The sequence below is a fragment of the Butyricicoccus sp. AM27-36 genome (genome assembly GCF_003480945.1).
GTDB lineage: Bacteria > Bacillota > Clostridia > Oscillospirales > Butyricicoccaceae > Agathobaculum > Agathobaculum butyriciproducens.
In genome coordinates this window covers 115,343-229,184 of record NZ_QUJR01000002.1, presented here as the reverse complement: position 1 = coordinate 229,184, position 113,842 = coordinate 115,343, and the positions used below count along the sequence as shown (strand labels likewise).

Sequence of the window (113,842 nt, the reverse complement as noted above, 5' to 3'; positions counted from 1 at the left end):
GCCGCGCCGTCCCCTTCGCCGGCCCGCAGACCGGTCAGACCGCCCGCCGCTGCACCGCACAAGAACATCGCACACAGGAACAGGAACACCGGTGTTCGCACCAAATCGTCAAAAAAACCGAGAATATGCTGTTTGTTCATACGTCTTCCCCCTTGGAAAAATCATAGAACAGCATATTCCCGGTTTTATCTTTTTAGAACAACAGACGGATTTAGCCTTCCTCGTTGATCGTCTCGCACATCGCGTTCACAAGATCCTCGCAGGGCTTGCGCAGGAACGGACGCACCTTTTTGCTGAACTCGTAGGTTGCATACAGCTTGCCTTCCTCGTCACGGTGCAGCACGGCCGCGATCAACTCGGTTGCAGCGGCGATGCGGTCAGCCAGGTACGCAAGATCCACCTTTTCGCTGTCGCACACGGAAACCACCACGCGCTTCTGCGAACTGCTGGAAATCTTGGCAAGCTCGGTCGGCATTTCACGCTTCGAAGCGGTGAGCAGCACGATCTCACTCTTGATCACGGCAGCAAGTTCGTCCTCGCAGATACGAACCTCGTCGTAGCCCTCTGCAGCCTTGCAGGCCGCCGCATTCTTCGCGGACAGGAACAGATTGCGCTGCGGTATGACCTCCTTCTCCAGGATGGCGCGGATCAGCTTCTGAAGATATTCACCTTCACCAAGCACAGAAACCAGTACATTCTGCGGCATAATATCATCTCCTTCACAGGGCAGTACAAATACAAGAGCAATTATACGCACAAACAGCCCGTTTCGCAACGGATTTTACGGATTCTTTTTACAATTCATCACTTCGACTGATTTGCACAAATTTTATCCATTGCCTTTAGGTAAATTGCACATTCCAGACGCTTACGCTCCATCTCGCAGCCGAGGTCGTAGGAGTCGTTCATGTCGTGGTTCATGTTGTAGTTTGCTGCCGAGCAGCCACCCGAGCAGTAGAACTTTGCCCAGCACTTCTGGCACTTCGGACGAGAATAGATGTTCATGCCGGCAAACTTCTGCGCGATGTCCATATTGAAGGACTGGTCGAGCACACTGCCCTGCTTGAACTCATCCTTGCCGACAAACTGGTGGCAGGGATAGATGTCGCCGTCCGGCGTTACGGCCACATACTCATAGCCCGCACCGCAGCCGCGCAGACGCTTGACAACGCACGGACCCTGATCCAGATCGACCATGAAATGGAAGAAGGTAAACGGCTTGCCTTCCTTCTTACGCTCGAGCATGATATCGGTCAGACGGTCGTACTCGGCCTCAATCTTCGGCAGATCGTCCTCGGTCAAGTCGTAGCCGCAGCCCGGGTCAGCCGTTACCGGCTCGACGGAAAGGCGGTCAAAACCTGCATCTGCAATGCTCAGCACATCCTCAGCAAAATCGAGATTGTGCGAAGTGAACGTGCCGCGCGCGTAGTAATCGAGGTTCGGGTCACGCTCGTCCACCAGTGCCTTGAACTTGGGCACGATGGTGTCGTAGCTGCCCGTACCGGCTACCGTCTTGCGGAACTCGTCGTTGACCTCGCGGCGGCCGTCGAGCGACAGCACGCAGTTGTCCATGTTCTCGTTGATGTACTTGCGCTTGTCCTCATCGAGCAGCAGGCCGTTGGTGGTGATGGTGAAGCGGAACTTCTTGTTATGCTTCTCCTCCAGGCTGCGGGCATAATCGACCGTCTGGGTAACGGTATCCCACGCCATGAGCGGCTCACCGCCGAAGAAATCGACCTCGATGTTGTGACGCACGCCGGAACGCGCGATAACAAAGTCGATGGCCTTCTTGGCGATCTCAGGCGGCATGATCTTGCGGCCCTGACCAAAGTCGCCAGTGGATGCGAAGCAGTACTTGCAGCGCAGGTTGCAGTCGTGCGCTACGTGCAGGCACAGAGCCTTGACCGGTGCATTCACCGGAATGTAGCGGCTTACGTCGATGTAGTCATCCTGCGCGAACAGCTGACCGGCCTTTTTCAGCTCGTACAGCTCGTCATATGCCTCGCGGATCTCGTCCGCGGTGTAGTCCGGCAGGGCGTCAATGATGCTCTGCGGACAGGTATCACCCATGTTTTCATCCAGCAGTCCGGACACTGCATAGCTGATATCATCGAGCAGATGTACCGCGCCCGAATTGACATCGAGCACGAAATTCAGCCCTTTTTTCTGATAACGATGAATCATTTATTTTCCTCCGATATACAGGAACAAGGCGCACCCGCAGGCGCGCCTTGCATATTCCTTTTAAGCGTGATTACTTTGCGTGCTCGCACTTCTGGTTTGCCACGGTGCAAGAGGTCTTGCATGCGGACTGGCAGGAAGTCTGGCACTCGCCGCAGCCGCCGTGTGCTGCAGTCTGCTTCAGGGTTGCAGAAGTCAGGGTAGAAATATGCTTCATTTGATTTCCCTCCTATTTTTTGATGTGGCTGTAACGCTTCTTTTTCCGCATATTGGCACCGGCGTAACCGCCCAGTGCCGAGGCGATCAACGAGCAGAGCAGGCTGATCACCGTGCGTACAAAATGAATGGATTGACCGAGCGGCAGCACCGCAACGATCAGCAGGATCAGAAAAACCGCAAAACCTGCGCCTAGCGACCAGTAAAACTGTTTTTCGCCTGCGCGCTTTGCAGCGACCAATGCAGCAAGCGCACTGCCGAGTGCAAGGAACACCAGCGCACAAGGCGCTATTGCACCCTCTGCCAATGTGCCGCGGTGAACGAGCACCGCACCGAGCAGCATCAGCAGCAGAGTACCGAGCAATCCGGCAAGCACCGATGGTAAAAGGATACCGACCGGCGACTGACCCTCATTGGTTTTTCTCATCATTTCATAGCCTCCCGCCGAATTTTATTTATATGTCATGCTATTCGGCAAGAAATGGGGTTATTACTTTGCGTCCTTCTTTGCTTCCTTGGGCGCCTCGACCGTCTCGGTCACCGGAGCCTCCTTACCGCGGATCGCCCAGCGGTAAATCTTGAGCTTCGTGCGGTCGCTCGAAGACTCGATGACCAGAACGTCGTCCTTGATGCTGACTACGCGGCCGATAAAACCACCGATGGTGGAAATCTCATCACCGATCTCGATGGAGTTACGCATATCGCGCTCCTGTTTGTCGCGCTTGCGCTGCGGACGGATTAGAAAAAAGTAGAATACGACGATCAGAACTACAAACGGCAAAAACTGCGCGATGATCGCGCCATAATCCGACAGAGCCGGCATTTTGTCCAATGCCATAACCATGGTTACACCTCCCTATGCAATTTGCTGTAAATACTCACTATATTATACTGGATATTCTGTCAAATTACAAGTCCTTTTTGGAGGCAATACCACATAATTCAGCTGCGGCGCTTTACGGAAATTTTGTATCCTGATGTCGGCCCCGGTTCCTTGCGCGAGTTCCATCCGCGCTGCCGCAATTTCTTGCAGTACACAAAGTATTGCAAGAAACCGCGCCTAATCAGTACGCAAAATTTACTCGTAAATCGCTCTTGCTGTATTATGCGGTACTGCCTCTTTATTTGTGCTACTTAAGCTATTCACAGCATAAAATAGCAGTATCTTATCGAAACGAGGTGCTGACCATGCTTTTCCCTGCTTTATTTGCGCTCGGCGGCGCATTTTTCTTCTTTGTGCTGCGTGTACAGGGCGCGGACGGGTCGTTTCCCAAGCCGCTCACGCCCGATGAGGAGGCGGTTCTGCTGCGCCGCATGCAGCAGGACGGGGACGCCGAGGCACGGGAAAAGCTGATCGAGCACAATCTCAGACTGGTAGCACATATTGTGAAAAAATATTACGCCGTAAGTACAGAGCAGGACGATCTGCTGTCCATCGGCACGATCGGGCTGATTAAAGCGGTGAACACCTTTAAGGCGGATAAGAATATCCGCCTGGCGACATACGCCTCCAAATGTATCCAGAACGAGCTGCTGATGTATTTCCGGCAGAAGCGCAAGAGTGCGGGCGAGCTTTCGCTCTCGGACACGCTCGAGTCGGACGGTGATGGCAATGCGCTTGCCCTGCAGGATATCATCTGCTGTGAGGACAGCGGTCTGTCCGCCGTTGAGGAGCAGGACCGATACCATGCCATGCACCGCGCGCTGGCAGGCTGTCTCTCTCCGCGGGAACGCGAGATCATCCGCCTGCGGTACGGCATCGGTCTGGCATCTCCCCTGCCGCAGCGTGAGATTGCCGCGCGGCTGGGTATTTCGCGCAGCTATGTTTCGCGCATTGAAAAGCGTGCGCTCGAAAAGCTGCGGGAGGCTCTCGAACGCGAGGGACGGCCGCCGTAAAAGCGGCGGTTGTCCCCTTCCGAAAAAAATTTTAATTTTTTTGAAAAAAGGGGTTGACGAATCTCGAATTTTGATATATACTAAACAAGTCGTCAGCGATGAGTCATCAAAAACGACAGCAAAACTTAACAAATAGCCGAATTGTGTAAAGGTAGCACGACAGACTCTGACTCTGTTTGTGAGGGTTCGAATCCTTCTTCGGCTGCCACCGAAAACCGTCTTTTTTTGAAAAGACGGTTTTTCTTTTTCCTTTTCGTGGTTTTCCTGTGACGGCTATTTGACAGACGGTCTCTCTCCCGATATACTAAAGTATATGTAAAGGAGCGATTACCATGTTTTGCATGAACTGCGGCACGCAGCTGCCGGACGGCGCAAAATTCTGCATGAACTGCGGCACAAAGGTCGGTGAGGTCGGCGCAGGTGCTGTCCCCTCCGGCAAAAAATATCCCTCGTACGCGATGCTGTATCCGAACAGTATGGCTTATCTCGAGTCCCCTGCCTATCAGCGCGAGCGCGGTCTGATGAAGCAGTCCGAGCTTGGCGCGACGCCGTATGCGGGCTTTGATTTTACCAACTATGTTTCTCTGGACGACGGCACGTTGGTCGGCTTTGTGTTCGGGCACACCGCGCGTTACCGCGCTGCCGAGGACTTTGGCTACAATCTCTACCGCCTGAATCCGGACGGCACAGCTGTTTTCCTGAATGCCGGCTGCAGACGCGGCGGCTCCGAGCTGTATGTGCAGGACGGAAAAGCGCACTGGACGGTGAATGGAGAAGCGTTTTCCGCATCTATTTGAGCATTAAGGCAATACCGCATAATTGAACAAGAGTGATTTGCGAGTAAATTTTGCGTACTGACGAGGCACAGTTTTGCGGGAAAACTTGATGTATTACCGTGAAACTGCAACAAAGTCAGGACACAAAATTTCCGCAAAGCACCGCCGCTTTAATTGTGCGGTGTTGCCTTAAGGCACCTGATATCAGGTGCTTTTATTTTTGCATAATTTTTCGTAAAACCGCTTGACTTGGAGCACACTCCAAGTGATAGAGTGAGTTTAGAAAAAATATTCAGGAGGAAAACTATGTATATCGAGAACATCAACGGTCCCGCTGACGTGAAGAAGCTGAACATTAAGCAGATGACCGTGCTTGCGTCCGAAATACGTGATACACTGCTGACCAAGCTGAGCCGTCACGGCGGCCATTTCGGTCCGAATTTCGGCATGGTAGAGGCAACCATCGCACTGCACTATGTATTCGAGTCCCCGAAGGATAAGTTTGTATTCGATGTTTCCCACCAGTCCTACCCGCACAAGATGCTGACCGGCCGCAAGGACGCTTTTCTCTACGAGGAGCACTACGACGACGTTTCCGGCTACAGCAGCCCGCACGAGAGCGAGCACGACCATTTCACCATCGGTCACACCTCCACCTCGGTCAGTCTGGCCTGCGGTCTGGCCAAGGGCCGCGACCTCAAGGGCGAGGACGGCAACGTGGTTGCTATCATCGGTGACGGCTCACTCAGCGGCGGCGAAGCACTGGAAGCGCTCGACTATGCGGCAGAACTGGACGGCAACCTGATCATCCTCGTCAACGACAACGATATGTCAATCGCGGAGAATCACGGCGGTCTGTATCAGAACCTGCGCCTGCTGCGCGAGACGGGCGGCAAGGCCGAGTGCAACCTGTTCCGTGCGATGGGTCTGGATTACCGCTTTGTAGCCGACGGCAACGATATTGCTTCGCTTATCGAGGCATTTAAGGCCGTAAAGGACAGCACGCAGCCGGTTGTTGTGCACATCGTCACCCAGAAGGGCAAGGGCTACGCGCCTGCCGAGCAGCACAAGGAGGCATGGCACTACTGTGCGCCGTTCCATCCGGAGACCGGCGAGCCGCTGATGGACATGAGCGGCGAGTGCTATGAGAGCATTACGCTCGACTTTATGATGAAGAAGATGCAGGATGACCCGTCTGTGTGCATGATCACCTCGGGTACGCCGACCGTGCTCGGCTTCACCGAGGAGATGCGCAAGAAGGCCGGCAGGCAGTTTATCGACGTAGGCATCGCCGAGGAGAACGCAGTTGCGCTGGCATCCGGCATTGCGGCAAACGGCGGCAAGCCGGTCTACGGTGTGTACAGCACGTTCATTCAGCGCGCTTATGACCAGATTTCGCAGGACCTGTGCATCAACAGCAACGCGGCTACCATTATTGTTGCGTGGGGTTCGGTTTACGGCATGAACGATGTAACGCATCTCGGTCTGTACGACATTCCGATGCTGGCGAACATCCCCAACCTGGTTTATCTGGCACCGACCACCAAGGAAGAATATCTGGCGATGCTCGACTGGAGCATTGAGCAGAACGAGCATCCGGTTGCTATCCGTATGCCGGGCGGCGCACTGGTTTCCGACGGAAAGGCTGTTACCAAAGACTTCGGCAGGCTGAACACCTACGAGGTTAAGGAGAAGGGCGCCCGGGTTGCCGTGATCGGTCTGGGTTCGTTCTACCCGCTCGGCGAGCAGGCGGCGGCGCTCATCAAGAAAAAGACCGGCATACAGCCGACCCTTATCAACCCGTACTATATCACCGGCGTGGATACTGGCCTGCTCGAGAGCCTCAAGGCGGATCACGACGTGGTCATCACCCTCGAGGACGGCGTACTCGACGGCGGCTTCGGAGAGAAGATCGCGCGGTTCTACGGCGATTCTGACATGAAGGTATTGAACTTCGGTCTCAAGAAAGAATTTCTCGACCGCTATGACGTAGACGTGGTATTGAAGGACAATCACCTCACCGCAGAACAGATTGCGGAGGATGTGGAGAAGGTTCTCTAAAAATCGCGCGTAAGCGCGCATAAAATAGCATTTGCTCTGCAAATGCAAGAAAACCGAGGACATGCGCCACGCAGCGCGGCCAAAAAAAGCCGCGCAAGGATAGCGTTCGGTTTTTTACATCTGGAGGGAGAAAGTTTCTGAATAGGAACTTTCGGACGACTTTGGAACGGCCCACGGTCCGTTCCTGCTTGTCGGCGGAACCGTGGTTCCGCGACAGCCCAAACACGAAAGGCTTCGGAGCAATGCTCCGAAGCCTTTCGCGCTGTATGTCAAGTTTGGGGAGGTTTATGCCAGTCCAAGTTCCTTTACACGAGCCTGTGCCGCTGCCAGACGTGCGATCGGCACGCGGAACGGCGAGCAGGAAACGTAATTCAGGCCAACATTGTGGCAGAACTCAACGGAGGACAGGTCGCCGCCGTGCTCGCCGCAGATGCCGAGCTTGATGTCCGGGCGGGTGCGCTTGCCTTCTGCAACAGCGAAGCGGATCAGGCGGCCTACGCCGTTCTGGTCCAGACGAGCGAACGGATCGGACTCGAGGATCTTCTTGTCGAAGTAGGTCTCCAGAATGCGGCCCACGTCATCACGGGAGAAGCCGTAGGTCATCTGGGTGAGGTCGTTGGTGCCGAAGGAGAAGAACTCTGCTTCCTTGGCCACATCGCCTGCGGTGACTGCGGCACGCGGCGTCTCGATCATCGTGCCGACCATATACTTCATCTTCAGGCCGGACTGCTCGATCAGCTCGTCAGCCTTAGCCTTGATAACCTTCTTTACAAAGCGCAGCTCATTGACCTCGGATACCAGCGGAACCATGATCTCCGGCGTGATATGCAGGCCGTCTTCCTTCCAGACATTGATAGCTGCGGATACGATAGCCTCGGTCTGCATCTCGGCAATCTCCGGATAGAGAACGTCCAGACGGCAGCCGCGGGTACCCAGCATCGGGTTGAACTCGTGCAGGCTTTCTACCTTGCCCTTGAGCTTGTCGAAGGATACGCCCATCTCATCGGCCAGCTCCTTGATCTCGTCATCCTCGTGCGGGAGGAACTCATGGAGCGGCGGGTCAAGCAGGCGGATGGTAACCGGCAGACCGCCCATTGCGCGGTAAATTGCCTCAAAGTCGCCGCGCTGCATCGGCAGAATCTTGGCCAGAGCTGCCTTGCGCTGCTCGAGCGTATCGGAAATGATCATCTCACGAACCGCCTTGATGCGGGCCGGCTCGAAGAACATATGCTCGGTACGGCAGAGGCCGATGCCTTCTGCGCCGAACTTGCGGGCCTGCGTTGCATCACGCGGAGTATCGCCGTTGGTGCGAACGTGCAGGGTGCGAATCTCGTCAGCCCAGCCCATGAAGCGACCGAAGTCGCCGGTCAGCTCAGCCTCCTGCGTTGCGATCTCGCCGAGGTATACATTGCCGGTGGAGCCGTCGAGCGAAATAACATCGCCCTCGTGTACTACCGTGCCGTCGGCGAAGGTCAGGGTCTTATCCTCTTCGGAAACCTTGATGCCGTTTACGCCTGCTACACAGCAGGTGCCCATGCCGCGTGCTACTACGGCTGCGTGCGAGGTCATGCCGCCGCGGGCGGTCATGATGCCCTCGGATACGGCCATGCCGTCGATATCCTCCGGAGAGGTCTCCTGACGGACGAGAACAGCCTTGATTCCGGTCTTGTGGGCCTTGGCTGCAGCATCAGCGGTGAAGTAAACCGCGCCGCAGGCTGCACCGGGAGATGCCGGCAGGCCGGTGGTGATCGGCGTAGCTGCCTTGAGCGCTGCCGGATCGAACGTCGGGTGCAGAAGTGCGTCAAGCTGCTTTGCCTCGACCTTCATAACCGCCTGCTCCTTGGTGCAGACGCCTTCGTCTACCAAATCAACCGCTACCTTGAGCGCAGCCTGTGCGGTGCGCTTGCCGTTACGGGTCTGCAGCATGTAGAGCTTGCCGTTTTCGATGGTGAACTCCATATCCTGCATATCGCCGTAATGCTTCTCAAGACGGCTGGAAATGTCAACAAACTGCTGATAAACCTCCGGCATGGTATCTGCCAGCGCGGAGATCGGCTGCGGCGTGCGGATGCCGGCTACAACGTCCTCGCCCTGTGCATTCATCAGGAACTCGCCGTACAGCTTCTTTTCGCCGGTGGCCGGGTTGCGGGTGAAGGCTACGCCGGTGCCCGAGGTCTCGCCCATATTGCCGAATACCATGGACTGTACGTTTACGGCAGTGCCCCAGCTGTGCGGGATGTCGTTCATGCGGCGGTAGGTGTTCGCACGCGGATTATCCCACGAGCGGAATACCGCGCGGACAGCCTCCATCAGCTGCTTCTTCGGGTCCTGCGGGAAATCTTCGCCGAGGGACTTCTTGTAGTGATCCTTGAACAGGACGATCAGCTCGGACATATCGTCCGCGTCCAGTTCATTATCCATCTTAACGCCCTTTTTGTCCTTTACCTGGTCGATAAACTGCTCGAAGGTGGACTTAGGCAGCTCCATAACAACGTCAGAGAACATCTGAATGAAACGGCGGTAGGAATCGCGTGCGAAACGCGGGTTATTGGTCAGCTTGGCAACTGCTTCGCAGATCTCGTCGTTCATGCCGAGGTTAAGGATGGTATCCATCATGCCGGGCATGGATGCGCGCGCACCCGAGCGAACGGATACGAGCAGCGGGCGCTCGGGATCGCCGAGGGTCTTGCCGGTGGTCTTTTCGAGCTTATCGAGGTACTCCAGAATCTGATCCTGAATATCCGGATAAATAGTCTTGCCGTCCTCATAATAACGGGTGCAGGCCTCGGTGGTGATGGTGAAACCCTGCGGCACAGGCATGCCCAGTCCGGTCATTTCAGCCAGATTGGCACCCTTGCCGCCAAGCAGCTCACGCATTTTTCCGTTGCCCTCCGGGAACATGTAAACATACTTTTTCATTTGGGTATTTCCTCCGTTTCGATTGATGCTCTCTCTAATACTCATTCTCTTTATCACGCAAGCACATTATAGCACGTTAGCGGTGAAATATTCCATTGTAGTATTATACCGATTTCCCACGAATATATTGTGCACTTTGACCAATTATGTATTTTTAACCAAAACTCAAACGTTTGCGTAAAATCTATCTTTTTAATTTATCAGAAACTTTGTCCGATTTTTATTTTATCTTTTCCTATTTTTATCGATTTTTACGGTGTTTTGGGCGTAAATACGTTTCATGCCCGTCAGCTTTCATTTCATTAGGCGTAATGCACAAATTCCTGCAAAGAAAATCGGCGGTCTGAGGCAGACCGCCGATAGAAGCGAAGGAATTGCTGGAAACCACGACACTGATCGCAGGGATGCCGTCGTAGCTGGTCTCGTAGAGCTTGACCGAATACGGATACGTCGAGGACGAGGTGAACGAACCGCCGGTGAACTGGTAGAAGGTGTTTTCACCCAGTGCGGCGTAGTAGCGGAGCAGAATCTTGTCGCCGGCTTCTACCTCTTCCCTGTCGTAGTAGTAGGTGGTCGTGGTGCCCTCCCGGATAGTGCCAAGCAGTGTGACACCGGTCACCATACCGAAATCCGGCACCGGATAGTGCTTGCTGTAGCAGCGCGACGCATCCGGCTTGTGGTTGCGGTTATACTCGCCGGGAGAGTACGCCGTACCGTCTCCGATCAGGTTGTTCAGGTAGCGGATCGGCACCGAGTAAGACGGTACGCCGCCGGAATGGCTGCTGACCGTAATGCCGACAACCTTGCCCTCATCGTTGATGAGCGCACCGCCGGAATTGCCGCTGATGACCTGCGCCGTGCTTTCGATCATCGGTGCAAGGTAATCGTCGTTTTCCGGGTCGGTCACCTTGCCGGTCGTGACCGTTGCGGCGCCGCCGCCCGGGTAACCGAGCGCGTAGACCGTGTCGCCTTTCTCGACCTCAGTGGTAACACCGAGGTACGGCAGCGTGCTGCCGACTACACGGATATGCGCGATGTCCGCGTCCGCGTCAAAGTTGTAGATCGTGACCTCACGCTTGGTGCCGTCGTACATCTCGGCCACAAGGCGGTAAACACCGTTGACAAGGTGTCCGCAGGTCACCGCGTCGCCGCGTGCGCTGAGCACAACGCCGCTGCCGATGCCGAGGATGTTGTTCTTGTAATCGTAGGCGTACAGCTTGAAAATCGCCGGTACACAGGCACTGAACACCTCGTCCGCCGTCATGCCGACATGTGCTGCCACAGTGAAGCTCTGCCGCAGATCCGGCTTTGCCATACGGGTGACGATAGCCGCAACCTCGCTGCGGCGAATGTTGGTGTTCGGCTTGAAATCATGCGCGTTGTTGCTGCCCGTAAGTACGCCCGCCCGGTACAGACGGTACACATCAGCGGCATAGCCTGCCGACATGTCAACATCCGCAATCGCACCGTCCGCAATGTCGTTGATCGCGGTCAGGGCGTCCTCCGGCAGCGCGTTTGCAAAGATGGACGCAAACTGTGCTCGGGTCGCCGGCTGATCGTAATTCACATAAGTCGTGTTAATAATACCATTTTCCAATGCATACGTCACATACGGCTGATACCACGGACGGACTTTGTCAAAATCCGCACTGCCGTTAACATATATACTATGTAGGCAAGCCGCCAGTTTGATTGCCTGAGCAATCGTCAGGTTGCTGTTCGGCTTGAACTGGGTGGCGTTTACGCCGTCCACCAGCTTGTATTCATACGCCGCCTGAACATTCTGCGCGTACCACTCGGTTGAGGGCACGTCGGTGAACTGTCCGGCAGGATACGTTGTTTTCGAAGTAAAGTTTTCATAGCCCGCAAAAGCCGCAGGCAGCATGCCGACCATCAGCGCAGCCGCTGTGATCAGACTGAGCAATCGTTTTTTCACGAATTGCATTCCTCCCTTTTGAGGCGTGGGTTTGTGGATTGGGATACAGGGCCGCAGAGCGACCCTGTACTTCTTTCTTGATGATACACCAAAACCGTGAGGAATTGGTGAATTTTCTGTGAAATCAGTTCTCGTAAGCGGCTACGATCTCGCCGATATACATGGTGTGGTAGTCGTGATCGCCGTACCACTTGTCCTGCACTTCCTGAGCCATATCGTCCGGTGCGATGTCGGTCACACCGCGCTTGCGGCAGATGAGTACCAGCTCAGCCTCCTCGAAGGTCGGCTGACCCTCTACGAATACCGGCGTCAGGCCGCTCTCGTGCATCTTATCCATGTCACGGCCGGACTTGGAGCCGAGGGTATTCAGTGCCTGACGGTTGCCGTCCTTGAGCACGGTCAGGGTGAAATACTCGCCCGCGTCTACAAACTCCTTGGTGAAGCGGCTCTTGCGGATATAGCAGGTCGCACTCGGCTTGCCCCACATAACGCCTACAGCACCCCAGCTTGCGGTCATGGTATTCCACTTGTCCTCGGTGCCTGCGGAAATCAGCATCCACTTCTGACCGATCAGTTCGAACGGATTGAAAGACTTTTCGGCAATGTTGATCTTCTTCATAATATGTTACCTCCTAAGAGATTTGTTTAGCAAATTGAGAATTGAAAATGGAGAATGGAGAATTATAGAACGACACAAAGATAGCGTTTATTTTCCATTACTGCTGCTTGTCGAGCGGCATTGTGCGGCGCAGTTTCATCTCCTGCCAGTCCTCACGCGAGATGAGGATCTGGCGCGGCTTGGAGCCTTCGGACGGGCCGATGATACCGCGGTCCTCGATTTGGTCGATGATACGCGCGGCACGCGAATAACCCAGCTTCAGACGGCGCTGCAGCATGGATGTGGACGCCTGACGGCAGTCCATGATGACCTCAATGGCTTCCTCGATGAGTTCATCCTCATCGTCGCCCAAATCGTTCGTGCCGCTGCTGCCGCCGCCCTTGTTATTGCCTACCTGCTCGGCCTGCTGCTCGATGTGCTCAAGGATTTCCTCGCTGTACTCGGCGGTGCTGGTCTCCTTGATGCGGGCAATAACAGCTTCGATCTCCTCGTTGGAGATGAAGCAGCCCTGTACACGGGTCGGCTTGCCCTCACCGAGCGGTGCATACAGCATATCACCCTTGCCGATCAGCTTTTCTGCGCCGGTCGTGTCCAGAATGATACGCGACTCGATCTGGCTGGCTACCGCAAACGCGATACGCGACGGGATATTTGCCTTCATGATACCGGTGATAACGTCAGCCGACGGACGCTGCGTTGCTACAACAAGGTGCATGCCTGCGGCTCGTGCCTTCTGTGCGATACGGCAGATGGAGTTCTCGACTTCCTTGGCGGCGACCATCATCAGGTCAGCCAGCTCGTCGATAACGATGACGATCTGCGGCAGCACCTGATACTGCTCGGGATGACCGTCCTCGGTCTGCTCGGCTTTGGCCTTTTCGGAACGCATGAGGTCGTTATAGCCGACCAGATTGCGCACCTGATGGTCTGCGAACAGCTTGTAGCGGCGTTCCATCTCACCAACCGCCCAGTTGAGCGCACCGGCGGCCTTTTTCGGATCGGTAACAACCGGAATCAGCAGGTGCGGAATGCCGTTATAGTTGCCCAGCTCAACCATCTTCGGGTCCACCATGATGAGGCGGACTTCCTCCGGCGTGGACTTGTACAGCAGCGAGATCAGCATGGAGTTGATGCACACCGACTTACCGGAGCCGGTGGTACCGGCAATCAGCATGTGCGGCATCTTGGCAATGTCACCGATGACCGGCTTGCCGGTGATGTCCTTGCCGACGGCAAAGGACAGGCGGCTTTTCGCGTTGGCAAACGCAGGCGAGCCGATACACTCGCGGATAAAGACCGTATTGACGGTTTTGTTCGGCACCTCGATGCCGACCGCGACCTTATCCGGGATAGGCGCGATACGCACGTTTGCCGCGCCGAGCGACAGTGCAATGTCGTCCGCCAGTGCGGTGATGCGCGAGATTTTGATGCCGCGCGGGATGGTCAGTTCAAAGCGGGTGACGGACGGGCCGCGCACGATGCCGATGATCTGTGCCTCGATGTTGAACGAGTCGAGCGTATCGAGCAGGCACGCCGAGCTTTCGCGCAGCTCGGTCTCCGCACCGGCTACCGAAGCGTGCTTGCCCTGCGTCAGCAGGTCGATCGGCGGGTAGTCGTACACCGGCGCGGGAGCCTTCTGGCTCTCATCGATCTGCTCGTTCATGGCCGCCTGCTCGATTTCCGAGATGTTCTCGGTCTTTTTCGGCTTGGATGCCGGTGCAGGAGCCGCCTCATGCTCGGGCTCCGACTCGGAAACGTGCGCCGGTTCTTCCTCCGGCTGCTTGTTTTCGACCAGATCCATAATGCTTCCGGCCTTTTTCTTCACGTTATCACGCAGTGAGCGCAGATATTCGTCCGGCGCGATTGCCTTGCCGTGGCGCTTGTTCGGGTCGATCAGTTCCTCGCCCGGCTTATCCTCTCCGGGCGGATCGGCGTCGATCGGGATGTCAAAGTCGGATTTACGGTGCGCACGGCGCTCTTCTCGGCGCTGTGCATGCGCAGCTGCCGCTTCGTGGATGTTCGGCAGCTGAACAGGCGCTTCGTAGCGCTCACGCTCCTCCTCGTCCTCGTATTCGTACTCGGGCGGACGAACCATGTCGTACAGCGCCTGCGGCGTAATCCGGCAGGCCACCAACAGCGACACGATGAACAGCACCAGCAGGATGAGCAGTGCGCCGATGGACGAGAGCGCCCACTCGAGCAGGATGTACAGACCGCCGCCCAGCAGACCGCCGGACGAGCCTTCCATACCGGTAGAGAGCAGACCGCTGAGCGTGCTCATGGACAGGTCGTACTCATTTGCACACGAAAAGGCGTGAATGATACTGCCGATCAGCAGCGGCATGAGCGCGATACACGTTCCGCGCAGGCGCACAGGACCCTTGGGACGCGCAAACAGCAGCACGGCGATGCCGATCAGCGCAAACGGCATGACATACGCACCCTTGCCGATGAGCGCACCGATGCCGCGGTGCAGCCACTTGAGCAGCACGCCGTCGATCGGCAGGATCGACAGCAGGCACAGCAGACCGACAATGCCCCAGATTGCGCCCCATACCGGACGGGACAGGATCGGACCGAGTTCCTCCGGCTGCGGCTGTGCCGCACGCTTGCCCTTGGGTGCGCTTTTCGTCGATTTTTTAGTTGTGGTTTTCCTTGCAGCCAAAACTTTTATCCTTCAACTTTCTTTGTGATTCAATCTGACGGCGTTCTGCGCCGTTTTTCCGCTTTCTGCGGATACTCTGCAAGTATATTATAGCATAGAAATCCGATTTTTACCACTGTTTTTCCGGAAAACAGCGGCCGGTCTGCTCGTTTAGCCGTTCTCTGCGATGATGCGGTCGATGGCGGCTGCTACGCCGTCCTGGGCGTTGGTGAGCGTCTCGCGCAGGCACAGATTTTTAACGGCTGCGCTTGCGTTTCCCATCGCAATCGGGAGGGCTACGGCGTTCAGCATTTCAAGGTCGTTTTCGCTGTCACCGATGGCGGCGGCGTGATCGAGGTCGGTGCCCAGCTCACGGCACAGCATACCCAGGGCAACGCCCTTGTCCGCGGCCGGCGTGATGACCTCGAGGTTGTCAGCCGCGCTGCTCATCACGCGGATACCCGGGATCTGTTCCAGCTGTGCACGAGCGCGCACGAGCATGACCGGGTCATGGCTGCGGATGAACATTTTATCGACCGAAACATGGTTTGTGGCAATATATTCCGCGACAGACGGCACAACTTTTTTCGAGCTTAAATAGCCTTCATTCGACTTATATTTGCCGAATTCGATATCATCATATGGGGTAATGAGCAGCGTCTCTCCTGCATACACCATTGTGATCATGCCGATGCGCTCCACCACGGCAGACGCACGCACAGCAGCTTCCCACGGCATGGACATGCGCATGGTGCAGCGCTCCTGTGACACGCTCGACAGCGTCGCGCCGCCCGAGGTGACCATCTGGTCATCCGTGCCGAGCATGAGTGCAAAGTCGCGTGCCTCACCGCAGATTCGTCCGGTGGAGACCACAACATGAATACCGCTCTCGCGGGCACGGCGCACGGCATCGGCGGTCGCCGGAGAGACCTGATTCTGCGGATTGAGTGCAGTTCCGTCTAAATCGAGCGCGATAAGGTCGATTTTTTTCATCTTCTTTCCTCCTGATACTGGCGCTGCTGCGCCGCATATTTTCCATCTTATTCAGCATACCGCAGCTGGGCAAAAATTGCAAGCAAATAAAAAATCGAACATTTGTTCTTGACAAATTCGGATTTTGCTCCTATTCTATGGCTCATCGAAAGGAGGTGAGGCCATGTGCAGCGAAAACGAAAAGCCGGATCGGCTGATCCGCATGCTGTACGACATCGCGGACGATGCGGAAGCACCGGCGAACAGCCGGCTCAGCGCGATCAAGGAAATTCTCGACCGGACGGTCGGCAAAGGCGTAATGCTGGGCGGCGAGCAGACCGAAGTCCAGCCGGTGGAGATCGTGTTTCGGATCGTAGACGATACGAATTCCCCGTAACACGGCGGCAGGCGGCGTTCATGCAGTCGGACACGCTCGAAACACTGTTCGGCGGCGCGGCAGGCGGCGGCAAAAGCCACGGTCAGCTGCTCGATGCCCTGCGGTTTGCGGTGTGCTATCCGGGTTCGCGGCAGCTCATGCTGCGACGGACCATGCCGGAGCTGGAGCGCTCGCTTGTACCGGCGGCTTTGCGGCTGTATCCGCAGTGCATTGCAAAGTACAAGGTGAGTGAGCACCGGTGGGATTTTGCAAACGGTTCGGCGCTGGAATTCGGGTACTGCGACGCGGAAAGCGACGTGACCAGGTACCAAAGCGCGGAATACGATGTCATCCGGTTCGATGAGCTGACACATTTCACCGAAAGCCAGTTCACCTATCTGCTGTCGCGTATCCGCGGCACGAACGGATTCCCCAAGCAGGTCAAGGCGACGACCAATCCCGGCGGTGTCGGTCACCAGTGGGTGAAGAGCCGTTTTATCGACTCCATGCCGCCGGACACCGTGCGCGAGTTCGACGGCGGCACGCGGCTGTTTCTGCCCGCAAGACTGGGTGACAACCCGTTTCTCCGCAAGGCGGATGCAGGCTACGAGAAACGGTTGAAGCTGCTCTCTCCCACCGATCGGAAAGCACTGCTCGACGGCGTGTGGGAACTGAACGAGGGACAGTATTTCAGCGAATTTTCGCGCGACCTGCATGTTGTAAAGCCGTATGCCATCCCGCATGACTGGCGGCGCTGCCTGACCATTGACTACGGTCTGGACATGCTGGCAGCGCTATGGATTGCGCAAAGTCCGGACGGACACAGCGTGGTCTACCGCGAACTCTACCGTCCGGGGCTCATCATTTCGGATGCAGCGGCGCAGATACTTGCCTGTGAGACGGCCGGAGAACGCATTGACTGCCGTCTCGCGCCGCCCGATCTGTGGAACCGACGGCAGGAAACCGGCAGAAGCGCGGTAGAGCTGTTCGCGGACAGCGGACTGGATTTTGTCAAAAGCAGCAATGAACGCGTCGCCGGATGGCTGGCGCTGCACGAACTGCTTATGCCGCGCAAGGATACGGACGGCGCCGTTCGACCTCGGCTGACGATTTTCGACACTTGCCGCAATCTGATCCGCACGCTGCCTGCGCTGCAGCACGACAAGCGCAATCCGTCCGACACAGCGAACACGCCGCACGAGCTGACCCATGCGCCGGATGCGCTCCGCGGGTACGCCGCGACCGTTTATGAGCCGGTTAAGGCTATGCCGCAGTCGGCGTATGACTGCGAGGTAGGCGAATTTCTCAGGTTTTAGCACAGCAAAGGAGGATTTGATGGAAATTTTATGTTACACGCTGTCTGCGGCGATACTGGTCCTGACCGGTGCAATCATCTCCGGCGGTGTGGTTCTGCCGCGGCGTTTGCCGAAGGAGCACACGGCAGAATCTACGCCGGAGGATACGCTCAGCCGCGATCTGGCGGCGCTGATGAACTACGGACGAGAGGAGGACAACGATGAAATTTGATCCGTCACCGACGGCAATCTGGAAGAAATATGAGCGCGACCGCGACTACAAGCGCTCGATCGGTTTATACGACCGTGTTCGGCGCAACGAGGCGTTTTACCTCGGCAGGCAGTGGGAGGGTCTGCGCGTGCAGTCGCTCGACCCGCTGATCTTCAACGTGCTGCGCCGCTGCGTCAACCTGTTTGTGGCCATGCTGGTCTCCGACGATGTGGCGGTACGCGCCCAGCCGTTTGACATGGATGAGGACGGGCGGCAGACCGCGCATGTGCTCGAACGCGCGTTTGCATCCGCGATCGAGCGTTCGGGTGTCAAGGCACTCGGCCGCCCGCTGCTGAAAAACGCCTGTGTGGACGGTGATGCTTGCTTCTACATGCACTTTGATCCGGCGCTTGAGACCGGTCAGGCGGTCAAGGGCGATATTGCGGTGGAGCTGATTGATTCCACGAACATCTGCTTCGGCAACGCCGCCTGCGATGAGGTACAGCGCCAGCCGTACATTATCATTGCCATGCGGCGCGACGCGGACGAGGTGCGCCGCGAAGCGCGTGTCAACGGCATCTCCGCGAGTGACGCGGAAGCCATTCGGCCGGATGACAGCGGCGAATACCACCGTTACCGCACCTCGGCAGACGGCGAGCGCGTGACCGTACTGCTGCACATGCGCAGGACCGAGAACGGCATTGCCTTCTGCAAGACCACGCGGAATGCCGTTGTCATGCCCGAAAAGGTGCTTCCCTATCGGCTGTATCCGGTGACGCATCTGTGTTGGAACCGCGTGCGCGGCTCGTGCCACGGCGAAAGTCCGCTGACCGAGGCCATTCCGAACCAGATTGCCATCAACAAGCTGTACTCGATGTACGTCCAGTGCATCAAGCAGGTGGCGTTCCCTAAGATCGTGTACGACATGACGCGGTTTCCGAACGGCTGGTCGAACGACGTCGGCAAAGCAATCGGCATGCGCGGCAACCCGAACGATGCCATCGCGGCCGCATTCCGCGCACCGGATATCTCGGCACAGGTGCTGCAGCTGCTCAAGCAAATGATGACCGATACCGCGGAGCTCATGGGCGCAAGCGAAGCCGCACTCGGCACGGTCAATCCAGACAACACCTCGGCAATTATCGCGGTGCAGAACGCAACGGCGGCTCCGCTCGAGCTGACCAAAATGGAGTTTTACCGCTTCACCGAGGACTGGGCGCGCGTGTTTCTCGATCTGATGGGCGCGCACTACGGCGTGCGCACGCTCGTTCTGCCGAATGAGGACGGCGGCGAACCCGAAAAATGCACGTTCGACTTCTCTGCACTCGCCGGACAGGACATGCGCCTGCAGGTGGATGTCGGCGCGGCAAGCTACTGGTCCGAAACCATGCAGACGATGACAAACGATCATCTGCTGGAGAGCGGCGTTATCTCTGACCCGCTCGTATATCTGGAAAACGTACCGGATTATCAGGTACGCGGCAAACATGACCTGCTGCACGCGCTCCGCGTACAGCAACAGCAGCAAAAGGAGGCAAACAGTAATGCAGAAAACAGCAATGAATCCTAATCCCGAGCAGGAAATGGCGGTCAATCCGTTCGCACAGGAACAGGCGGCAGAAACCCACCCGCAGGAAAATGCACAGACCTATCCGGTCGAGGTGGACGGCGATATCGTCGAGCTGACGCTCGAAGAGCTGATTGACGCAGCCGCACAGGGACTTTCCAAGCGTAACGCCTACATCCGCCGCAACCGCGCGGCAAACGCGATGCCGAACGGCCAGATCTACGCCGCTTTCGTCGAGGAATATCCCGATGTCCGTCCCGAGGACATTCCGCAGCAGGTATGGGAGTGGGCGCAGCAGGAAGGCTCGCTCGTGTCCGCGTACCGCAAGTGGGAGATTGCCGAATTGAGAGACGAACTGGCAGCGCTCGAGATGAACCAGAAGAACCGCCGTGCGGCTGTCGGTCCGGCGCAGTCGGACGGGGAACCCGTGGGGGTAGACCCGGTTACCCTCGCTTTGCTCGGCAAGTAACATTCTCATTACTTCACGATTTAACATTTATATAGGAGGTAAATTTTTATGGCTATCAATCTCGCAAGCAAGTATTCCGACCAAATTGCGGAGGTATTCACCCGTGCGTCCTTCATCAAGGGCAAGACCGCCGAGACGTATGACCTGACCGGCGTGAAAACGCTCAAGGTTTACACCCCGATCACCGTCGAAGAGGTCGATTACGACCGTGACGGCGGTCTCAAGCGCTACGGCGATGTGACTGAAATGCAGGACGTGGTGCAGGAACTGACCATGACGCAGGACAAGGCGTTTACCCTGACCATCGACAAGGGCAACAACCTCGATCAGAATCTGGTCAAGAACGCCGCCGACATGCTGCGCCTGCAGCTGAATGAGAAGTCCACGCCGGCGGCAGACAAGTACGCATTCAAGCGCTTCGTCACCATGGCGGGCAGCATTGTGGAAAGTGCAAAGCCGACCAAGGCGAATATCATCAGCAAGATCGCGGATGCATCGCAGGCGCTCGACGATGCGCTTGTGCCGGACGACAACCGCTATCTGTACCTGACCAGCGAAATGTACAAGCTAGTGTGCACCTCGGACGAGTTTGCCGGTGTGGACGTGCTGGCGCGTCAGTCCATCGCCAAGGGTGTGTGCGGCGAGGTATTCGGCATGAATGTCGTCCGCGTTCCCAAGAGCTATCTGCCGGAGGACGTGTACTTCCTCGTTGCACACAAGGATGCCGTGCTCATGCCGTACAAGATCGCGGATGCCAAGGTGCACGAGGACCCGGTCGGCGTGTCCGGTGCGCTGATCGAGGGCCGTCACTACTACGACGCGTATGTGCTCGGCGCAAAGTGCGGCGGCGTGTATGCACTGGTCGATGAGGACTGCCGCTCGAGCGCACCGACTATCAGCCAGGGCAAGATCACCGCGTTCGGCAAGGTGCGCTACACCCTGGACGGCTCGGATCCGCGCTACTCGGATTCCGCGAAGGATTATGTTGCCGGCACCGTGCTGACGCCTGAAACCGGCTGCAAGATCCGCGCATACTGTGTGCAGTCCGGCGCGTATCCGTCCGAGGTAGCGGAAGGCTAAATTCAAATAGCAGATAAGAGTTAGGAGTGAGGAGGCAGGAGGTTTTCTTCGTTTACTCCCCACTCCTGCCTTCTAACTCCTCACTGTATCCAATGAACCCATCACAAAGGAGGTAACCCTATGACCGGAACCGAATGCTTTCGTGCAGCGCTGAATATTTTATCCGAAACACCGGACAGCGGTGTGTATTACGAGCAGTTTGCGCTCGGTGCGCTCAACCAGCTGTTAGCGAACAGCCTGCGCGAGATGAACGCAGAACGTGCGTCTGACGGCAAAGACGTGCTGCTTGTGCCGCCGCGCATGACGACGCTGACCGAGGAGCTGCCCGCCGGCGACTGGCTGGCGCGCGAATGTTTTCCGTACGGACTGGCGGCGCTGCTTGTCGCGGATGACGACAAGGCCAAGTTTAACTGGGCGGCAACCGAGTACAGCGAACGCCTGCTGAGTCACTGTCCCGCGCAGTTTACCGCCGTGCAGGAGATGATTTAATGCAAAGCTACGAATTTCCCTATCCGGAGGCCGAGCAGCAGACTGTGGTCAGCCGGTTCGGTGGCATCGACTGCCGCACGCATCCGACTAAGGTGTCTCTCTCCCGCTCGCCGGATATGCAGAACATGATCTGCGACCAGAACGATTTTCTTGTAAAGCGCACCGGATGGCGCACACAGGCGCAGTTTAACGCACCCATCTATGGGTTATTCGCTATGCCGGATGGCATTGGCTGTGCCGTTCACGCAGGTGCAAAGCTGTATTTTCGGACACCGGACGGCACGCAGACCGAGCTGTGCGCGGACATGAACGAGGCGTTTTCTCAGTCGTTCACGGTGAAGGGTGTACTCTACCTGATGGACGGCAAAACCTATCGTGCGGTGCGCAAAAGCAGCAAAAACACGGTCTGGGAAGCCGTTCCGGTATCCGGCACCGCCTATGTGCCGACCACGACCATCTCTGCGGCGCCGACCGGCGGCGGCACCAGCTACGAGGCGGTAAATCTCTTGACGCCTAAGCGCATCAACACCTTTATCGGTGACGGCACAGCGACCCAGTTCAAGGTAGACGCGACCGACCTCGACGAAACAGCTGTTACAGCTGAGGTCAACGGCTCGGCGGTTACCGTTTCGGCGGTCAATCGCTCGACCGGTCTGGTAACGCTGGCCGCTGCTCCGGCAAACGGAAACGGTCTGGCAAATGTGTCCATCGCGTTTGCCAAAACCGTCAGCGGACACGCGGACAAGATCAATAAATGCCGCTTTGCCGGGCTGTACGGCGGCAAAAACGACACGCGCGTGTTCCTTTCCGGCAACCCGGATGAGCCGGACTGCGACTGGCAGAGCGGCCTATACGACCCGACCTACTTTCCGGACACCGGCTACACCCGCATAGGTACGGATGCATCTGCGATCGTCGGCTATCTCAAGCAGTACGAAAGTCAGGTCGTGGTCAAGTCCGGCGGCGCACAGGAGGCGACCAGCTATCTGCGCACCTACATGATGGCGGATGACGGTTCTGCGCTGTATCCGCTCAAGCAAGGTGCGCAAGGTGAAGGCGCGATTTCAAGCCGCTGCTTCGCCGTGCTGAACGACCTGCCGCTGTATCTCTCGGCAAGAGGTGTGCAGGGCGTGTACGGCACCGCCGTTGCCGAACAGCGAACGATCCGCTCGGTATCCGATGCCATTGTGCCGAAATTATCGCAGGAGGCCGACCTCAAAAACGCCTGTGCGGTGGTATTCGAGGGCAAATATTATCTGGCAGTAAACGGACACATTTATGTCGCGGACGGCTCTCTGACCGAGGAAAACGGCGATCCGGCGTGGTTTTTCTGGGTCAATGTGCCTGCACAGTGTCTGGCGGTGCTGAACGGTCTGCTGTGGTTCGGCACGGCAGACGGTCGGCTGTGCCGCTTTGCCAAAAGCGAGGAGGAGCACGCCTATCTTGATGACACGGCGGCGATTGCCGCGTACTGGCGCACGCCTACCCTGCCGCTCTCCGACTGGAGCCGCTTCAAGACCGTGCGGGACGTGATTCCGACGCTCATGCCGCATTCCCGCTCGGGCGCGACCGTGCAGTACGAGAACGAAAACGGTGTCCAGCTTGCGCTTTCCCGCAATATGGACCTGTTTTCCTTCCGCACACTGGACTTTTCACGGTTCTCCTTCCGGTGCATTCCAGGCGCCGTGACGTACCGTACCCGATGGAAACAGCACCGCAGTCCTCTGTTTGCCGTGCGCATCGGCAACGACCGGCCGGATGAGCCGTTTGGTCTGCTCGCGCTCACCATCCGCTGGACACAGGGTCAGACCGTAATTTAGAAAGGAGGATTCCCCTTTGGCAATCATCAAATCAACTTCCACACGCCGAACATCAACGATAAAGTCAACCACATCCAAGTCCACTTCGACTAAGACGGCGGCAAGCAAATCGACGTCGAGCAAGTCCTCCGGCACGCTCAATTCCAATGGCTACCGCGACAATTTTGACTACTCGGCGGCGATTGCCGGCACGACTGATTCAGCGAAACGCCAGCAGCTGCTGAGCGAACGCCAGAACAAGATTGACTCGCTCGGTCTCGGCGGCAAGGTTGCGTCCAACGACGCGGTTTCGACATGGAACGGCAGCTACCGTCCGTACTCGGTTTCAAGCACAACAACCGGTGCAAACCGCGTCAGCAGCCTGTATGATGCGGCGGAAAATGCCCGTTTCAAGCGATTTGAGACCGCCCGCAGCCGTATTGCAAAACAGCTCGAGAGCAATCTCGCATCCATCGAGAACGACTACGCCGCCGGTATGCGTCAGACCGACATCAATGCCCGACAGTCCGCGGTGAACAACGAGGAAAAGCTGGCGGCACTCGGACTTAACATGGGCGCACGCGGGCAGGCAGCCACCAGCGGCATGGCGGAGACCAGCCGCATTGCGGTGGACAACCGGTACCGCAGCGACCTGAATTCGCTTGGGCAGGCGCGTCTGTCCGCGCGTGCGGCAGCGCAGAATGCCGCCGATGAACAGACCGCAGCCGCCGAGAGCAGCTACTATACCGCATCGGAAAATGCGGCGCTCCAGCAGGCGCAGGCGGCACTGAGCCAGTTTAACGCCGACCGCGATTACGGCTTGTCCGTAGCCGGTCTGACCGGCTTCCTGAACGGCACGCCGACGCTGAACTGGCGCAATTATCAGCTGAATGTCAGCAGTGCGGCCGCGAATGCACAGACCCGTGCCTACGAGCAGGCGCTTGAGCGCTGGAAAACCAGCGGATACGTTCGTCAGGGTGACGCGGCTATCCTCGGTGTGCCCGCCGGAACGCCGACCGCCGATGTCAGCTACAAGAACGCAGCACTTGCGCTGCAGCGATGGAAGAACGGCTACGGCGGCTGATTTTCTCAAGTCGCGTCTATCCGAAAAAATAAATCACCTCTGCGCACAAGGCGCAGAGGTGATTTATGATAAAGAAATGAAAATGTGAGCAATTTTATCCAAAAAAGCCAGATTCTCTGTTTCAGCACAGAGAATTCGCTATGTTACTGCAGTTATGATAGCACAAGTTTGTCCGTCCGTCAACCCAAGCGCAAGAATTTACTATATATTCGCAAGAAATTTCTATATAAAAAGGCTCAATCATTACATCAGAAATCCTTCATCCCACAGCTTTTATGATTGAGCCATAAAAAAACCGCACGCAAAAGCGTGCGGTTTTCTCATATTGCAGTAACGGTAAGGACGGAGACTTACTTGTTCTTCAGGTTGAAGAAAGCCTTCTTGCCCAGGAACTGTGCAACATCCTCGCCCAGCTCTTCCTCGATGCGGAGCAGCTGATTGTACTTTGCAACGCGGTCGGTACGAGACGGAGCACCGGTCTTAATCTGGCCAGCGTTCAGTGCAACAGCGATGTCAGCAATGGTAGCATCCTCGGTCTCGCCGGAACGGTGGGATACAACTGCAGTGTAGCCGGCGCGGTTGGCCATCTGGATAGCATCCAGGGTCTCGGTCAGGGAGCCGATCTGGTTAACCTTGATCAGGATGGAGTTAGCAACGCCCAGCTCGATGCCCTTGGACAGACGAGAGGTGTTGGTAACGAACAGGTCATCGCCAACCAGCTGGATCTTGTCGCCCAGAGCCTTGGTCAGCATAGCCCAGCCTTCCCAGTCTTCCTCAGCCATGCCGTCCTCGAGGGAGATGATCGGGTACTTCTCAGCGAAGTTCTTCCACATCTTAACCAGCTGCTGCTGAGTCAGCTTCTTGCCGGACTTCGGCTGGATATAGCACTTCTCCTCGTCGTTCCACCACTCGGAGGAAGCAGCGTCGATCGCGATCATGAAGTCCTCGCCCGGCTTGTAGCCAGCTTCTTCGATTGCCTGAACGATAACCTTCAGAGCATCCTCGTCCTTCTTCAGGTTCGGAGCGTAGCCGCCCTCATCGCCTACACCTGCTGCCGGAGTGCCGTTCTCCTTCAGGGTGGTCTTCAGCTGATGGAATACCTCTGCACAGCGGCGCAGAGCCTCGCGGAAGGACGGAGCGGAAACCGGCATGATCATGAATTCCTGAATCTCAACGTTGTTGGTAGCGTGTGCGCCGCCGTTGAGGATGTTCATCATCGGCATCGGCAGGGTCTTAGCGTTGCAGCCGCCGATGTAGTTGTACAGCGGCAGGCTCAGAGCCTCTGCAGCAGCCTTGGCAACAGCCAGGGATACACCGAGGATAGCGTTTGCGCCGAACTTGGTCTTGTTCGGGGTGCCGTCAGCCTCGATCATAGCCTTGTCGATTGCCTGCTGGTCGAGAGCGTTCATGCCGATAACAACCTCAGCGATCTCGCCGTTTACAGCGTCAACAGCCTTGAGTACGCCCTTGCCGTTGTAGCGGGACTTGTCGCCGTCACGCAGCTCGCAAGCCTCGAAGATACCGGTGGAAGCACCGGACGGAACAGCAGCGCGGCCCATGTATGCGCCGGTGTCGCCCTCAACGTAAACCTCAACCTCAACGGTCGGGTTGCCGCGGGAGTCCATAACTTCGCGGCCGATTACATCAACAATTTCAATGTAGCCCTTCATAATTCTTTCTCCTTCTTATTATAAAATAAAATGGTTGGCTAACGAAACAGCAAAAATCACATTTTTGCTGCGCCGCGCGCACGCGGCGATAAAATTCCCCATAAAAGTCCAGCTCTGCCGGACTTTTATACCACTGCTTCGGGACACGTGTCCCGAACCGTCTTTGCCGTGCAAAGATGAGGGGGATATCCGAAAAAGTTTCCTTGGGAACTTTTTCGGTATCTAAGGGGGACAGCGTCCCCCTTGGAGACTTACTTAACAAGCAGACTGTGACCCGTCATCTCTGCAGGCTGCGGAATGCCCATCATATCCAGCATGGTGGGAGCCAGATCAGCCAGTACGCCGCCGTCTGCCAGCTTGCCCTCGTGACCGACCATTACAAGCGGCACTGGGTTAGTGGAGTGTGCGGTGAACGGAGTCACACCATCAGCGTCGAGCATCTGATCGACGTTGCCGTGGTCGGCGGTGATCAGGCACTGGCCGCCCATCTTGAGGATGGCGTCAACGACCTTGCCTACGCCGTCATCGGTGGCCTCGATAGCCTTGACTGCAGCCTCGAATACGCCGGTGTGACCTACCATATCGCAGTTTGCGAAGTTGAGGATAACAACGTCGTACTTGCCGGACAGGATGCGCTTTACGCACTCCTCGGTAACGGCAGGCTCGCTCATCTCCGGCTGGAGATCATAGGTTGCAACCTTCGGGGACGGGATCAGAGCACGATCCTCGCCCGGATACTCCTTCTCAACGCCGCCGTTGAAGAAGAACGTAACGTGTGCGTACTTCTCGGTCTCGGCAATGCGGAGCTGGGTCATACCCAGATCGGAGATATATTCGCCGAACGTGTTCTTCAGGCTCTGCGGCTTGAAGGCGATTTCCACGCCCGGAATAGTAGCATCGTACTGCGTCATGCAGACGTAGTGAATCTTAGGCTGTACGCGCTCAAAGCCGGTGAACTCCGGATCAACGAATGCACGGGTGATCTCACGCGCACGGTCGGGACGGAAGTTTGCGAAGATGATCGCGTCGTCATCCTTGACGGTCGCGCCCTCGGTAACGATAACCGGAACAACGAACTCGTCGGTTACGCCGTTTACGTAGGACTGCTCCATAGCCTCGTGTGCGGTAGCTGCGTGCTCGCCTTCGCCGAGTGCGATAGCGTTGTACGCCTTCTGTACGCGATCCCAGCGGTTATCACGATCCATTGCGTAGTAACGGCCGGATACGGTTGCGATGCAGCCGACCTCGACAGCGTCGATCTTGGCCTGCAGGCGGTCGATATACTCAATACCGGACTGCGGCGGCGTGTCACGGCCGTCCATAAAGCAGTGGAAGCAAACCTTGCGCAGACCATTGCGGCGTGCCAGCTCGAGCAGCGCGAACATGTGGTCAATGTGGGAATGCACACCGCCGTCAGACAGCAGACCGAAAATGTGCAGGGTGGAATCGAACCACTTGCACTGGTTGATAGCGCTCATCAGAGCCGGATTCTCGAAGAAATCGCCGTCCTGGATGGCCTTGGTGATGCGGGTCAGCTCCTGATATACAATGCGGCCTGCACCGATGTTGGTGTGGCCAACCTCGGAGTTGCCCATCTGGCCGTCCGGCAGACCAACGTCCAGACCGGATGCGCCGATATAGGTGAGCGGGTTCTCTGCGAAAATCTTATCGAGATTCGGCTTTTTAGCAGCCTCGATGGCGTTGCCCTTGGTCTCCTCGCGGTGGCCGAAGCCGTCCATGATGATCAGAGCGGTCGGCTTCTTCGGGCCCTCTGCCTTCTTGGCAGCAGCGGTGGCTGCCTTGGGCTTGCGGCCGCGCTTTGCTGCCGGCTTTTTCTCCTCGGCAGTCTTAGCAGCGGTCTTGCGAGTACGCTTTGCCGCCGGCTTTTTTGCAGGAGCCGGATCTGCCAGAACATTAACCGGTGCGGAAGTCTTGATCTCGACTACCTCTACCTCCGGCATGCCCGGCATAGTGGTTTTTTTCATACTGATAAAACTCCTTTACAGAAGCGAACGATAAGAGAATAAAAGGGGACACGATATGCACCATGTCCCCCTCCGCAAAACGGTGAGGGAGCGTTTCCCTTTCCCGTATCCTTATCTTACTGGTTAGCTGCTTCTACGATGGTAGCGAAGTCAGCGCTCTTCAGGGAGGCACCGCCGATCAGGCCGCCGTCAACGTCCGGCTGAGCCAGCAGCTCGGAAGCGTTCTTCGCGTTCATAGAACCGCCGTACTGGATGGTGATGCCGCGTGCAGCGCGTGCGCCATACTTCTCGCGCAGGCAGTCACGGATAGCGGAGCAAACCTCGTTAGCCTGCTCTGCGGTAGCGGTCTTGCCGGTACCGATTGCCCAGATCGGCTCGTAAGCGATAACGACCTTCTTGATGTCCTCAACAGCTACGTTCTGCAGAGCGATCTTGATCTGCTTGCGGATAACTTCCATGGTAACGTCCTGCTCGCGCTCGGTCAGAGACTCGCCTACGCACAGGATCGGGCGCAGACCGTTCTCGAGAGCGACCTGAACCTTCTTGCCGCAAGCCTCGTCGGTCTCGTTGAAGTACTGACGGCGCTCAGAGTGGCCGATGATAACGTACTTAACGCCCAGCTCCTTGAGCATGTCAGCGGAGATCTCGCCGGTGAAAGCGCCGGACTTCTCGAAGTGCATGTTCTCAGCGCCGATTGCAATCTTGGAGCCCTTAGCAGCCTTTACAGCAGCCTGAATATCGGTAAACGGTACGCAAAGAACCATCTCGCACCACTTGGTCTTGGACAGGAGCGGCTTCATCTCTTCGATCAGAGCCTTTGCCTCTGCCGGAGTCTTGTTCATCTTCCAGTTGCCGGCGATAATGGTCTTACGATATCTGCGATTCATGTTGGTTTTACCCCTTTCAAACATTCGGACGGACATTTCCGTCTTAAATCTTTATGTATTTATACGGAGCGCTCAACAGAACGCGCTCCGATATAAAGCGTTCCTAATAGACTTACTTGTCCTGCAGGCATGCGATGCCCGGCAGCTCCAGACCCTCGAGGAACTCCAGAGAAGCGCCGCCGCCGGTGGAGATGTGGGTCATCTTGTCAGCAAAGCCCAGCTTCTCAACAGCAGCTGCGGAGTCGCCGCCGCCGATGATGGAAACAGCCTTGCTCTCAGCGATTGCCTTGGCAACAGCCTTGGTGCCGACTGCAAAGGTGTCAAACTCGAATACGCCCATCGGACCGTTCCAAACAACAGTGCCTGCGTCCTTGACAGCCTCGGAGAACAGCTCTACGGTCTTCGGGCCGATGTCCATGCCCATCATGTCAGCCGGGATCTTGCCAGCCTCGTATACGACCGGAGCAGCGTCCGCGCCGAAGTGATCTGCACAAACGGTGTCAACCGGCAGGAGCAGCTTAACGCCCTTGTCAGCAGCCTTCTTGAGCAGGCCGAGTGCCAGCTCGATCTTGTCTTCCTCGCAGAGAGAGGTGCCGATCTCACCGCCCTTTGCCTTGGAGAAGGTGTAGGCCATGCCGCCGCCGATGATGATGGTGTCGCACTTGTCGATCAGGTTTTCGATAACGCCGATCTTGTCGGAAACCTTAGCGCCGCCCAGGATTGCAACGAACGGACGAGCCGGATCGCTCAGGGCCTTGCCCATGATAGAGATTTCCTTCTTGATCAGGAAACCGCATACAGCCGGCAGGTAATCTGCGATGCCTGCGGTGGAAGCGTGTGCACGGTGTGCGGTGCCGAATGCGTCGTTGACGTAAATGTCAGCCATGTCAGCCATAGCCTTTGCCAGCGCAGCGTCGTTCTTGGTCTCGCCCTTTTCAAAGCGAACATTCTCAAGCAGAACGACCTCGCCCGGCTTAACCTCAGCGGCCAGCTTCTTAGCATCCTCGCCTACAACGTCCTTTGCCAGCTTGACTTCCTTGCCAAGCAGCTCGCTCAGGCGCTTAGCGACCGGAGCCAGCGAATACTTCATGTTTACTTCGCCCTTCGGACGGCCGAGGTGCGAGCACAGGATTACAGCAGCGTTGTGATCCAGCAGGTAGTTGATGGTCTCCAGCGAAGCACGGATGCGCTTGTCGTCGGTGATGTTGCCGTTCTCGTCCTGCGGTACGTTAAAATCGCAGCGGGCAATTACCTTCTTGCCGGATACGTCGATATCCTCAACGCTCTTCTTGTTATACTGCATAAATATCCCTCTCCTTTAAGATGTATTATAAAGTTACGATAAGGAACAAAAGCACGGTTGTTATTACTACAATAATTCCGTTTCCAATACAGAATTATACTCGTAATTCGTGTCATTCGCAAGCAAAATTGTGAAAATCATCACATTCCAACTCGCTTTTAGAGGATTTTTGCGTTTTTCGCCAAAAAGTTGCGAAATATTAAACAACATTCACAATTTTTGCATCAATCCCGCGGCGTTCCATAATACGCTACAGCCATCGCCAGCGGACCAGTATTTGTCAGAACCGAGGGACCGATCACTACGCGTTCCACATCGTGGAATCCAATTTCGGTACGCAGACGCTTTTCCATTTCATCCAGACGCTCGGCGGGTACGTCGCCGTAGAGCAGGATAGCCGTCTGCTTATCCGGCTGCACCACACGGGCGGAGACTTTTTTGCTCATTCCGGCAACGAGTGCCTTCTCACCGCGCACCTTGTCACACACCTTTACCGCACCGTCATACACATGGCTGATGGGCTTGAGACCGAGCGCCTCACCCACGAAAGCCGCGCCGCCCGAAATACGGCCGGACTTCTTGAGGAACTTGAGGCTGTACACGCCGAGGTAGGCTTCCACGCGGTTAAGACGGCTCTTTACCACGCTGACGATCGCGTCAAAGCTCTCGCCCTGCTCGCGCATTTCGGCAGCCTTGACAACAATGTGTCCGTAAATATAGGTGTAGGTCTTGGAGTCGATGACCTCGATGGTCATTTTTCCCTCGCCCTGCTCCTCCTCGAACATGGATTTTGCAAGGCACGCCGCCTGATAGGTACCCGAGCCGCCGCCGTTGATGAGCACTGCCAGCAGATGCGTGCAGCCGCGCTCAAATGCACGGTTGTAGGACTCGAGGAATACGGTCGGCGTAGTCATGGCCGTGCCGGGAATCTCGCTGCTGGTCTCGAGCAGCCTGCAGTAGTCCTCGGATGTGATGTCGTAATATTCGCGGAAGCTGCGTCCCTCATGCGTCAGCATGATCGGAACGATCTCAATGCCGTGCGCCTCTACCAGATCGTGCGGAATATCCGATGAGGAATCGGTCAAAATATGAATCTTTTCCATTCTTTACTCCTTTATGCCTGTGGGAACGGTCCCGCAAGTCTCAGATTTTCAAAGCCGGTCTGCCGCAGTGCCTCAAACACGATAACAGCGACCGAGTTAGACAGATTAAGGCTGCGCGCGCCCTCTCTCATGGGAATGCGAACGCAGCGTTCCGGGTGCTCGATGAGCAGCGCTTCCGGCAGACCGCGGGTCTCTTTGCCGAACATCAGGTAGTCGCCGTCGCGGTATTCCACCTCATGATAGGCGTGCGGCGCCTTTGTTGTCGCATAGAAGTAGCGGCCGTCCGGATTTTTCTCAAAAAATTCATCCAGATTTTTATACATACGCACATCGAGCAGGTGCCAGTAATCCAAACCGGCCCGCTTCATGCGCTTGTCATCGATAGCAAAGCCGAGCGGCTCGACCAGATGCAGCACACAGCCTGTCGCCGCACAGGTGCGGGCAATGTTGCCGGTGTTCTGCGGAATCTCCGGCTCGACCAAAACAATGTTGAGCATACTTTCGCCTCATTTACGAACTAAACTTCTTCTATTTTATGCGATAACACCGTATTTTTCAAGGTATATTCCCATTTTTCCGCAAAAAAGTTTCCTCTGAACACAAGATTCAGAGGAAATTTTCATGCACTATACTAATTTTTGATGATTTTGGACGAACGGCACATATCTTCAATTACTCAATATCCGCATAGACGCCATAGATATAGCCTTCCGCTGCGGCCTGCTCATCGGTCAGCACTTCGCCGGTAAGGCTCGGACCGGACGTATCGTCCTTGTATTCCACGCCCAACTTGCCGGTGTGCAGCGTCATCGAGCGGGTCTGCTCCGAGCCGTCAGTAAAGGTGATGGTAACGGTCAGCTTTGCGCCCTCAAAGCCGTCCACGGCCGCGTGCCACGAATCCTGCAGATCATCGTCCGTGGTTTCCGGCATGCTCGACAGCCACAGACCGTAGCTGGCGTCCGGGTCGTACGCATCGGTGAAGCCGTTGTCCAGCTTCCAGCACAGGTCGGCGTACATCTGCTCTGCGCCCTCCTCCGGACCGTTTCCCCAGACCATCACGGTGTCGGCACCGTCGAGTTCGGGGTTCGTGCCCTGATGCATCGAGCGCACCCACTCGTCACGGTCGGCTGATGTATCCTTGACGGTTTTCGTGCGGTAGACCGCGCCCTTGTCAATGGTCGCGGATATGGTTTTGATATTCTCACCGGTGACTTTGAACAGACAGCCGGAGTAGAAACCCTTTTCCGGATCGTCTGCGCCGCTGCCGGTATCGAACACGATCTTGCTGTCCTTCGGCTGACGCAGCTCGCCGGTATCGGCAGCATAGGCTGCAAAGCCGAATGTGTGACTGATGGCATCCGCTACGACTGCACTGCCGGTCTGCGCGGTGCCATTATGCGTGCGATAAACCGCCGTACCGCCCAGCACAATACCGAACGCGCAGGCTGCCGCCAGAAGGCGCTTTGCCATTCCCCACGGATGGCGCGGCACCGCATGCAGCGGTTCGTTCGTCAGCTTACGCGCTTCACGAGCTGCTGCCAGCGTGCGCTCCTTGAGCTCCTGCGGAGCCTTGATGTCCTTCAGTTCGTTCCAGTTGTTCTTCATCGTAAGATCCCTCCAAATCCAGCTTTAATTGCTTTCTTGCGCGATGCAGCCGCGTGCGTACCGTTGCCGGACGGCAGCCGACCATTTCCGCGATCTCCTCTGTGCGGTAGCCCTCCACATAGTGCAGCCACACCGCGATTCGCTGATCGTCCGGCAGTGCGTGTACCGCCTGCCACAGCTCGCTGCTGCTTTCCGGTTCCGGAGCGGCAGCATCCGCGGCAGCTTCCATCGGTGCGGTGCGCTTAAACCACGCCGACCGGCGAAGATCGGCGCATCGGCTGAGCGTTACGCGCAGCAGCCATGCTTTCAGATGCTCGGTGTCGCGGAAATCGGTGTCGTCCCGCAGCAGCCGGAGAAAGACTTCCTGATAGACGTCCTCTGCGTCCGCGCGGCTGTTCAGTCTGCACAAAGCTAGGCGATAGACCGCGTCGCCGCAGGTGACCATCGCCTGCTGCAGAAATGCGTCCGACCTGAGTTTTGTCTGCATTGCTCTCTCCTCCTTTCACCACCAACACGTTTTGCAGCGGCAAATCGTTCCCGCTGCCGCCGGATTTTTTGAGATTTCGGCTTATTTTCCCTTTGCTTTGTGTTTACCTACAATTTACAGAGGTTATTCTTGTGATATATGCACAAAAACTTTCGCATTTTCTCTGGAACATTAAACAAAAAATCTATTGCATTTTTATCTAAAACGACTATAATAATAATTGTTCTAAGGAACACAACAAATCGACAATAACCAACAACCACATTGGTTTTTATATTTCATTTGCTCTCTTTTTTTCTTTTTTCTTTCTTTACTCTTTACCTGCTCTTTGAGGGAAAATCGCCGTCTGATTCATCAGGCGGCTTTTTTCTGCCTTGCGGCAAAAAAGCTGCGGTTTAACCGCAGCTTTTTTAGTTTGTTCCGACAGTATGCGTTACCGTGCTGCCTGTGGTATCATACGGATACAGGGTATTCAGAGCCGCCGCAAGCGCCGGACTCTCCAGCGTATACCATCTGTCCTTGCCATGTAGTTCTGTTTTCAGCAGCAGCAACTCTTCCGAATCATTCCTGCACAGAAAGAGCATATAATCTGCTTCCGCGCTGTCTATTTGCACTGCAACGACGCACGGAATCCTGATATTCGTGCCGTACGGTGTCCATCTGCCCGGAAAGCGCCGCTTGCCCTTACTGTCTGCAAGCAGCTGCACGATCGTCTCCCGATTTTCCGCAGAAAGTGTAATTTCTTCGGACGGGAACGCATAGTTATAAATCGTTTTGCTCGTCACCGGCGTATAGCTGTACGCCTTCCACGAAAACGAATCATCGACTGCACAGCCGATCTTCCGTGGTGCAAAGAATATGCCATAGATCCCAACCGCACAAAGCAGAAGGAGCAGCGCCGCTGTCACTGCACATTTGACCGATTTCTTCATATTGTCTCCCTCCCGATTCTCTATCCTTATTCTTGTACCTTGATGATACCGAACGATCCCTTGATTGTCAACCAAATTGTTCCCTGAGATACAGAAAGGCGGTATCGCTATGCAGCGATACCGCCTTTTCTTATTTCTCTTTGAAAAATTCTCTGGTCTGCTGCACATTTTCCTCGATGGCGGTCTTGAGCGCCTCCACCGATTCAAACTGCATTTCCGGACGCAGGAACTTATGCAGCTCCACATGGATCATCTTGCCGTACAGATCGCCCGCAAAGTCGAGCAGATGCGGCTCGATGGTCGGTGCACCGCCGTCTAAAAATGTCGGCTTTACACCGATATTGGTCGCTGCGATATAGCTCTGTCCGTCCACCAGAACGCGGGTTGCGTACACACCGTACGGCGGCAGCGCCATTTCGGTCGGCAGACGCAGATTGACCGTCGGCACCTGCAGAACGCTGGTTCCCACACGCCGTCCGTGCTCCACAATGCCGGAAACCGTATACGGATGACCGAGAAACTTAGCCGCACCTTCCATATCGCCCTGCGAAATCAGCTGACGAATATAGGTGGAGGACACCACAATGCCGCCAATCTTGACATCCTCAATGCAGTCATAGCCGATGCCGGCCTTTTCACACTCGATAGCCATGCCTTCTGCGTTGCCCTGCCCCTTATAGCCGAAACGGTTATTGCGCCCCGAGATGATCCAGCCCGCGTTAAAGCGGCCGATGAGCAGCTTGTGGATAAAGTCGCGCCAGTCCATGTGCTGCATTTCATGGTCAAAGTGGCCGAAAATAACCTCGTCCACACCGCCGAGCTTTTTGATCTCCTCGGTGCGATATGCATTTGCGGTCAGCAGCGGCACCTGACGGCCCATAACGACCGAATCCGGATGCACATCAAACGTAAAAACCGCACTCGTGCCGCCGATTTGCTTGGCCCGCTCGACCGCACGCTGCATGAGCGCCCGATGGCCCAGATGCACGCCGTCAAAGTAGCCGAGCGCGATGGCACGCGGCTTTGTAACTTCTATCATAAGGGAATCCCCCTGAAAAAAATTGATAATTGAAAATTGAGAATTGAGAATGAATGCGGCGCTTTGCGCTTATTAAATCATCGCGCAAGGCGCGATACCCTCATTATCCATTTTCCATTTTCAATTCTCCATTTCTGTTTGTATACAAAAACTTATCGGAAGTTTTTGTATACAAACAGACCTAAACCGCCCTTATCCAGCTCTCTCACCTGACCGAGCATAAGGAACCTGTCCTGATGGTACACACGGCAGATGGTATCTGCGGTCTCCGGCAGACTGTCGGTCTGGCGCGGAAACACAACTGCACCTCTCGCAATGCGCTCCGCGCCCTCGTCGGTGAGCGAAACGGCGGGTCTATCGGTAAACAGGCTGTCGGTCGGCAGCAGAAGCTGCTGCATGGTACCCTCTGCCATCGCCTGCTCACACTCGGCAAAGGTATGGCACTGCGCCAGTTCATACGCGCCCGAACGGGTGCGCTCCAGACTGTGCAGCACGGCCAGCGTACCCAGCTTTTCGCCAAGGTCATTGACCAGTGTGCGGACGTAGGTGCCCTTGCTGACCTTACACCGCAGCGTGCCCTTCTGGGCATTCTCATCGAAGTCGAGCAGCTCCATTTCGTGCACAATGATATCGCGCGCCGGACGCTCCACTTCCCTGCCCTTGCGGGCGAGGTCGTACAGCTTCTGGCCGTTCACCTTGACCGCCGAGTACATGGGCGGCACCTGCTGCTGCGGACCGATAAAGCGCCGCACCACCTGCTTTACTGCGTATTCCGCAGCGTAGCGTTCGCTGGTCTGGAGCATTTCGCCGGTGACATCCTGCGTATCTGTGCAGTAGCCGAGCGTAAACCCGGCAACGTATTCCTTATCCTGCGCCGCGGCAAAATCTGCCGCCTTGGTCGCACCGCCGACAAATACCGGCAGAACACCGGTCGCCATCGGGTCCAGTGTGCCGCCGTGACCGATCCTGCGCGTGTGCAGAATACCGCGCAGCTTGGCTACCACGTCATGTGAGGTAAAGCCCTGCGGCTTGTTCATCAGCAGAATGCCGTTCAGGTCACTTTGCTGCATGAAACTGCTCCTCTGCCGCCTTCAGCATAGCAGCCTTGGCCTCCGCCATGCCGCAGGTGAAGCTTGCACCTGCCGCACGGACATGACCGCCGCCGCCGACCTTCTTGCAGATAGCAGCCGCGTCCATCTCCTTGGTGGTGCGGACGGAAACGCGAACCGTACCGTCCGGCTTCTCGGTCAGCGTGATGCCGATCTGTACGCCCTCAATCTGGCGCGTGAGCGATGCAATCGAGTCCAGATCGTCCATATCCGCGCCTGCATGGTCGATATCCCTGCGCCAGAGCACGGCAACCGCAATCGCACCGTTCTCGTGGAACTCCATCGTATCAAATACAATGCGCTCCATCTCAAACCGCGGACGCGATTTGGTCTCAAACAGCACGCGGTTGATCTCACCGCCGTCGATACCGGCAGTCAGGCAGGCCGCCGCTACCGCATGCGAATGCGCGGTCGTATTCGAGAACTTAAAGCAGCCCGTATCGGTCGAAACACCGATATAAATGCACTCTGCAATGTCGGCCGTGAACTTAACACCGAGCGCCGTCAGCACATCGTACAGCACCTCGGCACAGCCGCCTGCATCCGGCCGGATGAGGTTTTTTTTGCCGAAGCCGTCGTTCGAGCCGTGATGGTCAATGACCAAATCGACCTTGCCCTTGTACGGCTCGGCCGTGTCCGGAAACAGCTTCTCCTCAGCGATATCAGTCGAAACCACATACGCCGGAACGAAATCCTCCGGCGAATAATACGGCACGATCAGCGGCGCATAACGCCTGGTGATCTCCGGATTTTCCAGAATATATGCGCGCTTGCCAATCTGCTGCAGACCGCGGCAGAGCGCACCGGCACAGCCTGCCGTGTCGCCGTCCGGTCTGCGGTGAGTCAGGATGAGAATGTCGTCCGCTGCCTGCAGCGCAGCAGCAGCGCCAGCAACGTCAACGATCATTCTGCGTCCTCCTCGCCCAGCTTGCCTTCATTTTTCAGCTCGTGCAGCACCTCGGAGATGTGTGCACCGTGGGTGATGGACTGATCCAGTTCAAATACCAGCTCCGGCGCATAGCGCAGCTGTACCTTGTGGCCAACCTCGCGGCGCAGCCAGCCTGCAGCGGACTTCAGGCCCTTCATCACGTCCCTGGTCTGCTGCTCACTGCCGAGTACGGAAATATAGCACTTCGCATAGCGCAGATCGTTGGTAACATCGCAGTGTACCACGGAAACCATAGCCTCCTGTACACGCGGGTCCTTGACAGAGCGCATCGCCTCTGCCAGAGCCTTCATCACTTCTTCGGAAATACGATCAATTCGAGTAGACATAACTTTCCTCCTTTGAGGATTGATTAAAATCTGCTTGTACAGAAAATGCGATACGCATTTTCACACGCACCGCAGTGCGTGATTCAATCCCCCATAAAAGTCCGGCTCCGCCGGACTTTTATACCACTGCTTCTGGACGCGTGTCCAGAACCGCCTTTGACGTGCAAAGGCGAGGGGGATATCCGCCAAAGTTTCCTCGGGAACTTTGGCGGTATCTAAGGGGGACAGCGTCCCCCTTAGAAGAAGCGGTTTTACCGCTTCACTTCTTCCATAACAAAGCACTCAATGATATCGCCTTCCTTGATATCATTGTAGTTCTCGATGCTCATGCCGCACTCATAAGAGGTTGCAACTTCCTTCACATCGTCCTTGAAGCGCTTGAGGGTATTCAGGTGGCCCTCGTGGAATACGATGCCGTCACGGACTACGCGAACCTCAGCGTTACGCTGAATCTTGCCGTCCTGTACATAGCAGCCTGCAACCGCGCCTGCGCCGGTGATCTTGAACACCTGACGAACCTCTGCGTGGCCGAGAACAACTTCCTTGAACTTCGGCTCGAGCATGCCCTTCATGGCCTGCTCCATCTCCTCGATGGCATCATAAATAACGCGGTACATACGCATATCAACGCCCTGCTGTGCAGCAGAGTCGGTAGCGGTGCGGTCCGGACGAACGTTAAAGCCAACAATGATCGCGCCGGAAGCAGCAGCCAGCATAACGTCGGACTCGTTGATGGCGCCAACGGCACCGTGGATAACGCGCACGCGAACCTCTTCGTTGGTCAGCTTCTCGAGAGAGGAACGAACCGCCTCGACAGAGCCCTGAACGTCTGCCTTGACGATGATATTCAGCTCCTTCATCTCGCCCTGCTGGATGGAATCGAACAGGTTATCGAGCGTTACCTTGTGGAACAGCTTGTTGCGCTCTTCCTTCTCCTTGTCCTTGCGCTGCTCAACCAGCTCACGAGCCATCTTCTCGTCGTCTACAGCGTCAAAGATGTCGCCTGCACCCGGAACCTCAGCCAGACCGATGATCTCGACCGGAACAGACGGGCCTGCGGACTCAATCTTCTTGCCGTCGTCGTTGGTCATTGCGCGAACGCGGCCGACAGAGGTACCCGCGATAACGGTATCGCCTGCATGCAGGGTGCCGTTCTGTACCAGAAGGGTTGCAACCGGACCACGGCCCTTATCCAGCTTTGCCTCGATGACGGTACCGTGCGCCTTGCGGTTCGGGTTTGCCTTGAGGTCAGCCATTTCAGCGGTCAGCAGTACCATTTCGAGCAGGTTGTCAATGCCCTGACCGAACTTTGCGGAGATGTTGCAGACGATGGTCTGACCGCCCCACTCCTCCGGTACCAGCTCGTACTCGGTGAGCTGCTGGAGCACACGATCCGGGTTTGCACCCTGCTTGTCGATCTTATTTACAGCAACGATGATCGGCACGTTTGCCGCCTTGGCGTGGTTGATCGCCTCGATGGTCTGCGGCATAACGCCGTCATCGGCTGCTACGACCAGAATGGCGATATCGGTTACCTGCGCACCGCGTGCACGCATGGAGGTAAACGCAGCGTGACCCGGGGTATCGAGGAAGGTGATCGGCTTGCCGCCAACCTCAACGCGGTATGCGCCGATGTGCTGGGTAATGCCGCCGGCCTCGCCCTCGATGACCTTGGTCTTGCGGATCGCGTCGAGCAGAGAGGTCTTGCCGTGGTCAACGTGACCCATAACAACAACGACCGGATCGCGCGGCTGCAGTTCCTCTTCCTTGTCCTCGTGCTCATCGAACAGCTGCTCCTCGATGGTAACGTGTACTTCCTTCTCAACCTTGCAGCCCATTTCCTCTGCAACGATGGCTGCGGTATCGTAATCGATGACCTCAGAGATAGAAGCCATAACGCCCAGCTTGATAAGGCCCTTGATAACATCCGCTGCGGTGCGCTTCATGCGGGAAGCGAGCTCGCCAACAGAGATCTCATCCGGGATCATAACCTTTACCGGGATCTTCTTGAGCGCTGCCATCTGCTGCTGGCGCTGGAGGCGCTTCATCTTCTCCTGCTCCTCCTGACGGCGCTTGTTGCCGAACGGCTTGGAGCGCTGGTCGGACTTCTTGGTCAGCTTCTGCTTCTTGGCGCCCTTGGACTCCATGCGCTCGGCCTTTGCGTCTACCAGCTTATCTACATGATCGTCATACTTGGCGAGATTTACGTCGCCGGTACCGCGGGTATCGATACGGTGTACCTGCTTTACCTTGCTCTGAGTCGGCTGCTGCTGCACGATAGGCTCCTCTCTCTTGGACTCGGTCTGCTGTTTGGTTTCCGCCTTGGACTGCTCCGGCTTCTTGCGGGATGCGCCCTGTGCGTTCAGCGTACCTTCCATGTCACTTACTTGATTATGCTGGGTGAGATACTCGAAAATGACCGACAGGTCGGTATCGTCAAGCACCTGCATGTGGTTCTTCGGTGCAGAGCGATACTTCGTCAGGATTTCGGTGATCTCCTTGGTGGATACGCCGAAGTCCTTTGCGACCTCGTGTACCCGATATTTATTGTCTAATGCCATGGGCAATAACCTCCTTACACACTTCGTTCAAAACCACGGTTTTGAACGAGAGAGGACGTACCGAACAATGTTCGGATACGTCCAAAGCTGCGAAAAGTTCCTCCTGTGTCGAAACTTTTCTCCGCTCTGGTATCAAATGCACGGGCAAAGCTCGCACATTTGATGCAAAGCTGCGCTTTGCTATTTATATACGCGCTTCGCGCGGGAATCAGGTTTTATTGCGGAAGCTGCGCTTGCCGCTGTTGAAGCTCGGCTTGCCTGTGCTGCTTTTGCGGAACGGACGGTCGCCATCCTTGCGGAACGGGCGCTTCTCTCCGTCGTTCTTACGATACGGACGGTCGCCTTCCTTGCGGAACGGGCGCTTCTCGCCGTCGTTCTTGCGATACGGATGATATTCGCCGTCCTTGCGGAACGGGCGCTTCTCGCCATCGTTCTTACGATACGGACGATATTCGCCATCCTTACGGAACGGGCGCTTCTCGCCGTCGTTCTTGCGATACGGACGATATTCGTCTTCCTTGCGGAACGGGCGCTTCTCGCCGTCGTTCTTGCGATACGGACGATATTCGTCTTCCTTGCGGAACGGACGCTTCTCGCCGTCGTTCTTGCGATACGGACGGTCACCTTCCTTGCGGAACGGACGCTTCTCGCCGGACGGCTTGCGGTAGGTGCGCTTCGGCTTCTCCTCTGCCGATTTTTCGGTCTTGACCGGCGCTTCCTCGGTCTTTTCCGCCTTATCCTTATGCTTTTTGACGCCCCTGCGGGACTGGATCTTTGCGTTTTTTTCGCTAAGCTGCTGCGCCACTTCGGTGTATGCAGGATCCTGCTCCGCCAGCTTGTTTACAGCTGCCGCCGCCATACCGATGTCTGCTACCGCGCACATCGCGCAGCCTGCCTTGCCGATCGCGCTGCCGAGTTCAAGCTTGCCGTGCGGCAGCGTCACGCACGGAACATTGGCCTTATCGGCGTAAAATGCGGCCTTTTTCGCTGCATTTGCGCCTGCATCGCCCGCGATGAACACACAGCGGGTCTTGTGGTCAAAGCACGCTTCACGCACCAGCTCGTCGCCGTAGGCCAGCTTGCCGGCACGGCGTGCCAGACCGAGCATTCTCAGAACCGGATCAGTTGCCATTTGCACCCTCCTGTTCCATCTGCTGCTCAAGCTGATCGTAAACCGACTCGGGCACCTCTACACTGAGCGCACGCTCGATCGCACGGCTTTTGCGGGCCTTTTTCAGACATTCCGGCTTGCCGCACAGATATGCGCCGCGGCCGGGTGCCTTGCCCTTGAAATCCAGCGAAAGCTCGCCTTCCGGCGAACGCACCACGCGGATCAGCTCCCGTTTCGGGAACATTTCACGGCAGCCGAGGCACTGCCGCATGGGAATCTTCTTCTGTACCATATTCTGCCGCACCTCCGCTTGCTTATTCGCCCTGAGACTCAGGAGCGATATCGATCTTGCAGCCGGTCAGCTTGGCAGCCAGACGCGCGTTCTGGCCTTCCTTGCCGATAGCAAGCGACAGCTGATCGTCCGGAACGATGACGCGGCAGGACTTGTTATCCGCCTGCATGGTGGCATTGATAACATCAGCCGGAGCGAGTGCCGCAGAAACGAACTGCGCCATATCCTCGTTCCACTTGATGATATCGATCTTCTCGCCGTTCAGCTCGCCGGTGATGTTGGCAACACGCGCACCGCGGGTACCAACGCATGCACCGATCGGATCGACGTTCTCATCGTGAGAAACAACAGCGATCTTGGTGCGGTTGCCTGCCTCACGCGCGATGGACTTGACCTCGACGATACCGGAGTGGATCTCCGGCACCTCCAGCTCAAACAGGCGCTTAACCAGACCCGGGTGGGTGCGGGAAACAACGACCTGCGGGCCGCGGGTGCCGCGGCGAACCTCGATGAGGTAAACCTTCAGGCGCTGACCCTCAGTCAGAACCTCACCGCGCACCTGCTCGGAAGCGGCCAGAACAGCCTCGCTCTTCTCACCGCCGGAAACAACATCCAGATAAGCAGTGCCGGAGCGCGGATCGATGCGGGCAACCACGCCGTTCAGGATCTCGTGCTCCTTGCTCTCGAACTCGGAGATAACCATGCCGCGCTCTGCCTCGCGGATGCCCTGAATGATAACCTGCTTTGCAGTCTGGGCAGCAATGCGGCCGAAGGACTTGGTCGGGATGTCGATATCAATGATATCGCCTACCATCGGGTTATTCTTGTACTCGGCAGCCTCCTCGAGAGTGATCTCCTCGTACGGCTCGTACAGATCCTCCGCCTTGACAACCGTCTTGCGGACAAACATGTGAATGGTCTTCTTGTCGCGGTCCGGCTCAACGTAAACATTGTCGGTCATGCCGTCGTTATCACGCTTGTAGGCGGTGATCAGCGCCTGACCTACACGGTCAAGCATATAGTCTACCGGAATGCCTTTTTCCTTTTCCAGCTGTTCCAGCGCGTCAAAAAATTCTGCGTTAACCATTTTTTCCTATTCAGCTCCTTCTTATATCTCTACCGCCAGTCGAACTGCGGCAATGTCTTTGGGTTCGTATACGGTCTGCTCGCCGTTCACTTCCAGCGTTACGGCGCCGTTGTCATAGCCGGCGAGTGTGCCCTCGATCTGCTTCATACCGTTCATCGGCTTGTAGAAGCCGACTTCGACGGTCTGACCCATGAACGCCTGGAAATGCTCCGGGCGCTTGAGGCGGCGCGACATACCGGCCGAGGAAACACACAGCGTGTAGGACGGCATATCGTCAAATTCCTTTTCATCCAGCATGGGATCGAGTGCGCGCGAAACCTGCTCGCACTGGTCGATATTAACGCCTTCCGGACGATCCACGGTGACGGTCAGCATGTACTGTCCGCCCTCTTTTTCAAACTCCACATCCCACAGGGAAACACCAGCCTGTTCACACAAAGGCTTTACCAGTTCCTCTACGCGGGCTACGATCTGCTTTGCCTGCAAAGCCGTCCCTCCTTACTGAAAAATTTTCTCCGAGCAAAGCGTAAGGAGTGGCACTTGGCCACTCCTTACGGTTACTTATCATCTTACACTGATAGTATATCACGCATTGCCGTACATTGCAAGCGTTTTTGCAATAAAAATATCCGTTTTTACCGTGAAAATGCACAAATTTAGGCGTGTGAGCCGCAAATTTTGCAGATTAGCGGCTGCTGCCGTGTCTCAGCTCATGCAGGATGCACAGTCCCATGGCCAAGATGGGAAACAGGATGCGCAGACTGAGGAAACCCATCGGGTCTCCGAAGTCGATGTTTGCATCTAACACCATTCCAATAAACCAGCCTGCAATGGTGACTAAAGTTGCTTTCAGGTACATAATCTCTATCTCCTTTTATATATTCCAACTGTCAATTACTTAAATTCACGCCAGTTGAACGAATCATAAAAAGATTCCAACTCAACACTATAACTAATACCATTTACATTTGCTTCGCTTTCACTACGAGAAAAAGCACTCCACAAATTCATATTAGAATAACTCTTTTGATTATACATTGCTGTATAATTCTTTACAGCATTTCTATATGCCGGAATAAACTCATTATAAAGCGGCAATAGTTCTTCTTCCAAAAGCGAATAGTTGATATTTTCCTTTTGCAATGTCTGTAACATTTTCTCGTTCCGGCTAATAAGAGCTTCACTATCCGGATTTCTTGTTGCTGGATTTATTGTAAATAAATTCGCGTTGATTGATTCATTATAAAGATCAAGTTCTCCTCTGCATATGGTAATTGTACGCTCCAACTTATACGCTGCTGTAACAATTTCTGTGAAATCATCATAAATCGAAATCGTCTGCGTATTGCGGTCGTAGCCGATATCCGCGCCGAACGCATTGGACACCGCACGAATCGGCACATAAGTCGTGCCGTTGTAGATAAACGCCTCGACCGCTTTACCGTTGGCGTCTGTCATGTCGATTGCTTCGTTGTTGAATTCCACATTGACGCCGGACGTGACGGCAATCGTCTTACGATAGGTGTTCGCCGCATAGGATGTGGTCAAGAACAGGGCAAACATCAGGATGATTGCGGGGATTCTCTTTTTCATAGCGGGACCTCCCTTTATTTGTTTGTTACAGTATACCAAACAAATCCTGTTTTTTCAACATGATATTATTCATCTATCACAAAAGCCGTCCGGCATTTCTGCCGAACGGCTTTACTATCCCGTTTATATCTCAACCGACCGCACACCCGGGATATCCACCTCCAGCCGCAGGAAATCCGCTTTATCGAAATGCCGCGGCATGGCAATGTACAGCACGATTTTACCGAATTGCCTTCCTGCCGCTTGAGATCGATCTCGCGTACGGTGATTTTCCTCTGTGCCAGCCAGTCATACAGGCGCACAAGATCGCCTTTGCCGTCTGTCAGACCGACCGCAAGCTCGGTCACCTGCATTTTTTCGCGCCGCTCCACACCGATCAGCAGACCGCAGACAGCCGCACCAAACAGATTATTTGAATATTTTCCGGCATACGCAAGCCCCTCTCGAATAAAAACTATCGCTCAAACGACAGATACCGCGTCCCTTGGAAGGTCAGTCTGCCGGTATCACCCTCTGCAAGCATACCATATTCCGAGCCGGAAACATGGAACTCCATCCGGTCCCCACTTTCCACCTGAAACGTGACATAATAGGTCGTGCTCGACGTTGTGTGGAAGCCGTGCGCTCCGCTCATGTCGCCTGCATTGGCATGCCGGTGATGTGATACATCTGTCCGCTTTGCAACGATCACCGCCGGTACGGTCAATCTGGGCGAATTATTGTTCTTATGCCATGTGCTTATCCCCTGTATGATTGAAAAAATGATGATGCCAAATACGACAATAAACATGATGGGGACGATGAAGCTCAATATATCAAACATTACAAACATCTTCCGGCCCTCCTTCGGCGTTCCAATTTTCGATCGGACAATTTACGTTCTACCTACATAGTATCATAGGTATTCCAAAAAGGCAAAAAGAAAAAGGTTATCCAATAAGCACGCTACTGGATAACCTTTTTAGGATCATTTTTCTGTTTTGGAACAGATCGAGTCGTCAGAAGTTAAAATTTAACTTACTTAACCAGCTCGATGATCGCCATTTCAGCTGCGTCGCCACGACGCGGGCCGGTCTTGATGATGCGGGTGTAGCCACCGTTGCGGTTAGCGTACTCCGGAGCGATCTCAGAGAACAGCTTAGCAACAACAGCTTCCTTGGTTACGAAAGCCATAGCCTGACGGCGGGATGCCAGGGTGTTCTTCTTGCCCAGGGTGATCATCTTCTCAGTCAGCGGGCCTACTTCCTTGGCACGAGCGAGCGTGGTCTCAACCTTGCCGTTCTCCAGCAGGTAGGTTACCAGCGCACGCAGCATAGCCATACGGTGATCCGTAGCACGGCCGAGCTTGCGATTGTTAGCCATGTGAGTTTACCTCCAAATTAAAGTAAAGCGGCGGCGCGGTAATCGTACCGCCGCAACAGTTCAAGTAATTCCTCTTTGAAATAATCAAGTATTTTCGTTCACAGCAAGGAAGAAGCGCGTGCCGCGTACAAAGGTACGCAATCGTGCTTCTGACGAAGCTGCGGGCGGAAAGACGCAGATTATTCTTCGGACTTGGCGAGGTGGAGACCCATTGCCTCCAGCTTGCCGATAACCTCTTCCAGGGACTTGCGGCCCAGGTTACGAACCTTCATCATGTCCTCCTCAGAGGTGTTGATGAGGTCCTCAACCGTGTTGATGCCTGCGCGCTTGAGGCAGTTGAACGAACGCACGGAGAAGTCAAGCTCCTCAATGGTCATTTCAAGCACCTTATCGTGCTGCGCTTCAGCCTTTTCAACAACGGTGGACTTGGAGCCGATTTCCTCGGACAGGTCTACGAACAGATCGAGGTGGTCGCGCAGAACCTTTGCACCGAGCGAAACCGCGTCGCGTGCGTTGATGGTTGCATCGGTCCATACCTCGAGCGTCAGCTTGTCATAGTCGGTCAGGTCGCGTACACGGGTGTTTTCAACCGTGTAGTTTACCTTGTAAACCGGCGTGTAGATCGAATCCACCGGAATGACGCCGATGGAGGTCTGATGCTGCTTGTTCTTCTCAGCCGGAACATAGCCGCGGCCGGAAGTCATCGTGATCTCCATAGACAGACGCGCGTCGCTCATCAGGGTAGCGATGTGCAGATCCGGGTTGAGGATCTCAACCTCGCCGTCTGCGTGGATATCGCCAGCCTTGACCTCGCCCTCGCCGGCGGCCTCGATGTAGACCGTCTTGGGACCATCACAATGCAGCTTGGCAATAATGCCCTTAACATTCAGCACGATTTCGGTAACGTCTTCCTTAACGCCCGGAATCGTAGAAAACTCATGCTGCACACCAGCGATCTTGATGCTGGACGCTGCCGTGCCAGGCAGAGACGACAGCAGGATGCGGCGCAGAGAGTTGCCCAGCGTGGTGCCGTAGCCGCGCTCAAGAGGCTCTACGACGAACTTGCCGTAGGAACCGTCCTCCGCGAGCTGTTCACAGTCAATACGCGGTTTTTCGATTTCGATCATGTGGTACCCTCCTTCACGTTGGTTGGAAACTTAAGATAGAACAGGCGAAGCAGACGCCGCGCCTGTTCCAAAAGCGAGGGTCTATTATTTCGAGTACAGCTCGACGATGAGGTGCTCGGCAACATCATAGTCGATGTCGTCACGTGCAGGCATCGCAACGATCTTGCCCTCGAAGGAATCGTTAGCCTTCTCGATCCACTTCGGGCAAGCCTTCTTGCCGTTCTCTTCCAGCAGAGACTTGAACTTGGTGGTAGAACGGGACTTCTCGGAAACTGCAACTACGTCGCCCGGCTTAACCTGGTAAGACGGAATGTTAACGCGCTTGCCGTTTACGGTGAAGTGTGCATGGTTAACCAGCTGACGAGCCTCACGGCGGGTGTTAGCAAAGCCCATGCGGAAAACTACGTTGTCCAGACGGCGCTCGAGCTCCTGCAGCAGGATCTCACCGGTGATGCCCTGCTTGCGCTCAGCCTTCTCGTAGTAAGCATGGAACTGCTTCTCGAGTACGCCGTAGATGAATTTTACCTTCTGCTTTTCGTTCAGCTGCATGCCGTACTCGGACTGCTTGCGGCGGCTCTGCTTGGGCTGACGCTTCGTGGACTTGGAGTAACCAAGTACCGCAGGGGAAAGACCAAGCGTCTTGCAGCGCTTGAGAACGGGCTGGGTATTCTTAGCCATTTATTGGTTCCTCCTCTATTAAACTCGACGACGCTTGGGCGGACGGCAGCCGTTGTGCGGGATCGGGGTTACGTCCTTGATCATGGTAACCTCGAGGCCAGCGGCCTGCAGTGCACGGATTGCAGCCTCACGGCCGGAACCCGGGCCCTTAACGTATACTTCAACAGTCTTCAGACCGTGCTCCATTGCAGCAGCAGCAGCGGTTTCAGCCGCAGTCTGAGCAGCGAACGGAGTGGACTTACGCGAACCGCGGAAGCCCATTTCGCCGGAGGAAGCCCAGGAAATAGCGTTACCGTTCAGGTCGGTAATGGTAACGATCGTGTTGTTGAAAGAGGAACGGATATGTGCCGCGCCCTTTTCAATGTTCTTGCGCTCACGACGACGAGTACGGGTCGCAGCGCCCTTCTTCTGTACCTTAGCCATTTATACGTTCCCCTCCTTACTTCTTCTTGTTCGCAATGGTCTTCTTCGGGCCCTTGCGGGTACGAGCATTGGTCTTGGTGCGCTGACCGCGAACCGGCAGGCCGCGGCGATGGCGCAGGCCGCGGTAGCAGCCAATCTCAACCAGACGCTTGATATTCAGGCCGATCTCACGGCGCAGGTCACCCTCGACGTTGTAGTCGCGCTCGATGACTTCACGCAGCTTAGCAGCCTCTTCTTCGGTCAGGTCCTTAACGCGGGTATCCGGATTGATACCGGTCTTAGCAAGGATCTCGTTGGACGTTTTGCGGCCAATGCCGAAAACGTAGGTCAGGCCGATCTCCACGCGCTTCTCGCGGGGAAGGTCAACACCGGCAATACGTGCCATACTATTATAACCTCCATAGTTACACACTGAGGCGTGTTTGCAAACACAGTATAGAAGCCGCCTCCGCTCCTGCAGCGCCGCACTCGCCGTGCGTGCTTGTCGTGCTCGCGTAAACCATGATCCGCACCCCTGGGTGCGCATTTATTCGATGACTGCTTGCAGTCATCATAAAAACCCGCGACATGTGCGTGGGTTTTTATACCTTGACTCAGCGATCTTGGATCGCGTCGTTCGGGTATCAAAAACAAGTTTCGTCAGGAACTTGTTTTTGTATATAGGGGACTTTTGAAGTCCCCTATAAGCACCGAAGGTGCTTCTTAGCCCTGCTTCTGCTTGTGCTTCGGGTTCTGGCAGATAACCATAACCTTGCCCTTACGGCGAATGATCTTGCACTTCTCGCAGATCGGCTTTACAGACGGTCTTACCTTCATGTTATTTTACCTCCATCAAATTTTTGGTGGGATGGGACACCGGAAACCTGTCCGGCGACCACTGGCGCGCAGGTCACATGCGTACCTCCGCCCGCTTTTTATCTTACTTGGAACGCCAAGTGATACGACCGCGGGTCAGGTCGTAAGGCGACATCTGAACGGTGACCTTGTCGCCGGGAAGAATGCGGATAAAGTTCATGCGGAGCTTGCCCGAGATATGCGCCAGAATCTTATGGCCGTTGGGAAGCTCTACCTGAAACATTGCATTGGGCAGCGCCTCTACGACGGTACCCTCGAGCTCAATCACATCATCTTTTGCCATTGTGGTTTATCCTCCTCGGTCAATTTGCGTTCTCGTCCCCTGTCCAGAGGGCGAGCGCCTTGCGGATCTCGCTGTTTGTCAGCCGGCTTTCGCTTTGCAGCTTGAGCCGTGTGCGCTCGTCGCATGGGCCCTGCAGGCTCACATGCTTGCGGCGCTTGCGCTTCGGGTTTTCGGCCCGGCGCGCACGTCCGTTCGCCAGCAGAAGAAAATCCCCCTCCTCTGCGACGACCAGCATCAGCTGTCCTCTGTCCCTTCCGGTCAGCGACAGCACAATGTCGGCGGTACGAATCTCTGCCATTACAGCACTTCGCCGTCGATATTCGTAAGAATCTCCGGCTCTCCATCCGTAATAGCGATGGTGTTTTCGTAGTGAGCGGACAGCTTGCCGTCCTTGGTCTTAACCGTCCAGCCATCCGGCAGGACCTTGACCGTGTAAACACCCACATTGACCATCGGCTCTACCGCGATGACCATACCGCGCTGCAGGCGAATGCCGTGGCCCGGTTTGCCGTAGTTCGGAACCTCCGGGCTCTCATGCAGCGCAGCGCCTACGCCGTGACCGACGTAGTCGCGCACGACAGAAAAGCCGTTGGCCTCGACGTAAGCCTGAACGGCTGCGCCGATATCCGATACGCGGTAGCCCTCACGGGCAAATTTAATGCCTTCAAAGAAGCTCTGACGTGTTACAGCGATCAGCTTTTTCGCCTCTTCGCTTACTTCACCGCACGGAACTGTGCAGGCGCAGTCGCCGTGGAAACCGCCGATGTATGCACCAACATCAACCTTAACGATATCGCCTTCCTTGACAACTGCGTGCTTGGAAGGAATACCGTGGATGACCTGGTCATTCAGCGATACGCAGGCGCTGCCCGGGAAGCCGCCGTAGCCGAGGAAGGACGGCTTGGCGCCGGCATCCTCAATCGTCTTGCGGACGATGCGGTCGATCTCCCAGGTGGTAACACCCGGCTTTACGGCGTCTGCCGCCGCCTTACGCGCAATAGCGGTAAGGCGGCCAGCAACACGCATTTTTTCAAGCTCTTTTTCCGTCTTGATATGAATCATATTACAGACCCAGCGCCTCTACTGCAAACTTTTCGGTAGCGGTGATGCCCTGAGCACCATCGATGCTCTTGAGCTTGCCCTGGGCTTCATAGTAGCCCTTGAGCGGCTCGGTCTGCTCATGGTAGGTTTCAAGACGATGACGAACGACCTCAGCCTGATCATCGCTGCGGATGACCAGCTTATCGCCGCAGATGTCGCAAACGTCCTTCACGCGCGGCGGATTTGCCTCAACGTGATAGGTTGCACCGCAGCGCAGGCAGACACGGCGGCCGGTCATGCGCTTTTCGATGACGTCGTCTGCAACCTCAAGGGACAGAGCGCAGTCGATGTGAGCAATCTCGTCGAGTGCTTCCGCCTGCGGAATCGTACGCGGAAAACCATCGAGGATGAAACCGCTCTTGCAGTCGCGCTTAGCGATACGCTCCTTCAACATGCCGATAACCACTTCATCGGGTACCAGCTTGCCGGCATCCATATACTCCTTAGCGGACTGGCCGAGCGGAGTATTGTTCTTAATCGCTTCACGCAGGATGTTACCGGTGGAAATGCTCGGTACACCCATCTGCTCGATCAGGTAAGAAGCAAGCGTGCCCTTACCGGCGCCCGGAGCGCCCAGCAGAATTAAATTCATTTGAACACAGCCTCCAGAATTATTCCAGGAATCCCTTATGATGACGCATCAGCATCTGTGCTTCCATCTGCTTCACCGTATCAAGCGCAACGCCTACTACGATGATAACCGAGGTGCCGCCCAGTGCTACGTTGCTCAGGCTGGAGTTTACTGCGCCTACGATCAGCGGGAGCAGTGCTACAACAGCGAGGAACAGCGCACCAACGAAGGTGACCTTGCCGAGTGCCTTGGTGATGAAGTCGCTGGTCGGCTTGCCGGGACGGAAGCCCGGGATGAAGCCGCCGTTCTTCTTCAGGTTGTTGGCGATCTCGATCGGGTTGAACTGGATGGATGCATAGAAGTATGCAAATGCGAGGATCAGCAGTGCGTACAGTACAATGTAGAACACGCTGGTCTGAGAGAACAGGTTAAGAATGTGCGCACCAACCGAGCCGCTCTCCGGGTGCCAGAACATCGAAATGGTCTGCGGCAGGGACAGGATGGACGATGCGAAGATGATCGGCATAACGCCGGACGCATTGACCTTGATCGGCAGGTGGGTGGACTGACCGCCGTACATCTTGCGGCCAACTACGCGCTTTGCGTACTGAACCGGGATGCGGCGCTCTGCATTCGACATATAAACGATGAATACAACGATCGCAAGACCGACGATAATCATTGCAATGCCGGAAACGATGCCGCTCGTGCCGGTCTGGAACAGATTAACCAGCGTACGCATGAGCGACGGACCGCGGGAGACGATACCTGCGAACAGGATGATCGAAATGCCGTTGCCGATACCCTTCTGGGTGATATGCTCGCCCATCCACATGATCAGCGCGGTGCCTGCGGTGAAAGTTACGATAATGGTTACGGCTGCAAGCGCGCCGGTGTTAGACAGCATAGTCTTGCCGCCGAAACCGTTGCGAAGCAGTGCGTAGTAGGACAGACCCTGGAGCAGACCAAGCAGAACGCCGAGGTAACGGGTCCAGCTTGCGATCTTCTCGCGGCCTTCCTCGCCGCCGTCCTTTACCATGCGCTCAAGAGCGGGGATGGCAACAGTCAGCAGCTGAAGGATGATGGATGCGTTGATATACGGGGTGATGGACATTGCGAAGATGGTCGCACGAGACAGACCACCGCCGGTGAACATATCCAGATAACCAAGCATCGAACCGTTTACCGATGCCTGCTCAAAGTACTGAGACAGGAGCGCGGTATCAATAAACGGAACCGGAATGCACGAACCAAAGCGGAAGATCAGGATGATGAACAGAGTGTACAGCATCTTCTTGCGCAGTTCGGGCATAGACCAGGCGTTTTTAAGGGTTTGAAACACCTTAAACCACCTCGGCCTTTCCGCCTGCGGCTTCGATCTTCTCCTTTGCGGAAGCCGAGAAAGCAGCTGCCTTAACGGTCAACTTCTTGGTCAGCGTGCCGGTGCCGAGGATCTTGATGCCGTCGAGAGCATTCTTAACGATGCCGGCATTGCAGAGGATCTCTGCAGTTACCTCAGCGCCGTCTTCAAACTTCTCCAGTGCGGAAACATTGACCGGTGCGTAAGTGGTGCCGAAAATGTTGTGGAAACCACGCTTCGGCAGACGACGTGCCAGAGGCATCTGGCCGCCTTCAAAGCCCGGACGGACACCGCCGCCGGAACGGGCCCACTGGCCCTTGTGACCGCGACCTGCGGTCTTGCCATTGCCGGAACCAGCGCCGCGGCCCTTACGGTATGCCGGCTTGGTAGCGCCTGCGGCAGGCGTCAATTCATGCAGCTTCATGGGTTACGCCTCCTCTACGATTTCGAGCAGGTAACCGATCTGCTTTACCTTGCCACGCGTCTGCGCGTTGTCCGGCTGAACGGTTACGTCATTGATCTTCTTAAGCCCCAAAGAATGAGCCGTTGCGATGTGCTTCTCCAAGCGACCAGCCAGGCTCTTTTTCAGGGTAATCTTCATGTTAGCCATTGTCAGTTACCCCTTTCTTACAGTTCTTCTACGGCTTTGCCGCGTACAGCAGCTACCTGAGCTGCGTCGCGCAGGCTCTTCAGGCCTTCCATCGTTGCGGTAACAACGTTCTGCGGGTTGTTGGAACGCAGGCACTTGGTACGGATGTCCTTGATGCCGGCAGCCTCAACTACTGCACGAACAGCGCCGCCGGCGATAACGCCGGTACCGGGAGCAGCAGGCTTGAGCAGAACGCGGCCTGCACCGAACTCGCCGATAACCTCGTGCGGGATGGTGGTGCCCTTCAGAGAAATCTTAACGAGGTTCTTCTTGGCGTCCTCGATGCCCTTGCGGATAGCGTCCGGAACCTCGGAAGCCTTGCCGAGGCCGAAACCAACGGTACCCTTGCCGTCGCCTACTACGACCAGAGCTGCGAACTTGAAGATTCGGCCGCCCTTAACGGTCTTGGCAACGCGGTTCAGCGCTACGACGTTCTCGGAGAACTCGTCCTCACGCTTATCGTTTCTGTTAAACTGAGCCATGTTTTACCTCCTCCCGATTAAAACTGCAGGCCGCCCTCACGGGCGCCATCTGCGAGCTCCTTCACGCGGCCGTGGAACACATAGCCGCCGCGGTCAAACACGACAGCCTCAATGCCCTTAGCCTTGCAGCGCTCGGCAACGATCTGACCAATCTTCTTGGCTGCTTCCTTGTTGCCGCCGTACTCGGTAAAGCTCTTCTCTGCAGTCGAGGCGGATACGAGGGTTACACCGGCTACATCGTCAATAACCTGTGCATAGATGTTCTTTGCAGAACGGAATACGTCCAGACGGGGACGCTCAGCGGTGCCGCTGATCTTAGCGCGTACGCGCTTGTGGCGCTGAAGGCGCGCCTTGTTGGAATCCTTCTTCGAAACCATTTATTTTCGCCTCTCCTTTCCTTACTTCTTCTTAGCGCCGGTCTTGCCTTCCTTGCGGCGGACATACTCATCAGCGTAGCGAATGCCCTTGCCCTTATAGGGTTCCGGCGGACGCTTCTCGCGGACTTCCGCTGCAAACTGGCCAACCTTCTGCTTGTCAGGACCGGAGATGATGATCGTGTTCGGGTTCGGAACGTCGATCGTGATGCCCTCTACCTCGCTCATGGTAACCTGATGCGAGTAGCCGAGGTTCATAACCAGATCCTTGCCCTGCTTAGCGACACGGTAACCAACGCCCTGAACGCTCAGCTCCTTCTTGAAGCCATCGGTAACACCAACAACCATGTTGTGAACCAGGCTGCGGGTGAGGCCGTGCAGTGCGCGGTTGTGCTTGTCGTCGTTCGGACGGGTTACGAGGATTTCGTTGCCCTCTACCGCGATGGTCATATTCGGATGAAATTCGCGGGTAAGGGTTGCCTTAGCGCCCTTCACGGTAACAACGCTGCCGTCAATCTTGACTTCAACGCCGGCCGGGATGGCAATCGGCATTCTACCAATACGAGACATTGTTTATACCTCCCTTACCATACAAATGCGAGAACTTCACCGCCGACATTCAGCTCGCGAGCCTTCTTGTCGGTCATGACGCCTCTGGAAGTGGAAACGATGGCAATACCAAGACCGCGGAGTACCTTCGGCAGCTCCTGTGCGCCAGCGTATACACGCAGGCCCGGCTTGGACACACGCTTGATGCCGGTGATAGCCTTCTGGCGGTTATCAACGTACTTCAGTGCGATGCGGATAATGCCCTGGGTGTTGCCCTCTACAACCTCGAAAGACTTGATGTAGCCTTCATCGAGCAGGATCTGGGCAATAGCCTTCTTCATCTTGGATGCGGGTACATCCACACTGGCATGACGAGCATTGCCAGCGTTGCGGATACGAGTCAGCATATCCGCGATAGGATCAGTGATCTGCATAAAATGCTCTCCTTTAATATAAGAAGTTTGGGGGTAGTGCAGCAATCGAGCGCCGGTGGGTTAATCCGGTTCTGATTTGTCTGTTTGCCCTCCACTTTTCTTTACACTGTTCGTGGCCCTTCCACGGACAGCGGCGGGGATAAAAAATCGCCGGTCCAGTACTCAACCAGACCAGCGTTAATTATAGCACGAGAAACCAATGGCTGCAATCGGAAAAAGTGCTGATTTTTACGCAGTTTTAGCCTGTTTTGCAGTCAAATTGCTTGATTACCCGGTATAACGGCAGGTCGGCCGTTTTTGGACCGCACCAGGGACCACGCCGGGAAAATCCGGTTGATGGCCGATGGGCGTGCGCAGGAGAAACTCCTTTGCGCGGCAATTCGGTTACGCATTTGCGCAACTGTAATTAGTATACACTACACCGGGTGTATCGCGCAAGTGTTTTTTTCAAAATTTCTTATTTTTTTGAGATTTCTTTTTCGATGGGATTTCGCCTGCGAGGCGAACGGAACTTGCCTGCCCGGCAGGGGCACAAGAAGGAGAGAACCAAGGTTCCCTCCTTCTTGTGAATCATCCTTCTTCCTATTTAGCACGGCGAAATTTGCAGAGCTGAGACTATAAAGGAACGGCAGAGGATCTTTTCTTCCGCATGGTCGCACTTCGTGCGCCATGTATCCGCATATCCGCAGTATCAGATACCATTCTGCTACACAGACCAGAAAATCTACGCTGGGTGCGGCACAATAGTGCCGCACAATTCGTGAGCGCGTTGTTACAGACAGGGCCTGCGAAAATAACTTGTACCAAACGCCTAATCCGTAGGTGCCGTGCGCAAACTCCAGATTAACGAATTGCGCAACACGGTCATGTTGCGCCTGCGTAGATTGAACCGTATGTGTAGCAGTACGTTATCTGACACTGCGAATCGGTTGAGAAAGACACGGAAGAAAAAATCCTCTGCCGTACTCCTATTTTCGCAGCGGTCGCCGCTCTCTGATTTTCGCCGAGTTAAGAAATAAAGGAAACTGGAGTCCCAAGAGGATAGAAACCTTGGTGTCTATCCTTTTGGAACCCCAGCTAAGGGTTAGCACCCATTCATCATTCTTTAGGAAACCGCAAAGTAATGCAAGTCCCCTCGCCGAGCGCACTCTTCAGCTCAATCTCCGCACGATGCAGTGCCGCACCATGCTTGACAATCGAAAGCCCCAGTCCGGTGCCGCCGGTCATCTTGCTGTGGCTCTTATCCACGCGGTAGAACCGCTCAAACACGCGCTGCTGGTCCGCCGGCGCGATACCGATGCCGGTATCCGCCACCTGCACGAACGGCCGGCCGTTCTCTGTGCCGGTCACAAGCGTCACACTGCCCTGCGGCTTATTATAATTGATGGCGTTATCCGTTAGATTGAAGATCATCTGCTCGAGCGTGCGGCGCTGACCGGAAACCGCAGCCGGTTCTCCCTCGATGTGCAGCGCAATGCCCTTGCCTGCTGCCTTGCTCTGCAGGCGGTCGCGCACAGTATCACAGAGTGCGGACAGCTCCACCGGCTCAAAGGCCACCGTTTCTCCGCCTTCATCCAGCCGGGACAGATGAATGATATCCTCGATGAGCGCCAGCAGCCGCTGCGCTTCCGTGCGGATCTTGCCCGCAAACGGCGCCACGTCCTCTGGCTTGGCAATGCCGCCCGCGATGATCTCCGCGTAGCCCATGATGCTGGTCAGCGGCGTTTTCAGCTCGTGCGACACGTTGGCGGTAAATTCCTGCCGCTGCTGCTCGGCACGCTCGCGCTCGGTAATATCCACGATCAGCAGCACGGCCGCGTGCCATGCGCTGTTCTCCTCCACCGAGCTTGCCGTAAGTTCATAAATGCGGCCGTTCCGCTCGAGTTTTCCGTGCGCGCCTTTGCCGTCGAGCGCCTGCTCGACCACCTGAATGTAATTCGCATCGCGGCACAGCGTCAGATAGCTGCCTTCCGCACTGTCATGCGGAAACAGCGCCCGCGCAGCGTGATTGGCGAACAGAATCATGCCCTTGCCGGAAAACAGCACCAGACCTTCGTCCATGCGGGCCGTAATGTCGTCAAACTCAGCCTGACGACGCTGCAGCTCGTCCATCTGCGCCTGAATTTTGCGGTTCTGCTTGTCCATACGGTGCAGCAGCGGCGACAGCTCGTCATAGGCTTCGCCCTTCATCGGATCATGCAGGTCGAGTGCTTCGATCGGCTTGAGGAACAGACCGGTCAGCCAGCCTGCCAGCAGCGCCGCGACCAGCAGCGCCAGCAGGATGATCAGCACAATCCACGGTGACGCATTCGGCAGTGCGCCGAACACGCTGTCCGCAGTTGCGGAAATACGCAGAACATCGCCGTTTTTCAGGCGCACCGCGTAATAAAACGTCTGCTCAGCGAAGGTTTCGGACAAACGGTTGTCCTCGCCCGTGCCGTTCTTCTCTGCCGCCGCAATCTCCGGACGGACGGCGTGGTTCTCCATCTCGGAGGCATTCGTGCGGTTGTCGTACAGCACAGTGCCATCCTGCGCGACCAGCGTCAAACGGTCGGCGTACACCGAGCCGCACTCCTCCAGTTCCTCCCGAATGTCATCCACCGCAGACAGGTAGCTGCTCTCCGTTACCAGCCGCTGCCGCATGTCATTGGTCAGACCGGCGTGAACTGCCAGCAGCAGCAGCCCGGTCGTCAGCAGCAGCGTGACAAGCGATGTGAGGAAAATGCTGCCGAATACGCGCTTTCTCATGTGTGCTCTCCCATGCGGTAGCCAACACCGCGGACAGTCTCGATCAGCGCACCGTCCGCGCCCAGCTTTTGCCGCAGCGTGCGGATATGCACATCGACCGTGCGGGTTTCGCTTTCATTATTATAGCCCCAGATATTCTCGAGCAGCACATCGCGCGTGAGCACAGCACCGCGGTTTTTCATCAGCAGGCACAGCAGCTGGTACTCCTTGAGTGTCAGCTGTACCTCCTGCTCGTTCACGAATACGGTGTGGGCCCGCTCATCCACACAGATGCCGCCGGCTACCAGCGGACGCGGCTCATCCTTGCCCTGCATATCCTCGGTGCGGCGCAGGACCGCACGAATGCGCGCAATCAGCTCCATCATGCCGAACGGCTTGGGAATGTAATCATCCGCACCGGTGTCCAGGCCGACTACCTTGTCGTACTCCGTGTTTTTCGCAGTCAGCAGAATGACTGGAACCCTCGCCGTATCCGGCGCTGCGCGCAGACGACGCAGAATAGTGATGCCGTCCTCGCCGGGCAGCATGATATCCAGCAGAATCAGCTGCGGCTTGCATTTTTTCAGAGCAGCCGTCAGCGCCGCACCGTCCTCGAAGCCGTCAGCCTCAAAACCGGTGTTGCGCAGTGTATACACCACCAGTTCGCGGATACCCGCATCATCTTCCACACAGTATATCATATATTACACTCCGATTTCTGTCAGCGTGCCGCCGCTTCCGCGCCGTGCATTGCACTTTTATGCGAGCCGGTGATGGAAAACTCCACCCATTCGGCAATATTGGTCGCGTGGTCGCCGATACGCTCCAGATACTTGGCGATCATCAGCACATCGAGTACGCGCTCGCCGTCCTCCGGGTCCTGCGCGATCTCCGCGATAAGGTCGCTCTTGCACTCATCGAACAGGCGGTCTACCACATCATCATATTCAATAACGCTCCATGCAAGGGTCAGGTCACGGCGGACAAACGCATCCAGGCTGTTGGTCACCATTTTAATGGTTGCCTGCGCCATCTGGTCGATATGCGTGTTGTGACCGCACGCACCGGACAGATACGTTACAATCTCCGCAATATCGCTTGCCTGATCGCCGATACGCTCGATATCCGTGATCATTTTCAGCACGGAAGAGATCAGACGCAGATCGCTTGCCACCGGCTGCTGCTGCAGCAGCAGCTTGAGACACATGGACTCGATTTCGCGTTCTTTGCGGTCGATCTCCTGATCGATGCGGATGGCGGCCGCCGCCAGCTTGATATCGCCCTCAAGCAGAGCCTTTACCGCACTGGCGATTGCGTTTTCGCACAGTGCTCCCATCGAGATCAGCTCATTGTTCATCTCCGCAAGCTGATTGTCAAAACGGTTTCTCATTAGCCGAACCTCCCCGTAATGTAGTCTTCCGTGCGCTTGTCCGACGGCATGGAGAACAGCTTTTCGGTGTCATCCACTTCGATCATGTCGCCAAGCAGGAAGAATGCGGTCGTATCCGAAACACGGGTGGCCTGCTGCATATTATGCGTTACCATAACGATAGTATAATCCTTTTTGAGCTCGAGCACAAGGTCCTCGATCTTCGCGGTGGAGATCGGATCAAGCGCAGAGGTCGGCTCGTCCATCAGCAGCACCTCCGGGTCTGCGGCAAGCGCACGCGCGATGCAGATACGCTGCTGCTGACCGCCGGACATGGACAGCGCGGATTTTTTGAGGTTATCCTTGGTCTCCTCCCAGATAGCGGCACGCTTGAGCGAAGTCTCGACGATCTCGTCAAGCTGCACACGGCTCTTGATGCCGTGCGTGCGCGGACCATAGGCGATGTTATCATAAATCGACATCGGGAACGGATTCGGCTTCTGGAATACCATGCCGACACGGCGGCGCAGCAGATTGATGTCACAGTTCTTGTAGATATCCTGACCATCGAGCATGATGTCGCCCGTGATACGGCAGTTTTCCACCAGATCGTTCATGCGGTTGAGCGAACGCAGCAGCGTAGACTTGCCGCAGCCGGACGGTCCGATGAATGCGGTGATCTCATTCTCCTTGATATCCAGATTGATATCGTGCAGGGCGTGAAAATCGCCGTAATGCAGATTCATATTGTGAATTTCGATCTTATTTTCCATGTTCATTCTCCATTTACTTCTTGGTCAGCTTTTTCGCCGCCAGAGCGGAAAGCATATTCATCAGCAGGACCACCAGCAGCAGAACGACTGCGGTAGCATTTGCCTCGTTCATGTGCAGCGCCTCACCCGAGAGCACATACATGTGGATGGCCAGCGTACGGCCGGACTGGAACAGGCCGGGAATCTGTGCCATGGTGCCTGCGGTAAAGATGAGCGCCGCGGTCTCACCGACGATGCGGCCGATACCAAGGATAACACCGGACAGAATGCCGGGACCCGCAGCAGGCAGCACGATGCGGAATACCGTGCGCAGACGTCCGGCACCCAGACCGAACGAGCCTTCGCGGTAGGAATCCGGAACCGCTATCAGTGCTTCCTCAGCGGTACGCATGATGAGCGGCAGGATCATGATTGCCAGCGTCATCGCACCGGCCAGCAGCGAGTATCCCCAGTGCAGCCTGGTGACGAAGAACAGCATGCCGAACAGGCCGTATACGATGGACGGAATGCCGGAAAGCGTCTCGGTCGTGATGCGGATGACGTTTACCAACTTGTTGCCGCGCTTGGCGTACTCATTCAGGTACACGGCGGTGAACAGGCCGAGCGGCACGGCCAGCAGCAGTGCCAGCGCGGTCGTTTCAACCGTAGTAAGGATGGCAGGCATCATCGAGACGTTCTCAGAGGTATAATTCCACTGGAACAGCGACGGCTTGAGATGCGGGATACCCGTCACCAGAATATAGCCGAGCAGGAACAGCAGCACCGCAAAGGTCAGCACAGCCGCGCCGTACACCAGACCCTTGAGCACAGCCGCAGACGCGGCGCCGTGCACCTTTCCGGTCTTTGCCTGTACGCGCACTGCCGGTTTTGCAGCAGAGACAGCTTCTCTTGTCATGCTTCCTTCCTCCTTTTGAGAACCGAGAATACCAGATTGATGAGCAGAATGAATACGAACAGCACAACGCCGGTCGCAATAAGCGCCTCACGGTGCAGGCCGGTGGCGTAGCCCATCTCAAGCACGATGTTTGCCGTCATGGTGCGGATGCCCTTGATCATACTGCCGGTCAGTCGCGGCTGGTTGCCCGCTACCATGATAACCGCCATGGTCTCGCCGATGGCGCGGCCGATGCCGAGCACGATGCCAGCCAGCACGCCGGACTTGGCAGCCGGTACCATAACCGTGAATATGGCACGCTCATGCCGTGCGCCCATGGCGACGGCGCCCTCGTAGTAGCTCATCGGAACCGCACGCAGCGCCGCTTCGGACACACCGATGATGGTCGGCAGAATCATAATGCCGAGCAGGATGGACGCCGCCAGAATGGATGAGCCGGAGATATCCGCGCCGAACACGCCTGCCACCGCACGGACTGCCGGTACGATAATGACCATGCCGAAGAAGCCGTATACGATGGACGGAATACCGGCCAGCAGCTCGGTGCACGGCTTGAGCAGACCGTACAGCTTTTTCGGACAGTAGAATGCCATGAATACCGCGGTCAGCAGACCGATCGGCACGCCGATAACGATCGCACCGGCGGTGATGTACAGGCTGCCGAGGATCATCGGCAGGATGCCGTAAATGTCGTTGCCCGGCTTCCACTTCGCGCCTGTGAGGAAGTCCAGCAGGCCAATCTCCTTCATGGCAGGCACACCGTTCGCAAACAGGAAAATACAGATGAGCACCACCGCAAAGATGGAGGTCAGTGCACAGAGGAAAAATACCATGTGCATCAGGTTTTCCCGAAGGTTTTTCATAAATCTATCTCCTATACAGGCACAGGGCGAATCGCTTCGCCCTGTTTTATCAGTCTGTGAATTCGCTTACGCGAGGTCGCCCCAGTCGGTGATGTCGCCGACATAGATACCCTTGATCTGATCCATAGACAGGTCGTCAATGGTGTTCGCCGGGTTTACGACTACTGCGATGCCGTCAAGTGCGATGGCGGTGCCGGTAAGCTGTGCAGCCTCGTCGTCCTTCAGCTCGCGGGATGCCATGCCGATGGCAAAGGTGCCGTCCATCGTGCCGGTCATGCCGGAGGTGGAGTCAGAGGTCTGCAGGTCGATGCTTGCGTTCGGGTTTACAGCCTTGTACGCCTCGATCAGCTTCTCCATAACCGGGGATACCGAGGAGGAACCGCCGACTGCGATCTGTCCGGAGGAACCGTCGGAAGTAAAGACTGCTGCATTGTCGTCAACAGCGATGTACTTGTTATCGGTTACAACAGCCTGACCTTCCTTGGAGAGGATGAAGTTGATAAAATCCTTGGCTACGCCGGTCGGCTCGCCCTTGGTTGCAATATTGAACGGACGGGACAGCTTGTAGGTGCCTGCCTTGACGTTATCTACGGTAGCTTCTGCGCCGTCTACCTTGACAGCCTTAACGGTGTCGTTCAGCGCACCGAGGGAAATGTAGCCAATAGCCTTCTCGTTGCCTGCTACGCTGGTCAGTACAACATCGGTCTTGTTGGCGATCTCGGCATCCGCGGTGGTATTGTCGATCTTCTCGCCTGCGTCGTTCTTCTCCTCAACGCCGGTCAGCTCGATGAACGCGCCGCGCGTACCGGAACCATCCTCACGGGAGATAACGGTGATTGCGCCGGATACGCCGCTGTCATTACCGCTTGCCTGGGAATCCGAAGAATCGGAAGAGGAACTGCCGCCGCAGCCGCTCAGTGCACCGGTCAGCATCAGTGCTGCCAGAAGCATGGAAATGCTCTTTTTCATAATTTGTTCTCCTTTTACATTCGTCTTCGTTTTTTGTTACAAGATTATCTTACGGAAGTTTTGTAAAATGCAAAAGCGAGAGTTCGTTAAGTTTAAGTAAAGTGTGTGTTTTCGAGTAAAATTTATGTTAAATCGAGGTTTTCGCCTGCGATTCAGAGGGAGTTATGCTCTGCGTAGCGCAGGAACGTGCGGCGCCCGCCGCGGGGGCAAAAAGGAAGGACAACCTGCGGTTTTCCCCCTCTTGCACCCTTAAACGCCTATATTACTGGGCTTTAAGTCGTTTTTTCGAGAGGCGTACACCAATGTTACACCTTTTCGCTACATAGCTTCAAGAACGTCTAACGCTGTCAGCCGTTCCTGTTCCATAGCGTGAATGTAGATATTATATGTGGTGGAAATACTGGCATGCCCCATCCATTTGCTTACTACGCTGATGCTTACGCCAGCATTTAACGCACGGCTTGCAAAAGTGTGACGTAGCTGATGGATCGTGAGCGGCTTGTCTATCCCCGTGTGCTTCAACATACGCTCAAGTAAATTGTGCATACGGTTATTAGTGAGGAAGCCGCCTTTTTGCGAACAGGCAACATATTTGCTTTTGATGCCGCATTGCCTGTAAATCATCTGCAATTCCCTAAGTGCGTTGATTGCTTTACTATTTAGTGGGATAATCCGGTTGCTGCTGGATGTCTTAGTGCCTTTTACCTGTAAGGTGCTTTTGGACGTATCTTTTCCGGTATCCCTGTTCTTGATCTTTGCCAGATTTTTATTTATGGATACCGTCTTGCTTTCAAAGTCAATATCAGACCATTCCAGCGCAAGCAGTTCACCACACCGCAGGCCGGTATGCAGCATAAATACGATCAGGTTTCCGTGAACAAAAAGCGGACGGCCTGTACCATACTTCTCTCTGGCTGCTTCCTCCAACCGTTTAACCTCTGCATCCTCTAATATCAGCATTTTCCGCTCTGGCTTAAACTTGCTCCGTTTTGCCATGATAACATTTGCCATTGGGTTTTTAAGAATGTCACCCTCAGTATAGGCATGTTGGAAAACCTCAGAAAGTATCTGCCGGATCATCTTGACGATAGTATAAGAATATTCAGTGCTTTTCTGGTTTAACAGTGTTTGAATATCAACCGCTTTGATATTCCCAAGTTGGAAGCCGCCAAGCGTCGGCTTGATATGCGTGTAATAGACAGACTCCAACCGATCAAAGCTGGTATTCTCCACGGCTGCGGCCTTGAAAGTATATAACCATCGCTCAATATAAGTGCTAAGCAATACTTTTCTACAATCCGTAATGCCATGCACTATTGTTTTCTTAAATTCACGCAATTTCCGTCTTGCTTCCGCTTCTGTCTTACCATAGACATAACGCGGTTTCAACATCTTTTCGTCCTTATATTTGCCGACCCAGCGGCCATCTTTCCGCTGATATACACTACCCTCCCCATATCCGCGGATTCTCTTAACTTTATTGATATTTTCTACTGTATTCATGCGTATCGCTCCTATCAAATAAACAGGGGCGGCAGCATAAACAGCTAACGCATATATTATAACGCCGTCCCTCTGTAAAGGCAATTCAATCAGTAAAATATCTCTTTCCCTTTATTTGCTTCAAACCACCGGTCAAGTTCACGTTCATTCGTCAAATAATCCCGTCCCACTTTCACCACAGGCAATACGCCTGCTTCCAGCAGGCATTTTAGCTTGGTTTTGCCAAAAGGGAACAACTCAAGCAAATCGTCCTGCGTCAAAATTTTATAATCCATAAACCACAGCCCTCCTGCGTATTGGTTATCATCTATGCAGCAACAATTTACTGCATCTCGTTTGCAATTCAAAATCCCCACATGGTTTTTGTGCGCCATGCCCGCTACCGGAACGGACAGCAACATGATATAATGAAACCATGATAAACTTTTCTGTTCTTTATTGTGGGGTATGACTTTATGAAAAAAGAAATCACATCTATCTTGTGTGCGGCAGCTATTACCTGTTCGGCAGGCGCCGCCAATGTTTCAAACTTTTCGGACGTCCGTCCGTCGGACTGGTATCACGATGCGGTCAACTATGTTTGCGAAAACGGGCTGATGAATGGTACATCGGATACGGCGTTCAGCCCGAACGCAACTACCAGCCGCGGCATGATCGTGACCATCCTGTACCGACTGGCAGGTTCACCTGATATGCCCGAAAGCAACTGGGGATACCCCTATGCAGACGTAGATACAAACGCCTATTACAGCGCGCCTGTCTACTGGGCGCGCATGAATGACCTCGTTACCGGGTACAGCGATACGCAGTTCGGCCCGAATGATGCGATCACCCGCGAGCAGCTTACGGCCATCCTGTACCGCTACGCGGACCACCTTGGCCTTGATACAGATACCGGCTTTATACCAGATAAATACTATGATTTCTCGGACTATCAATCAGTTTCCCGTTACGCAACAAACGCCATGAGCTGGTGCGTCAACAAGGGCATTGTCAGCGGCTCGGACGGAAAGTTAAATCCGCACGGGACAGCTACTCGTGCCGAAGTCGCAACAATGCTGATGAACGCGGAAAACATCTTGGACGCAAATGAACCGACGGAGCCGGAAACACCGGTTTCACCAGACGGACAGCCTGTGCCGGATGATACCGACAACGAAACCGCAGACGATAACCAGACCGTAACAGATGAAATCAGTCTACGCCCTATCGGCAAATCTGCGGTAGACGAGTACGGCGGCTATTGGGATTATGACCTGTCCAATGCCACCTTTGACGCCATCAACGACCTGCGCGAAGAAAACGGTTTGCCACGTCTGACTTACTCGTTGAAAGTACAGGAATGGGCGGACACTCGTTCCCGCGAAATCTGGATTGTTGACGAACGAGACGGGGATATTTCTCATACAAGACCGGATGGCTCGGTGTTCGCATCTGTTGGTTATGGATGCAATGCTGAAAATGCACTCATAGGTTTAATTACAACCAATGCGCAGGAAAACTTAAACAAATGGTATGGCTCACAAGGTCATCGAGAAAATATGCTCAACACCCGTTCAAAAACTACTGCTGTCTCTGCCTATGTCCAAGGTGAGAAAGTGTACGCTTTGCAGCTTTTTGATAAACTAACAATAACAGAATTAAATAATCGGTAAGCAAATCCCTCGTTTCACAACGAAACGAGGGATTGCCTTTTCCTATAAAATTGTTAAATCCAATACTCATTCCCGTCTGTGTCAAGCACATAATCGTGTTCGTGCGAGACTTCAGTAATCAGGTCCTCAGAAGAACCACTATCCGTGAAATATTGGATATGGCCGCTGTAAGCCGAGGTATCCGGGTCGGTATCCCGTCCGGTAAGCTGGCAAATCAGCTTGGCAAAATTCAGGCGGGACACATCACCGCTGAGCCCTGCATTCGTGCCAGTGATATACTTCACAAGCGTATTAAGCTGTTCCGAGGTAGCCCAGATTCGCAGATAGCCTTTTTCCGAAACCTCATAATTGATTTCGTAATCAACATCTTCGGTCATTTTCGTTGTGTCGAATACGCTTGCGGGCAGCACACCGATAGAGACAAAATATTTTGCTTCTTCGGGGATGCTGAACTCGTAGTCCGGCACCGTCACCGTGCCACGGTCCAGCCACGTGTTCCCGCCGTTGGAAATCAGACGATATGCTACGATGCACGCTTCTTGCAGTGAAATACGGTCTGCGGGTCGCCACATATTTTCGTCATAACCATTATAAAGCTGATAATGAATATCAGTTATCAAATCAGCAACTGAGCTGATAATTTCAACTTCCGGCGACTTTCCGATAGCATTGCCGTTATCGCCCTCTCCGGTCGCATAGTTGACGTAGGTCTTGCCGCCTGCATCGTTCTTAAAGCGGACGGTAAGCAAAATTTTATGCGATTGGCCGGGTGCAATGTCACCCAATTCCAGAGTGAATGCCTTGCCTGAAAAACTCCATTTATTACTTAGGACTCCGTTCACATAAACATTGTTTTGCAAAACAGGCGTTACCACAGAGGTATCCAGCGTATCTTTCAGCACGACGTTTTCCCACATTATATCACTGTGATTTCCAACAATAACCGTAAATGTTGCCGTTCTGGATACTTCGTCGGCATCCTTACTTACATCAACCACCGTCTTATCCACATCTTTTGTGACATAGAAGCCGGTGGCATCATTAGGGTTTTGCGGCTCAACCTCCGGTACGGTTACGCCGTCATCTGTTGCCGTGCCGATGCCGTTATCGCCGGTCACATCCACGCTGTTTTGAAGGGTCGTACCGGCCGCTGTGTCAAGTACCTGCACATCAAAGGAGATTACTACGCTTTCGCCTGCAGCAAAATCACCCACCAGCACGGACAGCGCGTTACCGTTCAGCTTATGCAGCGCCACCTTACCATCCAGATACACGTTGCCGATCAACTTCACGCCAGCCGGAAGCGTGTCGTATGCCACGACGTTTTTCCACGGCGCAGTAGCCTTATCGCCATTTTTGACCGTGATCTCATAGGTGAACATATCGCCAATATCAGCTTTGGTCACGCTCGCGGACTTAGTTACAATCGGGTCGGCTTCGCCCTTGTTGATCTGCACGCCTGCATCCGGAAGCGGCGTTTGCTCGTTGCCATCCGTCAGAATAGCCGTATTGACGATAAATTCGCCCTGCATACCCTCGTCTACCGTCACATCAAAGGTGTACACCACCTGCGTATCCGGTGCGATTGCGTAAGGCGTGAGCGTCAGCGTGCGTGAAGATGAATCGTAGGAATATTCCGTCGTTGCCTGACCGTCTTTCTGGACGTTGCCTGTGAAAGTCACACCATCCGGCAGAGCATCGGTCACGGTAACGCCGGTCCAGTCCGCCGTTGCCATTGCGCTATTTTCCAGCGTGATCGTGTAGGTGATTGTATCACCCACGCGCGCGGTCATTTTATTGGCTGACTTTGCACCCGCACGGCCGTCCGGCGTGCCGTTCTCGATGGTGACGCCGTCATCCGTGTCCTCCGTATCCGGCGCATTGCTGCCGGAAGCGACCGCCGTGTTCTCAATCATCATGCCGTAGGCATCACTGTTCACCAGCACATCAAACGAAATAGTTTTCGTCTGGCCGGGGGCGATCGCATCCAGCGGAACAGAAAGGGTTCGGTTTTCATTGTCATACTGATATACCGTTGAGTAGCCGTCCACTGTGACGTTGCCGCGGAAGGTCAGGCCATCCGGGATAGCATCCCGCATCACCGTGTCGCGGATATTTACCTCTGCACCCGCACCATTGGAGACTTGTACCGTGTAGGTCAGAGTATCACCGACACGAGCAGAAGATTTATCAACACTCTTGTTGATGGACAGGTCGGTCATACCGTCTGCAACGACAACGCCGTCGTCCTTGTCCTGTACCGGCTCGGTGTTGTCCGAAGTCAGGGTGGCAAGGTTCTGAATCGTCGTATTGTAGGCATCTTCGTTGACGGTCGCCACAAAGGAAACCGTGCGGCTGGTATCCGGCTCAATGCTGCCGACGTTTACCGTCAGCAGGCGGGTATTTTCATCATAGGTGAAATCACTCGTGCCGCTGCCGTCCAGCATGACCGAGCCGTACTCGAACGTCAGGCCAGCAGGGATAACATCAGTAACGGCCGCATTTTCTACGGGTACAGTCGCGGTCTCGCTGTTAGAGAGCGTCAGAATATAGGTGATCTTGTCGCCGACCTTGGCAGAGGACTTGTCCGCCGACTTCTCAATGCTGGGGCGGGCTTTACCGTCACCGATGGCAACACCGTCGTCTGTGCCCTCGGTGTCCGAAATATTGTCACCGGACATGACCGCAGTGTTGTAAACTGTTTTGCCGTAGGCCGATTCATTGACGGTCGCTGCAAAAGTAACCGTCGTTTTTGTATTCGGTGCAATTCTGTCCAGCGGCACGGTCAGGGTACGGGTCTCGTTATCGAATGAATAACCTGTACTTACACCGTCTACCTGCACGCTGCCGTCCACAAAATCCAGTTCCGCCGGGATAATGTCGGTCATGGAAGCGTTTTCGATTTCATAAACGGCACCCTCTGCGTTGCCGAGCGTGACGGTATAGGTGATCTTATCGCCGACCTCGGCGGAAGGCTTGTCCGCACGTTTTTCCACATAGGGCGCGGTGTCGCCCTTGTTGATATAAACACCGTCGTCTGTGTCCTCATACTTGCCGGTTTCGCTACCGCTTTCATCCTTAACGATACCGTTTGCGCCCTCGGCGACTGCGGTGTTGTAGATCGTCTGGTTGTACATATCGCTGTTCACGGTTGCTTTGAAAGTGACTGAAACCGTCTGACCTGCGGCAATGTCGCCCAGAGGGACAGAAAGCAATCCGTTTTCAAACGAGTGCTTTGCCGCCTTGCTTTCTACGTACACGCTGCCATCCGCGAAAGTCAAGCCGTCCGGAATTTCGTCGGTGAGGACGACTTCTTTCCACGCGGAAGAAGCTGCTTCATCATTCGTCAGCTTCACCGTATAGGTCAGGGTATCGCCTACATTGGCGGTTTTGGCGTTCGCCGTCTTTTCAATGGACGGGATCGCATCACCGTTCGTGTACTGATAAACGATCGTGCGGATATAGCCGCGGTACTCGTATGCCGGGATGACCTTGGGTGAACTTTCTTCCTTGCCCGCTGTGGTGACAGTTTCAGCAAGTTCCTTGCCGTTCTGGTCTATGAATTTTTCAACGATGATGTTGTAAATACCGTCATTGTAGCTGAGGCCGTGCCATTCTTCCGCGCTGTGCGGAATGCTGGCTTCTATCAGATCGCAGTAACCCCAGTGATTCTCAACCAGATCATTGTACGGACATTCGATGCCCAGCTCTTTCAGCTTGTCCAGCGTGACGTTACGGTTAATCATACCGTTTACCAGCCGCACGACCTCGGCACGGCTGATCGGCTCATCCGGCCGGAAACTGCCGTCCGGGTAGCCCTCTACCCAGCCAGCGTTTGCGGCTGCATTGATATAGCTGTACGCCCAATGGCCGTTGGGAACGTCGTCAAAGAGATTGCCGCCCTCGTAGTCCAAATTGGCGAACCGCGCCGCCATGACGGCAAACTCCGCGCGGGTGACGGGCGCATCCGGCGAGAATTTGTGTTCATCCGTGCCGTCTACAATTCCAATGTTATACAGCGTTTCGACTTCTTTGTAGAACCAGTAATCCGTCTTGACGTCCTCGAACGTGCCGTTTGACATGCGGCGCTCAAACTCTGGATACTCGCCGTCATAGAGACGGTAAAAGACCGTAGTTGCTTCTGCACGGGTCATGGAAGCATCCGGCCGCACGCTTTCGTCCGGGTAGCCGACAATATAAGTCAGATCCTTATGGGAGTAGACGTACTCGACGTTTTCCGTGTAATCGACGTAGGTGTAGTTCTCGATTTCCTGCGGCTGCCGTTCCTCATGTGTTACGCTATATATCTCTTGCTCGGCAATCTCCTTGCCGTTTTCCGCGTCGATATACTTTGCCGTTACTTCGGCAAGCGTGCTGGTGCTGTCCGACGCGGCAAAGGCCGTGGCCGGAAACGCCGACGCAGACAAGAGCAATGCCAGCCCCATCGACGTAAGCCGCTTGAGCCGTTTCTTCAAAAAATCCATTTCCTCATCCCTCCATCTCAAACTTATTTCCAAACCGATACTGCATGGATTAACCATGCACCGAGTAGCACACTGGAACCACCCCCTTGAAATTTGGCGTGTATATAATAAAACCGCGCGGGAATCCGCACGGTACATACCTGGGCTCTATCCGTCAAAGCCCTCAATCTTCATTTGTCCCTCGATATTCCGGTCCTGCATCCACCAGCGGAATATATCCTCGCCAGTTGTCCCAGCACGCCATGTGCTGTCGAGCTTGCCGCGTGCAACACGTTCTTCGAGCATTCGCTCAAAGGCACGGATGTAGGCGCGCTGATACGTGGGATACCGGCCGAACTCAAACAGACGCATTCGACGTCCTGCCATCGGGCAACCCACACAACCGACCCTATGGAAGCCGCACGAATACAGCGGATTTATCGGTATTCTCTCAGCATGGATATACGACCACACATCATAGTCCGACCAATCCACAATGGGATTGCAGACCCGCTTCGCCTGCAATTTGCAGCTCTCGAACAAAAGGCGGGTATCTGCATTATCGTTGTTGATAATGACCTTTTTGCTGAGATCGTGCGGCATACTCTCGTAAATGCCGCGTTTGGTACGGCGGCTGGCGCTTTCCGCCCAGCGGACACCCGTCGTAATCATGCGGCCAGCGCCGCCGCTTTCTTTCAGCACCGAACAGCAGTATCTTACTGTTCTTGTGGGCGGCATCAGCTTTTGCGGTATAAGCATCCACATATTGACCGGTACGCCCTTGTAAGTCGGGTAATTGACAGTACATTTCACACCGGCGAGCTCCAAACGCCGGAACTGCTCGCGCACGTGGTATACAGTCTCCGGTGCATCCACGCTGGTATGGTTGTGCATGACCTCATAGCGGATACCGGAAGCGGCGGCAAGGTACAGGCATATATCGCTGTCTTTCCCGCCACTCACTGTAATAATCAATGGCTTACCGTAATAGGCTTCGCTCATTTCCGCTGCCAACCGCAGACGGGCGATTGCTCTATGTTCTAAATCCATCCGTCAGCCCCAAACTGCACATCACACTTTCATCAATCTTATTCAATGTCTCTTTATCCATTACACCGACAAAATTCCCCAGTCGTGCTTTATCTACTGTCCGTATCTGTTCTAACAACACAACCGAATATTGCGGCAAGCCCTGCATACAGACGGGCACATGAGTAACAAGATGCTTGTCCCGATGCAAATTGCTTGTAAGCGGCGCTACAATCACCGTAGGCGAGTATTTGTTTCCAATATCATTTTGCAAAATTACAACAGGACGCACGCCGTCCTGTTCTGAACCAATAACAGGACTGAGATCAGCCCAAAACACATCACCACGTTTATACATTTATTTCACTCCCACTCCAAACACTGAACTTTTGGAATTAAAAAACTTTCCCGTATCGTAGATACCGTCCTGCCAAAGAACGAAGCACATACCTGATATTCTGCTACAATGAACCGGTCGTCCGGATGGACAAAGATAACAGTAGCAGGTACGGTCTTACGGCAACTGGTTTTTGCCCAGATACAATCTATGATTGCGGGCCGCACTAATACACGTTCGCCAACCTCGTATTTATGTTTCTTTGGTTGGATTTCCCAATCTGGCATTTCATTCACATCCTGTCTGCTTGTTGTGATGTACGCGCGACAGACAGTAATCTCCCGTCTGCCGCAAAACCTTAAAACACTTTAGACACATCCTTTCCTGCTGCCAAGCCTATTTGTTCTCAACGCCCCGGCTTGTGGGGAAGCAGACAGATGATCGCTGGCGAACGATTCCATAGGCCGTTTTACCTCTGCGTGGTTCTCACATCAGCCGCCCCCATTGCTTGTGTCTGTGGCTGGGCGGAAGTCTCATTATCTGTCTGCGTGTCGTCGCTTTACGGGTGCCGCCCCGTATTTCGTACCGTCATGGTTTACCGCTCTGCCGGACTTGTCCGGCGTCCCCGCGCATGGGTACCGCAGCTCGGCGCAAACAGTTTTGTATCTGCTGCCTGTATATTCAATTTTCAAGGTGCATATGTAATCCGCTTTCCTTTTTCAAAAAGTACATTTTATTGGTCTTTCCTTTTGGTATAATCACCCTGAACAGCGATGCCAAGTATTTCGCATATCGCATCCACGATTTTCGGCGTCGCAAGCTGTCCGGTTTCGATTTTGCGAAGATAGGAGCGGTCAAAATATAACCCTGTGTGCCGCTTGACTTCTTCGATCAGCCAGCCTTTGCTTTGCTCAAGAGCAATAAGCCGATGGTTAATTTTTTTACCAAACGAGCAAAGTTCCCTTTTTTTCATGGTCAACTACTTCCTTTCTATTGACATTTACATAAAAGTGTAATATTATATATTTGTTCTATAAATTACGTTTTAGCGAAATCTATGAGTGAATTATATTATTCTGTCGCGTAAGTGTCAACGTGTAAAATTTCGTTTTTACGTAATTTTGGCATATACTACAAATGGACGGGTGATTTTATGTCAGAGTTGTACAACAAAATAGCTGCATTGTGCGCGGAAAAAGGAATTACAGTTACAGAGCTATGCAGGCAATGTAAAATAAGCCGTGCATCGCTGTCCGATCTCAAAGTGGGACGAAAGAAAAACCTTTCTACTAAAAACCTTTCAAAAATTGCCGATTACCTAAATGTGCCGATTGAATTTTTACTTAACATGGAGCAAAAAGAAACGCCCGTCCTGACAAGGCGGGACGAGCGTGACATAGCAAAAAGACTGGATATGATTTTAGGTGATCTTGGCGACGCCGAAGCAAGCCTGATGTTTGATGGTGAGCCAATCGACGATGAAACGCGGGAACTCCTGCGCATTAGCCTGCAAAACCAGCTTGAAATTTCCAAACGGATTGCCAAGCAAAAGTTTACTCCAAAAAAGTACCGGAAATGAAATAGAGGTGCTGCATATTGTCAATAAAGCATAAGGTCGATATGTTATGCCGAAAATGTGATACCAGAGACCCGTTCACAATCGCTGCAAAACTCGGTATTCGAGTTCTCCACGAACCCCTTGGAAGTATCAGAGGATATTACAGCCGCACACACAGAATCAAGTTCATACATATCAATCAAGACCTTTCAAAAGAGCGACAGCGGCAAGTATGCGCGCACGAATTAGGACATGCAATCTTACACCCGAAAAGCAATACACCATTTCTGAGAGCAAACACGCTCTATTCTGTAAACAAGCTGGAAACAGAAGCGAACCGTTTTATGGCGCTGCTGTTGCATCCAGCAACTGAGATTCAGGACTATGCTCAATGCGGCTATACTCTTTATCAAATAGCCGATATATGCGGACTAACGCCGGAATTAGTAGAATACATTATAACCACTTATAACAGAAATGATGCCGCCTCATCTTGAAGCGGCATTATCTTTATGATATTTTTGCTATCAGTTTAATATGCATCCATCCTGTAAATGGATAACTTGATTACAGACTGACATTATATCTTCTTGATGATGGGAAGTTAAAATGATTAATTTTCCCTGTTCTTTGTATTGAAGTAATATACTTCGCAAAATATCTACCGACTCTGCATCAAGCGCATTGAATGGTTCGTCAAGAAGAAGTAAGGAAGGATCCTCCATAATTGCTTGAATAATTCCTAATTTTTGTTTCATTCCCAAAGAATATTTTTTTACAATCTGCTTGGAGTTGAAATTTAATCCGAATTTATCCATATAATGCTTAATATCATCATAAGATATTATGTTTCTTATCTCTGCAAGTAATTTTAAATTCTCTAACCCGCTAAGATATGGTAATAGTTCAGGCTTTTCAATAATGATTCCTATATCAGGCGGGAAAGATATATCTTTATTCAAAACTTTGCCATCTACAGTAATAGTACCACGATTTAAACAGATTAGCCCTGCTATAGCTCGTAGAAGCATTGTCTTTCCACTACCATTTTGTCCAACAATCCCATAAATATTTCCACTTTTAAACTCAAAATTTATATTATTAATTACAAATCTGTGATCAAGTATTTTTGTAGCATCTTGTAATTTAATAAGCATAATATCCTCTTTCCAACACTATTATCATTTAAAGGACATCCATATTTTTGGACGATTTTCTTCCAAGATAATATGTAACACTTATCCAGCCGGCGATAACTAAATAACTTATTATAGTATCTCTAAATAACCAGCTAAAAATCAAATATATATTAATTGGGAAAAACTTATTTAATAGTGGAACAATCGAAAAAATTTCTGCAGTAAAAAAAATATAGACTACAATATATGATGCTGCCATATATTTTTTCTTGCATTTTACTTTTATAATTAAAGATATATTTATAAATATAATAAATCCACAAATACATCTTGCAAATTCTCTAATTAACCCCCAAAAGGATATTGCATAAATTTTTCCGAAAATAATCTGAGTAATGAAAATGATAGAAAGCATCCAAATAATGGTATAAATTATTGCAAACCAATACTGCTGATCACGCAACAAAGTAAATGAATGTAACTTATTTTTTGTACGTACCATAATAACTGGACTGATAGAAGAATCTATTATGACAGCACCAAGCACAAATGCAGGCATAATAAGCATAACAAATGTTTTGTCTGAGAAAATGTTTTTGAACCACAAATCTTGCGTATCAGCAAAAAAAGAAATACATAATAACGGGAATATAAAGTAAAGGAATCCCACCCAAATAAAATATTTACTTTTGTGACTAAATAGAATCATATTATATCCCTATTTCTTCTATAAGCAATCGTAAATAATAATATTTCGAGAATAAAATATCCACTTAAAACCAATAGTATGTCCTTAAGCTGCGCAGCTCCTTCGTAACACGAATTCAACGGCTGCAAAAAATTTCGTAAGACAAAACGTTTAGGTAGTAAAAAGTCACTTCCATAAGTTATTAATAGGCATAAAATAGAGGGAACGAAAAAAGCCACATATATGTTTGGAAATCTAAATATCATATGTATAATAACAGTTAAAGCCGCCAATACAGACAGTGCCAGGGAATTTAAAAATGCGAAAAAAACTGCTGATAAAACAGGTGAAATTTCGTAAAAAAAATTTGCTGCAGAATGTTCAATAGGAATAAACATCCGATAGACATCTGTCATGATCGAATTTTGTGGAAATATGGAAAATGTTATTAAAATATTTATAGAAAAAGAGACAATTGAGTTTACCATTGTAACAAGAAACACAGATATAACCTTGGAAGTCAAATATATTGCTCTACCTTGTTTAACAATGTTATATATTTTGAAAGAGGTTTTCTGATCATAAAATAGAATAAAACCAGTCGATAATACAGGAAGAAGTAAAAACAGTGCATGATAAACTTTAAATCCAATGCCACCGGGAAAGTTGAAAAGCCAATACTGGTAAGCGTTGATTCCATAGTATGAAGCAAACATAGAATCAAGCGTTAAAAAACGAGAATATAAGGGATCTACAATTGCTAAAAAAAACAGCACACCCAAAACTATCCTTACAGTAATTGAATTATATAACCTTTTGATATCTATTCTTAAGCAACTCATATTAACCTCATAAATAACCTTGGGAAGTCGCCATATAAGCACTCCCCAAGGTATCTTCATATAATATGTTATACAATACGTTTAACTTAAATTCATAATAGCAATACGCTTAGTATGGAGACCACCTACCCTCAATTGGATAAGTGGTAGAGGTAACGCTATTATTATCAATATTCAGTGTGACTTCAGTTTGAATAGACGGTTTGTTAGTATAATTCACATTATTAATTATTCCATTTGCGGTAATGGGGTGATTGGGAGATGAAGCATTTACCCCCCAACCGGTTTCAGTCCAAACATTTACAGAACCTAATCCGGATCGCGATGATTTGCAAGACACAGCAAAATAGTTGTTTGTATATGCCTTTTTAACTGTTGAAACTTCCACATCACCAGTATCCGCCGGAAGCTCACCGGTATAATCATGCCAATTATCACGAGGCTCTATCTGCGTTTCAAACGCAGCGGCTGAAACTCCCAATGCAAGGACACAGATCAGTAATAAACCAACCATTCTTTTACATTTACTATACATACTTCACCCTTCTTTCTCGATTAGATAGTAAATCTTCCTAAAGTATATTCTTCTATCACCCCTTTGTAAAAAACTGTTTTATATGATGTAATTTGATAATCCAATTATATATAAATGCAAATTATTAAGCAATACTAAATATTGACGAAACTGAAATGATGTGATAGTATAATTTCAACAAACATGTTTGGTGGCGCCATGAAAAAGGAAAGCAAATCTACCAAGGATACTGGCCACTCCTTTGCAGATTACTTCAAACGCGCATTGAATCCCTTGCTCGTGCTTTTGTTGCTATCTGAGCAACCAATGTATGTCTATGAGATGATGCGAGAGATATCTAAACGCAGTGATGGCAGATATACTATTTCTCTGCTCTATCCTGTAATCCAACGCCTGTTATCTCAAGGGTATGTGTGCGAAGGCCAAAAAGCGATTTCAGACGATAACCGTGTCCGCCAGTATTACGAAATCACTTCCGATGGGATATCGTATTTGCGACAGATAGAGGCCGTTTATGCTGAAATGTCTAAAGCGATACAGCAAATTCATCAAAACACCGGAGGTGGCAACGCATGATGGAGGATAAGATTGTGCGTCAATATGTACGTGCAGTTTCCCGCAAACTAATCTGTTCTAAAGCAACACGCTCCAAGTTATTGAACGGATTGAAACAGGAATTATCGGCTTATTCGGAATTGTCATACAACGAACTATGTGCAAAAGTTGGTAATCCTGAGCAGATTGCAGAACAACTGCTGGAAAGCGTTGACGAGACTGAAATTGCTGTTAGCAAGCGCAAGCATCGATTTGTCATTACTCTCGTAATAGGCATTTTAATCGTATTGTTACTATTGCTGGCTGCATATTACATACATGCACAGCAAGTTATACGCGGAGATTTCTATTTTACTCGTTCTAACACAGAAAGCGACGGGCAACTTATTTCTGATGAAATGTTAGAAAATTAGGAGGCTTCATTTTGAAAAAGCGTATTTGTTCCATAGTTTTAGCAGTTCTTATGCTTGTATGTTTTACAATTCCAGCCTTTGCTGCTGATGTTTCCAACACCACAATTATTGATTGTGGAGACGGCTATTACCTGAAAGTAACGCTAACTGAGTATGTTCCCGAAGCAGCAACCAGAGCCATTTATCAGAAAACCGCAACATCTAAAGCTGATGCTTATCATGGAAACACCTATATCGGCACGTTCTATTTGAATGGAACATTTCAGTATGATACTGTAACTTCTAAGGCAACGGCCGATAGCTGGTCCGCTTCCTCCTCGTATGGTTATTCCGGCGATTCGTCGCGGTCGGGGAACAAAGTATCCGGCTACTGCACTTTCAATTATGCAGGCGGGAAAAAACTCACTATGTCTATAACCTGTGATAAGAACGGTAAAATCAGCTATGACTGATAAAAAGGAAACCATCCGCCCATTGGACGGATGGTTTTTCTAATATTAACAACTGATTTTCCAATTCCCCTCAACCTGCCGCAGATGCAACGTAAACTGCGACACCTGCGTCATACCCGTCCGCTGGTCAAGATACTGCACCGCCACATTCGCCGTCACAGCATCGCCGTTCTTGGTAAAGACCGGATTCACCAGCCCCGCAAACACATAGCTGTCGTTCCCAATCACCGGCAGCGCACCACCGCTGACATAATAAGAAAGCTCCTGTTCCGTCGCCGTTGGGTACAGCGTGAAAAACGTGGTCAAAAACTCTGTGATCTCCGTAGTTTCTTCCGCGGATACCGTACCGTCCGGCTCGGCAGTTTCAGGAACGTAGCCGGACTTTTGGGGCTTGCCCGTGATTGTAGGGCTCTGGATGATGACCATATCGCCCGCATCGTCCACATACACGGAAACCTCATAAACAGACGTTATAACACTGCTTTCCTCCCCGTTTATGACATTTTGCGACACAGAATAGACAATTTTATACACTTTATCCCCAATTTCTTCCACAGACCAAATCTGCACATCTTCCACTTTAGAAGATACCGGCACATCACTGCGCACCGTGTCCACGTTCAGGGTCAGCAGCTCGTCCGTGAGATAATATTTCAGATTTTCCGTGCGCTGCTCTATTGAAGCCGCAGACTGTTCCCATGAGTAATACACCTTGGCGAAATTGGTCACAAAGCTCTCTATTGCATTCGTGTCCGTGACTTCCTCCTGCACTACCGTCGTTTCATGGACGGTATGCGTATCCACCGCTGTAAAATCCTTATACACCGCGAAAGCAAACGCGCAGATAAGCAGCGCCCACAGCGCGATCACCACCGGCCGCCGCGTCCCAATGCTGAGGACACGCGGTTTTTTCTGTTTCTCCTGACTTTTGTTTCTATTCTGGAACATATCATTTTCCTGCCTTTCGTCATTCATTGTCCTACCCGTCCGGCACAGACCAGATGCGCCTGCCAATAGGCGCTGGTCAAATCTGCAAACCCGATCGGGTTTCCTGCGTGGTACATCCGGTTATCGCCCACATAAATCCCAACGTGCGTGATATAATCGCCGCAGTTATACGTCCCCTGAAAGAACACCAGATCGCCGGGCTGGGCGTCCCCGAACGGGATGTGCCGGGTCACGTCATACTGCGCCTGTGCGGTGCGCGGCAGCGTGATACCCGCCACGCCATAACACCATTGCGTCAGGCCGGAGCAGTCAAAGGATGTTGTCGGGGACGCACCGCCGTAGACATATTCCCAGCCCTGGTATTTCAGTGCTTCATTCATGATCGCATTTACGGTCTCGTTATCAAACTGTGCGGCATACAAATACTCCGATACCAGCCGGACATAGAACATATTGCCGTAGTTGTAGCGCCAGCCGCCGTTTTCCGCGATGGATATTTCATTCTTGTAGGTAACACGCACCCCGCCGGACTTTTCCTCTGCAAACGCCTGCGCCAGTTCGAAGCTGTACTTGCCGCCGTGCGACGCTACATAATCCAGAAACCCGCCGCCGTAGTTGTACGCCTGTATCACGCTGTCCAGATCGCAGCCGAGCCGGTCCGCCTTGGCAAGCAGCTCCGAGAAATACTCACAGCCCTGCCGGATTGAGCTTTCTGTATCCAGAGAATTTGGCGGCAGGCCCATAGATTCTGACGACTGCATCACGTCCTCCAGCGTACCGCCGGATTCCACCTGCATGATCGCAAGCAGGACATCGACGTACTCGGAAATGCCGTACTGCGCCGCGTACCGCTCCACCATCGGCCTGTGCGCCAGCACCTCGGCAGACAGGTTTGCGCCGCCATAGTAAATGCCGCCCCTGCCGCCGTCCTCGTCTGATGCAAACAGGAGGGCAACCAACAGGAGCAGGCAGAAAAAGGCGGCAAACAGCCCTGCAAGGGGCAGCGCAAGATATTTCAGTTTCATCTGCCGCCGCCCCCGTCCTTCGTGCTGTCTGTACGGCTGGTATTGCTATCCCCCCTGTTTTTCGGAGAGGAAGCATTTTTCCGCTGTGCCTTTCCCGCCTTCCCTTTTGCGGAAGCCCGCTTTGATACAACCGAACCCTTCACCGCAGGCCGCGAAACCGCCGGTTTGTCCTGTTCCCGCGCGGCATGGTTTTCCTGCATAGGCATAACAGGCTTGCCCTCTGCGTCCTGCCGCACAGCCGGACGGTTTACTGCATCCGTCCTCCGGATCCCGACATGGACGGGCTGCTTTGCCGCTTCTGTCTGCGGCGCGGCCTGTTGGACTGTACTTACCGGCTGTGCTGCCAGCGGACGCTTGTGCGGCGCTGGATTGCTTGACGCATTACCTGTAGATGATACGAGTTTCGGCGCTGCCACCGCTGCCGGACGCTCATGCGGCTGTGTCTCTGTACTGTGTACCGGGCTGACAGGGCGCTCCTGCTGTGGCGGGGCAGGCTGTTTTGCCGCTGTCCGCTGCCCTTCCTCCTGCACCGGCTTTGCCGCTGGAGCTGCTACGGCCGGCCTTGCGTGTATGGACGACTGCTCCGCCTGTTTCATATTTTTCCTATCCGAAATATCATAGTTGTGAGAAACCGGGACTGCCATCGGGCGCGCATTGCTTTCTGTCGCCCTGTGCGCACTGTCCGGCGCTGCACTATCCGAATCTGCTGCCTGCCGCGGCATATCCGTTTCGGACTGTCCGGATACTTGCCGCGCTGCGCCAAGCAGATAAACCGCAGGGGCATCCGGTCTGCGGTTCTCTGCATCAGCCGAAACGGCTTTATCCGCATAGCCCTCTGTATGGGATACCCCACCAGACGTAATCTCCTTTGCAGATGTTTCCGGTAAACTGTGTACAGCACCCGGCTGTGATGCCCCGCTGCTTCCACCGTTCGGCCGGTTACTGCGGTACCGGTATGCTCCCCCTGATGCGCTGCTGGAACGGCTGTTCTGCGCACTGCCGCCATCATTCGGTCTGCTGGCCGTCGCCGCGCGCATGGTACGGTTGAGCCTGTGAAGCTGATGGTGCAGGAACATCCGCGGGCGGTGCATGATATACCTGCCCATGCCGCGGGCACCGTCGTCATGGAGGGAGAATATGCTGAGCAGGTCGCCCAGCTTGAAATAGATCCCCGCGAACACGACCACCTGCAAAAACGCAATGATAAAAAACGGATAGCCGCTTGCAATGCGGTACAGCATCGTGGAAATGCTGAAAGCCACCGTGATGACAAGCGTAATACCCGCCCGCGCCAGGATCGTATTGAACAGCTTGATTACCGCGCGCCTGCTGCTGCCCTCGAACGTCGGCGCCATGCTGAGCACAAACGACACCGGCAGGAACATCGCATAGATGATGAAAAGCACCTGCGAGAAGATCATCATGCCGGTAAGCAGGAACACGAACACCGAAATGCCGATATTAAACAGGAACAGGAAAAACACTGTGCCGAGCCGGTTCACCGTTTTCGTAACCGTGAGGTTTGTATTCCCGTTGTCCTCGATCTCGGCCTTGACTGCGTTTTCCCGATCCTCGCCATTGTTTTCACTGGGGCTCGCGGATAGGATGTTATCAATGCGTTCTTCGCCTACCGCGTCCGTGTCCGTATCGCCGAATTGCAGAAGCAGCCACGGCTGCTTTACCTGGATGGAAAACAGGCTGTCCCGTATCAAATCCACACTGTCCGCGCCGCTGTTCTCCGCGTCCGGCAGGACGATCTTTGTCCCAACCGAAAGGCTCGCTGTGCTGACGTCCTCGGAAAACTCGTTCAGGCGCTTCACACAGTCCGGCGCATAGGCGATCAGCGCACCGGACAGCACGAAGATCATCACCATGTTCATCACCGCGCGTACGGCCTTTGTGGTTTCCCTTTTTATCAGACCAACATAAGCCACATACGCGCCAACAATCAGGATAATCAGCAGGAGGAATCCCGCATAAAACCCATCCGAAGAAAGTCCGCTGGGCGAAATGCCTGCGATAGACTGAATGTTCCGGCCGATCTCGTCCGCCGCATCTGAAATAAAATCCAGCCCGTATGCTTCCTGCACCAGATAGCCGGATGCGTTGGAAAGATACAGGTTGATCGTCCAGATAAAGTTGGTGATGCAGTACAGGCCGTACATGACCTGCTTGCCGATGCCGTCTATCCAGTTCCACGGCAGCCAATCCCACCCGTTGTCAACGTAGAAGTCAAGCTGGTAATTTTCCAGCGGGTAGCGGCTGTACTCGTGCGCCGCATCCACACTATCATCCACCAGCCCCACCGCGCCCGCAGACGGGCAAAAAGCAGTAAACAGCAAAACAGCGATTGCCGTTATCATCAGCAAGGCAACCGCTGTACGCTTTATCTGTCTGAAATTATATCTCCCGTACGTCATACTGCCACCCCGGCTTTCATCGGCGGCTTTGTGTCAAACCCATGCAGGAAATCCGCAAACACCGGATGGAACTGCACGACGCCCACATGCCCGTATAAGTCCTGCATCAGACATTGTCCGTTTTCGAGGTTCCGCAGCCGCTTCTGGTTACCCTCGTCCTCAGGGTCAAGGCCGAAAAATTCCAGCGTCTTTTTGATCTCCACAATGTCCGTACTGCGGAACGCGAATTTCAGACCGATATTGTTTTTCAGACTTTCGTCCGCGAGGTCTGCCGCGTTCTGCGTGACGAAATACACCGCTGCATTCATGGCGCGGCCTGCACGTACCAGCTTGTTTGCCAGCGTCTTGCCCTGCGCCACGTTCAGGAACGACCATGCTTCATCCAAATCCACGATCTTGAACACGCTCCTGTCCGTATGGATGAAATCCAGCGCAAAGGTGCTGATAACAATGAGCATGGCGACAGACAAAAGCTCCATCGTCGTAAATTCCTCAAACGAAGTACCCTTGTCCGGCAGCACCAGATCGGCCACCTGTATGATATTGAGCTGCTTTTCAAGGCTGATGGACTTTTTGATGTTCCCATCCGAAAACAGCAGGTGCGCAAAGTCGTAGTCCGTGAAGCTCTCAATATGGTCTGCGATACTCACCGCAAGCGGTGAACCCTCTTTGCGTAATTCCTCAATGACACAGAACAGGCCGCGCCGTTTGCTGTTCGTGACCGTGCGCACCGCCCGCCGCAGGATGGGGAAGTGGTTGCCATCCCGCGAGGAAATGCCGGTTAAAAACGTGAGAATATCTATCGCAAGACTTTCCGCGTCCTTGGGGCGGCGCATGATGACATAGGGGTCCAGCATCCCACGGTTGCGCTCGTCCGAGGTCAGGTTGACAATATTGATCTCGTCCGCGATCTCAGGGAAATCACGCTTCCAGTTCCCGCGCTCCGCTTTCGGGTCTACGATCAGCGCCCGCGCGCCGTACAGCACCGCGTAATACACCAGCAGGTTATTGGCAAAGCTCTTGCCGCCGCCGAGCGAGCCGAGGAACGCCGCAGACAGCGCGTTTGTGACCGAGCCTTTCACGCCCTGGCTGGCCAACGCGGGCTGCAAATACACATTCCGGCCGGTGTCCACGCCATAGGCAAGATAGATACCGTCCTTTTCCCCGAGCATCTGCGCCGCGCCGAAACCGAGACCCGCAAGGAAATCACTCGTAACATACTGGATATAGTCGTTCATATACCGCTTACTTGCCGGGATAAACTCATGGTGCAGGCCGATCATATCACCCACCGGGCGCACCAGCTTGACGTTCATATCGTCGTAGAAATCCCGTACCGCATTGCACCGCCGCTTGAGTTCTTCCTCGTCCGGCGCGGTGACGCGCACCACATAGGACAGCTTGTACATGGCTTCCTTGCTTTGCCCCAGTTCGGTTTCCAGCTCATTCACACTGTCCAGTGCTTCCGCAATTGATGTGCTGGTCTCGTCCCCGCTTTCCCACGCATGGTTGTCCAAATCCTTTAATTCCTTTTTCTTATTGCGGACAGTGGACAGGGCTTTCTTGTTGGTGATGATCTCAACATTCATGCTGGTATCGACGGGGAACGTGAATTGCTGCTGCTGATAATAGAAAATCTCGGACGACGGGAAATCCAGCTCCCCGACCACATCCGAGATCGTGAAATAAGCAGTATACGCCTCACAGTCATCATGCGATATGCGCAGGTACCGCCCGTATTCTTCCATCAGGCAGCGCGTGGGCTTGATCAGGTCGTACCGCTTGACAAGCGTTTCACCCTTTAATTTCTTTTTGGGCAAATGAAATTCATAGTCCTCATACGCGGTGCCGCTTTTCCCGTACAGGTGTTCCAGCAGATAGCCGAAATCATCCTTATCCAACCGCCGCACCTTAAACCGGCGCGAAATCTTGCTTTCCAGCAGCTTTTCCATCTTCTGATAGCGCAGTATTTCATCATTCGGCATGGATGCGAAATCACCCATCAGGGTATGGTTCACATCCCGCAGGAAACCGGAAAAGATATTTGCCGCCTGACGGCCGATATTCCCGCTGTCCTGCTCGTTCAGCAGCAGCTTGAAGCCGATATAGAACCGGTAGTCCACCTGATTTTCCCCGATCATGGAGACAAGGGCTTCCGTCTGTCCGTCTATGCGGCGCAGCGCCGCTTCCCGCAGGTTGCCGGAAGCATACGCCTTGGAACGCTCCTGCGCCGCACGGATGCTGGATTCCGTGCTGATCTGCAGGGCGTGTATCTTGCCGTCCCTGTTCTGGGCGATAAGCTGACGGAACGCATCGTGTACCGCTTCTTTCTGTTCCACACTTAAAAACGAGTAGTTGTATGGGATAAGCTCATAGTATGCGAAGCATTCCCCGTCATGGTTCCAGACAAGGTTGTTTTCGATATATTTAATCGGATACTGCATCTATTATCACGCTCCTAACCGCCGTAATGGGCTGTCCTGTTTTCTCCTTGCGGAATTTTACTGCCTTGCCTGCAAAGGTCTGTTTAGGGCGCAGCAGGTAGGCCGTATACGACTTGACAAAGCTGAACGGCTTCTTGCCGTCCCACGTTTTTTGGCTCATAAACCATGTGACGCCGACGGGGATACCGAAATACTTGAGCAGCGCACCGTCTATCATGGAGAGCGGCGGCAGTCCGCCCAGCGCCAGCACCGCAAACTCGCAGGCGACAAACCAAGCCATTTGCGAAAAGGTGATGGGGAACGGCAGGCGCATATCATTGATCGCGTATATGACTTTCTCAACAGACCAGATACTGCTGTAACTTCGTATTTTCTTCACATCATTGCACCTCTTTCTATTTCCGTCTGCGGTACTCATGCCAGCCGCAGGTATAGAATATTTCTTTGCGGTTTACCCAGCGGGCAAACCGCTTTTGTTCTGCTGTCGGCTCACACCCGCCGTCATAGTCCCGGTACGGCTGTGCGAATGGCTGGATGCCTAATGCTTTCAAGACAAGCGCGCGGTGATACGCTTCCTCTACATCCTGCACCAGCATATACGACCACAGGCGGTGTGTACCGATACCGGCTTCCCGCAGATAGGCGACGGCCTGCGCGATCACAGGCAGCATATCAGACGTATCACAGGACAGCCGCACATACTTCACCCAATGCAGCTTAGCGAGCATTGCGGCGATCTCCGGTGTAATAAGCCGGGTGTCTAACCCTTGGTTGAAATCCACTTTCACATCCGCATGGCCCATTTCCTCTATCTGTTGCAAACCGTGCTCGTGCGCCAGCACATTATTGTCCAAAAAAATGATCGTCCGGCTGTCCGGACGCTTGATCTCCTGCCATGTCGCGGCAGGGCGGATGCCGCCCTCTTTGCGCGGGACGATACACCACGGGCAGGAACGGATACAGCCGCGCGTAAGGAAACCGACAGCATACGGGTAACGCGGGTAAATCGAGTAGTCCGGCGGCATGGCTTCTATTTCCTCCGGCAGGCTGCCGTAATCCCTGTACCCGGTACCGCCCCTGATGATCTCATCCGACTGCATGACCGTATCGTTATCCGGTGAAAAGGTAAACACCTTGCTCATATAGATGCGGTCATAGGGCAGCATCCCGTCCCACCACTCGACCATATCACCCAGTGCCTTGTGCCATGCAGAAATCCGCATCAACGCAAGGTTCGGGAAACCGTTGTGCCCGTCCACATCGACAAGGCCGATACGGCGGGCATCTTTAGTATGATTCATTTGTTCTAACTCCTGTTTTCCAAAAATATATGGGTAAGGGGGCGAGGAACGAGGCCCACGCCGCCTGCGTCTTTCCTCGCCCCCTGCGCCCGGTTATGGATAACTGCCATGCAGTTACCCACAGCCGGACACACCCCCACACCATTCTCACAGCGGCGGGCGAAAGAGAAAACGGTTAAACTGCGATCTCAAACACACCATTCCGCGTTTCAACAAACGTACCCTCCATAGATAAGTCGCGCCCATACGCTTCATAGTCAAAGTAGTATATCAGGTGGTCTGGTACGGAGATATAACCTTCCTCCACCATTTGACGCGCTACATCCGCCATATCTTCGCAGCCGGGGTAATAGATAATGTCGTCCTGATGGTCGCACAAATCCTCAATACTGCTGAAATAGCCTTGCAGTTCACGTAAATTATCCTGGATATACTCCGGCAAATCCTCCACCATTTCACACAGGCGGTTGACTTCCTCAATAGGCGTGTACTCGTCTATCTCAAAGGGCAGCTCGTAGTCGTGGATGGCGTATTCCTCGTAAAATTCGTTCAGGCCGATGCGCTCCGCCATTTCGTCATAGTCTATGGGCGGTTCAAACCAGTCGCCGACAAGCTCGCCCTCGTTGTATTTGCCGAGGTTCGCTACATATACCCGCATTTCTTCCATAATCCATTCTCACCTCCACCATGCAGGCATAAAAACGGCCGGTCTCACATTGAAACCAGCCGTTACATCAAACTCAAAAGCCCATGAGATAAGGGACAGACACACCGAAATACACTGCGAGCCTGTCCCATACTTCCTGATCTCTCGGTATACTGCTTCCATTTTCATAGTTTGTAAGCATACTCTGTGATACGCCTACCAGTACCGCAAGTCGTTTTACTGTGATACCACGCGCCCTGCGCAGCATCTTGATACGGTTTTGACGATAGCGCACATCCACACCCCATTCCTTATGCGCCGATGATCTGATTGAACAGCGTGAGCAGAACGTCTTTCACGCCTGCCGCATTGAATACAAGGCCGACCGCGATCAGCGACACGACCAGAAAACCAATGAGCTTGGAAAACTCGCGCTTAAAGCCGAGATAAATACCAATCACCACGATCGCCATAAGCACAAGAGACTGGGCGTTCGTAAGAAACCAGTTGTAAAGGTTGACGCCGAAATTCATAGGCTAATATTCCTCCATTCCGCTTGTAATTAAACTTTTGCTTGCATTTTATTCTGTAATTACAACATCCCCGATTTCCTGAAGCTGCTGTTCAATGATCTTGCGGTGCTTATCTGCCAGCTCGGTTGCCGCAAGCATTTCTTCCATGATATTTGTCCCGCATTTGCGGTCTAACTCCAGCAGCATCTTCCACGACGGCGCGACCTGATGGGACAGCCAGTTCAGCGTTTTTTCAAGGCTGTACGGCTCAGGGTCAGTCGTCAGTTTGAGCCGGTCACGATGTTCCCCAATAAACACCGACCACATATGATTCAGCGGCCAATCTTCGGGCGGCTTACGGCTATCCCTATCCACGAACCGGACATACCGGTTGATGATGCCGAATGCAGTATCTTCGGGGCTTTCGTTAGACACCAGATCATAAACCGCATAGAAAGCACGGTCGTTTTTGAGCCGGATTTCAAACCGGTTTTTGACTTCCGCATCTTCAACGGGGATTCCTTTTTTCACAAGCTGTTCATATGCCTTTTCGTAAATGCAGAAATACAAGTCAGACTGCATCGAGCCGATATACAGCGTCGCACCCATGCTTTCCTTGTTTTCCTCCCGCAGATGTGCAAGCCCGCCCGTGCGGTACGCCTTGAAACTGCGGAATACCGAGATACATTCCCCGCGGTCGCATTTATCACACAGATAGGGGATATCCAAAATCCCCGCCCGATCATTGATTGCAAGGTCTATCCGCTTGAAAACCGCTTTTTCATCGAGAAACATCCGGAACAATTCAATCCAGCTTCTTTTCTGTCCATCCAGATAGGCTTCAAATTGGCGGCAGCCCTTGCCTTTAAGCTCAAGCAGCACACCTTTTTCCTCCATCGGTGAAGTCATGACCGCAATATCGCCCAGCACATACATACTGGAATAGGAATAAAGCCCGTGATCTTCCTGCGCCATATAGTTCATTTTGAGCCGCAGCACATCTTCAATAATATGCCTTGCGTCCATCGTAGGGAAGCGCACCCGCACATAGTCGATCATCAGGTTAAGCGGGTCTGGGTACAGGGTCTTGAGCGCCGCGGCGAGCCTTTTCCTTGTCTTGTCTGTCACCGGCAGCTTTCCGGTTTCCAGACGGCACAGGTATTCACGCGAAATACCTGCAACAGCGGCAACCGCCTTGCGCGAAATACCGTTGCGTTCCCGTTCTTCACGGAAATGCCAAATCCATTCGTTGTTTTCCATGAGATGGTCTCCTTTCTGCGTCATGTGACATTGACGCCCGTTTTTGACATAACCCTTAAAAGCCCAAAATCCAGACGGCATCAGGGTTTCTACTTTGTAAAGCGGCTGGCCATTGGCGATTTGTACCCCCCTGTTAGATACAGGGGGTTCAGGCACGCGGGCGCGGCTTCGCCGCGCCCGCCATCCGCCCTTGCCGCGCTGGCGGCTTTCGCGCTGCACACCGCGCGCGGCAGGGCGGGGCGTGCAGACAGAAATGCTATACATGGTATGTCACTTGCAGGAGTATGCCGGAAAAGGAAAGTTCGACATGCTCATCCGCTGGACGGTAACTGTCCTGCATACAGAACTCCCACACTGCCGCATCCTCAAACCCCAGCCAGACCATTTCGGAAACTTTTTTCTGCTCCGGATTATCCCGCATCTTCGCTTCAAGGAAACGCACAGCAGCGTCAATACTGCTTTCGACCTTCTGCATCCGTCCGTCTGCTTCCCGCATGACCTGATTAAATTCCGGTACGGTGAGATCAGATGCCGAACCTCCTACGAACTGCAATTCATCCAGCTCGTTTACATGAAACCATGTTGCTATCTTGTCCTCATTGTATGGAAACAGCACCATTCCCGTAATATTTTCGTCCCTATCCTTTGTTGTAACGAAGCGTTCTACTTTGTCATTCACTGCAAATCCTCCATTATATCCCTATCTGAACACACTTGCTTTAGTCCAGCCGCCAGTGTGCCGATCTCCCTTAGGAAGTCATACCCTTTGGGTACGACCGGCGTATAAAACTCGGTAATGACACCCTTACCGGTATCTGCATAGCCGCACCCCTTGACGTTCTTGAAGAAAAACTCTTTCTTCACTTCACCGAACATCATGCTGTATCCCAGCTCGGACATACGCCCCAGCGCGACACGGAAGTTAAACTGGTCACGGATACCGTCACCGAGATACTTTGCATCCGGGCGCTGGCAGGCGAGGATCAGGAAGAATCCCACCTGCCGTCCCAGCATGACAATCTGCTTGAGCTTGTTTAATACGTCCTCACGTTCGCGCGTGTTCAGCATTTCCATGAACGCGACGTATTCGTCGAATATCAAAAAGTGCGGTTCCAAGCTGAGATAGGCGTAGTTCTCGCCGGTCTTATAGCCCTGCATGGATTTCATGCTTTCGCTTCGCTGCATCATCCTGTCGCAAAACCGGCTGACACCGGCAGCAATATCCTCCTTGCGGTAATACACCTCCGGCATCACAGTAGACAGGTCTGCCAGATCAGCATTTTTCGGGTCTAAAATATGCAGCACAGCATCGGTCTGTAAAAGCGCCTGGATGATCGTCAGGATGAAATACGTCTTGCCGCCGCCCGTACCGCCTGCGATCAGCATGTGCGGGAGCGTGTCATACTCCCACCAGACGTTCTTCATCAGCCGTAGACGCCCGCCCTCGGCTTTCGCTTCGGCAATCGGGATACGGTTTGCCACCATGTCATAAAGCAGGGTATATTCCACATACCCGTCCCGCAGCTCGCGGCTGACCAGCTCGCAGTACAGGCCGCTTTCCAGCTTGGTTTCCAGATGAAGCAGCGGTTCCTGATATTTCCCCATCGTGATTTCCACTTGAAAATGCAAAAGCCCGTTTTCCATGCGGTAATACATCCGTGGAAAACGGGCTATCTTCGTTTTTGTATCCGGACTGGGTAAATCCTTGAAAAAGCCGTCCTGCTTTGTCCGTTCGGCCTGCTCGTACCACTGATTTTCGAGCACCATGCGCGCCAGCTTTTGACGGTGCATGAGCTGCCGCACGACATCCGGGAATAGACGGTACAGCAGGACAAGCACTGTCCCAGCAACCGCCGCCGACACAATACTACTGAGCAGCAGATACGGCATATGCCAACCAAAGCCGCCGACGCCCAGCATGAACAGCCTGCGCCAGTCTGTTTGCAGGATGGTTTTCAAGTTGAGTAAAGCGAAAGCCGCAAGGAACACCGGAAGCACCACACAACAGGCAGACCGGAACACCAAATCCCTATCTGCCGGACGGATACGCTTGCCGCGATACCGGAAAAGCTTCATATCACTTACGCTTTCTTCTCCGGCGGGTTGTCCTTGCGCGGCTGGGCGGGCTGCCCGCTGTTCGGCGCAGAAGCCGGTTCGGGCTTGACCAATACGATATCCTCCGCCTTGATATACCAGTCTACATCTGCGTTGTCGCCGAACGTCGCGTGCGCCACAGCGCCGAATTTCGCGCCCACGAGGTCTACCACCGCATTATACGGATAGTCCCGGACCGGGACGCTGGCCGGGATACTCACCTGGATCATGCGGCCCTGCGTTTTGCTTTTCAGATCGTAGGTACGTTCTTTTACCACATCCGACCGCGTACCGTCCTCATTCTGCACATAGACCTCACGGCGCATGGAAGAAAAGCGCAGCTCACCCAGCGTAGGGACATGTCTCCCTGTAAATCCATTTCCGAATCTTGCCATAAACAATACCCGTCCTTTCTTCCTTACGCCTTGATGATATCATCCGCGTGGATAATAAAATCTATATAACCATTCCCGTTGATCGCGTAACCTTCCGCCGTCACCCACGGGTTGACAAGCTGCACCGGCTCCATATAGTCAAAATGTTTTTCGCCCGCCTGCGCCGGGATCACGACTTCGATATCGTCCGCACGCTGTACATCCGAAAACAGCTTGTACCGCCGCTGGACAACAACTTCCTGCCGCCCGACACGCTTTTTATCTTCACGGCTGGCCTGTTCCGGCCCGCCAAATTCCAGATTGCCAAGGTCTTTTTCCTTGTCCGGGACTACAAACAGTAAATTCATAATGTTACCTCCAAACTGCTGTTATGGTTTATTCTGTCATTACTTCTGCGATACCCGCCATGATATACTCCGCGCAGGGCAGGGCGATCGCGTTGCCGAGCGCAAAGCAGCGGGCATGGTTGCTGATGGGTTCATCCTTGCAGCCGTATGCCGTCCAGCCCTCGGGCAGGCCCATGAGCCGTTCACATTCCAAGGGCGTAAGGTCACGGATAAAACCGTCCTGCTCTTTTCCCTCATACCAGAATGCGAAGGGCTGACCTACACTGGCAAGCAAAGTTGGGAAGGGTTCGCCGTTTCTGCCGAAACACGTGCGGAAACCTTTTTGATCGCCCTGCTTTGCCATTGACCGCATCCGCCGGAGCTGGAAGGGACGCACGACGGGTACCTGCCGCCCTGCTTGAGCAGCAGGTATTCGATCTCCGCGGGCGGCGGGCAGCCTGCTTTCGCCGCAAGGCGCAGGATACGGGAGCATACTGCGGGGCTTAAATAATACTTCTGCGGCACGTTCTCCTGCAAAATCCGCCACGACGAACACCCGCCGCCTACGCTGCGAAAGAGCGGGTTCTCCCCAATACTGGGCGTCCATGAGCCGCCAAGCGGTATCAGCCCGTCCCCCTCGCACCATTCCGGCGTGCGCCCAGATACCACTATCAGGCATTGGAATCTCGGTACCTGTGAATGCGTGGAGCACGGCTGCAAAATCCAGCCGGTCATTTGACACAAAAGCTCCCGCGACGTTCTCCCAGACAGCGAAAGCTGGATACCGGTTATCTGTTGCATTCCTCATTTCCTCAATAATACGCATGGCCTGATAGAACAGGCCGGATTTACTGCCTGCCAGACCGGTACGGTTGCCGATCTGCGACAGATTTTGGCACGGCGAGCCGAACGTGACCACATCCACGGGCGGTATTTTGCCGCCGTCTATCTGCGTAATATCGCCCAGATGCAGCATTTCAGGGAAATGCCGCTTGGTGATGGATACCGGCGCTCTGGCGATCTCGCTGGCCCACACGGGGACAATGCCACAGCGGGACGCGGCGAGAGGGAACACGCCGATGCCGTCAAAGAGACTGCCGAGTTTAAGTGCGGACACGGCCGGACCTCTTGCGCCCCCGCGCCCGCACGCCGTCCATGCTGTTCCACTTTGGGGATTTCCCACGGATGCGGGAGAAGCAGTCACAGCGTTCGTCCGGGTCCAAATTCGCCCCGCAGTAGGGGCAGGTGTGATAGTACATAAGCTGTCCTCCTTTTGATGGTTGGTTGATGGCCTGCACAGATCCCGGCGGCGGGCGGGCATGGTGAGTGACGATCTCAGGGCATAAAAATAACCGCCCGGACAGGGCGGTTCGGTGGATTGTTCGGTTGTTCATAAACTTATTCTTTCTACATAATATTTTTGTCACACATGATTCACCTTGACAAAAAAGGCAATCTAAGATATCCTTTTATTAGAAAAAGCAGAATACAGAATTTTAACATAATTTCTAACATCAAAAGATATTTCAAAGGAGATTTGCTACATGGGTATGATTATTGAGTTTAATTGGTTTATGGTTGTCGCTAATGAAAATAAAATACTTGAAGAGCAAGAAAACCTATTCTATACAATAAAGAGTGAAAAACGCATTTATCCAATAGGTTTCCAAATTCCATTAATCGTTAAAGAACAGGGTTGCATCGGCATGATAAAAGTTTTAAAAACTGTTATTAATGAAAAAGAAACAAGGATTTATTTCAATAAAACTGAGTCTTTTGATATGAAGAGTGCAGTAGCCACTCATTACTATGAAAGATATTTAGATTTCAAAAAACGTGAGAAAGAAATAAATCCTTGATTCATATCACCATAATTATTATATCTGTGGCACCCTAATCTAAGTTTTTATGGTATATCATTGAGCTATGATATAAATTCCATAAAATTGAAGATCGGGGTGTCGTATTTTTAGATATGATGATGGAGGTCATTATGCTAGGAATGCGAGGATTTTATATCACTAAGGCCGAATATGATTCAATACGAAAAAATCTGGTATCTAACAACAATCAACTGATAAAAATTGCATTACAGAATCTTATTACTAAGTTAGAATATGGTCAACGTATGAATAATGTCTGTTCAAAAGATTTATGTGCAGTACTATATGATGTTGTTCAGAACGATGATTATAAAATCAGGAAATGGGCATATCACCTCATTGTTTACAAACAAAATCGTGCATTGGTAAATCGTTGCATTCATAACTTGAAATCTGGATTCGAAAAAGATGCAGAAAATATTAGTTGGATATTGGCGATTGTGTCAAGATCTTATAACTCGGATATGCTTCACGAGTTATATAAAAAATGTCCAGATACAAAAATATCACAGCAAACATATACTTTATGCTCTACCTTGTTTTCTTCAAATTCAAATATGCTTAACGCTCAAGAAATCAATCATATTGTTGATGGGGAAGATTTTCTGTCTAAAATGTGGTTAACCAAAGTTTTTGGCTGTAATTATAATCGACAAAAAAAGAGAGATTATTCGAATTTGATCAACGCTAACGTGATGAATTCTTTGTTGCAAGATACCAGCATTCAAAGATATGCTTTATGGGCCTTTTCTACTTTAGAAAAAGTCAATGTAAAAGTAATTGAAATCAATCCATATGATGCAAAAAAATTACCATCTAAAAGTCTAGCATGGTACTATACAGGATTATTTAAAGATGAAAATTATATTCAAGAAAATGTGGATCATATTATAAATATTCTTGAAGACTTTCTGATTTACCCTCAAGTTGTGCAAATGGGTATATTAAGAGGCATTTGTAGTGCACATTATCCATTAGGGGAAATGTTATATCCAATAGCAAGTGCATTTTTAGAATTAGATGAGAACGATGATAAACAGTTACCCTTGGTGATACTATTTATTCAAATTCTAATTGATCATGAAAAAGAAAGCGGGGAAATCACCAAAATATTGAAAGATTATAGCGATTCAACAACTTGTGATGAATTGAGAAGATTATTATGGTATCGTGAAGGGATAATCACGGAGGAATCTAATATGGGAATAGTTATCAACGGGAATGTTGGAAATATTCAAAATAATGAAGGAATATCAATGGCAAACCAAAATAATATTTTATTTTATACAGAATCCGATTCGACATTAAATCCGCAGTCTATTCAGCAAGATGTAAATCAAATAAAAGAAAAAGTCGTTGCCGGTGAATTTGATGGATATTTTGAAGGCGAAAACGATGAGTTAGAGGCGCTTTTTGAAAAAGTGCAATATGGATTTAATTCGGCAAAACGTAGCAACGTAGTTAAGGAAAAAGAGGTTCTGGAACTACTATCTAAAGTAGAAGTCGATTTAAGAGAATTGGCACATGAAAGTAAAACGGACAAGAAAAAATCACGATTCTCTGATATGCTATCAAAGGTTTCACAAATTTGCTCGATATCCGTCAACGCACCAAAGCTGTGGCCCTTGTTAAAAGATGCAGTGGATTTTATCAAACAGTTTTTGCATATTTTGGAAATTTAATCAATTTTTACACAGGGAGACTAGAGCCTTAAATCTTTATTTTAATGCAAACTCGCCCATCCCCATCTTAGATATACGGACGAGATCATCTAAAAAATGACATCAATTTCGTTAAAATAGTGTCATTTCATGTTAGCTGCTGCTGCCACCTGGATTTTGACACCACAAATGACACCAGAGATTTCGGCTACTATAATTTTGAAACGGCCTGAAACGGTGCTTTTCGTAGATCCTTTACACTGCATTATTGAAACTTCTGATTTCAAAATTACAGACTGTAAGCATTTTAAAGGGGAAATGCTATACTTTTGTTCTACCTTTGAACTTTTCGTATAATTGAAGGGAAACTGCTTTTGAAAAACTGCGGTTTTCCTTCCTCTTTGGACTCCTACCTTTCCCTTGCTTCCTAATCTGACGCAGATTACCGACATGTGACCGCTCCGAAACAGGGGTACGGCAGAGGATTTTTTCTCTGCTACAGACGAACTACCTTCGGAGTTCGTCCTCTTGAGCAACCTGTTCGCAGTGTCAGATACCGTTCTGCTACACATGTGGTTTCATCTACGCAGGCGCAACATACCCGTGTCGCGCAACGCCTTAACACGTTATACCGCACGGCACCTACGAATTAAGCATTTGGTACAATTTATCCTCGCAGGTCCTGTCTATTATAACGCGCTCACGAATTGCGCGGCACGGTTATGCCGCGCCTGCGCAGAGTAGCCTGTATGTGTAGCAGAACGGTATCCGGCACTGCGTATAGGTTTCGGCATGGGAGCACACTGTGCTCCCCTACGGTAGAAAGAATCCTCTGCCGTTCCCCTATTTTCGAAGCGGTCACATGTCGGCAATCTGCGCCAGACTAAGAAATAAAGGGAAACGGGAGTTAAGAGGGTAGAAACCGCAGGTGTCTACCCTCTTGCCCCGCCGCGGGGCGCGGCACGTTCCCGCCGCCGCAGACGGCGTACTCCCCCCCGCTGAGGTTAAGCGAAAAACTCCCCGCCCGTCAGGGGCGAACACGCTAACGCAGTTCGTATGCCCCGCCGAGTCGGTGCCGAGAAAAAAAGAGAACCCTCTCACGAAGGTTCTCTAAAAAATCAGGTTTTTCGTTTTCGGAAGTACCCGAGGTACATAACCGCTGCCGCCATGCTCCAGAAATACGCCATCATATACGGCACCTCGAAGATATTCTCGAAGTAGCAGTGCACCAGCACGCCGCACATACCTGCGAACATGGAAACTGCCAGCACGCGCGTGCGGTCGCCCTTGGTGTAGCCGGTACGGCCGATCGAGCGCAGGCTCCACAGCACCAGACCGAACAGCAGCAGGATGAAGAACGCCAGACCGAGATAACCCATCTCGACCAGCGTTTTCAGATAATAGTTATCCATGTAGAAGTAGGAGAAATCCTTGGTCTCCTCGATGACCTTGTTCTGCATGGCAACCGCGCCGCCGAAGCGGCCGAGGCCGAAGCCGAGCACCGGATCGCTCTCCTGCAGCAGTTTAAGACCCTTGGACCAGCGAATAACACGACCTGCACGGCGGCTTGCCGCAAGGTAATCCGCGGTAAACAGATAGGTAATACGGTTCGCAATAGACGGGATTGCCAGCAGTGCACCGACACCGGCCACGCCCATCAGTGCGATCAAACGACGATCCAGAAAGATGGCGAAGATCACAACAGCTACTGCCAGACCGCCCCAAGCACCCTTGGAAAAGGTGAAAATGCAGCTCAGGCACATCATGCCGGTCGCGCAGATAGCCAGCACCTTGACCCACATTTTACTGCTGTAATATGCAAGTCCTGCCACCATCGGGGCAAACAGCACCAGCAGACTGCCCATGATATTCGGGCTGCCGGTGAGCGAGTACACACGCGTACGCACGCTGGCCTCGGTCTGGGAGACCCAACTCGACGGGATCGGCGCGGCTACGATATACTGATAAATACCGTGCGTCGCAATGCAGAGCGCCATCACGACGAGCGCACCGTAGAATACCGCGAAATCGCGGTCGTTCTCAATCAGGCGGGTGACGAGGAAGAACCAGAACAGGTACTCCACAACCGCACGGTAGCCCGCTACCGCGATATGCGTATTCGGAGAAACCGCACACATCAGGAAAAAGCCGACCGCGATGAACAGCAGCAGATATGCGTCCACCGGCGTAGCACGCGAGCCGAGCGGCGCACGCTTCATCGCCATGTGCCACAGGATGTACGCAAATGCAGCAAGCATCAGACACTCATCCCACACGGATGCCACAAACGACGGCAGATAACCGGCGTCCGACACCCAGCGGACAGCGGAATCGAGCGGCAGATACATCGCCAGACAAATCAGCAGCAGACCGCGCATGCCGACGAACCTGCAGGCTCTGCCGATCAGGCCGCCGCCTGCGACACGCTCGATCGGCCGCCAGACAGCAAGGCAGATGCGGTAGATCAGGCTGTTTGCCGCAATTCCGCCCAGTTTTTCGACAAACCGGCGCAGCGCTGCCAGAATCCGCGCATAAATGCTGTTCGCCGAGGTACATATCGGTGCCGCGCAGAATTTATTCCACAGACGGCAGAACACCGAGCTTGGGTACGCCTGCCGGATACGGTTAAAGAATCCCGCGATAGCGCCCTCGTGGTACCATGCGCGCAGACACATCAGCAGCCGCACGAACAGACTGTTTTCAAATAACGCTTTCATAGGCTTTAATTATCCGCAATATCGACCGAATCAATGTTGCCGGTCGTCTCAAAATCGTTGGTCTTTACAATGAATGTACGGCCTGCGCGCACCTCCTGCGTACCGATGGCCGGTGCAGGTGTGCCCTTGGAAACCTTGGTCGTGATGGTGAATACCAGATCCTTCTTCTCCGGATCGGTTGACGTTACAATGCGGCCGTCAGCGGTGGTAACCTGCTGATTGTAATCCTCGATCTTCATATCAGTAATCTGCGCATTGACATAGCTGTTGCCGTTTACCAGCGACTTGCCTACCTGACTGTTGCGCTGCACCTCGTTTACCAGGAACGGCGTTGCACCGCGTACGCGGACGGTCATCGTCAGGGAGACCTGCGGAGACGCAACCTCCTTGATCTGCTTGGAAAACAGCTTGTAGCCGACACCGGCTACGACAGCGATCGCAGCGACCAGCACCAGCAGATCGACAACATTGATGATGCCGAACAGCTTGCCCTTTTCGTTAATGATCTTCATAAATTTCCTCCGTTGGCAAATGGATTTCGTGTTTCACTGTGTCATTATACCATAAGGAGCGTTAAAAGTTAAGTGTTATCTTTGTGGCGAAACAAATCAACAAGGAAAGAGCGGAACTCGATTTTCTCGCTGTTTCCCGCATCCTCACCTGCCGCCTCCTCGCAGGTGATGGAAAACGCCGTACACCACCATGCCGCACGAGGACTCTGCGGCGCAAACGCCGACCAGAACAGCACAAGAACCGCTGTCAGCACTGCCGCGAGAGCCTTTCTATCCTGTTTCTGCATAACAAAACCGCCTTTCTGCATCCGGTGTACCCAGTATGCCCGAAAGGCGGCTTTCTATACCCGTTTAATTGCAGGTTTCCGTCAGGAATGTATCTGCGAAACGGCGACGCAGCATTTTCGCTGCCGTTTTGGCGCGGCTCTCATCCGAGAACAGGCCGTACACGGTCGGGCCGGAGCCGCTCATCAGCGTGCCGTCCGCACCGTTTTCTGCGAGAAACGACTTGATTTCGCCGATCTGGCGGCGTTTTGCCGCCGTAACGGTCTCCATCACGTTGGACAGGTACGCGCACACGCCCTCATAATCTCCCTGATCGAGTGCGGCCATCATACCCTTGTTGTCCGGATGCTCGAGGATATCCACGCTGTCGATTTCCTGATAGACCTCCTTGGTCGGCACCGCAAACGGCGGCTTGCACAGCACGACCCAGCAGTGCGGCATATCGGGCAGCAGGCTCAGCTCCTCGCCGATGCCCTGCGCCAGCATGGTGCCGCCGCGCAGGCAGAACGGTACATCGGCACCCAGTTTAAGTCCCATCTCGCACAGCTCGTCGTCGGTCAGACCGGCTGTATGCAATGCGTTAAGCGCACGCAGTACAGCCGCCGCGTCCGTCGAGCCGCCTGCCAGACCTGCCGCAACCGGAATGCGCTTTTCGATATGAATCTCGCAGGTTTCGAGTAGTGCGCCGGTCTCCTTGTAGAACAGCTCCGCCGCACGGTACGCCAGATTGCGCTCGTCGGTCGGCAGAAACGGCAGGCTGCAGCTCAGCACGATGCCGCGCGGCTTTTTCTCTCCGTGAATGGTGGTAACGCGCACGGTATCGTGCAGCGCGATCGACTGCATGACCATCTCCACCGTGTGGTAGCCGTCCTCCCGCCGTCCGGTGACGTCGAGCGTCAAGTTGATCTTTGCACGGGCACGAACAGTCGTATCCGCGTGTGTAATTTCCTGTTTTCGTCTAAAAAGCATGTTGTTTCAGCCTCTACATTTATTTCAGTGCGATCTGCACCGGTTTGCGCTCACGGAACACGGTAACGTGGGTAAAGCCTGCGTCGAGTGCATTCTTCACGCAGTCGTCTACGCCGCGCGCCACGGTGTCCAGCGTGTGCGAATCCGAGCCAATCGAGATACGCTCGCCGCCCATGCGCTTGTATTCGTACAGAATATTCTGCGGTGGACCGACTTTTTTCTGCCAGCCCGCAATGCCGGCAGCATTCAGCTCAAGCGCATAGTCATGGTCGATGCACGAGCGCAGCACCTGCTGTACGCGGTCCATATAATTGTCAAACGACGGGATATAGTCGCCGTGCTTCATCACGCGCAGCGGATAGTCAATATGCGCCAGCACATCAAAGCCGCCGTGCTCCTCGAGCAGCAGCAGCTGATCGAAATACTCGTGCAGGAACTTGTCGCAGTCCATATTCGGAAAGTCGTGAAAGTAGATATCCAGATCGTTCGGCATAGCATGCAGCGATCCGATGACCATATCGAACGGATGCGTGCGGACAAAATCGTCCGCGTCCGGTGTGGCGTGCATCTGGCCGATCTCCATGCCCGCCAGAACCTCAATACCGCCGTTCCCTGCCGGACGGCGCTTTTCCCATACCTCGCGCGCACAGGCTTCCGGGTCACGGTTGTCGCGCGTGCCGCCCGAACGCAGAAAATCCAGATGATCGGTAATGCCGATGATATCCAGCCCGGCCTGCTCGCAGGCGTGAATTTTATCGTCGATGGACTGCGGATACTGGGCATCGGCTGAATATCCGGTGTGCATATGCAGGTCTACCCGCATGGACGTTCCTCCTTATAGATAATTGAACACGGTCTGCACAAAGCAGGCGACAATCAGCAGAAACATGCCTGCATTCTGCAAAACGGCTTTGAGCGACGGCGCACAGGGTCCGTGCAGCCAGACCTGCTGTTTTCTGCCGCGAACGAGCAGGATCATGCCGATCACCAGCATCGCCATCCAGAACAGGCCGAGCGCCGACTGCGCGGCTATGGTATCCGGCAGCAGCATGGGCACCACCGAGCCGATGATGTTGAACAGCATGTGCAGCAGCACCGAGGTACGCAGCAGTCCGGTGCGGTAGTACGCGTAGGACAGCAGCAGACCGAGCGCAAAGGCGTAGAAAAACTGCTCCAGATTGGCGTGATACAGGCCGAACAGCAGTGCAGAAATGAAGGCGCCCGGCTTCTGCCCGTACCGCGCAAGACGGCCGGCCAGCAGACCGCGGAACACCAGCTCCTCACACAGCGGACCGATGATGCAGGCACCAAGAACGATGGCCGCCATCGGCATCTGCGAAAAGCTCTCGTCCACCATGCCGACCGGATCACGTCCGGTCAGAGCGTAGACCATGTCGTTGATATTCGTGCCGATGAGCGAACCGAGCCACATCAGCGCACAGCCGATGACAAACCACCGGCCCATGCGCTTTGCGCCTGCCCGCTCCCTGCAGAACGGCATCGGCGGTGTTTTGCGCCATATACAGAACACAATCGGCAGCGATACTGCATAATGTCCGACGAGCAGCAGCAGATAATACAGCGTTTCCGGCATGCGGAACGGCAGTATCCAGCCATCCAGCCAGTACAGGCCGAACTGCCAGAGAATCGACCACAGCATGATCGCCAGCGCGGAAAATCCCAGCTTCGAGCAGTAGCGGCGCTCCTGCGGGATATCAATTTGCTCCATAAAAGTTTCCTCTCCGGGCAAAAACAGAGGCGGAGCCTATGCTCCGCCCCCATATTTGTCTAATTGACGAAAGGCTTACTGAGCCTTGGCCTCGTTTACCAGACGCTCGGTATCCTTGGCGATCATAAGCTCCTCGTTGGTCGGAATAACCAGAACGCGAACGCGTGCCCAGTCGATGGAGATATCCATCTGCTTGCCGCGGTACTTGTTCTTCTCCGGGTCGATCTTGATGCCGAGGTACTCGAGGTGCTCGCAGACATCCCAGCGAACCGAGCGGTCGTTCTCACCTACGCCTGCGGTGAAGATGATCGCATCTACGCCGCCCATCTCGGCAACGTAGGAACCGATGATCTTCTTAACGGACAGGTTGAACATATCCTTAGCCAGCGCTGCACGCGCGTTGCCGTCAGCAACAGCAGCATCCAGATCACGGAAGTCGGAGGATACGCCGGAGATACCCAGCATACCGGACTTCTTGTTCAGGATATTGATGACCTCGTGTGCATCCATGTGCTCGTGCTCAGCCAGGAACTCGATGATAGCCGGGTCGATGTTGCCGGCACGGGTGCCCATCGGCAGACCGTCCAGCGGAGTGAAGCCCATGGAGGTATCGAAGCTCTTACCGCCATTGATTGCGCAGATAGAAGAACCATTGCCGAGGTGGCAGGTGATCAGGCGCAGCTCCTCGAGCGGACGACCGAGCATCTCAGCAGCCTGCTGAGAAACATACTTGTGGCTGGTGCCGTGGAAGCCGTAACGACGGATCTTGTACTTCTCGTAGTACTCGTACGGAATTGCGTACATGTAGTGGGACTGCGGCATGGTCTGGTGGAATGCAGTATCGAATACTGCAACCATCGGAACGTCCGGGCCCATAACCTCGCGGCAAGCCTGGATGCCGGTCAGGTTAGGCGGATTGTGAAGCGGTGCCAGCGGTACGCAGTCCTCGATAGCCTTGAGGACCTTCTCGGTGATGATAACGCTGTCCGAGAAGAACTCGCCGCCGTGTACAACGCGGTGACCTACTGCGTCGATCTCGCTCATAGAGGAGATTACACCCTTTTCCGGATCGAGCAGAATGTTGATAACAGACTGGATCGCTTCCTTGTGGGTGGGCATTGCGATGTCAAACTTGAACTTCTCATCGGACTTGTTGCCGGTGTGGGTCAGCACACCGTCGATGCCGATGCGCTCGCACAGACCCTTCGCCATTACCTCGCCCGACTCGGTGTCGAGCAGCTGGTACTTCAGCGAAGAACTGCCAGCGTTGATTACCAATACTTTCATTTGCGAAAACTCCCTTATGCCGTATTTGGCGGCTTGCATAAAGCCGCGGAAGCCTATATAATAATGCTATATTTTTATTCTACACGATTCTTTGCAAATGTACAACCCCTTTTTCGAGGTTTTTACCTTGCAGACCGCTGTCATCTCACTGAAAGGAGCACCGTCATGACCGTATGCGGCATCACCGCCGAGTATAATCCGTTTCACACGGGGCATCTGCACCACATTGCCGAAACCCGGCGCAGCCTCGGCGAAAACGCCGTGATCGTGTGCGTGATGAGCGGCAATTTCGTCCAGCGCGGCGATTTTGCCGTGCTGGATAAGTACACGCGTGCCGAAATGGCCGTGCGCTGCGGCGCTGACCTCGTGGTTGAACTGCCGCTTGCGGCGGCGCTGTCCTCGGCGGAGGGCTTCGCCAAGGGTGCGGTGCAGACGCTGCACGCACTCGGGTGCGGCACGGTGTCGTTCGGCGCGGAGACTGCGGATACGAATTTGCTTTTACAGGCGGCAGAACTCCTGAACAGCCTGCCGATGAAGGGAGAATCCGGCTCTCCGCACCTGTCCTACGCCGCCAGACGGCAGGAAGAACTCAGCAAAGTCAACAAACAGGCTGCCGTTCTTTTGGATAACCCGAACAACACGCTCGCCGTGGAATACTGCCGCTTCCTGCTCCCGCTCGAGATGCGCCCGCTTGCGGTGCGCCGGCAGGGCGCGGCCCACGATGCATGCGCGCCGCACAGCGGCTTTGCCTCAGCGAGTCTGCTGAGAGCGCATTTGCGAGACGGCGATTTCGCGTTCTGCGCACCGTTCCTGCCGCCTGCGGCTCGCGCCGTGTGGAAGAAGGCCGCAGATTGCGGTGAAGCGCCGGTCGCTCTGCCGGAAGACACACTGCTCGCGCTGCTGCGGACGGCACTCTATCAGGGAAAACTGCATACCGGCTCGGCAGACGGCTTTGACGAGCGGCTCCGCAAGGCGGTCTATACGGCACATTCGTTCTCGGATGCTGTAGAAAAGGCTCGAACGCGGCGGTTTCCGGCGGCTCGTGTGCGGCGAGCGCTCCTGCGGGCTGTGCTCGGTGTGGAGGCAGACGCGCCCGTCTCCCCTGCTTATCTGCGCGTACTGGCACTCGGTGTGCGCGGACGTGCGGCGCTCAGGCAGGCTGCCCTGCCCGTTATCGTCAAACCGGCAACGGAAAAACGGCTGCCCGCAAATCTGCAAGCGGCACTCTGCCGCGATGCCTTCGCGGACGACCTGTTTGCGCTTGCACTTCCCGATCCCGAACGGAGAATCGGCGGCGGGCATTTCCGCAAAACGCCGTTCTGTCTGCGCTGAATTGACAATCCTCTCATTTTGCTTTACAATAAACTTTAGCGTTGTAAAGTGAAACGAGGGGATTTTATGATTGGTCTTGGAACCATTGTAAATGTTGGCACGGTGCTTATCGGCACTACTATCGGTATACTGTTAAAAAACGGTCTGCCGAAACGCTTTGAAAAAACGGTCATGCAGGGACTGGGACTAACCACCTGCTTTATCGGTATAGGCGGAACACTCAGCGAAGTATTGACCATACAGGATGGCGAAATCGGCACCCAGCATACCATGCTGCTTATACTCTGTCTGGCACTCGGCGCTGTCATCGGTGAAGCGCTGAATATCGAGCAGCGACTGGAGGATTTCGGTGCATTCTGTCAATCACACTTTGCTGCCAAAGGGGACAGCCGATTTGTTGAAGGCTTCGTTACCGCATCTCTTCTGTTTTGTGTCGGTGCAATGGCAATTGTCGGTGCATTAAACGATGGTCTGAATGGTGACCCAACCATGCTGATTGCCAAGGCTATTCTGGATGGTGTTGCCTCGATTCTCTTCGCCGCATCTCTCGGCAAGGGCGTATACCTGTCTATTGTGCCGATTTTCTTCTATCAAGGCGGCATTACATTGATGGCACGATTCATCCGTCCCTGGCTGACCGATGTCTTGATTGGTCAAATGTCGTGTGTCGGCTCCGTGCTGATTTTTGCCATTAGCTTGAATCTTATCTTCAACAGCAAGCTGCGTGTCGGCAATCTGCTGCCTGCGATCTTCCTGCCGGTGCTGTTTTTCTTTCTGGCGCGGTTTTTCCCGACTCTCGGCACCTTATAAAATCGACACCGTTTGACTTTCTTTTCGCCCTCCCGTATAATGGATACAACATTTAACGAAACGGAGCCGTAAACTATGCTCGCTTACACTTATCGAAAACAGGGTGAGTTTGCCCTGCAGAACAAGCCGGAACCCGTTCTCACGCATGCAGGAGACGCGGTAGTGCGCGTTACCATGTCGAGCATCTGCACGAGCGATCTGCACATCAAGCACGGCTCAGTGCCGCGTGCCGTACCCGGTATTACGGTCGGCCATGAGATGGTCGGCGTAGTCGAGCAGGTCGGTTCGGCAGTCAAAACCGTCAAACCCGGCGACCGTGTAGCCGTCAACGTGGAGACGTTCTGCGGACACTGCTTTTTCTGTCAGCACGGCTTTGTCAACAACTGCACCGATCCCAACGGCGGCTGGGCACTCGGCTGCCGGATTGACGGTGGTCAGGCGGAGTACGTCCGCGTACCGTATGCCGATCAGGGTCTGACCGTCATTCCTGATCGCGTTTCCGACCGGCAGGCGCTGTTTGCCGGCGATGTGCTCGCCACCGGCTACTGGGCCGCCAGGATTTCCGAGATCAGACAGGGCGACACCGTGCTTATCCTCGGTGCCGGACCGACCGGTATCTGCACCATGCTGTGCGCCATGCTGCATCACCCACACAGGATCATCATCTGCGACCCCGATCCGGCGCGGCTGCGCTTTGTGCGCGAGCGCTATCCCGATGTGCTCACCATCACGCCCGACCACGCGCAGGAGTTCGTGCAGCTGAACAGCCCGCACGGCGGCGCGGATGTGGTCTGCGAGGTGGCAGGCTCGAACGAAAGCTTCCGTCTTGCATGGGAGTGCGCCCGTCCGAACGCCGTTGTCACCGTTGTTGCACTGTATGACAAGCCGCAGGTGCTTCCCCTGCCCGATATGTACGGCAAAAACCTGATCTTCAAGACTGGCGGCGTGGATGGCTGCGACACCGCAGAAATCCTGCGGCTGATTGAAAACGGTCAGCTGGATACCACACCGCTCATCACGCATATTTTCCCGCTGAATGAGATCGAAGCGGCGTACGATTTGTTTGAGAAGCGCCGCGACGGTGTAATGAAGGTGGCAATTACGCCTCCGGATAAGTAAAAACAAGCGGCAGAGGCATAGCCTCTGCCGCTTTTGCATTTTATTCGCAGTCGATTCTCTCGATGTTGAAGATAACCGGCCGCACTTCGTCCGAACAGCAGGTTATCGTCTCGTTTTCGCGCTTCCTCCAGCCTTTCATAATCGAGCCGCCCTGCAGTACGGTATAGATACAGCGCGAAATCGCATCCCAGACCTCGGAGCAGAACGGCAGTTTCGGACCGCCTGCAACGGCATCAGCATCACCGGTGGTTTTGGTCAGCGTGTTGATACCCATGTGCCAGAAATCGTCCCGCACATCATCGCGGTAGAATTCAAATTCATCTCCCGCGTTGTAACGGGGGCACACGCCGGAGGACGGGTCGGCGCAATACTGCTGCTGCAGCTCCGGATACAGTTTTTTGTCCAGAACAGTTACTTGTTCATCACCATTCACCTGCTCTATTCAAGAGAAAGCCACCATATCAGTCGATACAGTGGCTTTTATAGCATTATTTTTTAATCAACCAGCTTATCCAGCTCGGCAACATGATGCGTGCCGGTTGCAGTCTGGTGTTCCGCCTGCTTGGCATACATGCCGACTACCGCAGCGGATTTCTTGATGGACTGCATCGTGCCCGCACCGGCTACACAGCCGCCCGGGCATGCCATGCCTTCGAGCAGATAACCATTGTACTTGCCGGCCTTGGCGGCCATCAGCAGCTTGCGGCAGTCGCGCAGACCCTCGGCGTTTGCCACCTTGATCTCGCGATCCGGGTGCTTCTCGTTGATGACGTTGACAACCGCATTTGCTACACCGCCGGATACCGCAAAGTTACGGCCGTCCGTGGATGCATCGTTGATGCCGTGCGGGTCCTCCTTGAGATTTTCCACGTCGATATGGCGTGCGGCGAAAATACCGGTCATCTCCTCGAACGTCAGCACGAAATCGACCTCGCTTCGTACGTCCGAACGCATTGCTTCAAGCTTCTTTGCCGCGCACGGCCCGATAAACGCAACCTTTGCGCCCGGCTGATGGTGCTTGACCAGTCGAGCGGTCAGCGTCATCGGGGTGAGGGCCATCGAGATGCAGTTTGCCTGATCCGGGAACAGCTTTTTCGCCATTGCGGACCATGCCGGACAGCAGGATGTTGCCATGAACGGCAGTTTTTCCGGTACTTCCTTAACGAAGTCCTCGGCTTCCTGTGCCGCACACAGGTCAGCGCCGATGGCAACCTCGATAATATCGGCAAAGCCGAGGCGCTTCATAGCCGCACGCAGCTTGCCCGGGGTCATTTTCGGACCGAACTGGCCAACAAATGCCGGTGCTACAGCCGCATAAACACGCTCACCTGCCTGAATTGCACGGATCATCTGGAAAATCTGCGATTTATCGGCAATCGCGCCGAACGGGCAGTTTACCAGACACTGACCGCAGGAAACGCACTTGTCGTAATCAATATCGGCTCTGCCATTGCAGTCGCTGTGGATGGCATCCATGCCGCAGGCTGCCGCGCACGGGCGCTCCTGGCGGATGATGGCGTGATACTGACAGACATCCATGCAGCGTCCGCACTTGATGCACTTCTCCTGATCGATAACAGAACGGCCGTTGAAGCGGTCGAGCGATACTGCGCCCTTGGGACATACCTCAACGCACGGATGCGCCATGCAGCCCTGACAGCCGTCCGTGACCATGACCTCGTTCTCCTTGCAGGCGTGGCACGCGAACTTGATCACGTTGATGAGCGGCGGCGTGTAGTAGGTCTCCTCGCGAGTGGCAGCCTCGATGTTGTCGGACAGCGGCGCGTGCTCGGCAGCACTGCGGCACGGCAGACCCATCGCCAGACGCAGGCGTTCGCCGACGATAGCGCGCTCGAGGAAAATATCGTTGCGGATATTGCCCACTTCGCCCGGCATGATGTCGAACGGCAGTGCTTCGATGCGGCGGTCGGTCGGCCACTCGGTATGGTACGCCATACGGGCAACCTCGGTGAAAATGCGGTGGCGGATCTCCTGAATACGGGTTTCTACACCTCTCATAGCCATAGCTTCTTTTATCCTCCTAAATTCCTTTGCGACCCGTTGAGCGGGTCGTCCCTTTATACTATCTTATGAGCGCTCCCGGCAGAGCGCATGTGCTCTTTTAACAGGATACCATAAACAGAGCTTTCTGCAAAGGGTATTTGTAGATTTTTTAACAATTACTTTGTTACAATTTTACCTGTATTTTTTGGGCATTCTGTTGAAAAACAACGCGCAGACGGACAGGTGTCTTTCTATCCCTTGCAAAATCGAAGGTTTTACGCTTGACGAAAAGCGGGCGATGCACGCTGCGGCGCGCGGGAACGGTACCCGCTAACGAATTATGTTATAGGCAACACAGCACAATTCAATCAGAACACAAAATGTATTCGTAAATCGCTCTTGTTCAATTATGCGGGATTACCTATAATAAATTTATCCTCTCTGTCAGGATACGCAATCCGCAATCGTATTATAGGTGAAGCAACGTTGCTTTCCAAAGGAGCTGAAACCAATGAAACAATTTGACAGGGCAGACGCCGAACGTCTGGTGCAGACGTACTCTGACCTGATCCTGCGGCTGGCTTACACCTATTTGAAGTCCACCCACGATGCTGAGGACATCTGCCAGAATATCTTCCTCAAGCTGCTGACCGGCGGTCAAACCTTTGACAGTCCGGCGCACGAAAAAGCGTGGATCATCCGCGCGACCGCCAACGCCTGCAAGGACAGCCTGCGCGCCGCGCACCGGCGCAATGTCGGTCTAGAAGCCGCTGCCGCGACACCCGCGCCTGCCGCACCGGATTCCGATGTGCTCGATGCGGTGATGGCACTGCCGCGCAAATACCGTGAAGCGGTCTATCTGCACTACTACGAGGGCTATTCCGTGCGCGAAATCGCATCTCTGCTCGGTCAGAGCGAGTCTGCCGTTTCCGCACACCTGAGCCGCGGGCGCAAAAGCCTGCGCACCACCTTGGGAGGGGATCTTTATGAACAGAGAGTATAATGATAACAAAATGTATAATTCCGCACTGAACGAACTGCGCTTCTCCGAAGAAGCGAAAAGCCGCATGGTCGATCGCCTGATGGCCGCCGCCGAGCAGCCGGAGCAGCCGGTTACCATTCATCGTGTACGCCGTTTTCCGCGCATCGCGGCGGTCGGCGTGGCTGCCGCTCTGGTGCTGAGCATCGGTGCGGGTGCAACCGGCGTATTCAAGTCCGCGAGCGACGCATTTGCCGGCGTATTCGGTCCGACAGCGGACACCGAGATTATTGATCAGATCGGTCATCCCATCGGCGCAAGCGACACAGCAGGCGGCGTGACCGTCACCGCGGATGCGATTCTGTTCGATGGCTACAACTACCTTATCTCCTACACGCTGGAAAAGGAGGACGGTTCGGCGTTCGACTGCACGAAAAACCCGGATACCGGCCTGTACGACCTGTACTGGAAGCGTTCGGACAGCACCATCGGACGCGGCGTGGACGGTGCGTCCGGCAGCAGCTACTTCTATGACGAAAATCCGAGCGACAACGCCATCCAGTATGTCGAAACCATGTCGTACAACGATGCGGTGCAGACTGGCGGCACGGTTAAGATCACGCTCGGCGACCTGTGCGTGCTGAACAGTGAAAACGGTGAGCCGACAACTATCGCCAAGGGCGCATGGCGCCTCAAGTTTCAGCTGGAGGCCGGGAACAGCGCGGTCGAGCTGCCTGCGGGTCAGACGATTGAGGTCAACGGCCTGAGCGCATCTGTTGACAAGGTTGTTATTTCGCCGATCGGCTACCATGTGGTGTACACGGTGGACGGCGAGGCGACGTTCGACACGCTGTACGACGAGAACGGCGAAGAGATTCCGCAGGAGAACGGCCGCGAACCGGCCAGCGTGAGCAGCACATGGGAGTCCTACTCCGCGAAGTTGCTCGTCACCAAGAAGGACGGTACTGTGCTCGATTTCTCGGATTGCGGCGGCAGCATGGACCCGCATGACGGCAAGACCGTCTGCACCCGCCAGGGCACGTTCGATACCATTCTCCCGCTTGATGAAGTGGCGTCCGTCACCATCGGTGATACTACGATTCCGGTAAAATAATCGGCGGAGTGCTTGCATTATCGCAAGATCGGTGTTATACTATATTCAAACGATAACACATTATCCATAGGCGTGGAAAACCCCGGAGGGTGCATCCTCCGGGGTTTTCTATTCCATTATACGGCGGCTTAAACCGGGGTTCTGTGAGTCACTTTACCTCCACTCATCGAACCACTTGCAGATGTAGTGTGCGACTACACTTGCCAAGATTGAGTAGATAAACGATAACGTATTGTTATCCACAGGCTGCACCTCCTTCCCGTTGCCGGGACTCAGTAAAGCAACAAGTTTATTATACCATACCGCCGTTTATTCGACAAGATTCGACAAAATGCAACGCAAAGTAAAAAGACCGATGAACCAAGATTCATCGGTCTTTCTCTTATCTTCAAATCGTCGTCAGCAGCTTTGCGAACTCCGCACGAGTGAACGTACCCTGCGGTTTGATCGTGCCGTCGCTGAAGCCCTGCACCAGACCCTTCTGCATACACAGCGCAACCGCATTTCGGCGGTCTGCCGCGATCGTGTCCGCATCCTTGACAGACGCCAGCGTCTGTACGGTTTCGGTATCACTCATGGCCGCAGTGCCGTCCGCCTGCAGCAGATTTGCAAAAAGCTGCATCGCATCCTCGCGGGTCATGGCAGCCGTCGGCCGGAAGTTATCACTCATGCCCTCGAGCAGACCGTTTGCGTACGCCGCACTGACCGCATCCGAGTACCACTCGCCTGCGTGAACGCCTGCGGGCAGTGCGCCGCTGCCGGACAGACCGCGCTGACGCGCGATGGTCGTGCAGACTTCGGCCGCCGTGATCTTATCGTTCGGACGGAATTTACCGTTCGCGCCGGTCATCAGCTTGCGTTCGGTCACTGTATTGATATACTGCAGTGCCCAGCAGGTACTGCTTACATCGCTGTAGCCGGTCGCAGCAGCCGAAACTTTGGGCGAATACGACGTCATCAACGCCTTATAGCACGCGCTGTTCCGGTTCAGTACATCGGAAAGCTGCTCAAACGTCAGCAGATATTCCTCTGTGTATGCTCTGCGGGAAGCGCTCTCGTATTCGTTGTAAAAATAGGTTACGCCTTTCGTGCTGATGCGCGGATAGCTGTACAGATAAATCGCATGATCGTCCGGCAGCAGCTGCTTGACCGTCTCGATGTAGTCACCGGTCAGCAGGTCGTTCAGTGTGTACTGCGTGCCGGTGTGCAGATCAAACGCCAGACAGTTATTCCAGACCGACGAACCGGCGCCTTTGCCGCTCTCGCAGTTGGCCCAGACAACGAGCACCGAGCCTTCCACGGACGCACCGTAGCTGCCCTCGAGCGCATCATACTCGGCGGTAACGGACGGTCCCTTGAGGAAGAACGAGCGGATTTCGCTGTTGATGGTGTTCTGCACCTTTTTGTCGCTCAGGCCGCTGATCTCCGGAAAATCGACATCCCATCCATGCTCCGTGCCGTCCTGCTGATAGCCCATGAACTTTTCGTAATGCACAGTCCTTGCGGTGATGCCGCCGCCAAGGTCGAACGACTTCGGCTGCTCGAACAGCGTTTTGCCGCTGCGCAGATCAATATACTTGCGGGTGTCGTCCTGCGTGACGCAGACCACGTTTTCGGTCAGAATGGTCGGGTTCTCCGCCTCTTTAACGGATGCTGCAAAGCCGCCGTTTTTGCGGAAGAAAATCAATGTGCCGTCTGCGGTGTTGTGCCACGACAGACCGTAGCGCAGCTCGGAGAAGCCGCTGATGTAGCTTAGCGTGCGGTAAGACAGGCTGCCGCCCGCATCCACCGCGGAAACCGAACCGTCCTCACTGCGGGCCGCGTATAGACCCTCGCCCATGTAGGACAGATAGTAATACGTCGGCGCCGTCAGCAGCTTGCCGGTGGTATCCATGATGCCCCAGCGGTTGATCTGACGAACCATGGCTTCGCCATCGTGAAACTCCGAAATGGTGTTGTACAGAAACTCGGTCAGCAGTTTGTCCTCCGAAAGCGAATACAGCGCCTGATTGGTGCCGTTGGTGACGACCACCGTGCTCTCGCCGTAAATCGCCATGTAGGAAGGCGTTACGTCATTCGGCAGAGTGTACAGCACCGTGCCCTTGGTGTCGATTGCCTGATAATCGCCGTCCTGCGTCTGCACAAGCGTTCTGCCGTTTGAGAACGCGCCAGCCTTACGGTAGCTGCCCGAAAAGGCAGTCGAACCATCCTGCTTGACATAGGAATACAGACCGGTATCCGCATTTCTGCACAGCAGCAGTCCGTCCTCAAAGAAGCCGACCGCGCCCGGATATGAGCCAATGCGCTTGCCGTCAGTCGCATAATACACGCTGTGGTCAGTGTAACGATACGCAACTATCGTATCCGAAAAATCAACCGAAACCGGCGAATCCGTGTATGCAATGACGAGCTTTCCTGTGCGGTCGATCACCGCCGTCTGCCACTGCTCGTTTTCTACGGCAGCGAGTCCGCAGTCCGCGAAATCTCCTGCCTGTGCGTAGGCAAACGGAAGAACGGTCATGCCGTCCTCATCCAGATAGCCTGCGCGTGTCGCGCCGTCAATGTCGGTGTACTCTGCCGGAAAAATGGTGCCGGCCGCAGCCGCACTCACCAGCATCACACACGCAACCGCCAGCGCGGAAAGTGTTTTTTTGAACATATGCTTCACCTGTATATTGTGTAAAGTTCTCTATCCTTGTTATTCTTATACAATATACATTATAAGCACTCACGCACTCTCATACAAGGTCAGGCGGCAAAGTGTAACAATGGTGAAACAACCCGCCGGAATGTTACGATTATGTTACATTCCCAGAATGCACATCAGTTGCCGATAATCGGTGTTGCGCTCTTGGCGATGGATACCTTTTCCACATACGGCACATGTGCGTAAACGTTGGCTGTGGTGGAGATGTCGGAATGCCCCAGCCAGTCCTGAATCTGCTTGAGCGAAAAGCCCTGCTGCAGCAGAATCGTTGCAACCGAATGCCGTAAATCATGAAACCGGATGCGCGGCAGGCACGCACGGCGGCACACCCGCTCGAACTCACGCGAAATGTAATCCGGCCGAAGCGGCGAACCGTCCTCACGGCAGCAGACGTAATCGCTCTGGCAGTAGGCTTTGCCGTACTTTTTGCGGTTGGCGTTCTGTCTGCGGCGCAGATCGGTCAGATACCGCCGGAGCGAGTCGGACAGCGGCAGCGTCCGATAGCTTGATTTTGTCTTTACACTGTCCGCGTAGATCACACGTCCGGAGGACAGCACCGCCGTATGATTGATGATCATGCTCCGTGCCCGAAAATCCACGGCACACCAGCGCAGACCGGCGCATTCGCTGCGGCGCAGACCATAGGTTGCCGCCAGCACGAACGCCGCCTCTGCCGGCGACTGCAGCGCCGCTGCCAGAAAAATGTTGATCTGCGTCCGGTCGTACACCTGTCCTCGAAAGCGCGTCCGCTTGGGCAGCATGACATTATCCGTCGGATTCGTCGGGATAATCTGCAGTGCTACCGCGTATTTCAGGCACTTGTGCATAATGGAATGGAACTTAACGATCGAAGTCGGTGAAAGCCCCTGATCGAATTTCAGGTTGACAAAATCCTGAAAATCCATCGGCCGTGCCGTAGCAAGCGTTGTCCCTCGTGCGGTGAAAAACGGCTTGATGTGCTTTTCAAATGCGTAGCGGTAGCCGTCCATCGTGTTTTCGCGCACCTGCGTTTTCATCTGGGTCAGCCAGCGGTCCATGAAGTCTGCAAACGGCGTTTTCGCTTCGGTCGAGTAGCGCAGCCGCATCAGGTCCTCCGGACGCATAATAAAGTGAATGTAGCCGTCCTCCTCGTAAATGCGTATGTTCTCCATTGAGAAGCCTCCTGTAAAAATAGTCATCCTGCAGTATTCGGCAGCACCGCACAATGAAAGCTGCGGTGCTGTCTTGTCCTGCATTTCCATATTTTACGAAAATTCGACCAAATTCGACAATATTCAATTTGCACAGAAAAGCAACAAAAAACCGCTCCGAATCTGCATTCAGAGCGGTTTTATCGGTTTTATGGCAATTAGATCGTGCGAACAGAGATCATGCCTTCGATTGCGCGCAGCTCGTCGAGGTTCGCCTCGGTCGGAGCCTCTGCGGTGTCGATGATGGTGTACGCATAGTCACCCTTGGAACGGTTGCCCATATTCTCGATGTTGCAGCGAACAGCGGAGGTGATGGACGCGATCATGTTCGGGATGTTCTTGTGGATCATGCAGATGCGGTAGCCGCCTTCGTACGGAACCTTAAGGTTCGGGAAGTTGACAGAGTTGCGGATGGTGCCCTTCTCGAGGTACTCGGTGATCTCGTAAACGGCCATCTTAGCGCAGTTGTCCTCGCTCTCCGGGGTGGAAGCGCCGAGGTGCGGCAGCGTGATGGCATTCTCCTGCTCGAGG

The 113,842-nt window shown here is 53.8% G+C and carries 119 protein-coding genes, 1 tRNA gene and 1 pseudogene (2 of these 121 cut by a window edge); 26 read left to right on the top strand and 95 right to left on the bottom strand.

The annotated features are described in order from the left end of the window. From DW724_RS04725 to yajC, 6 genes are all read right to left on the bottom strand, one after another. Positions 1-140: the 5' portion of a hypothetical protein gene (locus DW724_RS04725; RefSeq protein WP_118760809.1), read on the bottom strand. 394 nt of this gene lie to the left of the window's left edge; only the first 140 of its 534 coding nucleotides appear in the window; it begins with the start codon at positions 138-140; its stop codon lies beyond the left edge, outside the window. Between the two features lie 71 nt (positions 141-211). Further along, positions 212-706, bottom strand: a complete 495-nt coding sequence (locus DW724_RS04720) for an NAD(P)-binding domain-containing protein (protein ID WP_118760808.1) — start codon at positions 704-706, stop codon at positions 212-214. A gap of 98 nt (positions 707-804) precedes the next feature. After that, the gene (scfB, locus tag DW724_RS04715) at positions 805-2,184 is read right to left on the bottom strand and encodes a thioether cross-link-forming SCIFF peptide maturase (RefSeq protein WP_118728816.1); all 1,380 of its coding nucleotides are present in this window, start codon (positions 2,182-2,184) and stop codon (positions 805-807) included. A gap of 70 nt (positions 2,185-2,254) precedes the next feature. Next, positions 2,255-2,398 (bottom strand): six-cysteine ranthipeptide SCIFF, encoded by a 144-nt coding sequence (gene scfA, locus DW724_RS04710; RefSeq protein WP_110435348.1) that lies wholly within the window; start codon positions 2,396-2,398, stop codon positions 2,255-2,257. Positions 2,399-2,410: 12 nt separating this feature from the next. Continuing rightward, complete coding sequence (locus DW724_RS04705; protein ID WP_117751058.1) at positions 2,411-2,827, bottom strand: TIGR04086 family membrane protein; 417 nt, start codon at positions 2,825-2,827, stop codon at positions 2,411-2,413. Positions 2,828-2,887: 60 nt separating this feature from the next. After that, positions 2,888-3,241, bottom strand: coding sequence for a preprotein translocase subunit YajC (gene yajC, locus DW724_RS04700; RefSeq protein WP_243105692.1), 354 nt, complete (start codon positions 3,239-3,241; stop codon positions 2,888-2,890). A gap of 344 nt (positions 3,242-3,585) precedes the next feature. Between yajC and sigK the strand changes: the two genes are divergently transcribed. From sigK to DW724_RS04680, 4 genes are all read left to right on the top strand, one after another. Beyond that, positions 3,586-4,293, top strand: a complete 708-nt coding sequence (gene sigK, locus DW724_RS04695) for an RNA polymerase sporulation sigma factor SigK (RefSeq protein WP_110435350.1) — start codon at positions 3,586-3,588, stop codon at positions 4,291-4,293. 134 nt (positions 4,294-4,427) lie between these two features. After that, a tRNA-Gln gene (locus DW724_RS04690) sits at positions 4,428-4,501 on the top strand. A gap of 124 nt (positions 4,502-4,625) precedes the next feature. Next, positions 4,626-5,090, top strand: a complete 465-nt coding sequence (locus DW724_RS15765; RefSeq protein ID WP_202183504.1) for a zinc ribbon domain-containing protein — start codon at positions 4,626-4,628, stop codon at positions 5,088-5,090. Between the two features lie 285 nt (positions 5,091-5,375). Continuing rightward, entirely contained in the window at positions 5,376-7,130 is a 1,755-nt protein-coding gene (locus tag DW724_RS04680) for a 1-deoxy-D-xylulose-5-phosphate synthase (protein WP_118760807.1), read from the top strand. A gap of 285 nt (positions 7,131-7,415) precedes the next feature. On the opposite strand, the gene ppdK is transcribed toward DW724_RS04680, so the two are convergent. The 5 genes from ppdK to DW724_RS04655 all read right to left on the bottom strand — a co-directional run bounded on the left by ppdK (position 7,416) and on the right by DW724_RS04655 (position 16,241). Beyond that, on the bottom strand, positions 7,416-10,049 hold the full coding sequence (ppdK, locus tag DW724_RS04675; RefSeq protein ID WP_118760806.1) for a pyruvate, phosphate dikinase: 2,634 nt from the start codon (positions 10,047-10,049) through the stop codon (positions 7,416-7,418). Between the two features lie 241 nt (positions 10,050-10,290). After that, positions 10,291-11,985 (bottom strand): trypsin-like peptidase domain-containing protein, encoded by a 1,695-nt coding sequence (locus DW724_RS04670; RefSeq protein ID WP_158580214.1) that lies wholly within the window; start codon positions 11,983-11,985, stop codon positions 10,291-10,293. A gap of 124 nt (positions 11,986-12,109) precedes the next feature. Continuing rightward, a complete protein-coding gene (locus DW724_RS04665; protein WP_118564200.1) occupies positions 12,110-12,604 on the bottom strand; it encodes a flavin reductase family protein in 495 nt (164 codons plus the stop codon). Between the two features lie 97 nt (positions 12,605-12,701). Continuing rightward, positions 12,702-15,269 carry a DNA translocase FtsK gene (locus tag DW724_RS04660; protein ID WP_118760804.1) on the bottom strand — a complete coding sequence of 856 codons (2,568 nt, stop codon included), beginning with the start codon at positions 15,267-15,269 and terminating at the stop codon, positions 12,702-12,704. A gap of 150 nt (positions 15,270-15,419) precedes the next feature. Next, positions 15,420-16,241, bottom strand: coding sequence for a Cof-type HAD-IIB family hydrolase (locus DW724_RS04655; RefSeq protein ID WP_118478082.1), 822 nt, complete (start codon positions 16,239-16,241; stop codon positions 15,420-15,422). A 163-nt stretch (positions 16,242-16,404) separates the two neighbouring features. Between DW724_RS04655 and DW724_RS04650 the strand changes: the two genes are divergently transcribed. The 9 genes from DW724_RS04650 to DW724_RS04610 all read left to right on the top strand — a co-directional run bounded on the left by DW724_RS04650 (position 16,405) and on the right by DW724_RS04610 (position 24,590). Then, positions 16,405-16,617 (top strand): hypothetical protein, encoded by a 213-nt coding sequence (locus DW724_RS04650; RefSeq protein WP_117751064.1) that lies wholly within the window; start codon positions 16,405-16,407, stop codon positions 16,615-16,617. Between the two features lie 20 nt (positions 16,618-16,637). After that, positions 16,638-17,912 (top strand): phage terminase large subunit, encoded by a 1,275-nt coding sequence (locus DW724_RS04645; protein ID WP_118760803.1) that lies wholly within the window; start codon positions 16,638-16,640, stop codon positions 17,910-17,912. A 19-nt stretch (positions 17,913-17,931) separates the two neighbouring features. Beyond that, a complete protein-coding gene (locus DW724_RS04640) occupies positions 17,932-18,123 on the top strand; it encodes a hypothetical protein (RefSeq protein WP_117489718.1) in 192 nt (63 codons plus the stop codon). Further along, a complete protein-coding gene (locus DW724_RS04635; protein WP_118760802.1) occupies positions 18,113-19,672 on the top strand; it encodes a hypothetical protein in 1,560 nt (519 codons plus the stop codon). The genes DW724_RS04640 and DW724_RS04635 overlap by 11 nt, the downstream gene beginning before the upstream one ends. Beyond that, positions 19,647-20,138 carry a hypothetical protein gene (locus DW724_RS04630; RefSeq protein ID WP_118760801.1) on the top strand — a complete coding sequence of 164 codons (492 nt, stop codon included), beginning with the start codon at positions 19,647-19,649 and terminating at the stop codon, positions 20,136-20,138. Before DW724_RS04635 ends, DW724_RS04630 begins: the two co-directional genes overlap by 26 nt. A gap of 48 nt (positions 20,139-20,186) precedes the next feature. After that, a complete protein-coding gene (locus DW724_RS04625) occupies positions 20,187-21,218 on the top strand; it encodes an FN3 associated domain-containing protein (RefSeq protein WP_117751069.1) in 1,032 nt (343 codons plus the stop codon). Positions 21,219-21,338: 120 nt separating this feature from the next. Further along, positions 21,339-21,707, top strand: a complete 369-nt coding sequence (locus tag DW724_RS04620; protein ID WP_118360003.1) for a hypothetical protein — start codon at positions 21,339-21,341, stop codon at positions 21,705-21,707. After that, entirely contained in the window at positions 21,707-23,527 is a 1,821-nt protein-coding gene (locus tag DW724_RS04615) for a hypothetical protein (protein ID WP_118760800.1), read from the top strand. The genes DW724_RS04620 and DW724_RS04615 overlap by 1 nt, the downstream gene beginning before the upstream one ends. Positions 23,528-23,543: 16 nt before the next feature. After that, complete coding sequence (locus tag DW724_RS04610; protein ID WP_118760799.1) at positions 23,544-24,590, top strand: hypothetical protein; 1,047 nt, start codon at positions 23,544-23,546, stop codon at positions 24,588-24,590. 350 nt (positions 24,591-24,940) lie between these two features. Here the strand turns inward: DW724_RS04610 and eno are convergent, their stop codons facing one another. The 48 genes from eno to DW724_RS04380 form a co-directional block, all read right to left on the bottom strand. Next, the gene (gene eno / locus DW724_RS04605; RefSeq protein WP_116704727.1) at positions 24,941-26,260 is read right to left on the bottom strand and encodes a phosphopyruvate hydratase; all 1,320 of its coding nucleotides are present in this window, start codon (positions 26,258-26,260) and stop codon (positions 24,941-24,943) included. A gap of 251 nt (positions 26,261-26,511) precedes the next feature. Then, on the bottom strand, positions 26,512-28,245 hold the full coding sequence (gene gpmI / locus DW724_RS04600; RefSeq protein ID WP_256372138.1) for a 2,3-bisphosphoglycerate-independent phosphoglycerate mutase: 1,734 nt from the start codon (positions 28,243-28,245) through the stop codon (positions 26,512-26,514). A gap of 116 nt (positions 28,246-28,361) precedes the next feature. Continuing rightward, positions 28,362-29,132 carry a triose-phosphate isomerase gene (gene tpiA, locus DW724_RS04595; protein WP_110435367.1) on the bottom strand — a complete coding sequence of 257 codons (771 nt, stop codon included), beginning with the start codon at positions 29,130-29,132 and terminating at the stop codon, positions 28,362-28,364. Between the two features lie 112 nt (positions 29,133-29,244). Further along, positions 29,245-30,435, bottom strand: a complete 1,191-nt coding sequence (locus tag DW724_RS04590) for a phosphoglycerate kinase (protein WP_118360006.1) — start codon at positions 30,433-30,435, stop codon at positions 29,245-29,247. 224 nt (positions 30,436-30,659) lie between these two features. Then, positions 30,660-31,538: a DegV family protein gene (locus DW724_RS04585; RefSeq protein ID WP_118760798.1), complete on the bottom strand. Its 879-nt coding sequence runs from the start codon at positions 31,536-31,538 to the stop codon at positions 30,660-30,662. A gap of 11 nt (positions 31,539-31,549) precedes the next feature. Further along, complete coding sequence (trmL, locus tag DW724_RS04580; RefSeq protein WP_118284636.1) at positions 31,550-32,035, bottom strand: tRNA (uridine(34)/cytosine(34)/5-carboxymethylaminomethyluridine(34)-2'-O)-methyltransferase TrmL; 486 nt, start codon at positions 32,033-32,035, stop codon at positions 31,550-31,552. Positions 32,036-32,210: 175 nt separating this feature from the next. Further along, a complete protein-coding gene (locus DW724_RS04575) occupies positions 32,211-33,143 on the bottom strand; it encodes a hypothetical protein (RefSeq protein ID WP_118760797.1) in 933 nt (310 codons plus the stop codon). Continuing rightward, entirely contained in the window at positions 33,064-33,630 is a 567-nt protein-coding gene (locus DW724_RS04570) for an RNA polymerase sigma factor (protein WP_118760796.1), read from the bottom strand. The genes DW724_RS04575 and DW724_RS04570 overlap by 80 nt, the downstream gene beginning before the upstream one ends. 410 nt (positions 33,631-34,040) lie before the next feature. After that, on the bottom strand, positions 34,041-34,562 hold the full coding sequence (locus DW724_RS04565) for a hypothetical protein (RefSeq protein ID WP_118760795.1): 522 nt from the start codon (positions 34,560-34,562) through the stop codon (positions 34,041-34,043). A gap of 130 nt (positions 34,563-34,692) precedes the next feature. Next, a complete protein-coding gene (gene ribF / locus DW724_RS04560) occupies positions 34,693-35,601 on the bottom strand; it encodes a riboflavin biosynthesis protein RibF (RefSeq protein ID WP_118478062.1) in 909 nt (302 codons plus the stop codon). Positions 35,602-35,753: 152 nt separating this feature from the next. Further along, positions 35,754-36,671 (bottom strand): tRNA pseudouridine(55) synthase TruB, encoded by a 918-nt coding sequence (truB, locus tag DW724_RS04555; RefSeq protein WP_118760794.1) that lies wholly within the window; start codon positions 36,669-36,671, stop codon positions 35,754-35,756. Further along, complete coding sequence (locus DW724_RS04550) at positions 36,658-37,617, bottom strand: DHH family phosphoesterase (protein ID WP_117489861.1); 960 nt, start codon at positions 37,615-37,617, stop codon at positions 36,658-36,660. Before DW724_RS04550 ends, truB begins: the two co-directional genes overlap by 14 nt. Then, positions 37,614-37,985, bottom strand: coding sequence for a 30S ribosome-binding factor RbfA (gene rbfA / locus DW724_RS04545; protein WP_117555081.1), 372 nt, complete (start codon positions 37,983-37,985; stop codon positions 37,614-37,616). The genes DW724_RS04550 and rbfA overlap by 4 nt, the downstream gene beginning before the upstream one ends. Positions 37,986-38,236: 251 nt before the next feature. After that, positions 38,237-40,546 carry a translation initiation factor IF-2 gene (gene infB / locus DW724_RS04540; RefSeq protein ID WP_118760793.1) on the bottom strand — a complete coding sequence of 770 codons (2,310 nt, stop codon included), beginning with the start codon at positions 40,544-40,546 and terminating at the stop codon, positions 38,237-38,239. Between the two features lie 208 nt (positions 40,547-40,754). Beyond that, entirely contained in the window at positions 40,755-41,678 is a 924-nt protein-coding gene (locus DW724_RS04535) for a ribosomal L7Ae/L30e/S12e/Gadd45 family protein (protein ID WP_118760792.1), read from the bottom strand. Further along, complete coding sequence (rnpM, locus tag DW724_RS04530; protein WP_117489855.1) at positions 41,668-41,949, bottom strand: RNase P modulator RnpM; 282 nt, start codon at positions 41,947-41,949, stop codon at positions 41,668-41,670. The genes DW724_RS04535 and rnpM overlap by 11 nt, the downstream gene beginning before the upstream one ends. A 22-nt stretch (positions 41,950-41,971) precedes the next feature. Next, complete coding sequence (gene nusA, locus DW724_RS04525) at positions 41,972-43,036, bottom strand: transcription termination factor NusA (protein WP_110435381.1); 1,065 nt, start codon at positions 43,034-43,036, stop codon at positions 41,972-41,974. A gap of 21 nt (positions 43,037-43,057) precedes the next feature. Further along, positions 43,058-43,522, bottom strand: a complete 465-nt coding sequence (rimP, locus tag DW724_RS04520) for a ribosome maturation factor RimP (RefSeq protein WP_192924391.1) — start codon at positions 43,520-43,522, stop codon at positions 43,058-43,060. Positions 43,523-43,721: 199 nt separating this feature from the next. After that, complete coding sequence (locus DW724_RS15555; RefSeq protein ID WP_158580213.1) at positions 43,722-43,895, bottom strand: hypothetical protein; 174 nt, start codon at positions 43,893-43,895, stop codon at positions 43,722-43,724. Between the two features lie 35 nt (positions 43,896-43,930). Continuing rightward, entirely contained in the window at positions 43,931-44,629 is a 699-nt protein-coding gene (locus DW724_RS04515; protein ID WP_118760791.1) for a copper amine oxidase N-terminal domain-containing protein, read from the bottom strand. Between the two features lie 65 nt (positions 44,630-44,694). Beyond that, entirely contained in the window at positions 44,695-44,982 is a 288-nt protein-coding gene (locus DW724_RS15550) for a hypothetical protein (protein WP_158580212.1), read from the bottom strand. Positions 44,983-45,083: 101 nt separating this feature from the next. Then, entirely contained in the window at positions 45,084-45,461 is a 378-nt protein-coding gene (locus DW724_RS04510; RefSeq protein WP_442861252.1) for a DUF2500 domain-containing protein, read from the bottom strand. A gap of 185 nt (positions 45,462-45,646) precedes the next feature. Then, positions 45,647-45,991, bottom strand: coding sequence for a 50S ribosomal protein L17 (gene rplQ / locus DW724_RS04505; RefSeq protein ID WP_110435384.1), 345 nt, complete (start codon positions 45,989-45,991; stop codon positions 45,647-45,649). 179 nt (positions 45,992-46,170) lie between these two features. After that, entirely contained in the window at positions 46,171-47,118 is a 948-nt protein-coding gene (locus tag DW724_RS04500; RefSeq protein ID WP_110435385.1) for a DNA-directed RNA polymerase subunit alpha, read from the bottom strand. A gap of 84 nt (positions 47,119-47,202) precedes the next feature. Further along, the gene (gene rpsD, locus DW724_RS04495; protein WP_110435386.1) at positions 47,203-47,796 is read right to left on the bottom strand and encodes a 30S ribosomal protein S4; all 594 of its coding nucleotides are present in this window, start codon (positions 47,794-47,796) and stop codon (positions 47,203-47,205) included. Positions 47,797-47,814: 18 nt separating this feature from the next. After that, positions 47,815-48,219, bottom strand: a complete 405-nt coding sequence (rpsK, locus tag DW724_RS04490) for a 30S ribosomal protein S11 (protein WP_031472201.1) — start codon at positions 48,217-48,219, stop codon at positions 47,815-47,817. A gap of 16 nt (positions 48,220-48,235) precedes the next feature. Next, positions 48,236-48,604 carry a 30S ribosomal protein S13 gene (rpsM, locus tag DW724_RS04485; RefSeq protein ID WP_031472203.1) on the bottom strand — a complete coding sequence of 123 codons (369 nt, stop codon included), beginning with the start codon at positions 48,602-48,604 and terminating at the stop codon, positions 48,236-48,238. Positions 48,605-48,921: 317 nt separating this feature from the next. Then, positions 48,922-49,035, bottom strand: a complete 114-nt coding sequence (rpmJ, locus tag DW724_RS04480; RefSeq protein ID WP_031472205.1) for a 50S ribosomal protein L36 — start codon at positions 49,033-49,035, stop codon at positions 48,922-48,924. A 103-nt stretch (positions 49,036-49,138) separates the two neighbouring features. Next, positions 49,139-49,357, bottom strand: coding sequence for a translation initiation factor IF-1 (gene infA, locus DW724_RS04475; protein ID WP_110435387.1), 219 nt, complete (start codon positions 49,355-49,357; stop codon positions 49,139-49,141). A gap of 19 nt (positions 49,358-49,376) precedes the next feature. Further along, on the bottom strand, positions 49,377-49,655 hold the full coding sequence (locus DW724_RS04470) for a KOW domain-containing RNA-binding protein (protein WP_110435388.1): 279 nt from the start codon (positions 49,653-49,655) through the stop codon (positions 49,377-49,379). Beyond that, positions 49,655-50,419 (bottom strand): type I methionyl aminopeptidase, encoded by a 765-nt coding sequence (gene map, locus DW724_RS04465; RefSeq protein WP_118760790.1) that lies wholly within the window; start codon positions 50,417-50,419, stop codon positions 49,655-49,657. The genes DW724_RS04470 and map overlap by 1 nt, the downstream gene beginning before the upstream one ends. 1 nt (position 50,420) lies before the next feature. Beyond that, positions 50,421-51,050 carry an adenylate kinase gene (locus tag DW724_RS04460; RefSeq protein ID WP_110435390.1) on the bottom strand — a complete coding sequence of 210 codons (630 nt, stop codon included), beginning with the start codon at positions 51,048-51,050 and terminating at the stop codon, positions 50,421-50,423. Between the two features lie 19 nt (positions 51,051-51,069). Then, positions 51,070-52,371, bottom strand: coding sequence for a preprotein translocase subunit SecY (gene secY / locus DW724_RS04455; protein ID WP_118478046.1), 1,302 nt, complete (start codon positions 52,369-52,371; stop codon positions 51,070-51,072). Position 52,372: 1 nt separating this feature from the next. Then, a complete protein-coding gene (gene rplO, locus DW724_RS04450; RefSeq protein ID WP_110435392.1) occupies positions 52,373-52,813 on the bottom strand; it encodes a 50S ribosomal protein L15 in 441 nt (146 codons plus the stop codon). A gap of 3 nt (positions 52,814-52,816) precedes the next feature. After that, positions 52,817-52,999 (bottom strand): 50S ribosomal protein L30, encoded by a 183-nt coding sequence (rpmD, locus tag DW724_RS04445; protein WP_110435393.1) that lies wholly within the window; start codon positions 52,997-52,999, stop codon positions 52,817-52,819. 17 nt (positions 53,000-53,016) lie between these two features. Further along, complete coding sequence (gene rpsE, locus DW724_RS04440) at positions 53,017-53,520, bottom strand: 30S ribosomal protein S5 (protein WP_054326956.1); 504 nt, start codon at positions 53,518-53,520, stop codon at positions 53,017-53,019. 17 nt (positions 53,521-53,537) lie between these two features. After that, positions 53,538-53,897: a 50S ribosomal protein L18 gene (gene rplR, locus DW724_RS04435; protein WP_117489843.1), complete on the bottom strand. Its 360-nt coding sequence runs from the start codon at positions 53,895-53,897 to the stop codon at positions 53,538-53,540. Positions 53,898-53,918: 21 nt separating this feature from the next. Further along, a complete protein-coding gene (gene rplF, locus DW724_RS04430) occupies positions 53,919-54,464 on the bottom strand; it encodes a 50S ribosomal protein L6 (protein ID WP_117489841.1) in 546 nt (181 codons plus the stop codon). A gap of 14 nt (positions 54,465-54,478) precedes the next feature. Continuing rightward, positions 54,479-54,877 carry a 30S ribosomal protein S8 gene (rpsH, locus tag DW724_RS04425; protein ID WP_110435396.1) on the bottom strand — a complete coding sequence of 133 codons (399 nt, stop codon included), beginning with the start codon at positions 54,875-54,877 and terminating at the stop codon, positions 54,479-54,481. 1,098 nt (positions 54,878-55,975) lie between these two features. Further along, positions 55,976-57,625, bottom strand: coding sequence for a sensor histidine kinase (locus DW724_RS04420; RefSeq protein ID WP_118760789.1), 1,650 nt, complete (start codon positions 57,623-57,625; stop codon positions 55,976-55,978). After that, complete coding sequence (locus tag DW724_RS04415) at positions 57,622-58,305, bottom strand: winged helix-turn-helix domain-containing protein (protein WP_118284623.1); 684 nt, start codon at positions 58,303-58,305, stop codon at positions 57,622-57,624. Before DW724_RS04415 ends, DW724_RS04420 begins: the two co-directional genes overlap by 4 nt. Before the next feature lie 20 nt (positions 58,306-58,325). Then, positions 58,326-58,994, bottom strand: a complete 669-nt coding sequence (phoU, locus tag DW724_RS04410) for a phosphate signaling complex protein PhoU (protein ID WP_118760788.1) — start codon at positions 58,992-58,994, stop codon at positions 58,326-58,328. Further along, positions 58,994-59,746: a phosphate ABC transporter ATP-binding protein PstB gene (pstB, locus tag DW724_RS04405; RefSeq protein WP_118760787.1), complete on the bottom strand. Its 753-nt coding sequence runs from the start codon at positions 59,744-59,746 to the stop codon at positions 58,994-58,996. The genes phoU and pstB overlap by 1 nt, the downstream gene beginning before the upstream one ends. A gap of 13 nt (positions 59,747-59,759) precedes the next feature. Continuing rightward, positions 59,760-60,641 carry a phosphate ABC transporter permease PstA gene (pstA, locus tag DW724_RS04400; protein ID WP_118760786.1) on the bottom strand — a complete coding sequence of 294 codons (882 nt, stop codon included), beginning with the start codon at positions 60,639-60,641 and terminating at the stop codon, positions 59,760-59,762. Beyond that, the gene (gene pstC / locus DW724_RS04395) at positions 60,638-61,504 is read right to left on the bottom strand and encodes a phosphate ABC transporter permease subunit PstC (RefSeq protein WP_118760785.1); all 867 of its coding nucleotides are present in this window, start codon (positions 61,502-61,504) and stop codon (positions 60,638-60,640) included. The genes pstA and pstC overlap by 4 nt, the downstream gene beginning before the upstream one ends. A 66-nt stretch (positions 61,505-61,570) precedes the next feature. Beyond that, positions 61,571-62,473 (bottom strand): substrate-binding domain-containing protein, encoded by a 903-nt coding sequence (locus DW724_RS04390; protein ID WP_118760784.1) that lies wholly within the window; start codon positions 62,471-62,473, stop codon positions 61,571-61,573. Positions 62,474-62,791: 318 nt separating this feature from the next. Beyond that, positions 62,792-63,976: a tyrosine-type recombinase/integrase gene (locus DW724_RS04385; protein ID WP_117492469.1), complete on the bottom strand. Its 1,185-nt coding sequence runs from the start codon at positions 63,974-63,976 to the stop codon at positions 62,792-62,794. Between the two features lie 89 nt (positions 63,977-64,065). Then, positions 64,066-64,251: a helix-turn-helix domain-containing protein gene (locus tag DW724_RS04380; protein ID WP_110436195.1), complete on the bottom strand. Its 186-nt coding sequence runs from the start codon at positions 64,249-64,251 to the stop codon at positions 64,066-64,068. Between the two features lie 180 nt (positions 64,252-64,431). Between DW724_RS04380 and DW724_RS04375 the strand changes: the two genes are divergently transcribed. Then, positions 64,432-65,631: an S-layer homology domain-containing protein gene (locus DW724_RS04375; protein ID WP_117492470.1), complete on the top strand. Its 1,200-nt coding sequence runs from the start codon at positions 64,432-64,434 to the stop codon at positions 65,629-65,631. A 53-nt stretch (positions 65,632-65,684) separates the two neighbouring features. Here the strand turns inward: DW724_RS04375 and DW724_RS04370 are convergent, their stop codons facing one another. From DW724_RS04370 to DW724_RS04355, 4 genes are all read right to left on the bottom strand, one after another. Beyond that, positions 65,685-70,115: an S-layer homology domain-containing protein gene (locus tag DW724_RS04370; protein WP_158580211.1), complete on the bottom strand. Its 4,431-nt coding sequence runs from the start codon at positions 70,113-70,115 to the stop codon at positions 65,685-65,687. A gap of 147 nt (positions 70,116-70,262) precedes the next feature. After that, positions 70,263-71,144: a phosphoadenosine phosphosulfate reductase family protein gene (locus tag DW724_RS04365; protein WP_118285583.1), complete on the bottom strand. Its 882-nt coding sequence runs from the start codon at positions 71,142-71,144 to the stop codon at positions 70,263-70,265. Next, positions 71,128-71,481: a type II toxin-antitoxin system PemK/MazF family toxin gene (locus DW724_RS04360; RefSeq protein ID WP_117492473.1), complete on the bottom strand. Its 354-nt coding sequence runs from the start codon at positions 71,479-71,481 to the stop codon at positions 71,128-71,130. Before DW724_RS04360 ends, DW724_RS04365 begins: the two co-directional genes overlap by 17 nt. Before the next feature lie 712 nt (positions 71,482-72,193). After that, the gene (locus DW724_RS04355; RefSeq protein ID WP_117492475.1) at positions 72,194-72,433 is read right to left on the bottom strand and encodes a helix-turn-helix domain-containing protein; all 240 of its coding nucleotides are present in this window, start codon (positions 72,431-72,433) and stop codon (positions 72,194-72,196) included. 180 nt (positions 72,434-72,613) lie between these two features. On the opposite strand from DW724_RS04355, the gene DW724_RS04350 reads away from it, so the two are divergent. After that, positions 72,614-73,039, top strand: a complete 426-nt coding sequence (locus DW724_RS04350) for a helix-turn-helix domain-containing protein (protein WP_117492477.1) — start codon at positions 72,614-72,616, stop codon at positions 73,037-73,039. 41 nt (positions 73,040-73,080) lie between these two features. Then, positions 73,081-73,515, top strand: a complete 435-nt coding sequence (locus DW724_RS16370) for an ImmA/IrrE family metallo-endopeptidase (protein ID WP_110437197.1) — start codon at positions 73,081-73,083, stop codon at positions 73,513-73,515. 30 nt (positions 73,516-73,545) lie between these two features. Here the strand turns inward: DW724_RS16370 and DW724_RS04340 are convergent, their stop codons facing one another. The 4 genes from DW724_RS04340 to DW724_RS15410 form a co-directional block, all read right to left on the bottom strand. Next, positions 73,546-74,175 carry an ABC transporter ATP-binding protein gene (locus DW724_RS04340; protein WP_117555250.1) on the bottom strand — a complete coding sequence of 210 codons (630 nt, stop codon included), beginning with the start codon at positions 74,173-74,175 and terminating at the stop codon, positions 73,546-73,548. A 28-nt stretch (positions 74,176-74,203) separates the two neighbouring features. Next, positions 74,204-74,866, bottom strand: coding sequence for a hypothetical protein (locus DW724_RS04335; RefSeq protein WP_118285584.1), 663 nt, complete (start codon positions 74,864-74,866; stop codon positions 74,204-74,206). After that, positions 74,863-75,687 (bottom strand): hypothetical protein, encoded by an 825-nt coding sequence (locus tag DW724_RS04330; protein WP_110436185.1) that lies wholly within the window; start codon positions 75,685-75,687, stop codon positions 74,863-74,865. Before DW724_RS04330 ends, DW724_RS04335 begins: the two co-directional genes overlap by 4 nt. A gap of 109 nt (positions 75,688-75,796) precedes the next feature. Beyond that, positions 75,797-76,222: a hypothetical protein gene (locus DW724_RS15410; RefSeq protein ID WP_147323851.1), complete on the bottom strand. Its 426-nt coding sequence runs from the start codon at positions 76,220-76,222 to the stop codon at positions 75,797-75,799. A gap of 198 nt (positions 76,223-76,420) precedes the next feature. Here DW724_RS15410 and DW724_RS04325 point away from each other — a divergent pair, with 198 nt between their 5' ends. From DW724_RS04325 to DW724_RS04315, 3 genes are read left to right on the top strand one after another with little or no spacing between them, the layout of a single operon-like run. After that, complete coding sequence (locus tag DW724_RS04325; protein WP_158574423.1) at positions 76,421-76,798, top strand: PadR family transcriptional regulator; 378 nt, start codon at positions 76,421-76,423, stop codon at positions 76,796-76,798. After that, the gene (locus DW724_RS04320) at positions 76,795-77,190 is read left to right on the top strand and encodes a hypothetical protein (RefSeq protein WP_110436183.1); all 396 of its coding nucleotides are present in this window, start codon (positions 76,795-76,797) and stop codon (positions 77,188-77,190) included. Before DW724_RS04325 ends, DW724_RS04320 begins: the two co-directional genes overlap by 4 nt. A gap of 11 nt (positions 77,191-77,201) precedes the next feature. Then, positions 77,202-77,642 carry a hypothetical protein gene (locus tag DW724_RS04315; RefSeq protein WP_110436182.1) on the top strand — a complete coding sequence of 147 codons (441 nt, stop codon included), beginning with the start codon at positions 77,202-77,204 and terminating at the stop codon, positions 77,640-77,642. A 45-nt stretch (positions 77,643-77,687) separates the two neighbouring features. Here the strand turns inward: DW724_RS04315 and DW724_RS04310 are convergent, their stop codons facing one another. The 16 genes and pseudogenes from DW724_RS04310 to DW724_RS15545 all read right to left on the bottom strand — a co-directional run bounded on the left by DW724_RS04310 (position 77,688) and on the right by DW724_RS15545 (position 92,272). After that, positions 77,688-78,590: a conjugal transfer protein gene (locus DW724_RS04310; RefSeq protein WP_117492395.1), complete on the bottom strand. Its 903-nt coding sequence runs from the start codon at positions 78,588-78,590 to the stop codon at positions 77,688-77,690. A gap of 23 nt (positions 78,591-78,613) precedes the next feature. Then, the gene (locus tag DW724_RS04305) at positions 78,614-79,615 is read right to left on the bottom strand and encodes a bifunctional lytic transglycosylase/C40 family peptidase (protein WP_117492370.1); all 1,002 of its coding nucleotides are present in this window, start codon (positions 79,613-79,615) and stop codon (positions 78,614-78,616) included. A 1,046-nt stretch (positions 79,616-80,661) separates the two neighbouring features. Then, a pseudogene (locus DW724_RS15955) lies at positions 80,662-82,035 on the bottom strand (CD3337/EF1877 family mobilome membrane protein); the annotation flags it as partial. Then, positions 82,032-84,479: an ATP-binding protein gene (locus DW724_RS04295; RefSeq protein WP_117492372.1), complete on the bottom strand. Its 2,448-nt coding sequence runs from the start codon at positions 84,477-84,479 to the stop codon at positions 82,032-82,034. The gene DW724_RS04295 and the pseudogene DW724_RS15955, both read right to left, overlap by 4 nt. Next, complete coding sequence (locus tag DW724_RS04290; protein ID WP_117492374.1) at positions 84,463-84,858, bottom strand: conjugal transfer protein; 396 nt, start codon at positions 84,856-84,858, stop codon at positions 84,463-84,465. The genes DW724_RS04295 and DW724_RS04290 overlap by 17 nt, the downstream gene beginning before the upstream one ends. A gap of 16 nt (positions 84,859-84,874) precedes the next feature. After that, on the bottom strand, positions 84,875-85,780 hold the full coding sequence (locus DW724_RS04285) for a radical SAM protein (RefSeq protein WP_117492376.1): 906 nt from the start codon (positions 85,778-85,780) through the stop codon (positions 84,875-84,877). 175 nt (positions 85,781-85,955) lie between these two features. Beyond that, a complete protein-coding gene (locus DW724_RS04280) occupies positions 85,956-86,450 on the bottom strand; it encodes an antirestriction protein ArdA (RefSeq protein WP_442861144.1) in 495 nt (164 codons plus the stop codon). Positions 86,451-86,520: 70 nt separating this feature from the next. Further along, entirely contained in the window at positions 86,521-86,694 is a 174-nt protein-coding gene (locus tag DW724_RS16365; protein WP_382737162.1) for a helix-turn-helix domain-containing protein, read from the bottom strand. A gap of 43 nt (positions 86,695-86,737) precedes the next feature. Then, the gene (locus DW724_RS04270; protein WP_110436175.1) at positions 86,738-86,959 is read right to left on the bottom strand and encodes a hypothetical protein; all 222 of its coding nucleotides are present in this window, start codon (positions 86,957-86,959) and stop codon (positions 86,738-86,740) included. A gap of 48 nt (positions 86,960-87,007) precedes the next feature. Next, positions 87,008-88,198, bottom strand: coding sequence for an XRE family transcriptional regulator (locus DW724_RS04265; RefSeq protein WP_117492378.1), 1,191 nt, complete (start codon positions 88,196-88,198; stop codon positions 87,008-87,010). 256 nt (positions 88,199-88,454) lie between these two features. Beyond that, the gene (locus DW724_RS04260; protein WP_117492380.1) at positions 88,455-88,877 is read right to left on the bottom strand and encodes a hypothetical protein; all 423 of its coding nucleotides are present in this window, start codon (positions 88,875-88,877) and stop codon (positions 88,455-88,457) included. Then, positions 88,874-90,274, bottom strand: a complete 1,401-nt coding sequence (locus DW724_RS04255; protein WP_117492382.1) for an FtsK/SpoIIIE domain-containing protein — start codon at positions 90,272-90,274, stop codon at positions 88,874-88,876. Before DW724_RS04255 ends, DW724_RS04260 begins: the two co-directional genes overlap by 4 nt. A gap of 5 nt (positions 90,275-90,279) precedes the next feature. After that, a complete protein-coding gene (locus DW724_RS04250) occupies positions 90,280-90,687 on the bottom strand; it encodes a YdcP family protein (RefSeq protein ID WP_117492384.1) in 408 nt (135 codons plus the stop codon). A 23-nt stretch (positions 90,688-90,710) separates the two neighbouring features. Continuing rightward, positions 90,711-91,034 (bottom strand): YdcP family protein, encoded by a 324-nt coding sequence (locus DW724_RS04245; RefSeq protein WP_117492386.1) that lies wholly within the window; start codon positions 91,032-91,034, stop codon positions 90,711-90,713. A 28-nt stretch (positions 91,035-91,062) separates the two neighbouring features. Continuing rightward, positions 91,063-92,130, bottom strand: a complete 1,068-nt coding sequence (locus DW724_RS04240) for a DNA cytosine methyltransferase (protein ID WP_117492388.1) — start codon at positions 92,128-92,130, stop codon at positions 91,063-91,065. Beyond that, complete coding sequence (locus DW724_RS15545) at positions 92,117-92,272, bottom strand: hypothetical protein (protein ID WP_158557260.1); 156 nt, start codon at positions 92,270-92,272, stop codon at positions 92,117-92,119. The genes DW724_RS04240 and DW724_RS15545 overlap by 14 nt, the downstream gene beginning before the upstream one ends. 285 nt (positions 92,273-92,557) lie before the next feature. On the opposite strand from DW724_RS15545, the gene DW724_RS04235 reads away from it, so the two are divergent. Together DW724_RS04235 and DW724_RS04230 are read left to right on the top strand one after the other, a co-directional pair. After that, a complete protein-coding gene (locus tag DW724_RS04235) occupies positions 92,558-92,872 on the top strand; it encodes a DUF2584 family protein (RefSeq protein ID WP_117492390.1) in 315 nt (104 codons plus the stop codon). 134 nt (positions 92,873-93,006) lie between these two features. Further along, on the top strand, positions 93,007-94,578 hold the full coding sequence (locus tag DW724_RS04230) for a hypothetical protein (protein ID WP_117492392.1): 1,572 nt from the start codon (positions 93,007-93,009) through the stop codon (positions 94,576-94,578). 1,097 nt (positions 94,579-95,675) lie between these two features. On the opposite strand, the gene DW724_RS04225 is transcribed toward DW724_RS04230, so the two are convergent. The 7 genes from DW724_RS04225 to DW724_RS04195 form a co-directional block, all read right to left on the bottom strand. After that, a complete protein-coding gene (locus DW724_RS04225) occupies positions 95,676-97,274 on the bottom strand; it encodes an O-antigen ligase family protein (RefSeq protein ID WP_118760782.1) in 1,599 nt (532 codons plus the stop codon). Between the two features lie 5 nt (positions 97,275-97,279). Next, on the bottom strand, positions 97,280-97,786 hold the full coding sequence (locus DW724_RS04220) for a DUF4330 domain-containing protein (RefSeq protein WP_118760781.1): 507 nt from the start codon (positions 97,784-97,786) through the stop codon (positions 97,280-97,282). A gap of 68 nt (positions 97,787-97,854) precedes the next feature. Further along, the gene (locus tag DW724_RS04215) at positions 97,855-98,073 is read right to left on the bottom strand and encodes a hypothetical protein (protein WP_118760780.1); all 219 of its coding nucleotides are present in this window, start codon (positions 98,071-98,073) and stop codon (positions 97,855-97,857) included. A gap of 64 nt (positions 98,074-98,137) precedes the next feature. Next, positions 98,138-99,040 (bottom strand): 4-(cytidine 5'-diphospho)-2-C-methyl-D-erythritol kinase, encoded by a 903-nt coding sequence (gene ispE / locus DW724_RS04210; protein WP_117751096.1) that lies wholly within the window; start codon positions 99,038-99,040, stop codon positions 98,138-98,140. 19 nt (positions 99,041-99,059) lie between these two features. Beyond that, positions 99,060-99,863 carry a PHP domain-containing protein gene (locus tag DW724_RS04205; RefSeq protein WP_118760779.1) on the bottom strand — a complete coding sequence of 268 codons (804 nt, stop codon included), beginning with the start codon at positions 99,861-99,863 and terminating at the stop codon, positions 99,060-99,062. Between the two features lie 12 nt (positions 99,864-99,875). After that, positions 99,876-100,769, bottom strand: coding sequence for a CPBP family intramembrane glutamic endopeptidase (locus DW724_RS04200; RefSeq protein ID WP_118760778.1), 894 nt, complete (start codon positions 100,767-100,769; stop codon positions 99,876-99,878). Positions 100,770-100,844: 75 nt separating this feature from the next. Then, positions 100,845-102,056, bottom strand: a complete 1,212-nt coding sequence (locus tag DW724_RS04195) for an acetate/propionate family kinase (RefSeq protein ID WP_117489821.1) — start codon at positions 102,054-102,056, stop codon at positions 100,845-100,847. A 165-nt stretch (positions 102,057-102,221) separates the two neighbouring features. Here DW724_RS04195 and DW724_RS04190 point away from each other — a divergent pair, with 165 nt between their 5' ends. From DW724_RS04190 to DW724_RS04180, 3 genes are all read left to right on the top strand, one after another. Next, on the top strand, positions 102,222-103,388 hold the full coding sequence (locus DW724_RS04190; protein WP_158580210.1) for a tRNA(Met) cytidine acetate ligase: 1,167 nt from the start codon (positions 102,222-102,224) through the stop codon (positions 103,386-103,388). A 66-nt stretch (positions 103,389-103,454) separates the two neighbouring features. After that, on the top strand, positions 103,455-104,198 hold the full coding sequence (locus DW724_RS04185; RefSeq protein ID WP_118478024.1) for a DUF554 domain-containing protein: 744 nt from the start codon (positions 103,455-103,457) through the stop codon (positions 104,196-104,198). A 75-nt stretch (positions 104,199-104,273) separates the two neighbouring features. Beyond that, a complete protein-coding gene (locus DW724_RS04180) occupies positions 104,274-105,317 on the top strand; it encodes an alcohol dehydrogenase (RefSeq protein ID WP_118760776.1) in 1,044 nt (347 codons plus the stop codon). 40 nt (positions 105,318-105,357) lie between these two features. On the opposite strand, the gene DW724_RS04175 is transcribed toward DW724_RS04180, so the two are convergent. Both DW724_RS04175 and DW724_RS04170 read right to left on the bottom strand, forming a co-directional pair. Beyond that, a complete protein-coding gene (locus DW724_RS04175) occupies positions 105,358-105,750 on the bottom strand; it encodes a TIGR04076 family protein (RefSeq protein WP_118760775.1) in 393 nt (130 codons plus the stop codon). A 62-nt stretch (positions 105,751-105,812) separates the two neighbouring features. After that, positions 105,813-107,336 carry a 4Fe-4S dicluster domain-containing protein gene (locus tag DW724_RS04170; RefSeq protein WP_118760856.1) on the bottom strand — a complete coding sequence of 508 codons (1,524 nt, stop codon included), beginning with the start codon at positions 107,334-107,336 and terminating at the stop codon, positions 105,813-105,815. A 496-nt stretch (positions 107,337-107,832) separates the two neighbouring features. Between DW724_RS04170 and DW724_RS04165 the strand changes: the two genes are divergently transcribed. Beyond that, positions 107,833-108,324 carry an RNA polymerase sigma factor gene (locus DW724_RS04165; protein ID WP_110435414.1) on the top strand — a complete coding sequence of 164 codons (492 nt, stop codon included), beginning with the start codon at positions 107,833-107,835 and terminating at the stop codon, positions 108,322-108,324. After that, a complete protein-coding gene (locus DW724_RS04160) occupies positions 108,308-109,414 on the top strand; it encodes a DUF4179 domain-containing protein (protein ID WP_118760774.1) in 1,107 nt (368 codons plus the stop codon). The genes DW724_RS04165 and DW724_RS04160 overlap by 17 nt, the downstream gene beginning before the upstream one ends. Positions 109,415-109,802: 388 nt before the next feature. On the opposite strand, the gene DW724_RS04155 is transcribed toward DW724_RS04160, so the two are convergent. The 3 genes from DW724_RS04155 to DW724_RS04145 form a co-directional block, all read right to left on the bottom strand. After that, positions 109,803-112,073, bottom strand: coding sequence for an S-layer homology domain-containing protein (locus DW724_RS04155; RefSeq protein ID WP_118760773.1), 2,271 nt, complete (start codon positions 112,071-112,073; stop codon positions 109,803-109,805). A gap of 164 nt (positions 112,074-112,237) precedes the next feature. Then, the gene (locus DW724_RS04150; protein ID WP_158580209.1) at positions 112,238-113,272 is read right to left on the bottom strand and encodes a tyrosine-type recombinase/integrase; all 1,035 of its coding nucleotides are present in this window, start codon (positions 113,270-113,272) and stop codon (positions 112,238-112,240) included. A gap of 197 nt (positions 113,273-113,469) precedes the next feature. Next, on the bottom strand, positions 113,470-113,842 hold the final stretch of the coding sequence (locus DW724_RS04145) for a 3-phosphoglycerate dehydrogenase family protein (protein ID WP_118564215.1). 779 nt of this gene lie beyond the right edge of the window; the window shows 373 of its 1,152 coding nt (coding positions 780-1,152); its start codon lies beyond the right edge, outside the window; the stop codon is at positions 113,470-113,472.

Coding starts and splice junctions, on each gene's coding strand:
- DW724_RS04285 (WP_117492376.1), bottom strand. CDS start 85,780: ATGAATCATACTAAAGATGCCCGCCGTATCGGCCTTGTCGATGTGGAC.
- infB (WP_118760793.1), bottom strand. CDS start 40,546: ATGGCATTAGACAATAAATATCGGGTACACGAGGTCGCAAAGGACTTC.
- rplO (WP_110435392.1), bottom strand. CDS start 52,813: ATGAAGCTGCATGAATTGACGCCTGCCGCAGGCGCTACCAAGCCGGCA.
- sigK (WP_110435350.1), top strand. CDS start 3,586: ATGCTTTTCCCTGCTTTATTTGCGCTCGGCGGCGCATTTTTCTTCTTT.
- DW724_RS04575 (WP_118760797.1), bottom strand. CDS start 33,143: ATGAAGAACAACTGGAACGAACTGAAGGACATCAAGGCTCCGCAGGAG.
- DW724_RS04370 (WP_158580211.1), bottom strand. CDS start 70,115: ATGGATTTTTTGAAGAAACGGCTCAAGCGGCTTACGTCGATGGGGCTG.
- DW724_RS04615 (WP_118760800.1), top strand. CDS start 21,707: ATGCAAAGCTACGAATTTCCCTATCCGGAGGCCGAGCAGCAGACTGTG.
- DW724_RS04510 (WP_442861252.1), bottom strand. CDS start 45,461: ATGTTTGTAATGTTTGATATATTGAGCTTCATCGTCCCCATCATGTTT.
- DW724_RS04235 (WP_117492390.1), top strand. CDS start 92,558: ATGGGTATGATTATTGAGTTTAATTGGTTTATGGTTGTCGCTAATGAA.
- nusA (WP_110435381.1), bottom strand. CDS start 43,036: ATGGTTAACGCAGAATTTTTTGACGCGCTGGAACAGCTGGAAAAGGAA.
- DW724_RS04390 (WP_118760784.1), bottom strand. CDS start 62,473: ATGAAAAAGAGCATTTCCATGCTTCTGGCAGCACTGATGCTGACCGGT.
- DW724_RS04350 (WP_117492477.1), top strand. CDS start 72,614: ATGTCAGAGTTGTACAACAAAATAGCTGCATTGTGCGCGGAAAAAGGA.
- DW724_RS04305 (WP_117492370.1), bottom strand. CDS start 79,615: ATGAAACTGAAATATCTTGCGCTGCCCCTTGCAGGGCTGTTTGCCGCC.
- ppdK (WP_118760806.1), bottom strand. CDS start 10,049: ATGAAAAAGTATGTTTACATGTTCCCGGAGGGCAACGGAAAAATGCGT.
- DW724_RS15765 (WP_202183504.1), top strand. CDS start 4,626: ATGTTTTGCATGAACTGCGGCACGCAGCTGCCGGACGGCGCAAAATTC.
- DW724_RS04625 (WP_117751069.1), top strand. CDS start 20,187: ATGGCTATCAATCTCGCAAGCAAGTATTCCGACCAAATTGCGGAGGTA.
- DW724_RS04295 (WP_117492372.1), bottom strand. CDS start 84,479: ATGCAGTATCCGATTAAATATATCGAAAACAACCTTGTCTGGAACCAT.
- pstC (WP_118760785.1), bottom strand. CDS start 61,504: ATGAAAAACCTTCGGGAAAACCTGATGCACATGGTATTTTTCCTCTGT.
- gpmI (WP_256372138.1), bottom strand. CDS start 28,245: ATGAAAAAAACCACTATGCCGGGCATGCCGGAGGTAGAGGTAGTCGAG.
- DW724_RS04535 (WP_118760792.1), bottom strand. CDS start 41,678: ATGGCAACTGATCCGGTTCTGAGAATGCTCGGTCTGGCACGCCGTGCC.
- tpiA (WP_110435367.1), bottom strand. CDS start 29,132: ATGAATCGCAGATATCGTAAGACCATTATCGCCGGCAACTGGAAGATG.
- rpmD (WP_110435393.1), bottom strand. CDS start 52,999: ATGGCTAACATGAAGATTACCCTGAAAAAGAGCCTGGCTGGTCGCTTG.
- trmL (WP_118284636.1), bottom strand. CDS start 32,035: ATGCTCAACATTGTTTTGGTCGAGCCGGAGATTCCGCAGAACACCGGC.
- DW724_RS04200 (WP_118760778.1), bottom strand. CDS start 100,769: ATGGAGCAAATTGATATCCCGCAGGAGCGCCGCTACTGCTCGAAGCTG.
- DW724_RS04355 (WP_117492475.1), bottom strand. CDS start 72,433: ATGAAAAAAAGGGAACTTTGCTCGTTTGGTAAAAAAATTAACCATCGG.
- DW724_RS04225 (WP_118760782.1), bottom strand. CDS start 97,274: ATGAAAGCGTTATTTGAAAACAGTCTGTTCGTGCGGCTGCTGATGTGT.
- rbfA (WP_117555081.1), bottom strand. CDS start 37,985: ATGTCTACTCGAATTGATCGTATTTCCGAAGAAGTGATGAAGGCTCTG.
- DW724_RS04160 (WP_118760774.1), top strand. CDS start 108,308: ATGAACAGAGAGTATAATGATAACAAAATGTATAATTCCGCACTGAAC.
- DW724_RS04705 (WP_117751058.1), bottom strand. CDS start 2,827: ATGATGAGAAAAACCAATGAGGGTCAGTCGCCGGTCGGTATCCTTTTA.
- DW724_RS04310 (WP_117492395.1), bottom strand. CDS start 78,590: ATGTTCCAGAATAGAAACAAAAGTCAGGAGAAACAGAAAAAACCGCGT.
- DW724_RS04565 (WP_118760795.1), bottom strand. CDS start 34,562: ATGAAGAAATCGGTCAAATGTGCAGTGACAGCGGCGCTGCTCCTTCTG.
- DW724_RS04680 (WP_118760807.1), top strand. CDS start 5,376: ATGTATATCGAGAACATCAACGGTCCCGCTGACGTGAAGAAGCTGAAC.
- DW724_RS04245 (WP_117492386.1), bottom strand. CDS start 91,034: ATGAATTTACTGTTTGTAGTCCCGGACAAGGAAAAAGACCTTGGCAAT.
- DW724_RS04620 (WP_118360003.1), top strand. CDS start 21,339: ATGACCGGAACCGAATGCTTTCGTGCAGCGCTGAATATTTTATCCGAA.
- DW724_RS04665 (WP_118564200.1), bottom strand. CDS start 12,604: ATGAAGAAGATCAACATTGCCGAAAAGTCTTTCAATCCGTTCGAACTG.
- DW724_RS04165 (WP_110435414.1), top strand. CDS start 107,833: ATGAAACAATTTGACAGGGCAGACGCCGAACGTCTGGTGCAGACGTAC.
- ispE (WP_117751096.1), bottom strand. CDS start 99,040: ATGCTTTTTAGACGAAAACAGGAAATTACACACGCGGATACGACTGTT.
- DW724_RS04630 (WP_118760801.1), top strand. CDS start 19,647: ATGCAGAAAACAGCAATGAATCCTAATCCCGAGCAGGAAATGGCGGTC.
- DW724_RS04155 (WP_118760773.1), bottom strand. CDS start 112,073: ATGTTCAAAAAAACACTTTCCGCGCTGGCGGTTGCGTGTGTGATGCTG.
- DW724_RS04205 (WP_118760779.1), bottom strand. CDS start 99,863: ATGCGGGTAGACCTGCATATGCACACCGGATATTCAGCCGATGCCCAG.
- DW724_RS04220 (WP_118760781.1), bottom strand. CDS start 97,786: ATGAAGATCATTAACGAAAAGGGCAAGCTGTTCGGCATCATCAATGTT.
- DW724_RS04380 (WP_110436195.1), bottom strand. CDS start 64,251: ATGGATTATAAAATTTTGACGCAGGACGATTTGCTTGAGTTGTTCCCT.
- DW724_RS04265 (WP_117492378.1), bottom strand. CDS start 88,198: ATGGAAAACAACGAATGGATTTGGCATTTCCGTGAAGAACGGGAACGC.
- DW724_RS04655 (WP_118478082.1), bottom strand. CDS start 16,241: ATGAAAAAAATCGACCTTATCGCGCTCGATTTAGACGGAACTGCACTC.
- DW724_RS04170 (WP_118760856.1), bottom strand. CDS start 107,336: ATGAGAGGTGTAGAAACCCGTATTCAGGAGATCCGCCACCGCATTTTC.
- DW724_RS04645 (WP_118760803.1), top strand. CDS start 16,638: ATGCAGTCGGACACGCTCGAAACACTGTTCGGCGGCGCGGCAGGCGGC.
- rpsE (WP_054326956.1), bottom strand. CDS start 53,520: ATGGCTCAGTTTAACAGAAACGATAAGCGTGAGGACGAGTTCTCCGAG.
- DW724_RS15555 (WP_158580213.1), bottom strand. CDS start 43,895: ATGTACCTGAAAGCAACTTTAGTCACCATTGCAGGCTGGTTTATTGGA.
- map (WP_118760790.1), bottom strand. CDS start 50,419: ATGATTCATATCAAGACGGAAAAAGAGCTTGAAAAAATGCGTGTTGCT.
- DW724_RS04500 (WP_110435385.1), bottom strand. CDS start 47,118: ATGATCGAAATCGAAAAACCGCGTATTGACTGTGAACAGCTCGCGGAG.
- DW724_RS04255 (WP_117492382.1), bottom strand. CDS start 90,274: ATGAAGCTTTTCCGGTATCGCGGCAAGCGTATCCGTCCGGCAGATAGG.
- DW724_RS04320 (WP_110436183.1), top strand. CDS start 76,795: ATGATGGAGGATAAGATTGTGCGTCAATATGTACGTGCAGTTTCCCGC.
- DW724_RS04360 (WP_117492473.1), bottom strand. CDS start 71,481: ATGTATAAACGTGGTGATGTGTTTTGGGCTGATCTCAGTCCTGTTATT.
- pstA (WP_118760786.1), bottom strand. CDS start 60,641: ATGACAAGAGAAGCTGTCTCTGCTGCAAAACCGGCAGTGCGCGTACAG.
- DW724_RS04650 (WP_117751064.1), top strand. CDS start 16,405: ATGTGCAGCGAAAACGAAAAGCCGGATCGGCTGATCCGCATGCTGTAC.
- rnpM (WP_117489855.1), bottom strand. CDS start 41,949: ATGGTACAGAAGAAGATTCCCATGCGGCAGTGCCTCGGCTGCCGTGAA.
- DW724_RS04460 (WP_110435390.1), bottom strand. CDS start 51,050: ATGAATTTAATTCTGCTGGGCGCTCCGGGCGCCGGTAAGGGCACGCTT.
- rplR (WP_117489843.1), bottom strand. CDS start 53,897: ATGGTTTCGAAGAAGGATTCCAACAAGGCGCGCCTTCAGCGCCACAAG.
- DW724_RS15410 (WP_147323851.1), bottom strand. CDS start 76,222: ATGTATAGTAAATGTAAAAGAATGGTTGGTTTATTACTGATCTGTGTC.
- DW724_RS04185 (WP_118478024.1), top strand. CDS start 103,455: ATGATTGGTCTTGGAACCATTGTAAATGTTGGCACGGTGCTTATCGGC.
- ribF (WP_118478062.1), bottom strand. CDS start 35,601: ATGATAGAAGTTACAAAGCCGCGTGCCATCGCGCTCGGCTACTTTGAC.
- phoU (WP_118760788.1), bottom strand. CDS start 58,994: ATGAGAAACCGTTTTGACAATCAGCTTGCGGAGATGAACAATGAGCTG.
- DW724_RS04590 (WP_118360006.1), bottom strand. CDS start 30,435: ATGCAGTATAACAAGAAGAGCGTTGAGGATATCGACGTATCCGGCAAG.
- DW724_RS04415 (WP_118284623.1), bottom strand. CDS start 58,305: ATGATATACTGTGTGGAAGATGATGCGGGTATCCGCGAACTGGTGGTG.
- eno (WP_116704727.1), bottom strand. CDS start 26,260: ATGAAGGGCTACATTGAAATTGTTGATGTAATCGGCCGCGAAGTTATG.
- DW724_RS04335 (WP_118285584.1), bottom strand. CDS start 74,866: ATGATTCTATTTAGTCACAAAAGTAAATATTTTATTTGGGTGGGATTC.
- DW724_RS04180 (WP_118760776.1), top strand. CDS start 104,274: ATGCTCGCTTACACTTATCGAAAACAGGGTGAGTTTGCCCTGCAGAAC.
- DW724_RS04550 (WP_117489861.1), bottom strand. CDS start 37,617: ATGATCGTTGACGTTGCTGGCGCTGCTGCTGCGCTGCAGGCAGCGGAC.
- DW724_RS15545 (WP_158557260.1), bottom strand. CDS start 92,272: ATGTACTATCACACCTGCCCCTACTGCGGGGCGAATTTGGACCCGGAC.
- rpsM (WP_031472203.1), bottom strand. CDS start 48,604: ATGGCACGTATTGCCGGTGTTGACCTTCCCCGCGAGAAGCGCGTGGAG.
- DW724_RS04385 (WP_117492469.1), bottom strand. CDS start 63,976: ATGAATACAGTAGAAAATATCAATAAAGTTAAGAGAATCCGCGGATAT.
- DW724_RS04640 (WP_117489718.1), top strand. CDS start 17,932: ATGGAAATTTTATGTTACACGCTGTCTGCGGCGATACTGGTCCTGACC.
- truB (WP_118760794.1), bottom strand. CDS start 36,671: ATGCAGCAAAGTGACCTGAACGGCATTCTGCTGATGAACAAGCCGCAG.
- DW724_RS04375 (WP_117492470.1), top strand. CDS start 64,432: ATGAAAAAAGAAATCACATCTATCTTGTGTGCGGCAGCTATTACCTGT.
- DW724_RS04195 (WP_117489821.1), bottom strand. CDS start 102,056: ATGAAAGTATTGGTAATCAACGCTGGCAGTTCTTCGCTGAAGTACCAG.
- scfB (WP_118728816.1), bottom strand. CDS start 2,184: ATGATTCATCGTTATCAGAAAAAAGGGCTGAATTTCGTGCTCGATGTC.
- rpsK (WP_031472201.1), bottom strand. CDS start 48,219: ATGGCTAAGGTACAGAAGAAGGGCGCTGCGACCCGTACTCGTCGTCGT.
- DW724_RS04340 (WP_117555250.1), bottom strand. CDS start 74,175: ATGCTTATTAAATTACAAGATGCTACAAAAATACTTGATCACAGATTT.
- rpsH (WP_110435396.1), bottom strand. CDS start 54,877: ATGCAGATCACTGATCCTATCGCGGATATGCTGACTCGTATCCGCAAC.
- pstB (WP_118760787.1), bottom strand. CDS start 59,746: ATGGAAAATAAGATCGAAATTCACAATATGAATCTGCATTACGGCGAT.
- rpmJ (WP_031472205.1), bottom strand. CDS start 49,035: ATGAAGGTAAGACCGTCTGTAAAGCCGATCTGCGAGAAGTGCAAGATC.
- DW724_RS16370 (WP_110437197.1), top strand. CDS start 73,081: ATGTTATGCCGAAAATGTGATACCAGAGACCCGTTCACAATCGCTGCA.
- DW724_RS15550 (WP_158580212.1), bottom strand. CDS start 44,982: ATGCAGGTGACCGAGCTTGCGGTCGGTCTGACAGACGGCAAAGGCGAT.
- rplF (WP_117489841.1), bottom strand. CDS start 54,464: ATGTCTCGTATTGGTAGAATGCCGATTGCCATCCCGGCCGGCGTTGAA.
- DW724_RS04325 (WP_158574423.1), top strand. CDS start 76,421: ATGAAAAAGGAAAGCAAATCTACCAAGGATACTGGCCACTCCTTTGCA.
- DW724_RS04150 (WP_158580209.1), bottom strand. CDS start 113,272: ATGGAGAACATACGCATTTACGAGGAGGACGGCTACATTCACTTTATT.
- DW724_RS04270 (WP_110436175.1), bottom strand. CDS start 86,959: ATGAATTTCGGCGTCAACCTTTACAACTGGTTTCTTACGAACGCCCAG.
- rplQ (WP_110435384.1), bottom strand. CDS start 45,991: ATGGCTAACAATCGCAAGCTCGGCCGTGCTACGGATCACCGTATGGCT.
- scfA (WP_110435348.1), bottom strand. CDS start 2,398: ATGAAGCATATTTCTACCCTGACTTCTGCAACCCTGAAGCAGACTGCA.
- DW724_RS04330 (WP_110436185.1), bottom strand. CDS start 75,687: ATGAGTTGCTTAAGAATAGATATCAAAAGGTTATATAATTCAATTACT.
- DW724_RS04585 (WP_118760798.1), bottom strand. CDS start 31,538: ATGGAAAAGATTCATATTTTGACCGATTCCTCATCGGATATTCCGCAC.
- DW724_RS04570 (WP_118760796.1), bottom strand. CDS start 33,630: ATGCAGACAAAACTCAGGTCGGACGCATTTCTGCAGCAGGCGATGGTC.
- DW724_RS16365 (WP_382737162.1), bottom strand. CDS start 86,694: ATGCTGCGCAGGGCGCGTGGTATCACAGTAAAACGACTTGCGGTACTG.
- DW724_RS04635 (WP_118760802.1), top strand. CDS start 18,113: ATGAAATTTGATCCGTCACCGACGGCAATCTGGAAGAAATATGAGCGC.
- DW724_RS04515 (WP_118760791.1), bottom strand. CDS start 44,629: ATGAAAAAGAGAATCCCCGCAATCATCCTGATGTTTGCCCTGTTCTTG.
- DW724_RS04420 (WP_118760789.1), bottom strand. CDS start 57,625: ATGAGAAAGCGCGTATTCGGCAGCATTTTCCTCACATCGCTTGTCACG.
- DW724_RS04190 (WP_158580210.1), top strand. CDS start 102,222: ATGACCGTATGCGGCATCACCGCCGAGTATAATCCGTTTCACACGGGG.
- DW724_RS04230 (WP_117492392.1), top strand. CDS start 93,007: ATGCTAGGAATGCGAGGATTTTATATCACTAAGGCCGAATATGATTCA.
- DW724_RS04215 (WP_118760780.1), bottom strand. CDS start 98,073: ATGCAGAAACAGGATAGAAAGGCTCTCGCGGCAGTGCTGACAGCGGTT.
- infA (WP_110435387.1), bottom strand. CDS start 49,357: ATGGCAAAAGATGATGTGATTGAGCTCGAGGGTACCGTCGTAGAGGCG.
- DW724_RS04720 (WP_118760808.1), bottom strand. CDS start 706: ATGCCGCAGAATGTACTGGTTTCTGTGCTTGGTGAAGGTGAATATCTT.
- DW724_RS04250 (WP_117492384.1), bottom strand. CDS start 90,687: ATGGCAAGATTCGGAAATGGATTTACAGGGAGACATGTCCCTACGCTG.
- DW724_RS04365 (WP_118285583.1), bottom strand. CDS start 71,144: ATGGATTTAGAACATAGAGCAATCGCCCGTCTGCGGTTGGCAGCGGAA.
- yajC (WP_243105692.1), bottom strand. CDS start 3,241: ATGGTTATGGCATTGGACAAAATGCCGGCTCTGTCGGATTATGGCGCG.
- rpsD (WP_110435386.1), bottom strand. CDS start 47,796: ATGGCTAAGAATACCCAGCCCGTTCTCAAGCGCTGCAAGACGCTTGGT.
- DW724_RS04470 (WP_110435388.1), bottom strand. CDS start 49,655: ATGGCAGAGATTCGTACCGCCGACATTGTGCTGTCGCTGACCGGAAGG.